We start from the raw sequence: 115,343 nt of genomic DNA on the forward strand, positions 1-115,343 counted from the left end.
AAGCCCCAAAAAGAGCCACGTTCTCCCGGCTACCGCCATCATAGAACGACCACAAAAATAGGCCAACCAGAAATCTCTGGCTGACCTGATAATACGAAAAAGAGCCTGCCGGAAGCTCCGGCAAAGCTCTTCAATTCTCGCAATTAGTGATACGTCACATGCTTGTCCAGCGACGAAGAATTCGGCACGACATGATAATACGTCACGCCCGGCAGCAGCGGCAGCTCCTGCCCGTCCTTCATCAATCGAATGATGTCGCCCTCCTGGCGCTCCCATTGACATACAATGGCTTTGCCCTGCTGGAACAGCACCGCATCCCCGCCTCTGTCGAGATCGACGACCAGACGGCCGACGCTATCCTTGATATCGTGCTTCGTCGACAGCACGACCAGGTTCGTTGCCGTTAGCTGTTGATCGTTGTTCTTATCGATATGCGGCTTGTCGTTGATCGAACGAAGGTAGAGCGCCTTGGCGCTGTCGTAGGCATAAGAAACCTTGTAATCCGACAGCATGAACTTGATGTCGACCTGGGCGGCGGCGGTTCCCATGGCCAGCGCTTCGGAGCTGTCGCCGAACTTCATTACGGGCAGCGTAACCGCTTCCTTGTATTTGCGCTTTAACGCGCCCTCTCTAAGCTTCTCAAGAGTGGAATACACGTTATGCGGCGCTTTCCGAGACTTGTCCCGATAGAAGTATGCCCCCGCATTCGTAATCTCGTCCAGGTCCTCCTTCTTCTGGCGCTGGAGAATCGCGAAGGCGTCGTTGCTGGCTCCGGCATGGACGAGCACGCCTCCGTAGAATTCGCCGACCTGAATAAAATAAGGACGAATGCTGCGAATCGGCCCGATCGGATCGGCGAACTCCTGGCTTTGGAACACGGCGACTAGGCGGGTAATCCCTCCCTCGGCCAGCATCTCCCATACGATATCCGCATGCGTAAGTCCCGATTGCGGCCTGGCCGGAGCAAGGTTATTGATCATGACGGCGAAGGGTCTGTTCGTCACTTCCCGTTCCACGGGCATGCCGGTCAGCGGCGCAAGAAACTGCGCCGTTGGAGGCGCAGCCGTCTCGCTCGGCGGCGCGGTCGCGCTGGCGGTCGGCAACGCCGATTCTGTCGGCGGAGCCGTCGTTTCCTTGGAGCCGCTGCAAGCGGTTAGTCCAGCTACGAGCGCGGCGGCCAGCGCGAGCTGCGTCGCGATTCGTATTCGTTGCGTCATGCTCATTCTCCCTTTCGCTGATATGTACCCTCTCATTAAACCATAACAGGGACACCGGGAAAAAGAGCGAGCTGATCTTTTTATGCTAATCTGCAAGAGAAGTCTTACCCAGAAAGCTTGATAAGACTAGACTTCCTCCCATAATCGGGCCAAGTTTTGCAAGCCGATTGCCGTGGCGGAGCAACTCTCTTCCATGCCTTCGAATTCCAGCGTCAGGCAGCCGTCGTAGCCGGATTGCTTGACCAGCTTCAGAAGCCGGCGAACGGGCATATCGCCTTGCCCGAAGATCGAGCCTCGTAGATAATTGCCGTTCGCGGTGCGGAACCACTTTCCTTCACCCGGGTTCTCGTCCTCCGGCCGATAATAGAAATCCTTGACGTGAACGAGAGAGGCGAAGGGCAGATTCCGCGCCGTACCGATCAGAGGGGACTCGTCGACGCACAGGAAATTGCCGATATCCAGCACCGTTTTGAAATTCGGACGGCCCACCGCTTCCAGCACCCGTTGGACGCGGTCGCTGTGCTGAACGCCCCAGCCGTGATTCTCGATGTTCGTCGTAATGCCGAATCGGGCCGCATAATCCGCGATTCTTCGGCTGCCCTCCACGATCTGGTCCAGGCTCTTATTGAAATGGGAGATGCTCGCCTCCTCCGGGGGAATCGTGAACAACACCACGTCATGCCGCATCGACCGAATGCCCATGCGGACTAGAAGGTCTACGTGCTGCTTCAGCCGCTCAACCTCGGCAAGAAAATCCTCCTCCGAAGACTGGACGAAATTCGCCGGAAGCGCATAGTTGGACAGCTCCAGCCCGCACTCCTCCGCCTTGCGGCGAACCTGTTCCGCCAGCTCGGGATCGTCCACCAGGCTGTAGCCGTAAGGAACAAGCTCGACGTGAGCGCAGCCTTGCTCCTTGGCCCAGTCCAGAACGTCCAATACCGTCATTTCTCCGTTGCGCAGCTTATCTACCAGACAATACGTGCTTATGCCGATTTTCAATTCGATTCACTCTCCCAGTTCTGAATGCTTTGCGTCGTTAATCCTGATGCATCGAATCGTTCCGCTATTGCTTCAGCAACTCCCGCAATCGGCGAATGCGTGCGGGTTCGACGGCGCATACGCCCTTTCCTTCGAAGCGCACTGCAGAGCCGAAATGGACTTCCTTCACGCCCGTCTCTCGAACGAAGGCAACAGCGTTGTCCAGCGTTAAGCCATAGCCGCCCATGATGCGGATCGACGTCTTCTCCGCCGCTTGCGCCAGAGCGCGAAGAGCGGGTACCGCTTGCGGAGCCGGCAGTCGCCCGCCCGAGGTCAGAATACGGTCAACGCCGGAATAGGCCGTCAATTGACGAAGCCCCTCCAGCTGATCCTCCAGCTCGTCGAAGGCCCGATGGAAGGTAACGGACATCTCGCCGCGGGCTTCCAGCACCGCCTCCAGCAGACCTCCGTCGATTCTTCCGTCCGGAGTCAGCGCCCCGAAGACGATGCCCGCCGCTCCCGCTTGGCGAATATAGCCGATATCCTCCAGAATGACCGCAGCATCCTCCGCGTCATAGACGAACGAACGGGCATGGGGCCTTACCATTACATTTACGGGAAGCGACGTTCCTCGCACCGCATTCCGCACGAGTGCCAGGCTGGGCGTCAGTCCTCCCTCGCTTATACCGGTAATCAGCTCGATCCGATCCGCCCCGCCTTCCTCCGCAGCGAGAACGTCGGCCATGCAGGTCGCGATGACTTCGATGATCATAGACCCGCCTCCCCTCCGCCGACCTTCCGAAGCTTGAAGACGCTGCGGTTCTCCCCTACGACAAGATCGTTGTCGTTGCGGATCCGCGGATTGCCGATCCGGTACATCCGTTCGATCGTCTCCTTGTTCCGGTAGCCGATCTGCTCCAGAATCGAAGCGACGATCAGCGGCCATTCTTCCTCCGAGCCGTCGGCAACCTTAAGCGCGAATGCCAGCTCCTCTTCCTTCAGGGAGAAGCAGTAGATGCCCTTGGCCCCTCCCTTGGCCACGATATTGGCATCCTCCAGCAAATTCGGGCAGATCAGGTAATCCGCCGAGATCATTGCCGGGTAGCTGTTCATTAAGGAAGCGACCTTTATCGCGGCCGACCGGAGCGCTTCGTCCGCGATCCTGTCCGGGCAAGCCAGCTTCAGGAACGCCAACGCCATATTTCGCAGCGGCATGCCGAAGACGGGAAACCCGCAGCCGTCCGTGCCGATGCGGATATCCTCCGCGCGGCAGCCGGCGAGCTGCGCCATGACGCCAATGATCCGCGCCTGCGCGGGATGGTCGGCGGCCTCATAGCCGGACAGCGACAGCCCCTTCGCCTGGCTGTAGGCGAGAACGCCCAAATGCTTGCCCGAGCAGTTGTGATAGATTCGGCGCTTGGGCTTGCCCGCTTCCACGAGCCGATCCCTTGCGTTCTCGTCCAGCGGATAGGTCGGCTTGCACACAAGCGCCTCCTCGCTTAATCCCAGCTTGCCGAGCATCCCTTCGAGCGCATCGACATGATAGGGCAGCGCGCGATGGGAAGCCATCAGAATCGTCTGCTCCTCCGGCGTAAAGCCGAGCCGTTCGTCCAGCCTCTCCATGAAGAAGGGAAGCGCTTGGAACGGCTTCGCTGCCGAACGCATGAAGGTCGTCCATTCCGGGTCCCCCGCCGCGTAGACGATGTTCCCCTCCCGGTCCACGCCGCAGACGTGACCGTAATGCACGTTCTCCAGGCAGCCGCCCCTGTATTCCATGACCAGCGGCTCCGCATTCCCGAAGATGTGAGTCTCCATGGCTTGAATCCTCCTGTCCTTCAGCTTTACCCTTTAACGGCTCCGCCGACCAATCCTTTGATGATAAACCTCTGAACGAACATGTAGAGCAGCGTGATCGGCATCGCCACGAAGACGGAAGCCGCGAACAGCTGAGGCCAGTTAGCCGAGTATTGCGTCTTGAAGAACATCAGCCCGATCGGCAGCGTCCGGCTCGCAGGCGAGGACAAATAGACGAGCGGACCGAAGAAGTCGTTCCACGAATTGATTGCGATAATAATAATGCAAGTGGACGTCACCGGCAGCGTAAGCGGCACGACGACCTGCCAGAAAATGCGCACCGGGCTGCACCCGTCGATCGTCGCCGCTTCCTCGATTTCCAGCGGCACCGTCTTGAAGAACTGCAGGTAGAGGAAGATCGGCAGCGCCATCCCTCCGGCCACCTGAATGATCGCGAGACCGAGATGCGAATTCAGCAGCGAGAGCTCGCGGAGGAGCAGGAACGACTGAATCGTCCCGGCGAAGCCCGGCAGAATCATCCCCACCAGGAAATAAGAGAAAAACCAATCCGACTTCCAGGCTCTGCCGTGACGAAGCGCATAGCCCGCCATAATCGAGCATACGAGCGTAACGGACAACGTCATGACCAGCACCGACACGCTGTTGGAGAAATACTTTACCAGATTGCCGACCTCGATCGCTTTCGGATAGTTGCTCCAGAAATATGTCTCGGGCAGGCGGAGCGGATTAATCGTTCCGGCCGAATTTTGCAGCGACACCGTCCCCAGAACGAACAGCGGAACAAGGATAACCGCCAGAAAAAAGGCGACAACGGTATACGACGATACTCTAGCTGCGGTATTCAATATTTAACCTCCCAACGCCTCATCAAGCGAATCTGCAGCACGGTGGCGATCATGATGAAGATAGACAGAATAATCGCCATTGCCGTTCCGTATCCGGGCTGGGAAGTCTTGAACGCGAATTGATAGATGAGCGTTCCGAACACTTGGGTGGAGTTGGCGGGACCGCCTTGAGTCATGACCCAGATATGCTCGAATTGCTTCATGTTCCCGATGATCGATAGCACCGTATTGACGGTAATCGCCGGAACCAGCAGCGGCAGGGTAATCCGGTAGAAGCGCTGCCAGGCGCCCGCGCCGTCGATGCTGGCCGATTCGTACACCTCGGAGGGGATGCTTTGAAGCCCGGCCATGTAGATCATCATCGAGTACCCCGTATACTGCCAAATAATGACGAACGAGATCGCATAGATGGCGATATCCGGCCGCCCCAGCCAGTCGATGCCGGCAAGCTGGTTCAGGCCGATCGACTCCAGGAACTTGGGCAGGAAGCCGACGAACGGGGAGTACATGTAGCTCCAGATATAGCCGATAACAACCGTATTCAGAATAGCGGGATAGAAAATGACCGCCCGCATCCAGACGACGCCCTTCAGCTTCTGATCCAGCAGCACGGCGAGGAAGATCGCCACCGCGTGCTGAATGATAATGACAATGACGGACAGAATTAGCATATTCTTGATCGCAGTCTTGAACATCGGATCGGAGAAGACGTTCTTGAAGTTTTCCAGACCGATCCAGTTTGCATTAAACGAGAGGCCCTTCCAATCTGTGAAGCCGTAATACAGCCCGCTCGTGATCGGTCCCGCATAGAAGACCGAGTAGAGGATGAGGGCGGGGGCCAGAAACAGCAGGTAGGTTCTCAGATTGAAGATTTTCATGATGTCCCTCCCTTTCTCAAGATCAGCCGCATAACGTGGCGATTGTCCAAGTAAAAACGGCTTCGCCGTCCTTGGTACGTCTGCATACGTTTTGTATCGAGCTATCAGATGGGATAAGGCATCCTATACCTTATACTTTCTGATATGGGAAACAAAGACCCGGGCATAGATTCCCGGGTCGACGATTAACCTTTCGTTCGAGCCTTGCTTTACTTCGCGTAGTCCTTCTCCTGAGCCTTCTGCATTTCTTGCAGCAGATCGGCCGGATTCGGGTTCTGCTTCAGCAGAATCTGCTGCAGCATCGGGAAGTACGCTGGCTCCATCGAAGGCGTCAAGCTAGGGAAGATTGTCGAAATATTCGCTTCGATGCTCGCCGTAAGCTCCGCGGCGATCGGATGGTAGGTAGGCGACGTTCCTCCGACGACCGTTACGGCCGCTTTCGTATCGTCTGACCACAGCTTTGCATTCTCCGGTTGCGCGATAAACTCCATGAACAGCTTGATTTCTTCCTGATGCTTGCTCCAAGAGATTCCTGTGAAAATGTTGTCCGAGATCAGGTTTACGACGAGCGGCTCTCCGCCCTTGTTCAGCGGAATCGGGAATGCGCCAACCTCGAAATCCTTGAATTCGGCCGGGAATTCATCCAGAGCCCAGCTTCCCATCGGATACATCGCAGCCTTGCCTTCCTTGAACACCTGTACGACCTGCGCGTTGCCAAGTCCTACGGAGTTTTCCAGGAAGTAGCCTTTATCCACCAATTCAATCAACGGATCGTAGAAGTTGGCCACCTCCGGATCGGTCCATTTTTTCTCGCCGCTCGCCAGCTTCTCGAAAATTTGCGGGTCCTTATGCTGATAAGCGCCGAAGTTGCCGCTGGACATGAATTGCGTTGCCCAAGCATCCTTCCCTCCGGTTACGAACGGAGCCAGACCGCTGGCCTTGATCTTCTCGCTGACCGCAAGCAGCTCTTCCCAGGTCTTCGGAACTTCAAGATTCAGGTTCTTAAAGACGTCGCGGTTATAGAAAATGACGACGGCGTAATAGTTGTAAGGCACGCCGTAGGTCTTGCCGTTAACTGTGCCCAGCTGTACCGCGGATTCCAGATAGTTTCCTTTCCAGGAAGCGTCCGAAAAATCCATCAGCACGCCCTGATCCACGTATTCTCTCATCTGATTCGGGAACATCCAGGCGATGTCCATGTCCGCCTTCGAGACGATTCTCGTCCGGATCACTTCTCTGTATTGATCCGCGATTTGATCCGGCTCGATCGTGATGTAAGGGTATTTCTCTTCGAATTTCTCGATGACCTTGGTGCTAATCGGATTCCAACTGGAAATCTTCAGCGTAACAGGGTCCTTGTTGCTTGCTGCATCTCCGGAGCCGCCGCTGGTCGAAGCGCTTGGGCTGGCATTCGACGGCTTGGCGTCGTTCCCGTTGCCGCATGCGGATACCAGCAGGGCGGAGATCAGGGCGATGAGCAGCAATTTGGGAAAACGAAAATGATTCATTCATAAACCTCCCTTAGATGAGTAAGCGTTCACAAAGTTAATTATAGGAGCTGTTTCGGAGGCCTCGCCATGCATCGATTATGAGATATCCGCGCACATTTTTGCGCACTTTGGCCGCTTCGGCTCCGCCCGCCAACAAAAAAATGTACGATTTTTACGAAATCGTACACTTTTTTGATCTATAGGCCGTTTCGATATTCAATCGGAGACACCCCGGCGTATTCCTTGAACAGCTTGCTGAAATAGTGAGGATGCGTGTAGCCCGCCTTCGCGGAAACCTCGTAAATTCGCAGATTCGTGTCCCGCAGCAGCTCCTTCGCGTAATCCATTTTTTTGCGGATGACGTATTCGCTGAAGTTCATCCCCGTTTCCTTCAGGAAAATCCGGCTCAGATGGGCGGTGCTGATATGAACCAGCTCCGCGCAATGCGTGAGCGACAGCTCCTCGCGGAAGTGAATGTCCACGTAGTCCTTAACCATTCGAACCGCCTGCCCGATCGAGCCGTCCTGCTCCAGAAAACCCGAGCGAACCTCGCGATAGGCCTCGGGCAAGCTGTCCGCCTCCGACAGCACCGCGCTGACCGAGAAGAGGAGTGCAACGTTGAGCAGATTCGCGAGATTCCGCTTCAGCTCGACCTGATACTCCGCCCATTCGCGAGTCGCGTTCTTCGGCTTCTCGGGAGCCAGCCAGATCAATTCGTTCGGCTCCACGGCGGCGACGACCCCGCCCCAGTCATGCGAGATGTAATCTTCGATAAAATATCTGGCGGCCACGAATCGGGAGTTGTCCGCATGCTGCGCGTCGTCCTGCTCCTGTCCCTTCGGCGACAGGCGTATGCCCACGAGTCGAAGTCCCCGGCCGATCTCCGGCAAGCCGAGCCTGCGCCCCTCCTCCTCCCGCTTTCCCGCTTCCGCCGTTCCGTCCAGTAGAGTGCCAACGTAGGCATTGCGCTCCTTCTCCGTAGGCGTTGCGGCTTCCGCGGGCACGGCGGAATTCGACCGGAGCTTCTTGAGCACCGTCTCCAGCATGGCGACGATTTCTTCCCGAGCCATCGTTGGCTTGTGCAAATAGTCGGAGACGCCCAGACGCAGCGCTTCCTGAACGTAAGGGAAATCGTCGTAGCTGCTGATGACCACGACCTGGATATGGCTGTAGCTTTCCTTGATTCTCTTGGCGAGCTGAATGCCGTCCATCACCGGCATGCGAATATCGGTCATGACGATGTGGATATCCTGGCTGTCCAGAATGCGCAGCGCTTCTTCCCCGTTCGACGCTTCCGCTTTCCAGACGACGCCATAGCTTTCCCATTCCACCAGATAGCGCAATCCGACTCTGACGATCGACTCGTCTTCAACGACCAGCAGGTTCCACATCTTCATTCTCCTCTCCATGCTGATAGGGCATGATGATCGTTGCTTTCGTCCCTTGTCCCCGTTCGCTTTGAATGGTCAAGCCGTATGGCATGCCATACCGCAGCCGAATGCGATCGCGAACATTCCTGACCCCGATGCTGAGCTCTCCCTCGCTGGCCGACGTATTCAATTCCATGACCTTGACGGGATCGATCCCCTGTCCGTCGTCTTCGACGACAATGCGCAGATGCCGGTTATCCTCCAGAAGCTCTGCCTGCACCGAGATGCGAAGCTGCTGCTCCATGTTGCGAGGGCCGTGAAAGATCGCATTCTCCAACAGCGGCTGCAGCAGCATGACGGGAATTCGGGCCTTAAGCGCCGCCTCCGCAACGGACCATCGAACCGTGAAGCGATTCGTGTACCGCAATTCCATAAGCAGCACATATTCCTTCAGCAGTTCCGTCTCCTCCTCCAGCGTGACGAGGTCGCGGACCATCTTCATATTGGAATGCAGCAGCTTGCTCAGCGACTGGAGAAGCTTGGCAATATGATCGGACTGCTGCAGCAGCGCAAGCATGCGAATCGAATTCAAGGTGTTGTACAAGAAGTGCGGATTGATTCTGGCCCTCAGCGCATACAGCTCCGCGCTTCTCTTCTTCCGCTCGGAATCCTCGATGGAATTAATCAACTCGTCCAGATGGGCCACCATACGATTATAGCGATAGTGGAGCTGCCCAAGCTCGTCCTTGCGCTCATAAGGAATGGCGGCGGCAACCTCGAACCGTCCCATCTCCACCTTGCTCATGGATCGGATCAGGCCGCGAATCGGACGCGACAGTCCCCTCGCCAGAAGCCACGACAGCAGGGCCGCTCCCGCAAATACGAACAGCAGCACGAGAAAGGTGATCTTCTTGATCGAGGCGCTTTCTTTCAGCAGTTCCTTGCGATCCACCAGCAAATACGTCGTCCAGCCGGTATAGTCGTTATATCTCGATACGCCGTTCCATGCCCGACTTTCCCCGTTCACCTTGGACGACAGCCGGAACTGTCGCGACGGCCCTGACGGCGGCGCAGATACGGCGCGAGAGGCCGTATACTTCGACACCCCGTTGCCCGTCTGGCCTTTCCCGTCGGCCCCCGCTTCTGCCGATTCGGGCGAGCCCGTCGGATAGATGTGCTCGTCACGAGTTTCCAGAAGCTCTTCCGCGATGGCCGGGTCCGTGGAATAGATGGCGCCGCTCGGTCCCGCTACAGTCACATGGACGTTCTTGAAGCTCAGCGAGCGAATCGTCTTCTGAATGAATGCCGGCTTGATATCGACGGCGACTACCGCCGCAGGGTTGAACTCCCGGTCGATCAGCTGCCTTGCGATCGTAATCGTCTTGAACGTCTTGCCGTTAAATTGCGCTTCGTCCCGCAGCCCAGAGATGACCAGTCCGCCCTCTCTGGCAATCGCTTGCCGGAACCAATCCTCTTCATAGGGCTTGTACTCCGGATTGATCGACTTGTCGCCGCTCGTCCGATAGCCGTATATGCTCCCGTTCGTCCCGTAGAAGAGCATCCCCTCGATCATCGAGTTGACGGAAGGATAAGTCGTTATCAACTGAATCAGACGCTGCTGATTGGTTAATTCTCTGTACCCCCACTGATCCCGAGGCGAGAACGGCGTAGCGATAATATCGAAGATTTCCTCCGTGGAATAAGGGAGCATGCTGTACCGTTCGAAGTCCTCGACCTGCTTTTCCAGCGTATTGTTGAATTGCCCGATAATCACCTCAAGGTCCTCGTTCACTCTTTTCTCCAGCGAATTAATGGACTGATTATAGGCAATCCAGCCGACGCAGGCCGTCGGAACGATACAAAGCAAATAAAGCACGCATAGAAGCTTCGACTGGTAACTCATGTCATTCCACAATTTGAGTATCATCGGGTTACCCCGTTTTTCGCGGCTCGACAAGCCGATCTGTCCATTGCCCATCATCTCCCGCGGCTTCGTTGGGATCATTATATCTCGGCAATGCGATCGTGCCAATGCTGCGAATTGAAGAGAACGGGCTTAACGCCTTATTGCGTAAGAGCATCCACCCATCTTTCAGGCTTGAGAGACGGAGAATTTTGTGGATCGATAGGATGATATAAGTTAGAATGTTATAATATGTATTTCACGAGTTGTTTTCATCATGAGGAGGAAAATCGTTTTGCAGATAGTCAGACAGCGCAGAGGACTCATCTTGATTGTGATTGGAATCGTTGCCGCGGTAATCGCGGCAGTATGGTTAATAGGCCGTCCTTCTCCCGCCAAATCGGTAGAGGAAACCCCTGTTGTATTCGTTAGAGACAGCCAGCTTATGCTGAAGCCGGAGAAGGAACAGAGCTTGACGGAGCTAAGCGGTCTGCTCCCGCAAAAGGATTTGAACGCGGCCGAGTCCTGGGAGAAAACTAATTTCATGAATAAGTTCTTTAGGCTGAACGAGCAACGGGACAAAATGTTTTTCGTCACAGAGGTCAGCGAGGATAATGAGGCCACCCTCTATTATCGCGATATGGCCAAAAACCCCTCAAGCTGGAAGGGCAAGCCGGGGGTCGAGCTGGCATCCGGGATAACCGCGACGAGTCCGATGCTGAATCAGACCTTCTTCAAAATCAGCGGAGACGGGGAAACCGTTCTCTACCTGAAGGATGCGAGCGAGAAAAACGGCGGGACGCTGTATATGAACAATCTGCGGGAAGAAATCGCCGTGGACGAACGTGTCGCAGCCTACTATTATGCCGATGAGCCTGACTTGATCTACTATACGGCCTACGATGAGAACAACAGACTGAACCTCAAGACGGCCAAACGGAGCAAGCCGACGGAGAACAAGGAAATCGCAGCCGATGTGCTGGGTGTTCACAGCATTGATCCCGACACGGGAGAAATCCACTATTTGAAAATGACGACGATCGACGGGAACCATGAATTATACAGCGCGCTTCCGAACAAATCCCCGGTCAAGCTCGTCTCCGATATCGGTTTTACGGTAGGGGGCATCAAGCACGGCTCCTTCTTCTATTTGACCTACACGCCGTCCAATCTGAAGCTTTCCGATATCGTAGACGACGATCTGGCCGAGGCCGATCGCGCCCTCCTGGAGCCGAAGAGAGAGGACTATACCGCCGTTGAACGTCGGAAGCTTAACAACTACTGGACAGGCAAGCCTTATGAGGCCGATGTGGAGGTCTTCGATCAGGCCGGCTTTGATGCTGCCAACGAGAAGTACAAAGAGAAGAAGGAACGCGACGGCATGCGCCGGGAGCTGCAAGCGACCGATTACGAGCCATTAAGCAGCTTGTACTATTTCAATCAAGGAAAGTCCGTCAAGCTCGCCGACAACTACGAAGCCTTACTATACGCGGACGCCGAATCCGGCACTATTATTTACAGGTCGGCAGATTACGCTTCCGTGCCTAAAGTGCCTATGTCCGAGGCTACCTTCGCCAATGGCGTCATTGCCCAATACAAAGGCAATGTCGTCAAAGCCGCAGCAACCTACATCTCCAATGCGCACATAACCCATTTCAAAATGGGCGAGGAAGCCGGCGCCTCGTTCACTCAGGCCGCTCTGAGCGAGGACGGCGACAAAGTGTACGGCATCGAAAAAGACCGTTCATTGGTCGCCTTCGATCTGGAAGAAGGAAAACCCGTTCGCCGCGAAGTGCTGGACAAGGATGTTTTTCTCATGCAGCGCATTGCAGGAGACAAGCCTAGGCTCTTCTACTACAAGCAGTCAGAAGGGAACGCGAATTATTCCGTTCTCTATGAGTATGCCGACGGCGCAAGCCGTCAAATCTCCGACAACGTAAGCTACAATAAAAATAAATATTACCCGGAGACGGATTCGGTCTACTATTTCACCGACTACGATTCGGCGACCCGTACGGGTACCTTGAATCATTATCAAGGCGGGAAATCCGTCAAGATCGCCGAAGACGTCAACGAATTTTATTACAACGAGTCGAGCGGGCTATACTATATCGGCAATTACGATAGAAAACGCGGGACCGGAGACTTGATGCGGGCCGGCGGCGGGAAGTCCGAGCAGGTGGCGGATCGCGTAAGATTCATGTACGAAGGAGCAGATTATAATCTCCTCTAGCATGTTTAGGCAACGGGGGCGCGGCGCATAGCCGCGTCCCGTTTTATTTTCGCGGGTTGGCCGCGGTCGGGCTAGTGCATCTTCTCCAGCCAGAAGGAGCCTCCCGTCAGCGGCGGCCTCTTCTCCATCGAATTAAATATCGGCTCGGCCAGCTTCACCAGTTCAGTGTCCAGCGAAACGAAATGGCTTGGGAACAATACCTTGTACTGAGGTTGAGCCCCGCCCGCCAGCAAGTAGGCGGCAAGCAAATATTGCTCGTTGTAGTATCTGCGGGACCATTCGGCAGGATAATCGTCGGGAAGGAATATATCGTGGAAGTGAATGATTACCCCCGGCTTCAAGCGCGGCAGAATTTCCAGAAATACAATATTCGCGTCCGAGTTCTGGAACACGTAGTGGCTGCTGTCCACGAACAGAATATCGCCGGCGGTCAGCTGATCAAAGAGCGTCAGACTCGCGTTTTCCAGCGGCTTGCGGACAATATGGTCGCAGATGGCATCGATCTCCGCTCTCGGGAAAGGATCGATCGACACGATCTCCGTCTCGCAGCCGTGATCCTGAACGGCCCGTCTGGCGAACATCGTCGAGTTCCCCGAGCCGATCTCGTAATAACGGGCAGGTCTCGTAGCGGCGACTCTACCATAGAGCGCCATCGCATCCAGTCCGCCGAACCAGTCATTGTCCCAGCAGGGTTGTATCGGATTCGCCTTGTCGGGGAGGAACGGAATGGCGGCCAGCTCCTTGGCATAGCGTTCATAGCTTCGCAGCTCCGCCTCATAACGTGAGCGGTTGCCCGCTATGATTGCATAGAGGTGCTCATGCTTCGGCAGCCTGCCGCCGAATCGGGGGGTAGGGGTTATCGGATAATTGATGTAGATCGGATAGATCGAACTCATCCCATCGACTCCTCTCTCCTCCTACCCGTATTCGATTGCCTGCAGGATTATGCCCGAAGGAGGTTCCGAAGGCGCTTAGATGCTCCAATGCTGCCAGTCCTGCTGGCGCTTCTCGTGTCCCGTCAGCCAATCTGCCGTGGAGCGGTAGAGCTCTTCCTTGTGATGACCATGGGAGTACGTATGATCCGCTTGAAACAGAATGTTTTTATCGCAGCGTCCCTCGCCTCTCAGCCAGAACGTCTTTTCCAGTAAAAAGCTGTAATCGGTGGGGATAACATCATCCGAGGTTCCGTGCGCGATGTACACGTCTCCCTGAAATTTCCGGGCTTCCTGAAAAGGCTGATGCTGCTGAAGAGATTCAAAAAACTCCGGTCGCAACGAGTAGCCCTGATAGTCTGCCTGCCCCTTCGTAACCGTCTCATTGTAGAGATCGCGGCCGACGATGCGAACAATATCGTTGAAGGGATGGGCGACCGGCGACCACAGCGCCAGAGACTTAACCCGGCGATCCTTCGAACCGGCGAGCAGCGCGACGGCGCCGCCCAGGCTATGTCCGAGCAAGGTGACTCTCAACGGGTCGACGCAATCCAGGCTCAGCCCGTAATCCAGCACGGAGCGCGTCTGGGCGATCATCGAATCAAGCCCATGCTCCCCGTATACGCCCTCGCTTTCACCGCACCCCGCATAGTCGAAACGAATCACGAGAAATCCCTTCTGAGCCAGCTGACGGCTTGCCAGCAGGAACAGCCGGTCTACGCCGATGCGGCTTCCGATGAAGCCGTGGCAGATTACGACAAGCGGCATTTTGCGGTCCGGGCAGGCTCCGTCTTTGACCGGATAGTGCAAAGTTGCTGTCAATGCGAGACCCTCGTGGCTGATGATCAGTGGTTTTTCCATGATGACAATCCCCATTTCCTTATATTCCGATTAAAATAGTATGAATTAAAGATATCAGCAACGCTGCCATCTGTCAACCCGCTGATTCTAGAGTGGGGGTGTCGGATGTCTGGCCGGCGTCTTTGGGAGCATTCTCGTTGTAGGAGATCATATTCGTTGTGGAGATCATATTCGTTGTGGAGATCACTTTCGTTGTGGGGATCACTTTCGTTGTGGGGATCACTTTCGTTGTGGGGATCACATTTTTGGGCCGATCCCGCCGTGCCTTGTCATGATTTCTTGAGCAATAGGAGAACCTACAATCAGGTTAGCGGCTTCTTGCAGTCGAGAGAACGACTGGGTGACGGGGCTCGGCGGGAGCCGTTTGAATGTACGATCATTCGCGAATAGGAGGAATAACGATGGCCAGCGTGTACCGGTGGATTACGACACATGCCTTAACCGTTCTGATTGTTGCGGGAACCGTGTATGCAATCGCCTTTGTAATTGCGCATCGCAAAGCGCTGTTTTACAAAGAATAGCCGCGGAGATCGGCTGCGGAATGCAAGACCACGATCTCTGCGGCTATATCATTCAGGGGTTGGCCCTGCAATGCGACTATGCGGCTATACTAAAGCTTTCGCCGCGATATCCGTACGGTTCTGCTTTCCTTGGAACGTAATGCCCTCTGCCGCGGCATAGGCGTTGGCCCGCGCTTCCGCGATTCCCGCACCTCGACCGACAATCCCGAGAACGCGGCCTCCGTTCGTCACGATCTGGCCGTCCTTGAGCGCCGTACCGGCATGAAATACTAGAGCCCCAGGGACCTTCACATTGTCCAGCCCCTCAATCGGAATCCCCTTCGGATAGCTGCCGGGATAACCTTCGGAAGCCAGCACAACGCAGACTGCAGCCTCGTTGCTCCAATTGATCTCCAGCTCGCCGAGCGTTCCATCCAGCGATGCCAGGAAAATGTCGAGCAGCTCCGTCTCCAAGCGAGGCAGCACCACTTGCGTCTCCGGATCCCCGAATCGTGCATTGAATTCGATTGTTTTCGGGCCGTCTTTCGTAATCATCAGGCCGGCGAACAGAACCCCCCGGAAGGGACGCCCTTCGGTCACCATAGCTCGCGCGGTCGGCTTGATGATATTTTCGATCGCATCCTCGATAATTGCAGGGTCGATGTGCGGCAGCGGCGAGTACGTCCCCATGCCGCCGGTGTTCGGTCCCTTGTCGTTGTCAAACACCTGCTTATGGTCTTGGGCCGGCGACATCGGGCGAACGGTATTGCCGTCCACGAAAGCCAGAATGGACATTTCCTGCCCTTCCAGAAACTCCTCGATCACGACCTTGTCCCCAGCTGCGCCGAACGATTTGCTCACCATCGTCTCTTCAAGCGCCCGGTCCGCTTCTTCGCGGGTAAAGCACACGGTTACGCCTTTGCCTGCCGCAAGTCCGTCCGCTTTAATTACGATAGGCAAAGCTTGCTCTTTCAGATAGGCGGATGCCGACTCGTAATCGGTGAATGTCTCGTATTTGGCTGTCGGGATGTTGTACTTGCGCAGCAAATCTTTCATGAAAATCTTGCTGCCTTCAATCTCGGCCGCGTTCTTGCGAGGTCCGTAGACCGGTATGGATGCGGCCTCAAACTCATCAACGATACCGGCTGCAAGCGGATCGTCGGGCCCGACTACGACGAGATCGATTGCTTTCTCCCGGGCAAACTCCACGAGACGAGCAAACTCGAACTCTCCAATGTCCACGTTCTCCGCCAATTGGGCGATGCCCGCATTGCCGGGAGCGCAGTAGATATGTTCGATTCTCTCGCTCTTCTTGAGCGCCCAGACGATCGCATGCTCGCGACCGCCCCGTCCGATGACCAATACTTTCACGTTTGCATCCTCCTTCATTAGAACAGCGTTATTTCGATGAATAACGCTGCTGTGTAACCTGTATGAAACTGTGCTTGGGCAAAGCTGACGGCAGACTCCTGCTCTCCAGTAGGCGGACAGCGAGTTAGTTCAACTTTGGAAAACTAATGCGCTCCCAGCACACTTCCGACAGCCAGTTAGTTCAACTTTAGTGAACTAATGTGCTCCCAGCGCACTGCCGACAGCCAGTTAGTTCGACTTTGGTTAACTAATGCGCTCCCAGCACACTACTGACAACCAGTTAGCTCGACTTTGGATAACTAATGCGCTCCCAGCACACTGCTGACAACCAGTTAGCTCGACTTTGGATAACTAATGCGCTCCCAGCACACTACCGACAGCCAGTTAGTTCGACTTTGGATAACTAATGCGCTCCGAGCACACTACTGACAACCAGTTAGCTCGACTTTGGATAACTAATGCGCTCCCAGCGCACTGCCGACAGCAAATTAGTTCGACTTTGGATAACTACTGCGCTCCGAGCAACTTCCGACAGCCAGTTAGTTCGACTTTGGATAACTACTGCGCTCCCAGCACACTCCCGGCAACGAATTAGTTCAACTTTGGAAAACTAATGCTCTCCCAGCACACTTCCAACAGCCAGTTAGTTCGACTTTGGATAACTAATGCTCTCCGAGCATTTTACCGACAGCCAGTTAGTCAACTTTAGTGAACTACTGCGCTCCCAGCACACTGCCGACAGCAAATTAATTCGACTTTGGATAACTAATGCGCTCCGAGCACACTTCCGACAGCCAGTTAGTTCGACTTTGGATAACTAATGCTCTCCGAGCATTTTACCGACAGCGAGTTAGTTACACTTTGGCCAACTACCGCGCTCCGAGCACCAAGCGAACAGCGAGTTAGTTCGATCTAGTCGAACTAACTCGCTCTGCTCCGGCTCCAGGCCGCTTCCGAACCTGATTCTCAGGGTCTAGTGCTTGAAATGACGCACTCCCGTCACGACCATCGCGATATTGTTGGCGTTAGCCGCTGCGATGGATTCCGCGTCCTTGACGGAGCCGCCCGGCTGGATAATCGCCGTAATGCCTGCTTTGGCCGCCAGCTCGACGGTATCTCCCATCGGGAAGAACGCATCGGAAGCAAGGACGGAGCCGCGAGCCTTCTCGCCGGCTTGCTCGATGGCGATGCGCGCTGCGCCTACGCGGTTCATCTGTCCCGCTCCAACGCCGACCGTCATGCTGTCGCTAGCAAGCAGAATCGCGTTCGACTTCACATGCTTGACGACCTTCCAGGCGAACAACAGCTGCTTCATCTCTTCAGCGGTTGGAGCGCGTTCCGTCACGACGGTCAGATCGCTTTCGCTCAAGCTATGAACATCGCTCTGCTGTACGAGCATACCGCCCTCTACGCTGGTTACCAGCCACTCGGAGCTGCGTTCCGCTGCCGAAGGCAACGTGCCGATACGCATCAGGCGAATGTTCTTCTTGCGCTGAAGAATATCCAGCGCTTCCGGCGTGAATTCAGGCGCGATAATGATCTCCAGGAAAATCTCGCTCAGACGGTTTGCCGTCTCCGCTCCGATCGTCCGGTTCGCGGCCACGATGCCGCCGAAGATCGAAGTCGGATCGGCTTCGTACGCTTTGCGGTAGGCTTCGTCGATGTCCGCTCCGATGCCGACGCCGCAAGGGTTCATATGCTTCACCGCCACGACCGCAGGCTCGTCGAACTCCTTCACGATGGCCAGAGCCGCATTCGCGTCGCTGATATTGTTGTAGGACAGCTCCTTGCCGTGCAATTGCTCGGCGGAGGTAATGTTCCCGGTGGTGGCCAGCGGCTTGCGATAGAAAGCCGCCTTCTGGTGCGGGTTCTCGCCGTAACGAAGCTCCTGCACCTTCTCGTAGGTAACCGTCAGGCTCTCCGGCAGCGGATTATCCAGCTGCTTCGCGAAATAATCGGAGATGAGCGCATCGTAAGCCGAGGTGTGACGGAATACTTTGGCCGCCAGGCGCTTCCGCGTCTCCAGCGTCGTATCGCCGCCGCTGCGGACTTCTTCCAGCACCTGCGCGTAGTCTCCGGCGTCCACGACGACAGTGACGAACGCATGGTTTTTGGCTGCGGAACGCAGCATCGTCGGTCCGCCGATATCGATGTTCTCGATTGCGTCCTCGTAGGACACGTTCGGCTTGGACACCGTTTCCTTGAACGGATACAGGTTAACCACGACAAGATCGATATAGTCGAGATTCAGCTCCTGCATTTGCTTCGTATGTTCGGCCTCGTCGCGAATGGCCAGCAATCCGCTATGAACGGCCGGATGCAGCGTTTTGACCCGTCCGTCCAAAATTTCCGGAAATCCCGTTACCTCCGAAATTCCGATAACCGGAACATTTTCCTTCTCCAGCAATGTCTTCGTTCCGCCAGTCGAAATCACCTGCACGCCTTGCTGCGCAAGCTCGCGACACAATTCCACGATTCCGGTCTTGTCCGATACGCTTACCAGCGCTCTTCTGATTCCCACGAATGAATCCTCCGTTCAGTTGTTTATCGTCACCTTGCGTCCTTCAAGCGTTACGCGCCCTTCGGCGATCCAGCTCACCACTTGGGGAAGCAGCTCGTACTCCGCTTGTTGAATTCGCGCGCCCAAGCTTTCCAGCGTATCCTCGCTCGCGACCGGAACGGCCTTCTGGGCGATGATCGGCCCCGTATCGGTTCCCCCGTCCACGAAGTGAACGGTCGCCCCCGTCAGCTTCACGCCGTATTCGAGCGCTTGTCCGATCCCGTTGATCCCCGGAAAAGCAGGCAGCAGCGCTGGGTGAATATTGATCATTCGCCCGTAATAAGGCTCTACCAGCACTTGGGTAACCAATCTCATATAACCGGCCATGACAATCAGATCGATGCCGCGCGACTGAAGCTCCGCCACAATCTCGGCCTCGTAAGCCTCGCGTGAAGCATATTGCTTCGGCGAGAAAACATAGGTATCGATGCCGAAGCTGCGGGCTCTCTCCAGCACATAAGCGGAAGGCTTGTCGCAGACTACCAGCTCGATCCGCGCGGGAATCCGCCCTGCCTGCACGGCCTCGGCGACCGCTTGAAAGTTGCTCCCGTTGCCGGATGCGAACACCGCGATCTTAAGCGGAGATGCGGGCCGGGGAGCTTTCGCCTCTCCTGCATTAAGGACGGTCATGGCAGCTCAACGCCTTCGAAGGTCACGATCTTGCCGCCTTCGGTTACCGTCCCGATCCGGTAAGCCTGCTCGCCTTGCTCCTTGGCAATCGCCAACGCCTGATCCGCTTGCTCCGCCGGAACAACCAGCACCATGCCGATGCCCATATTGAATGTCGTATACATATCGCGATCCGTGATGCCGCCCGTTTGCTGCATCAGGCCGAAGATCGGAAGCACGGGCCAAGAGCCGCGCGTAATGTCCGCATTGACGCCCTCCGGGAGCACCCGAGGAATGTTCTCGATAAATCCGCCGCCGGTAATGTGCGCCATGCCTTTAATCTCTATGCTTTCAAGCAGCTTGAGAATTTGTTTGACATAGATGCGGGTCGGCTCGATCAACACGTCGCCCAGCGTGCGGCCTTCCAGCTCGGCCGGCTTGTCCGTCAGAGCGTAGCCCTTCTGCTCCAGCAGCAAGCGGCGCACGAGGGAGAAGCCGTTCGAGTGAATGCCGCTTGAAGCCAGTCCGATAAGCGCGTCTCCGGGCTTGATCGTCGATCCGTCGACCGCTTTCTTGCGGTCCACGATTCCGACCGTGAAGCCTGCAATATCGTATTCGCCTTCCGCGTACATGCCCGGCATTTCCGCCGTTTCTCCGCCGATCAGAGCGCAGCCGGCTTGCTGACAGCCATCCGCCACGCCTTTGACGATCGCTTCGATCTTCTCGGGGACGACTCTGTCGCACGCCAGGTAGTCAAGGAAGAACAGCGGCTCCGCGCCGGTCACGATCACATCGTTAACGCACATGGCGACGGCATCGATGCCGATCGTATCATGCTTGTCCATGGCGAACGCCAGCTTCAGCTTCGTGCCGACACCGTCCGTGCCGCTGACAAGTACCGGCTCCTCGTATTTGTCTTTATTCAGGCTGAACAGACCGCCGAATCCGCCGAGACCCGTCAGCACTTCCGGACGAAACGTCTTCTTGACGTGTTTCTTCATCCGTTCGACCGCTTCGTTGCCGGCCGCGATGTCGACTCCGGCTTGTTTATACGCTTCGGACAATGGTTTCAACTCCTTGTAATGGGTAAGCCCGCTTTCGGCGGGCTTGTTCGACGTCTGCGCCAGCAGCCGGCCGATCGCGTCTTCGCAATCAGTCGCAGCTGCACGAGGTCAGCTTGGCTTCCTCGAAACGGACTTTCGTCGGGTAATCGTTGTTAAAGCACGCCATGCACAATCCGCTGTTGTACTCGTTGCTGTGAATGCCTATGGCGTCTCTCAAGCCGCTGTCGCTCAAATAATAAAGCGAGTCCGCATTAATCGCCTTGCGGATTTCCTCCACCGATTTGCTGGAGGCGATCAGGTCGGCCGGATTCGGCGTATCGATGCCATAGTAGCAAGGGTTCATGAACGGCGGGGAAGTAATCCGCACGTGCACCTCCAACGCTCCGGCGTCGCGCAGCATGTTGACGATTCTCAGCGAGGTCGTGCCCCGAACGATGGAATCGTCGATCATGACGACGCGTTTGCCTTCCACGACTTTGCGGACGGCGGACAGCTTCATCTTGACGCCCTTCTCGCGCAGCTCTTGAGAAGGCTGGATGAACGTGCGTCCCGTATATTTATTTTTGATCAGGCCCAACTCATAAGGAATTCCGGTTTGCTCCGCATAGCCGATCGCCGCCGAAATGCTCGAATCCGGCACGCCGGTGACGATGTCCGCGTCCACGAACGATTCCTGAGCCAGAATCTGGCCCATCCGCTTCCGCGAGGAATGCAGGTTCACGCCGTAGATATCGCTGTCGGGACGCGCGAAATAAATATATTCCATCGAGCATACCGCCCGCCGCTCCATCGGAGCGAAGCGGTCCTCGCGCAGCCCGTTCTTGTCCAGCACGAGCAGCTCTCCCGGCTGTACGTCTCGCACGTACTCGGCGCCGATCGTTTCCAGCGCGCAAGATTCCGAAGCGAAGATATACGCCTCGCCCAGACGCCCGAGCACCAGCGGACGAAGTCCCTGCGGATCGCAAGCCGCGATCAGGCAATCCTTAGTCTGAATGAGGAATGCGTATCCCCCGATCAGGCGCGCGAACGCGTCCTTCACCGCTTCGACCAAATCCTTGGGCGAACGGGCGATCAGATGCGCAATCACCTCGGTGTCGCTCGTCGTCTGGAATATCGAGCCCGAATCCTCCAGCTCCTTGCGAATGCCCGGCTCGTTCACCAGATTCCCGTTCGTGCAGACGGCCAGATCGCCGCCGCGATACTTGAACACGAGCGGCTGCGCGTTCGCCAGGCGGCTTGCGCCGGCCGTCGAATAACGCACATGGCCGATCGCCTGGCTGCCCTGCAGCGATTCGAGACGATCCCGATCGAACACTTCTTTGACGAGTCCCATTCCCCTATGGTAATGGAACGTGCCATTATCGGACGTGCAGATGCCGCAGCTTTCCTCGCCGCGATGCTGCAACGCGTGAAGACCGTAATACGAAAGATTGGCTGCGTCCGGGTGTCCGTACACCCCGAATACGCCGCACTCCTCTTTCACCTTGTCGAAAATGGATTCCCTGCTGCCGTTGCCCTCGTTGTAATAATCCCCGGTCCAGAGCCGCGTCACTGCCGTCCCTCCGTTCGCAACGCTAGATGTCATGCCGTCTTACCGTTCATCCGGCTTGGGATCGCTTGCTTCCACTCGTCCCGAAGCTCTGCGATCGATGCATCAATCGCATCATATCCGCCAATGCTTACCTTCAAGCGGTCGCCCGCTACCGTACCCAGACGCTGCAGCGGAACTCCCGCAGCTTCAACGAATGCCGCCAGACGGTCCGCCGCCTCCGGCTTCGCCGTCAGCAGAATCCGCGATTGCGATTCGCTGAACAGCGCCAGGTCCGGACGCAGATTCGTCTCGAACGTCACATCCGCGCCCAGGCCGCGGCCGAAGCCCGCTTCCGCAAGCCCCGCCGCAAGGCCGCCTTCGGACAAGTCATGCGCCGAAGCGACGAGCCCTTCCTGAATCGCGCCGAGAACCGTTTGCTGGAGCTTTTTCTCGATCGCCAAATCCAGCTCCGGAGGACGTCCTTCCGTTATGCCGTGTACCGCGTATTGGAATTCGCTGCCGCCAATCTCCGCTTTCGTCTCGCCAAGCAGGAAGATCGCGTCGCCCTCCGCTTTGAATTCCTGTGTCGTAATGTGGTCCGTGTCGTGTACGAGCCCAACCATGCCGACGACTGGTGTCGGGTAAATCGCGCCTTTGGTATTCTCGTTGTATAAGGAGACGTTGCCGCCGATTACCGGCGTTTCCAGCACGCGGCAAGCCTCGGCCATGCCGTCGACCGACTTCTCCATCTGCCAGAACACTTCCGGCTTCTCCGGGCTTCCGAAGTTCAGGTTGTCCGTGATCGCCAGCGGCTCTGCGCCGGAGCAAACGATGTTGCGTCCCGCTTCCGCGACCGCGATGCGTCCTCCGACTTCGGGATCCAAGTAGACATAACGCCCGTTGCAGTCCGTGGTCATCGCTAGACCTTTGCGCGTTCCGCGAATCGTAACCACCGCCGCGTCCGATCCCGGACGAACAGCCGTCTCCGTGCGCACCATGTAGTCATATTGGTTGTATACCCATTCCTTGCTCGCAAGAGACGGGGAACCCAGCACCTTTTTCAAGGCTCCGTTCAGATCCAGCACTTGCTCGTAACGGTTCGTATCGATCGAACCATTCTTCAAATAATATTCAGGAACCGCAGACGGCTTGTTGTACACCGGGCAGTCGTCGACCAGCGCCTTGACCGGCATGTCGCCGACCAGCTCGCCTTTGTGGAACAGCTTCAGACGGCCATCGTCGGACACCTTGCCGACCTTCGCGCAGTGCAGTCCCCAACGGGCGAAAATTCCTTTCGCCTGCTCCTCGTGCTGAGGCTCGCAGACGAACAGCATCCGCTCCTGCGACTCCGACAGCATCATCTCGTAAGCCGTCATGCCTTCCTCGCGCTGCGGAACCTCGTCAAGGTACAACTCCATGCCGTTGCCCGCCTTGCTCGCCATCTCCGCGCTGGAGCAGGTCAATCCGGCCGCGCCCATATCCTGAATGCCGAGCACGATGCCGGAATCGATCAATTCCAGCGTAGCTTCCATAACAAGCTTCTCCATGAACGGATCGCCGACCTGTACCGCCGAACGCTTCGCTTCGGATTCCGCCGTCAAATCCTCGGATGCGAATGTCGCGCCGTGAATGCCGTCCCGTCCCGTCGCCGGGCCGACGTAAAATACCGGGTTGCCGATGCCCTTCGCGACGCCGCGCTGGATTTTGTCATGGTCGATCAAGCCTACGCACATCGCGTTAACGAGAGGGTTGCCTTCGTAAGCCTCATCGAAGTTCACTTCGCCCGCAACCGTAGGAATGCCGATGCAGTTGCCGTAGCCCGCGATTCCGCTGACGACGTGCTCGAACAAGTAGCGGACGCGCTCGCTTTCCAGACGGCCGAACCGCAAGGAATTCAGCAGAGCGACCGGACGGGCGCCCATCGAGAAAATATCGCGAATGATGCCGCCGACGCCTGTCGCCGCGCCCTGGTAAGGCTCAACGGCAGAGGGATGGTTATGGGATTCGATCTTGAACACGACCGCTTGGTTGTCGCCGATATCGACGATTCCCGCGCCTTCGCCGGGTCCCATCAGCACGCGAGGGCCTGTGATCGGGAACCGCTTCAGAAGCGGCTTGGAATTTTTGTACGCGCAGTGCTCGGACCACATTACGCTGAATACGCCGATCTCCGTGTAGTTCGGCTTGCGGCCCATGAATTCGCAGATCAGGTCGTACTCTTTGTCCGAAACGCCGAATTGCTTGTATATTTTCTGATCCGCGATTTGCTCGACGGTTGGTTCCTTAGCGGATACTTGCTGCGCCATTGCGTTCCCTCCAAGCGTTTAATACTGACGTAAACATCCGTGCGCCGTCGGCGGAGCCAAGAATATCCTTGACCGCGCGCTCCGGGTGAGGCATCATGCCGACGACGTTGCCCGCTTCATTGCATACGCCGGCGATATTGTCGACGGAGCCGTTCGGATTGTCGCCCGTATAGCGGAAGACGATCTGATCCTTAGCCTTAAGCGCAGCCAAAGTCTCTTCATCTACATAGTAGCTGCCTTCCCCGTGAGCGATCGGAATCGTAATGACCTCTCCCTGAGCGTAAGCGTTCGTGAAGCCCGTCTTGGCGTTCTCGACCGAAAGCTCGACCTGATGGCAGCGGAACTTCAACGAGTTGTTGCGAATAAGCGCGCCCGGCAGCAGTCCGGATTCCGTCAGAATCTGGAACCCGTTGCAGATGCCGAGAATGAACTTGCCGGCTTGCGCCGCTTTCTGAACCTCCGCCATAACGGGCGCGAATTGGGCGATTGCGCCGCAGCGAAGATAATCTCCGTAGGAGAACCCGCCCGGGACGAGAATCGCGTCGTATTCCGAAAGATCGGTAGCCGTATGAAAGACGTAATCGACTGGCTCGCCGACGGTATCTTCTACCGCTTTATAGCAGTCGATGTCGCAGTTGGAGCCGGGAAAAACGAGGACCGCGAATTTCATGAGCGCATCAGCCCTCCAATTCGAAGCGATAATCTTCGACGACCGTGTTCGCCAGAAGCTTCTCGCACATGACTTTGAGCTTTTCCTCCGCTTGCGCGCGATCGTTCGTATCCAGATCGATTTCCAGGTACTTCCCGATTCTTACCTTGTCGACCTCATTGAATCCGAGCGTATGCAGCGCGCCCTGTACCGCGTTTCCTTGCGGGTCGAGCACGTTCTGCTTGATCGTCACGTATACCTTTGCTTTCATGGGGAGTCCTCCTGAATATGGGGTGGTGGATGTTTGATTAGAGCGATAAGGCCTGCTGCTTATGAATGAGTCTCGTCTCGTGCGGCGCTCGTACAGGGAAAAAGGTCCTGAAGGCGCGATTCCGCAAAATTCAGCGCGATTCCGTCAGCTTGCGATAAATTTCGCGATAGCGCGACGTCGTCGCCTCGACAACCTCCGCCGGAAGCGGTGGCGGCGGGCTGTTCTTGTCCCAGTCGGAGCCCGCCAGATAGGCGCGCACCGGCTCCTTGTCCATGCTGTCGATCTCGGCGTCCAGCTTGTAGTTCTCCTTCGCCCAGAAGCGCGAGGAATCCGGAGTGAACAACTCGTCGATTAGAATTATGTCCCCGTCGATCAATCCGAACTCGAACTTGCAGTCCGCCAGCAGAATGCCGCGTTCGGCGCAATAATCGCGTCCGAACTCGTACAGCTTCAGGCTGCGATCGCGCAGCGCCTCCGCAAGCTCCTTGCCGACTCGGCGAGCCATCTCCTCGAACGGAATGTCCTCGTCGTGCCCGACGTCGTTTTTGCCCGCCGGGGTGAAGATCGGCTGCTCCAGCTTGTCGTTCTTGCGCAGCCCCTTCGGCAGGCCGATTCCGTTCACTTCGCCCGTCGATTGATACTGCCGCCAGCCGCCGCCCGTAATGTAGCCGCGCACGACGCATTCGATATCGATCCGCTTCGCCTTGCGGCTGACCATAATGCGTCCGGCCAGCTTCTCCGGCTCCGTCACGATGTCGCCCAGCCTCGCAACGTCGGTGTGTATGACGTGGTTCGGCTGAATGGCTGCCGTCTGCGCGAACCAATACGCGCTCAGCCCGTTCAGCACGCTTCCTTTGCCCGGAACCGGAGGATCAAGCACATAGTCGAATGCCGAGATTCGGTCGGTGACGACGATCAGCAGATGTTCGCCCAGATCGTACAATTCCCGCACCTTGCCCTTATGAATGAGAGGGGCGTTCACGAGTCCTTCGGCGGTAGCCAAAGCTTGGGTGGTGGTCATTTCCTGCCTCCTAGTATCGCTTCTGCAATAGATATCCGTTCATCGGCTCAGATTCCTCGTTAAGCCAGACCTGATTTCGCCGGACTTGGCGCTTTGCAAGCTTTCCTTACTTCAAGCCCAATCGGTCGAAAATGGTATCCACATGCTTCAAGTGCCAGGTCGGGTCGAAGCAATCGGAGATTTCCTCTGCGGACAGCACGTCCGTGATTTCCTTCGTCGAACGCACGATATCGCGGAAGTCGCGCTGCTCCTCCCAAGCCTGCATCGCGCGCGGCTGAACCGTATCGTAGGCCTGCTCGCGGCTGAACCCCTTGTCGATCAGCTTCGTCAGAACGCGGCCCGAGAACGGCACGTTGTACGTGCGGGACATGTTGCGCTTCATGTTCTCCGGGAACACCGTAAGGTTCTTCACGATATTGCCGAAGCGGTTCAGCATATAGTTCAGCAGCATCGTCGCATCCGGCAAGATGACTCTCTCCGCCGAGGAGTGCGAGATGTCGCGCTCATGCCACAGCGTCACATTCTCGTATGCGGTGAGCATATGGCCGCGAATGACGCGGGACAAGCCGCTCATATTCTCGCAGCCGATCGGATTGCGCTTGTGCGGCATCGCGGACGAGCCCTTCTGCCCTTTGCCGAACGGCTCCTCGACCTCGCGGAATTCGCTTTTCTGCAAGCCGCGAATTTCCGTCGCGAACTTGTCGATCGAAGTCGCGATCAGCGCCAGCGTGGCCATGTACTCGGCATGGCGGTCGCGCTGCAGCGTCTGCGTGGAGATAGGCGCCGCCTTGATGCCCAGCTTGCGGCAGACGAATTGCTCGACCGCCGGATCGATATTCGCATACGTGCCTACGGCTCCCGACATCTTGCCGAATTGCACGCCGTCTGCGGCCCGCTCGAAGCGCTCCAGGTTCCGTTTCATTTCTTCGTGCCACAGCGCCAGCTTCAGGCCGAACGTCGTCGGCTCGGCGTGTACGCCATGCGTACGGCCCATCATTGGCGTATCTTTATATTGAATCGCCTGATCCCGCAATATCGCGATGAAGTTTTCGATATCCTTCTTCAAGATCTCGTTCGCCTGCAGCAGCAGATAACCCATTGCCGTATCGACGACGTCCGTCGAGGTCAGGCCGTAATGAACCCATTTGCGCTCGTCGCCGAGGCTCTCGGATACCGCGCGGGTGAAGGCGATCACGTCATGGCGCGTCTCCAGCTCGATCTCGTTGATGCGATCGATGTCGAATTTCGCGTTCTTGCGAAGAGCGACCGTATCCTCATGAGGAATGTGGCCCAGCTCGGCCCAAGCTTCGCAGGCGCACAATTCCACTTCCAGCCATGCTTTGAATTTGTTCTCTTCGGTCCAGATCGCCCGCATCTCGGGGCGGCTATAACGCTCGATCATAATGAGTCAGACCCTCCATATATTCGATTGGGCTATCCATTCCAGAGCCGCTTCCACATTGGGAGCCAGCACGTTCAGATGTCCCATTTTTCGCTTATGCTTCGCTTCCGCCTTGCCGTATAGATGCACCTTGACCTCGACGCCCAGCTTCTCGGCTGCCGTATCCTTCTCGCCCATCCACGCCAGCAGAGACTCCATGTGCTCGCCGAGAATGTTCGCCATGACGACCGGCGTCAGCAGCGACGTATCGCCCAGAGGCAGGTCGCAGATCGCTCTCACATGCTGCTCGAATTGCGACGTGCGGCAAGCCTCCATCGTATAGTGCCCGGAGTTGTGCGGCCTCGGCGCCAGCTCGTTGACGTAGAGCTTGCCGTCCTTCGTCAGGAACAGCTCGACCGCGATCAGTCCGACCGCGCCCAGCGTCTCCGCGATGGAGATCGCCAGCTTCTCCGCCTCTAGCCGAACCTCGTCGTCGATCCGCGCCGGAACGATGGAGAGATGCAGGATGTTATTAACATGGACATTCTCCGCAGGCGGGAACGTCTTGACCTCGCCCGAAGGGCTGCGCGCCGCAATGACGGATATTTCCTTGTCGAAGGCGATGAACTTCTCCAGCACGAGCTGCGTGCCCGTGCGGCTCGCTTCATCCCAGGCCGAAGCCAGCTCTCCCTCCGCGCGAAGCACCCATTGTCCCTTGCCGTCGTAACCGCCCGTGGCCGTCTTCAGCACGGCGGGCAAGCCAAGCTGGTCCGCCGCTGCCTTCAAGCCCTCCAGGCTTTCGATCTCCGCATAAGGCGCGACTCTGGCGCCCGCAGCTTCAATCGCCCGTTTCTCCCGCAGCCGATGCTGGGTCGTGTACAGCAAGGCGCTGCCCTGGGGAACGTAAGACTCCCGCTCCAGCATTTCCGCCACGCCGGCGTCGACGTTCTCGAATTCATACGTAATCACGTCCGAGCGGGAGGCCAGCTCCTTCGCCGCCGCCTGGTCGTCGTAAGCCGCAACGATCTGCTCGGCGGTCTGTCCGCAAGGGCTGTCCGGCGTCGGGTCCAACGCGATGAACCGATAGCCGAGACGATTGCCCGCATGCGCCAGCATTCGGCCTAGCTGCCCTCCGCCCAGCACCCCGACGGTCGCCCCGGGCAGAATCCTCCGCGAGCCCTGGCGCTCCGTCTTCGCGTCCGGAACCTCGCAGCCCATATCTCCGCATGCGGCTCCTTCTTCACCGAACAAATTCACCAGCTTGTTCACGCGATCCTCTCCGTTCATAACGGCAGCTCTCCGTTGTCCAATACCTCTTGAGTGATCCGTTCCCGGCGCGCGGCCACGCGAGCCTGCACCTGCGGATCGAACGCGCCGATCAACTGCGCGGCCAGAAGCCCGGCATTCGTCGCGCCCGCGGCTCCGATCGCGACGGTCGCCACCGGAATGCCTCCGGGCATCTGTACGATCGAGAGCAACGAATCAAGCCCGTTCAACGCTTTCGATTGAACGGGCACTCCGATAACGGGCAGCACGGTTTTGGCGGCGACCATGCCCGGAAGATGCGCGGCTCCGCCGGCTCCGGCAATAATCGCCTTTAATCCCCGCGCCGCCGCGGTTTCCGCATATTCAAACATCAGGTCCGGCGTACGATGCGCGGAAACGACTTTTTTCTCGTACGGAATGCCGAGCTCCTCCAGCACTTCGCACGCCTTTTTCATCGTATCCCAATCCGACGTGCTCCCCATGATGACGCCGACAAGTGACGACATAATTCCACCCTTCCCCGTTTGCCTTCTAATGTGTGGTTGAGCCGTTAAAAATGAAAAAGGATCGATGGGAATACCCTCAGTATTCCCCAATCGAACCTTAACTTCTCTACTCATTCAGCGCGGTCAGGCACGGCGACAAGACAAAGCCCGAACCAGGGACGGTCCGCGCTTCACTATTAGCGTCGTTAACGATTGCCGCGTAGTCCGGAAATTAGGGTTTCCGGGTAGAGACGTTCGGGCCGATTCCCGACATATACGCGCATGGCGCATGCCCTCGAACGGGCAAGTCCTTCTGCTTGTATGACGCTTCCTAGTGTACCCCAGACGAGGAAAACTGTCAAACAAAGACGAACGCTTTCCTTCTCAATAATTCTTAATGTTCGGATTTGAACATAAACCGATAGACATGCTCGCCGAATCAAGGGTGACAAGAAATTTTTACCGAAGATGAACCGGAATTCCAGCCTTGCATAGGCTAAAAGAACCCTGACTAAACAAAGGAGCAAATTCATGCCCTTCCCCTCAAGCAGCCAGTTCGTGCCGGTTACGCTGGGCGGCGCGCCATTGGTCGATCCGCCCAAGGATGTGTCTCCGAGCGAGACGGACATCGTCGGCACTGCCGCCTTTCCCGCCGCCTATTACGCTTACGATGGCACCAACGTTTATTTTCGGCTGCGCCTCAATAGCGATCCCAGATCCCGAAGCGTCTTCAAAAACTTCGCATGGGGCGTATTGTTCGACACCGACGGCGATGCTTCGACCTACGAATGGGAGCTTGTCGTCAACGGCTTGGACAACACCGTGGACCTCATCCGCAATACGTCCAAAATTCCGGACTCTCTGAAGGATCAAGCCGAAGGCACGGACGGCAAAGGCACTCCGAATCTCAGTCTGACGATCTGCAATTTCGACATCGCCAGAGCCGGGGAGACCGGGGACGGCTCGGCCATCGGGAGCAGCCCGAACTACTTCCTCGATTGGTTCATCCCCGCCGCGACGCTGTTCCAGCTTCTGGGCATTCAAGCCTCGTCGGCTCTTCGACTGCTTTTCTTTACGGCAACCAACAACAATAACTTCAATAAAGATTTCACCGGCGCGGGGCAGACGCTAAGCACCGCTTTCTCCGACCCGTTGACGATAGACGGGGGGGACTGCCGGGCCAAGCTGTCCGTCACCCAGAGCCTGGGAGACGCCGCGCCTGTCGTGATCGCGGGTGTCCAGACGACGCTCCGGGGCACCTTCAACGTCGCCAATGCCGGACGAAGCGGCGCATCCACCCTTTTCGTCAACGCTCCTTTTTCCTTCGATAAGCTCATTTCGTTCACAATCACGCAAACCACGACGGGCAACGCGGCTTTTAACCTGCTTACCCAAACGTTGACCTGGAACATCGGCAATCTGGATGCCGGCGCAGCAGCTTCGCTTCAATTCCAAGCGGTTGTCTTGTACACCTCCGTCGGGACGAGGACCGTTGATACGAAGACGACGACGGGCGTCGATCTGTTTACGGGGGCGGCGCTGAAAGTCGCCGGAGTCGCGACGAGCGTGAACGTCTCCGCGTTCGGCGGCATCGCCGGAACGACGCTGGACCAAATCACCGGCCTGCCCCTCTCCGGCGCGGCGATCCAATCGGTCAACTCGACGACCGGGGCGACAAGCTCCGCGACCACGAGCGCTTCGGGCGTATATTCGCTCGCGGATTTGCCCGCCGGCAGCTATAACGTCTCGTTCTCTTTCCCGAACTACCAGAACGCCTCCGTTCAAACGGCGGTCGCAAGCGGAGCCGTGGCAACGGCGAACGTACTCCTATCCCCCAATCCCGCCGTCGTTCAGGGGACTCTGAACTCCGCCGCGGACGGTACTCCGATCTCGGGGGCGACCGTTCACTTGACCAATTCCCTCGGCGTCCTATCCGCTCAAGCGACGACCGATCCTTCCGGCCTTTACTCGCTGCCAGGGGTGTTTCCTTCCACCTACCGCATCTCGTTCGACGCCTCCGGCTTCCAATCCGTGGGCCAATCGGTTACGCTGGGCGCCGGTCAAACGCGTACGCTGGACGCTTCCTTGCAGCCGAACCCGGGCATCGTCACCGGCACCGTCGTTTCCACGGCCGGCGGCCCCGTTCCGGGAACGCTGCTCGAAGTGCTCGACAACCGCAACAACGTCATCGCGACGACGACCGCCGACGCCAACGGGAATTACACCGTTTCCAGCCTCGCCCCCTCATTGAATTATCGCCTTAGAATTTCGATGGCCGGATTCGTCACCCAGATTATCGGCTTTAAGATCGCCGCCGGCCAGACGACGATCGTCAACATCTCCCTCTCGCCTCTAGCCGGTATATTGACAGGAGTTGTGACCGACGCGGTCAGCGAGGCTTCCTTGCCGGGGGCGAGCGTGCGCATCCTCAGCACGGAAGGCATCGTGCAGCAGACCGCTGCAGCCGGAGCGGACGGCTCCTATACGATTTCAACGCTCAGCCCGGGCTACTATTCGGTCGTGTTCGCGGCCTCAGGTTACGCTTCCGCGACGATCGGCGCTTCCGTCGCCGCGGGCGCCGCCACTGTCTTGAATGCCGGGCTGCAGCAACTGGCCGGAGCCCTCTCCGGCGTTGTGACCCGGACGGATGGCAGCCCCGTAGGAGACGCGGCGATTCGGGCGCTTCAGAACAACGTAATCGTAGCTCGCGTGAACACGGGGGAAGACGGCTCGTACATGCTCGGCAATCTGGCCCCGGGAAGCTATACATTGTCCGCTCGCGCCGACGGATTCGGCGGGCAGGCGCTCGGCGTTGTCGTCTTTCCCGCCCAGACGACGGAAGCCGACTTCACGCTCATTCCCAATCCAGGCTCCCTCGGCGGCAGAGTCACCGCCTCGTCCGGCAATCCGATTGCCGGGGCCGCGATCGCCCTCCAACTCAATCTCGACGGCGGCTCGGTCGCGCTCGTTCGCGTCATCACCGACAACGACGGCACTTACAACCTGCCGAACGTGACGCCGCTTCCTTTCGTCGTCACCGTCTCCGCGACCGGTTTCCAGAACAATTATGCCAGCGTCGTCATCCGTTCAGGCCAGGCTTCGACGCTCGATTTCGTCCTGAACCCGAGCCCGGGCTCCTTGTCGGGAACGATTTCCGGCACGGACGGCAGCCCGATTGCCGGAGCCTCCGTGCAGATTCGCACCGACGTGAACGGAATCGCGGTAGCCAGCGTGTTCGCGGATGAGAACGGCAGCTTCATCGTCGGCAACCTGTCCCCCGAGACTTACAGCGTCGTGGCCTCGGCCGACGGCTTCCAAACCTCGTCCGCTGCGGCCGACGTGCTGCCGAGCGGGAACACCTCGGTGAGCCTCCTGCTTCGGCCGAATCCGGGAACGGTGCTCGGGCTTGTTCTCGACGCCGTTACGAGCGTCCCGATCTTCAGAGCGATCGTCACCGTGACCGACAGGAACAACCTCGTGGCCGGCTCCGCCCTCGTCGATGCCCAAGGCAACTATCAGATCGACGGACTCCCGCCGGGCAACTATTCCATCGTCGTCACGGCGCTTAATTACCAGAGCGGAACGTTCGGGGCGGTCGTTCATCCGGACGCTTCGTCCCCGTACAATTTGGCCCTGCAGCCGAATCCCGGGACGATTCTGGGCAAGGTCGCGCCGGCGGTCGGGGGCGCTCTCGTTCAATTATTCAACCTGAACAACGTGCAAATCTCCACGTCCGTCACGCAGAACGACGGCTCGTTCCAGTTCATCGGCGCGGAGGAGGGCTCCTATTACGCGGTGGCCAGCGCAACGGGATACTCTTCGCGAACGATTGGAATCGACGTGTCGCCCGGTGAAACAGTAAGCACGATCATCGAGCTGACCCCGAATCCGGGCAGCGTCGCCGGAACCGTTCGCGATACGGCCGGCAATCCGATATCCGGCGCGTTCGTCAAGGCGCTGAACGGCAGCGAGACGCTTAGAGGAGTCGTTCAGGCCGATGCCGACGGGCAGTACGTCATCAGCAACCTCCCGATCGGATCGATTCAGCTTCTCGCGTCCGCGACAGACTTCGGCAACTCCGTGCAAGGCGTGCTGCTGAACCCGGGCGAACGAGTAAACGGGCTCGATTTCGCCCTGTCTCCGAACCCCGGCTCGATCTCGGGCCAGGTGACGGACGCGATAACCGGCCTTCCGATCGGGAACGCGAACGTGGACATCCGTACGGGGGACGCGTCCGGTCTGGTCGTCGCCTCCGTCACCGGCAGCCCGTTCGGCAACTTCGTCGTCGACGGGCTGCAGCCCGGGACATACACGGTGTCCGCGAACGCCGACGAATATGCCGCGAGCAGCACCGGAGCCATCGTTCGCAGCGGTCAAAGCGTTCTCGGCTCCGTGGCCTTGACTCCGTCCTTCGGGCGGATCGACGGCGCCGTTTCCGGCGCGTCCGGCAATCCGGTGTCCTTCAGTCAAACCGAGATTCGGATCTTGTCCCGGGACGGCCTTCTCGTCGATACTCCATTCGTTCGCTTGGACGGCACTTTCAGCCTCGGGAATGTATCGCCGGGTACGTATAGCGTGTCGGTCTCCGCTCCCGGATTCGTCACTTCCACCTTGACCGTCAACGTCTCCCCGGGCTTGTCTTCGTCGGCCGACGCGGTTCTTCAACCGGAAGCGGCCATCGTGACGGGCAACGTGCGCAATGCGCTGAACGGGCAGGGAATTACCGGCGTGCAGATCAACGTCAGCAGCGTCGCCGGTCTGCCTGTCGAAACGGCATTCACCGACGAGAAGGGCGGCTTTACGCTGACTGGAGTGCCTATCGGCAACTTCACGATATCGGCATCCGCGTCCCGATTCGGCACGGACACGGCGGCCATCGTAACGAAGCCCGGACGCATCTCGACGGTCGAACTGTCTCTGACCCCCGATCCGGGGGAAGCCTTCGGATTCGTCAGCGATCAGTCATCGGGAGCGAATCTCGCCGGAGCGGCCGTGCGCATCTTCGACGCGACTACGAATATGCTGATCGCGACCGTTCTGAGCGGCAACGGCGGGGAGTATTCCTTCCCCGGTCTCGCTCCCGGCTCGTATACCGTCACCTGCTCGGCGGACGGGTACGCCGACGAGCTCGGCGGCTTCGCCATCTTCTCCGGGGAAGCTACCCGCTACAGCTTCGCTCTCGACCCTCTGCCGGGACGCCTGAACGGAAAGGTGAAGCGTTCGGATACGAACGGGCCGCTTCAGAACTGTCAGGTCGTCGTCCGCCAGTACAACAATTTCGGTCCTCAGCTCGCCGCCGTGCAGACGGATTCGAAAGGCAACTTCGATCTGGGAGAGATCGCTTCCTCCAATTATGCCCTGACCGCTTCCTTAAGCGGATTTTCGACCCGCCAGGATTCGACGGTCGTCCCCCCCGGCGTGACGGTGAGCATCGATTTTCTCCTGCCTCCCTCTCCCGGATCGATCGCCGGGAGCGTCTCCAACGGTAACGGACAGACGCCGCTTCCGGATACTCCCGTGACGGTCGTCGACGGCAACGGGGTCGTCGTAGGCGGCGGAGTGACCGATTCGCAAGGACAGTACCAGGTTCCGAGCTTGCCGTCGGGCGAACAGAATGTCGTCGCCGCCAATCCCCAGTCCCCTCCGGACATCGTCTTCCTGCCGAGCCCTCCGCCCCCCGGCCAGCCGGTCAACCTGATCCAGCGGGGCGCGCAAAGGACGATCGCCGGTACGGTAACGGACAGCGTCAACCTCGTTCCGGTCCCCGGAGCGATCGTCAGCGTGCTCGATCCTTCGACGAACACGATCATTACGACGGGCGTGACCGACGCGGAGGGACGCTTCGAGGCGGAAGGCTTGGGCGCAGGCCCCTACACGTTAACAGCCTCCTCTCCGGGCTACGGCTCAGCGGCGCTCCTGTCCGGAACGGGAGAGCTTCGCTTGAGCCCGGCTTTCGGAACCTTGACCGGAACGATCCGGGACGCGGCCGGGCAGCCCCTCGCCCAGGCGCTCGCGGAAATTATCGAAGCTAACGGAGCGATGCTCGTCCGACAGATTATCAGCAACGCGGCCGGACGGTACACGCTGACGAACCTGGCTGCGGGCGTCGTAACGGCAAGGTTCTCGTTCCCGGGCAAAACAACCGCGCTGCGGTCTCCCGTCATCTTAGACCAGCAGGTTACCGTTCTCGACGTCGTGCTGCTTGACGAAGAGGAAGAATAACATGGAAAACCCCGCCCCACCTCCGTCAATTCGGAAGTGAAGCGGGGTTGATTTATGCCATGAGCCGAGTTCGGCTCATAAACGCGATTATTCTCCGCCGACAAACACGTAGCGTGCGATGACGATAAAGAATAGTACCCACATGAGCCAGTGAATTTTGTGCTTTTTGTCCCCGGCCAAATTCGCCACGAACGCCAGCAGCACGTAGAAGACGATACCGAACGAAATCCCGTTGGCAATGTTGTAGGTGAACGGCATGATCGTAATCGTCAGGAACGCCGGAATACCGATGACGAGATCCGTAAAGTCGATTTCTTTAACCGATTGCACCATCAGCACGCCGACGATAATCAGAGCCGCGCTCGTAGCCGGTCCAGGGATCAGCAGCGCCAGCGGCAGAAGGAACAGCGCGAGCAGGAAGCATGCGCCCGTCGTAATCGCGGTCAGACCGGAGCGTCCGCCTTCGGCGATACCCGCGGAGCTTTCCACGTAAGCCGTTACCGTGCTTGTGCCGAGCATCGCGCCGCCGCTGACTGCGAGAGAGTCCACGAACATCGCTTTGCCGACTTTTTTGTTGCCTTCTTCTTTATTTTTGAAAAATCCGGCTCTGTTGGCCGTACCGACCAAAGTACCGAACGTATCAAACAATTCTACGAACGTAAACGTAGCGATCGCCGTCAGCAAGCCCGTCGTGAACAGATCGGCGAAATCCATATGCCAGAAGTTCAACTCGCCGAAGTTCGGCGTCCAGCTTGCTTCCTTCAACGTATTGAAGTGTACGAGATCGACTCCCGGAATAGCGCCAATCAGCGTGATGACCAGCATGCCGATCAGGATTGCGCCTTTCACGCGCAGGACCATCAGCAGAGCGATAATGCCCAGACCAACGATTGTCAGCCACACCGTTGGATCCTTCAGATGACCCATCGTCAGCAGCGTGCCGCCGTCTTCGAACGCAAGGATCGACATGAGGCCGCTGTTTTTCATGCCTACGATCGCGATAAACAAACCAATACCGACCGTAATCGCATGCTTCAGCGCATCCGGAATGGCCACGACAAGAATCTGCCGAATCTGCGTCACCGTAAGAATGAAGAAAATAATCCCCGAAATAAATACGGCCGCCAGCCCCATCTCAGGGGAGATCGGATTCCCGGTCGCCTGGGAGGTCACAATCGTTGTCGCGAAGAATGCGTTAAGTCCCATACCTGGAGCGAGCGCGACGGGGAAATTGACGAACAGACCCATCGCAATCGTGAAAATACCGGCCGCCAGAGCGGTCGCAAGAAAGACGGATTCAAAGCTCAAACCCGCTCCCGACAAAATACCTGGGTTAACGACGAGAATGTAAGCCATCGTCATGAAGGTCGTAATCCCTGCCATGATCTCCGTGCGTACGTTCGTCCCCAGTTCCTTCAGCTTAAAGAAACTTTCCATGTCTCGATAAACTCTCCCTTCAGATTTGAATGAATCGGAATGCCAGGTGAACATCAAAAAACCTAGAAGAAGACTCTTCTAGGTTCCGCACAACCGGGATAAACATTCCATCGGAACAGTCTTTCGCCCCTTGGCATGTTCTCCCTTTCCGTAGACAGATCATTTGCGGTGACCTCGTAGAGACTCCCGAGCCTATTCCCGGGATTATACGAAAAGTTGATTCAGTTGTTTGTCCAAACCATATTCTAGGTCTTAGGACCTTGGGTGTCAACGGTTTTTTACGAATGATTCCCAACCAATCCTCTTATTATTGTTCGGGATTAACAGACTTCCCCTACTCTACACGAAGCAATTTACCAATGTAAACGAAAACAAAGCATACTAAGGATAAGCACGTGAATGCGGATTTCCCGCACATAAATGCTTATCATTCAAAGAATGCCCCCTTTTATTTGCAAATGTCGCAATTAAAAAGAGAGCATTCTTATCCTTCAATATACGATTACTCAGTTAAACTTCACGGTCCTTGTCTTCGAATCCCACTCTGCTTTAATACCGAGCATTCCTGCAAGCTGCCCGACCGGCAAGAAGGTCACGCCTTTTTTGATCGCAGGTACCGCATCCTTCAGCAGCACCTCTTCCCCGTCCACCAGAATCTCAGACTTTCCGATATACATGACGATGGTCTTCTCTTCTTTGATCAGCGTAATTTTCTGTTCACTGGCCTTCCAATCCACTTCGAACTCGAATACGTCCGCAATGGCCCGCAGCGGAACCATTACTCGTCCGTTCTCGATATAGGGCCATCCATCGACCGTTGGAGCGACGTGCAGATATAACCCGTTCACAACGACCAGAACACGGTTCTTCTTCGCTTCCGCACACGTAGGATACTCCTGTTCGACCTTCTTGCCATCTGCCGTTGTTATGCTCAGCTTCCCTTTGGAAGAGCTATCGTTGGAAGAACTATCATCACTTGAAGGTCTCTCCCTGACAGGCTTGTCTTTAGAAGTCCCCCCCATGCTGCCAGTACATGATGGCATCGGCACGGGTTCCAACCAGGAGAAATCCCCGCTCGCATACGCCGTATTTGTGAATACCAGTATACAAAGCAAACCGAGGGCACTATATTTCAATTTTGATTTAAACAATTATATCAGCTCCATTTTTCATATACTCTGTTAGCTCTTCATTGGGAAACTCTGCTTGATCTCCGTGGCTTTGCTATCGGAGAATGCCTGGAAGAAAGTCAGTTGAAGGCTGCTGGGTCTCCTCTTCACCGCTCTTATAAGTAAAAATTTCGACTTTTGCCTTATTTTCATTTTCTCCGCTTGCCACGATCCTGAAAGAGCGGTTCGCGCTGCTTTCCCCCGGTACAAAGATAGATCGGGTACCGCTTTGTGCTACGGGATTCCAGTAAGCTACACGGCCTGTTGCCTCATCTATGAGGGCCAGACTAATGGTTGGCGAACTGTCCGTCGTTTCTCTGACATCCATAGCCAAGGTTTCTCCGCTTTTAATAACAAAGGCTTTTCCAATCTGAACCCCTTCAGATCCGTCCGGCACTCGGCCAAGTACAGATTTAGGAAGCTTCGCGTTGCCATTGAAAACATCCGTAATTTTAGCATTCTTGTCATAGGCGGTTAGCTGCTTGTGGCCGGTGGTATCGCCGTTTTGCATTTTTGTTAGCAGGAATGTAAATTGTTCGGGAGGCAAAATTTCATCGATCACATAGACTCCGCGCTGGATAAGCTCGTCAATAAACGCAGCATGATCATAAGTAAACCTCTTGTTTTCGTACTTCAATTCAAACTCAATTTGGTTCTTAATCATTTTCTTAATGACGCTGTCGTCCTGATAGGCTGCCGCCTTTTCACCGAAAGCGACCGTTACCGTCCGATCCTGAATCGACAATGTGGTTTGGGTCAGAGCGGCTACGGCTGAGTCGGTTTTGTCCTTCCACTGAATCCCCACCTTATAGTAAGGAGCTGTGCGATTAAAGTAATCCAGCTTCAACCCTTTCTCATCGATATACAGATTTGCATGAGAAACCCCCATTGTGGTATTCCCCAGAGCGGATTGTACATTTTCTTCTAACGTAACGTTTGTCCTGTAATAGGTCTTGATACCTCCGCTGTACTCTGTAATCGGCTGGGGAGCCTTCGCAAAAACCACGGAGGATGAGAAAAGGGCTACGGCTGCGATCATCACGGGCGTCAAGATGCCGACAAGCGCCTGGCCTCTGCCTGTACTACGGCTCATAATCAGCTTGAATCTTCGGTATAACTGCTTTTTAGGCTGAGCCAGGCCGCTGTTGAAGGCTGGCGACGCCTGGGAAGCAAAGTGCAAAATCATTTCGCTGTAGCGCTTTTTGTCCGTGGACTTCATCGATTTGGACAGAGTCTCGTCCACCGAGTATTCGCAGGCTTCGCTAATATTGGCCAGAGCCAGATAAGAAATCGGATTAAACCAGTGCACGCAGTTCACGAGCACGGCAAACAACTTGAGCCACGCGTCCTTTTGCTTGTGATGTATCAATTCATGCTCTAACGCCAACTGGTAATTCTCCATGCTCATGTCCGTCAGGGGAAATACAATTTGAGGCCTAAAGAAGCCGATCAGCATAGGCGAATGCACATTTTGACTGGCCAGCACATTCAAGCCTCCCGCATGATCGATCCGCATACCTTGAAGCGCCTTGCGCTTGAATCGAAAGTAACTGAAAATGTAAAAGCTCAGCAGGACGACAAAACCGCCGACCCAGCCCCCGAGTATCCAGTTTTCTGCAGATCCAACTGGAGAAGACACAACTCCTGCCGTCGGGAGCCTATCTGCGGAAGAAACAGACGGCTCCAGCACTCTCGTCTCTGCGGCAGCAGCCGGACTTCCGGCAAAGGAAGCTGCACCGGATTCCTGAATCAAGGACTGGGGATAAAGGGCCGGCACGTTGATATGGAGCGGCACCAAGAACAGCAGCAGGACCGACAGACTGACATAATAGTAACAGCGTCCGCCGCATTTTGCGGCAAGCTTTGTTTTAAGAAGAATGAGACACAGGCTTGCGATGCTTCCGGCCAGAGAGGTCATAAGCAGCCACTTAATCATTGAAATCAGTCTCCCGGTTAATGAACTCTCGGAGCTCGTCGATATCCTTTTTAGTCAGATTCTCGTCTTGGAACAAGGCACTGATCAGGCTTTTGGCAGAGCCATTATGAATCGAACGCACGAAGCTCTGCGTTTGCATTATTTGGTATTCAGCTTCGCTTATGGCCGCCCAATACTCATGAGCGTGCGAGCGCCCGAGCTTGATGGAATTCAGAGCGCCTTTGTCAATCAGTCTTCCGGCCAGAGTGAGCAGCGTTGTAATTTTTTTGTCAGGGAGTTTCTCCGCGATTTCCTTGGTGGTCATCCTTGTTCCGCTTTCCCATACGACTTGCATAATCTCCATTTCCGCCTTGGTAATTTGCATAGATTCCATTTCCCTCCTTTATTTTCTACAACATGTTTTTTATTTTACAAGTTGTAGAATAGAAAATCAATAGATAACAATTTTCTTTTTACTACAAAAATGTAAAAAGGCCTCGACGCCCAGCATACCGGACATCGAAACCTTGAGAAAACGGGAGAATAGCAGGCGCTCGCCCCGCCCTTCTCCGTAATGAACTTGTACCGCAAATGATACGAAACGGTTATATCCTGCCAGCGGTTAAAATAAGGTCTCTGATGTCCGCAAACCTGAGGGGTCCAGAACATTCAATAATCCAAAGTGACTCAGCTACTTATGGCGATCCAGTAGCTTAAGGTGACTCAACTTCATCGGTGCTCGGGAGTAGCCTGGTGCTTGGAGTAGCCTGGTGCTTGGAGTAGCCTGGTGCTTGGAGTAGCCTGGTGCTCGGGAGTAGCCTGGTGCTTGGAGTAGCTTGGTGCTTGGAGTAGCTTGGTGCTTGGAGTAGCTTGGTGCTTGGAGTAGCTTGGTGCTTGGAGTAGCTTGGTGCTTGGAGTAGCTTGGTGCATAGGTATCGGTTGATTTGGCATCTTGTGCTAGTGGGGGACGGTTCCTCATTTACGTCGATGGTGTGGCGGATCATTTACGTCGATGGTGTGGCGGATCATTTGCGTCGATGGTGTGGCGGACACAGGAGCCTTTATTCGTGATATTTCCCCAGTATTTAAGCTCATCGCGGACATGAGCGCCGTTATTCACCCTATATTTCGTGAATTTGAGGGATTCTAGACCATTTAACGGCTCTCAGGTCCACCTCATCCTAAAAATCGGTCTGATTTTTAAAATAAGGTCTCTGATGTCCGCAAACTTAGGTGGGCCAGGCGATTTAGAGAGTATATCAATAATCCAAAGTGACTCAGTTACCTATGACGCTCCATTAACTTAAGGTGACTCACAGCAACTTAGCACGAGCCATAGCAACTTACAGCAGTTCCCTCAAGTAAAAAAAGCTTCGCCGTCCTTTGGCGGCGCAGCACGTTTCATTCCGAGAAATATAGAAAAAGGAAAAACTCCGAAAACCCTTAAATGCAACGGGATTTCGGAGTTTCTTTTCATTATTCCCACTCAATCGTGGCAGGAGGCTTGGACGTAATATCGTAGACGATCCGGTTGACGTTCTGCACCTCGTTGACGATGCGGTTCGAGATTTTCTCCAGCACGTCAAACGGGATTCTCGCCCAATCTGCGGTCATTCCGTCGATCGAAGTCACGGCGCGGATGCCTACGGTGTGCGAATAGGTACGGCCGTCTCCCATGACTCCTACGCTCTTCATGTTAGGCAATGCCGTGAAATACTGCCAAATCTCGCGATCCAGTCCCGCTTTGGCGATCTCGTCGCGCAGAATCGCGTCGGACTCGCGCACGATCTCCAGCTTCTCCTCGGTCACTTCGCCGAGCACGCGGATGGCTAGTCCCGGTCCCGGGAACGGCTGACGCATGACGATCGCATCGGGAAGGCCGCATTCCGCGCCAACCTTGCGAACCTCGTCCTTGAACAGCGTCTTCAGCGGCTCGATCAGCTTGAACTTCATATCCTCCGGCAGACCGCCGACGTTGTGGTGGGACTTGATCGTCTGCGCCGTCGCCGTGCCGCTTTCCACGATATCGGTATAGAGCGTTCCCTGCGCGAGGAAAGTGAAATCGTCGAACTTCGCCGACTCCTCCTCAAATACGCGGATGAACTCGGTGCCGATAATTTTTCTTTTTTGCTCGGGGTCCTCAACGCCCTTGAGATTGCCAAGGAACCGCTCGCTGGCGTCGATCTTCACGACGTTCATGTCGAACTTGCCTACGAACGTGTCCATCACGCTCTCCGCCTCGCCTTTGCGCAGCAAGCCGTGGTCGATGAACATGCACGTCAGTTGGTCTCCGATCGCCTTGTGGATCAGAATGGCGACTACCGAGGAATCCACGCCGCCGGACAGGGCGCACAGCACCTTCTTGTCGCCGACTTCCTTGCGGATATCCTGCACCATGTCGTCGATGAACGAGCCCATTGTCCAGTCGCCCTTGCAGCCGCATATCGTGAACAGGAAGTTGCGGATCATTTCGTTGCCGTGCACCGAATGGCGAACCTCGGGATGGAACTGTACGGCGAAGAAGCGGCGATCCGGGTCGCTCATGGCGGCCACCGGCGCATGCTCCGTGCTAGCGTCGACGCGGAAGCCCGCAGGAAGCTCGGTGACGTGATCGCCGTGGCTCATCCACACCGTCTGACGGCTTTCCAGCCCATGCACGAGCGGGGAGCCCTGTACGAAATCGATGTCCGATTTGCCGTATTCCCGCTTGTGGGCCGGCTCGACCTTGCCGCCTTGCTGATGCGTCATCAACTGCATGCCGTAGCAGATGCCGAAGATCGGAACGCCCAGCTCGTAGATCGCCGGGTCCACCTTGGGAGCGCCCTCCGCGTACACGCTTGCCGGCCCCCCGGAGAAGACGATTCCCTTCGGCGCGAGCTCGCGGAGCTTGTCCGCCGAAGTGTTATAAGGAAGAAGTTCGCTGTACACGCCCAAGTCGCGAATACGGCGCGCGATCAATTGGTTGTATTGTCCGCCAAAATCCAAAACCACGATCATTTCATGCTGGTTAATAGTCACTTGTTCAACCGAGCCTCCCTCAATCAATTGAAGCTATTATAGCTTTGCGCCTTCGACAGCGTCAAGGCGACGGCCACGATTGTGGGAAGCGGCTCCCGGGGCTGTGCCCGCCGCAGCGTCAGGCGTCCGCCAATCTCAGCTTTTTGTCCGTCGGAAGGAACGCGGCCAGCAGCCCGATAAGCGGCAGGAAGGCGCTGAGCTTGATGACGAAGGAGATGCTTGTCGCGTCGGCCAGCATGCCCAGCACGACCGAACCGACTCCGCCCAAGCCGAAGGCGAGCCCGAAGAACAGGCCGGACACCGTCCCTACCTTGCCGGGAAGCAGCTCCTGCGCGTACACGATGATCACGGAGAACCCCGATAGCAGGATGAACCCGATGCATACGCATAGCACGACCGACCAGAACAGGCTCGCATAAGGGAGCAGCAGCGCAAACGGAGCCGTTCCCAGAATGGAGAACCAGATCATGTTCCTTCTTCCGAAACGGTCGGCAAGCGGCCCTCCGAGGAACGTCCCGACTGCTCCTGCGATCAGCAGCGCGAAGATGTACACCTGCGCCTTATCCGTAGTGACGCCGTGATGGTCGATCAGGTAGAAGGAGAAGAAGCCCGTCATGCTGGCTACGTATACGAATTTGGAAAACAACAGCAGAATGAGAATCGTCATCGCATACCCGACCGTTCTTGCGGGCAAGGGCTCCCGGTGGACGCTGCCCTTCCTGGAGGCGCTCTTCCGGTTGACGTGCGCTTTGTACCATTTGGCGACGTACAGCTGAACGATGAAGGCCGCTCCGGCAGCTATAGTGAACCATATAATTCCGAACTGGCCGTAGGGAACGAAGATCAGAGCCGTGAATACGGGAGCCAGCGCTTGTCCGATGTTGCCCCCGGTCTGGAAGATCGACTGCGCCAGTCCCTTGCGCGAGCCCCCGGCCATGAACGCCACTCTGGACGCTTCCGGGTGAAGCACCGCCGAGCCGAACCCGATCAGCACGACCGACAGGATCACCTCCGCATAAGTTCCGGCGTAAGCCAGCACGACCATGCCCAGCAGCGAGAACAGCACCCCGACAGGCAGCAAATAAGGCATCGGCTTCGAATCCGTGTACCACCCGATCAGCGGCTGAAGCAGGGACGCCGTTACGTTAAGCGTAAACGCGATCCAGCCGATCTGCGCGAAGCTGAGGTCCAGCGAGGTTTGCATGATCGGAAAAATGGCCGGGATGACGGATTGGATCGAATCGTTAAGCAGGTGAACGATGCTGATGAACATTAAGATGGAATATACCGTATTCACGGGAAGCGCGGCGGCCGCTCCCGCGATGGCCTTGCCGGGCTCTGTGTCTTTTATCATTATGCTACACCTCTGACCTTTCGTCTTATCATCTGATGTTTAAATTGAAAACAAACCTATCCTCGCGTATGGGCTGCATCGGCCCGTCCTGCGTGCCTCTCTTATTCATCCCATCATCTGATGTTTAAGCGCAAAGCAAGGCAACCCATCTACCGACTATTATAGACATCCCGTTCTCTCTTCGAGAGAATGAATCGCGGAGGTCAAGCGCCGCGCCTATTCTCCCATGTCATTGCGCTCGCGAAGCTCGCTTACCGTATGAATCAGGTTTTGAAGGGTCCAATGTCCCGCGGCCTCGACATCCTTGGCTTTAATGGCCTCGTAAAGCTTCTCGTGGAAGATCGTGTTCGGATCGTGCCCTTTCTTCTCCATCTCCAGCTTGCTCAACGCATCGCGAAGCACGGACGAGAAGGTCCGGTACAGGTCCATCGCGACGTGATTTTTGCTGGCGGTCGCCACGGCCAGGTGAAATTCGACGTCGGTATTCAAATAGCCGTTCCGGTCTCCCTTCTTCAAGGCTTCGGAGCGTTGGTCCAGATGATGACGCATCCGCCGGAGATCCTCTTCGTCCCGGCGCTCGGCAGCCAATCTCGCGATTTCGAGCTCCAGCATCCTCCTGACCTCGTACACCTCGAATATCCCCGCCCGCCTTAACCGATGCTCCAGCGGCTCCTGGATGACGGTGGAGGCCGCCGCTAGATAAGTGCCGTATCCCTGCTTCTTCTCCAGCAGCCCCGCATGCACAAGCACCCGCACCGCTTCGCGAATCGTGGAGCGGCCTACGCCGAATTGCGCCATAAGCTCGGGCTCCGTCGGAATCTTGTCGCCCTGCCTGAGCTCTCCCCCGGAAATTTTCTTCTGAAGCTGGACGACGACTTCATCCACGAGCTTCGTACGATTCAAGGCTTGGAAAGACACCTTCGGTCTATTCATCGGATCATCTCCTGTTATAGCATTATAGTATGCCTTTGCGGGAGCCGCAACCGTTAATCGACACAGGTAAGGAAACGTCGGTCCGCAGGAAAGAGCTTGTCCGCAAGCAACGTCTTCCTGCCTACTTACAACATGGGCGACACCGAGCTCGAATTTACGTTCGTTACGGACGCCATTCGAGAGGCGCGATTCCGGTTCTCTTGCTGAAGGGCGCCGCGTCTTTCTAAGCATAGTCCTCGCCAAAGCCTGATCGAGCGAAAAGGCAAGAGCTGCCCCAGAGTTACTTTTGGGACAGCTCCGGTTCACTCCCTGGCAGCGTCTGAAGCACGTTCTCCACGTGTCCTTTGACCCTGATGTTGCGCCATTCCCGAGCGAGGTTGCCCTCCTCGTCGATCAGAAAGGTAGAACGGACGATTCCCATATACGTTTTCCCGTAAAGCTGCTTTTCCTGCCATACGCCATACAGCTCGCATACGCGGTGTTCCGGATCGGACAGCAACAGGAAGGGCAAATCGTACTTTTCGATAAACTTGTAATGCCGCTTGAGCTCATCCGTGCTGATCCCTAGTATAAGAGCATTGCGCTCTCCGAACGTTGCATGGGCATCTCTGAAATCGCAAGATTCCTGGGTGCAGGCCGTCGTCATGTCCTTTGGGTAAAAATAAATGACGACCTTGCGGCCTCTGTACTCGCTCAACCGGACCGTATTCCCGTTCGTGGCAGGAAGCTCGAAGTCCGGGGCGGGTTGTCCGATTTTCAATGGGGTCATGGAATAATTCTCCTTCTTAGGCGATTCTTCTAATGGTAACATGAGGGTCGGCAAAACTCTATGACGAGGTTGCCCGTCGGCCCCTCCCCCTTTGGCAGCAGGCTCATTCTAATGGATGCGAAGCAAGCCGCGATTTCCCGATCCGGGAAGTCGCGGCTTTTTTCGTTTGCTTTCTCGGGCGGAGACAGTCCGGCGAATCTTACTCGCAGGAGAACGACGTGCCTTCCGCATACGCCGGCACTCTCGCTTCTCTCGCATCCAGGATGCGACGTATGCCCGCCTCGTCCGCTTTCATCCGATAGTAGTCCAGCAGCATTCCGCCCAGCTTCTCCATCAGCCGATCGGAGACCGCATCCAGCGCAACGCTCCACTCGTAGCCTCTGCCGCCGAATAGCGGCTGGCGATAATTCGTATAGAGTCGGACTGCTCGCTCCACGGACGGATCGTCCAATCGAGGCTCGCCTGCCAGCCCCTGCAGCTCCTCCCAATCGGATGTCCCGGCGGGAGCCACAAGCCGATAAGTGGCGTTGCCGCGCTCAATCGCAGCGGGGATCGGAAGCTGCTGCAGCACCTGCTTGACCCTGTAAACGGTCGTGTGAAGGGTATGCGCCCCTCTATCCTCGGACAAGTCGGGCCAGAGCAGCTCGATAAGCGACCACTTGCCGAGCTGCCGGCCTTTGTTGACCCATAGATACGCAAACAGCTCCTCCGCTTTTTTCGTCGGCCATTTCACGACTCCGCCCTGACGATCCTCCACTTCGAACGTGCCGAACACGCGAACGGGAATACGGGAGACAGGCTTCGGAGGGATCGGGAACTTGCCCAAGCGATGCAGCACGCGTTCGATATCGGCGCTCATCACCGGCTTGAGCAAGTAATCGATCGCCTCGACGCGGAACGCCTCCAACGCGTACTGCTCATAGGCGGTCAGAAACACGAGGCGCGTGTCCGGCTTTAGCCGCAGCAGCTTTTCGGCCAACTGCAGACCCGTCATCCTCGGCATTTCGACATCGAGAAAGGCGACATCCGGCTGCAGCCGAACGAACGCTTCCAATGCGTCCTCCGGCTTGTCGAAGCAGCCGCGAACTTCAAATTCCGGGAATTCGCCGAGCTTCCTCTTCATGTACGCCAATATTTTTTTCTCGTCTTCCACAACGATAACTCCGTATCGCATCGTCCCCGCCTCCAGATCGTTGATGCCGCTCACCGCTCACGTCAGGATAGCCCTATTCCAGCGGCAGCTTGAGGATGCATGTCGTTCCCGAACCGACCTTGGAGCGCAGCTCGAAGGACGCTCCGCGAATGGCGTCGATGCGCCTGCGCACGTTCGTCAATCCGACGCCTCGGTCGGCTTGGCCGGCGAGCAGCAGATCCACCTGTTCCGGCTTCATGCCGACTCCGTCGTCCTCCACGACGATTTGCAGATGCTCCGGCAGACGCTTCAGGCGCAGCGTGACGGTGCCGGCTCCCAGCTTGTTGAATATCCCGTGACAGACGGCATTCTCGACGAGCGGCTGAATCAGCAGCGTTTTCACATGCTGGCTCTCTAGCGGCAGCCCGGGATCGAGATCGACGGCGAATAGGAGCCGCTCCTCGAAGCGGAGCTTCTCGATCTCGATATAAGCGTTCACCATGTCCAGCTCCTGACGCAGAGATACCGTATGAGCAACCGACTCCTGCTGAAACATGCGGCGCAGATGTCTGCTGAGCAAGGCCAATAGCTCCGCCGCCCGTTCCGGCTCTTCGTAGCACAGGGCGATAATGTTGTTCAAGGCGTTATATAGAAAATGAGGCTTGATCTGAGCCGCCAGAAAAGCGCGTTCGTGTCCGAGCGCCGCTTCCATCGTGGCTGATAGCTGAAGCAGCAGCTGCACGCGCTTGCGGATTTCTCCCGGGCCGAACGGCTTGGCGACATAGTCGGTCGCTCCGGCCTGATAGGCGAGCTGCATCTGCGAATCCAGCGCGTGCGCCGTAGCGATAATGATCGGCACAGACAACGCCGGATTCCGTTGACGAACCCGTCTCGTCAGTTCAATGCCGGACATGCCGGGCATAATCAGATCGGCGATCAACAGGTCAACATGCCGCCGCTCTAGGATTTCCAGAGCGGCCTCTCCGTTGAATGCCGTCAGCAAACGGTAATCTTGCTGAAGAATCAGCTTCAGCACCTCGATATTGGCCGGATCGTCGTCGACCAGCAATAACGTCTTGCGGTCGATCCCGTCGTTCTCCCCGCGCTCCGTTTCGTCCGGCGATTCGGACTCGCGGCTTGCAGCGACCAATCGGCCGGCATCGTAGCTGTTCGCTTCATGTATGACGGGCGGGAGCTCGCCGACGGATGACGGCGATTCGGAGGCGTTCAGCTTTAAGACGATATCGGTTCCTTCTCCAGGTCTGGAGGCGGCCACGTACAGATCCCCGCCCATCTTGCGCGCCAGCTCCCGGCTGATGAACAGGCCAAGCCCCATACCCTCGGAGAGCGGCTGGCCCGGCGCCTCGGAGCGGTAGGTGTCCTGGAATACCAGCTCCCACTCGGTCTCGGCAATCCCTATGCCTTGATCGGAGATTGTCAGCTTGCTCTCGTCGGCATCGATGCCGACGGAGGCCGACACAAGGCCTTCGCTGGAATATTTGACTGCATTGGAGGCGAGATTGTACACGATCTGCTGCAGCCGCTGCTCGTCTGCGCGGACGAAAGTGCCTACGGGTACGCGATTGACGAGCGAGATCGGCTTGCCGCCGAGCTGGAACGCGACGATCTGGAACACATGCTCGACGACGGCGGACAGATCTACCGCAGTCATATGCATATGGAGCGATGCGTCCTTCAACCTGCTGGCATCGATGAGATCATTGACAATATACGACAGCCTCTCCGTCGTATCCGCGATCAATCCAAGCTGCCGCTGCTGCTCGGAGGCGAAGCTCCCCTCATGGCGCGACAAATGCTCTGCCAAATTGCGTATGCCGTGCAGCGGAGTTTTTAGTTCGTGGGACGTGCGCTGCAAAAAGTCGTTCTTCAGCTCGTTGGCACGCCATAGCTGATCGGACAGCTCCTCGGACCGCTTCATCATATTGGTCGAGCACAGCGCCAGGAATAAATTAATGGTGAAGATGAACGAGAAGTAGGAAACGGACGATATCAGCTTTCCGGACACCACTTGATCTAGATGCATGTAGTAGGAAACGAGGCTGCTTGAGACGAACAACACCGTAAACAGCATCAGCCAGCGCTCGCCTCGCCGCCCGCCGTCTTTGGGCGCCCGCCGCAGAAGAGCGAGCCAGCGAACGATCGACAGCACGCACAGGGCAGCCAGATACACCGACATGATCATTTTGCCCTGCACGTACCACTCATAGGGAAGCAGTATGATCGATGCGGTATAGAGCAGCAGCGGCATTGCCGCCGCGCGGTAAACCCGATTGGACAAAAAAGTCGGCTCCACGGTGCGAAAGAACGCGAATAGAAGCAGCAGAGAGGCGCACAGGGAGAAATCCTGAAGCTTGTAGTGCAGCTCGAAGGGCAGTCCGTCCAGCAGTACCATCATGACCTTCTCGTCCGCAGTGGCCGCCGACAACGAAACCGCGAGAAAAAACAATCCCGCATACATATACATGCGTTCTCGGGTACGCATGAGGTATATAAACAGAGCGTAAAGCCCGAAAGAGGCGGTCATGTAAAAGCCGGAGAGCCCGATGCCGAAGCTCGTCGCGGCATAGCGTGAAATATCCTGCGGATCGCCGATCAGGATCGATTGAGCAATGCCGCCCTGGTAATACTTGAAATTGGAAGCCTGAATGACGATGTGCAGCCTGTCTCCAGCCGGAGCCATGTAGACGGTATAAGGGGTATTCAAGGGCCGGTAGCCCTCTTTCGACTCGGAGGGGTTTCCGTTTTCGTGCAGAAGCTCTCCATTAATATACAAGCGGTGAGCCATGCGAATATTCGTCACTTTGACGCCGATCACCGAAGGAGCGTTAGGCGGAAGCAGCACCAGCGCCTCGTAGGTGCCATTACCGAAAGCATTCTGGCCGATTGCGTCATTCCGCCAGTCGTGAGGAACCTTCATCTCGACGCTTCCTTCGACCGGCAATTGCAAAGGATCGGCCAGCTCGTTCGGGTAGAACGACCATGACCCGTCCAGATACATCAACCCGTCCTCGGAGAAGCTCCATCCGGTCGCATCCAGCAATCCGTTCTGAACGGGCGGAGAACGGCGCGGCGCTTCCCCGCTAAGCAGCATCGAAAGCTGAAGCAGCAGAAAAAATATGATAATGCCGGACAGCAGCCCTATTTTCACCCGTGCGCCCACGTCGTTCCCCTGCCCGTCCCCCGTTTGATGAAAGTATCGTAACATACCCTCCGCCCTCCTCCAAGCCTTCCCATGCTTCTCGCCGAAATTCGGCGTTCCCTCTCTAAGGCAAAGCAGGGCCTCCCCGGCTGCCGTCGGCAGCCGTTCAGGAGCCCTGCTTCTCTGGTTGCTTTAGATCAATCCCGAACGTTCCAGCAGTCGGCTCATGAGCGTCGCCGTTTCCGCCCGCGTCATGTACGCTTTCGGCGCCAGCGTCGTCTCCGTTCTGCCCGTCAGGATGCCTGCGCTCACGCTCGCGGCGATGCTTGCCTTCGCCCATTCTGCGGCATCCGCTTCATCCTTGAATCGGCTCAGCACGGCCGTCGGCGACTGCTCGCCCTTCAGGCCCGTCAAGCTGATCGCCCTGGCAACAATCGTCATCGCTTGCTCCCGCGTAATCCGCTCCTCCGGACGGAACGTTCCGTCGGCATAGCCGTCGATCAATCCGTACGCCTGCGCGGTGTGTACCGCTGCCCCGAACCAGTCCGCGCTCCTTACGTCAGTGAAGCTCGCGGAACCGGTCTCCAGCCGCAGGCCAAGCGCCCTGACGAGGATCGCCGTGAATTCCGCCCGGCTGACGTCGCGATCCGGCGCGAACCGATCCTCGGCCGTTCCGTCCACGACAAACCGCGATGCCATATCCTCGATCGTCTTCCGCGCCCAATGCCCGCCGATATCGGCGAACGTCTTCTCGTGCCGCACGAGCGCGTACGTGCTGTTGGTCAAGCTGTTGATCGTGGCGTAGTACCGTCCGTCGCGCACGACGATCCTCGTCGGCACATGCCGGATGCTGCCGTCCGCTTCCAGCACGATTCCGGTCGTAATGGCCCCTGTGCCTTCGGGAACGGTCAGCGACCGCGCAACATAGCCGTTGAATCGGACGATCTCCGTCGTCCGATCGCCGGATTGGACCCATACGGCGAATTCAAGCGGCGCCTCGGCCACCTTGAACCGTCCCTCCGCCGCTGCGCGCTCCAGCAATGCGTTCGTCTGCGGCGATGCCTCGGAAATGACCACCTGTACCTTGACTTCTTCCAGCTTCGCTCCGCGGCTCAACTGAGCGATGACCTCCTGCGCAGGCAGCGTATAGACGCCCCGGTCGGTGCGCAGCTCGATAACCGCCTGCTTGTCCGCCATACTCTTCACGAGACGACCGTTCCATTCGGCGACGATCTCGTCCGCCTTCGCCGGAGCGGCCACCACGATCAGCGCGCCTGCTCCCTCGCCGGCCAGACGCTCTTCGATCTTCTTCTCGTCCACGACGATCGTCGTGATCTTCCGGCCGTCCTTCTCCACGGTCGCGGCTTTGCCCGCTTGCTCTGCTTTGCCGTTCACCGTGACCACCACATCCGCCTCATTCGTCGGGCTTGTCGTGCCGGCCGATGGGCCTCCTCCTCCGCCCGAATTGTTCGACGAAGGCGCAGCCGGCTTGGCGCTCACCTCGTTGGAGGCGGCGCTGTCTCCGCCTGGGTTGGTCGCTTTTACGGTAAAGTAATATGTCGTTCCATTCGTCAGTCCCGTCAGCTCATATACCGAACCCGTCACGCTAGCCGTCGCGCTTCCGTACGTACCGGAGGTTTCGCTATGGAACACCTGGTAGTCTACCGCTCCCGGCACAGGCGTCCAGCTTAGCTGTACCTTCCCGTCTCCCGGCGTTGCCGACTGCAGGACCGGCGCCCCCGGCGCAGCCACCTGCGGCACGGCGCTCAATTCGTTCGAAACGGCGCTGTCTCCTCCCGGATTGATCGCTTTCACGGTAAAGTAATACGTTGTGCCGTTCGTCAGCCCGGCCAGCTCGTATGACGAACCCGCCACGCTAGCCGTCGCGCTTCCATACACACCGGAGGTATCGCTATGGAACACCTGATAGCCTGCAGCTCCCGGCACAGGCGTCCAGCTCAGCTGTACCTTCCCGTCTCCCGGCGTTGCCGACTGCAGGACCGGAGCTCCCGGCGCGGCCACCTGCGGAACGGCGCTCAATTCGTTCGAAGCGGCGCTGTCTCCACCCGGATTGATCGCTTTCACGGTAAAGTAATACGTCGTGCCGTTCGTCAGTCCGGTCAGCTCGTAGACCGAGCCCGTCACAGTAGCCGATGCGCTTCCATACGTACCGGAGGTTTCGCTATGGAACACTTGATAGTCTGCCGCTCCCGGCACAGGCGCCCAGCTTAGCTGAACCTTGCCGTCACTCGGCGTTGCCGACTGCAAGACCGGCGCTCCCGGCGCCGGCACCTGCGGCATCGCATCCATTTCGTTGGAATGAGGGCTTTCTCCCTCTTCGTTAGCCGCAGTGACGACGAAGTAATAACGCGTTCCGTTCGTTAGCTGGGAAGCCGTGTAAGAGGGCTCGGTTACGGTCGCGTAATCGCTGCCGTACGATCCCGAAGATGTGCTCCGGTATACCCTGTATTCTTCCGTTTCGGGAACGGCGGACCACGTCAGCGCAACCGACGCGTCTCCTGCCGCAGCCGACTGCAGCTGCGGTGCCGCAGGTACGCTCATGCCGCTGCCGAAAACCCGCAAGCGGGGAAGTCTGCTGCCTTCATTGATCTGCCACACCTGTGCAAAGTCCCATCCGGCATAAGTAGCCGCTTGCTTCAGCTCTTCGGTGGTTTTCCCTTCACCCTTGCCGGTGTCGGACAATCCGCTTTTATCTTTATCGTAGTAAGAATTCGTAGTATGACTCGTGTACTCCGCTATTGCGACCAGTCCGCCTTGCGTTAGTCCTTGCCCGATGATGATTTCGCCCGCGGCATAGGAACGATCGATGCTGCCCAGCGAATAGCTGACCAAGCCTCCCAAGTTATTCACTCCGGAGACCTTCACTGCGGCATAGCTATCTGCAATGCTTCTGCCGTTCGTGCTTACCAATCCGCCAATACCGGAGAATCCGCTGGCTTCGCCTGTCGCATACACGCCGGTAACGATAGCGCCGCTGAAGCCCGCCAATACGCCGACCATCTCCTTTCCTTTGACTTTTGCGTTCTTGATCCCCAAATTCTTCAGCAAAGCCGGATAGCTCGTATTGGCGAACAACCCGATATAATCTTCATTTTCCCGATCGATAATCAGGTTGGAAATGACATGTCCGTCTCCGTCCAAGGTTCCGCTGAACGCAATGGACGGAGTGCCGATCGGAGCCCAACGCTTTCCGGCGTTGTAGCCTGCGCCGCTCTCGGACAGAAAGCCGGTCAGATCGATATCCGCAATCAGCTTGTAATGCGCGGTCAGATCATGGCGGATCGCGTTCAAGTCCTCCGCATTTGCGACCAGATAAGGATCGTTCTCGGACCCGTCTCCGCCAGAGAAGGGATGAGGAACGGCGCTTAACTCGTTCGATACAGCGCTTTCTCCTTGTCCATTTACAGCGGTGACGACAAAGAAATAACGCGTTCCGTCCGTCAGCGAGGAAGCCGTATAAGAAGGTACGCTTACGGTTTCGTAATCGCTGCCGTATGATCCCGAAGCCGTGCTCCGGTACACCCGGTATTCGTCGGCCTCGGGAACGGCAGACCACTTCAACGTAACCGAAGCTCCTCCTGCTGCAGCCGACTGCAGCTGCGGCGCCGCAGGCGCGCTAGGTGCGCCCCCGAAAATCCGCAAGCGAGGATAATCGTTGCCTTCATCAATCCACCATGCATTAGTAAAATCCAAATTGGCATACGTAGCCTGCTGCTTCATTTCGGCATCCGTTCGTCCTTCTCCCTTGCCGGTGTCGGACATCCCGCTTGTATCCTTATTGTAGTAGGAATTCGTAATGACACTGGTTCCTGTTACATATCCGACTAGGCCTCCCTTGGACGAGCCGGTCGAGATCACCTGACCTGCGGCGAAAGAGCTTGTTATGCTGCCTGTCGATCCTCCTACCAGCCCTCCCATGAGGTTTCCGCCTAGGAAATTTCCGGAGACTTTCACTATGGCGAAGCTGTTGACTATACTTCCTGCATGATGCCCTACCAAACCGCCAGTCGTAGACAATCCGACAATCTCTCCGGTCGCATATACGCTGGAGATGGTTCCTTCGTTAAACCCCGTCAGAACCCCGTTAATCTCCCAGCCTTGGATATTGGCATTCACAATTCCGAGATTCCTTAGGACGGCGGAACTGGACGTGCGCGCGAACAATCCGAGATTATTATCGTTTGCCCTTGTGATGACAAGTTCGGAAATGACATGTCCGTCTCCATCCAAGGTACCGAGAAATGGTTCGCTTTGCGACCCGATCGGAGTCCAACCCTGGCCGTTGTTATATCCGCCGCCTCCCGATGCCAGAAAGTTCGACAGATTAATATCCGCGATCAGCTTGTAATGCGCAGACAGATTATTGCGAATCGCGTTCAAGTCTTCCGCCGTTGCGACCTGATAAGGATTGTTCTGCGATCCGTCCCCGCCCGGGAAGAGATGCGGAGCGGCCTGAACATACGATTGGAAGCCCGGCAAGCCGCTGATCAGCAGCATCGCCAACACCCATGCCGTTATTTTTCTCATCACTGTGACTCTCTCCTTCTGTCATGATCAACAGAAGAAGCTTAGCATCCCGTTCTAACAAAAAACACACAGAGGGCTGCGCCGGACAGCCGCAAACAAACGAGAAGAGCCTTCCCCCTTCGAACTTGCGTCCGAATGAAGAAGGCTCAATATCCGCGCTTCTCGGCTAACCGGGATCGCTTGCTCAGCTTCCCGCGCCGCGATAGCGCTTGACTCCGTAGTTCCAGAACCAGAGACCCAGAGTCAGCATGACGATCCCGACGACCGGGGTCAGCCATGGTATCCACCACTGATCGGCGCGGCCGAGGAAGTACGAGGCCGGATACACTCCGACGAACGCGAACGGCAGCACCCACGTCAGCAGAAATTTGATCGTTTTATTGTAGATTTCGACCGGATACCTGCCGTAATTCTGAATATTGTAGATTAGAGGGCCGATCCCCGTCGGCGCATCCGAATAGAACGAAATCGCCGACATCGCCGTATACAGGCCCAGATAGATGAAGCAAGAGCCGAGCAGCATCAGCAGCAGCACCAAAGGATCGTGCCAGTGAAACGGCAAGCCCAGCGTTACCCACGACGTGATCATGATGACGAGGCCGACCAGCGAGCCGAAGAGAGCGGGAGGGTCCATGTTCTCCAGCATGATCTGGCTGAGCGAATGGGCCGGACGGGTCAGTATCCGGTCCATCTCCCCCTTGACGATATACCGTTCACCGAAATTCCAGGCATTGAAGAACGTGCCGAACAGGCCGAAAGCCATCATAAAGTAGCCATAGACGAATACGACCTCCGCCTCGCTCCAGTCGCCAAGAGAAGGCGTGTGCATGAATACGATGAAAATAAACACAAGGTTAAGCCCGTTAAACATCAGATCCGACAGCACTTCGATCCAGAAGTCCGCCCGATAGCTCAGCTTTGTTTTCAAATAGTTGGCGAAATAATCCCGATACAGGCCCAGCATAAAAGTAAACCGGCTCATCTTATCAACCTCCCTGCACGAACAGACGCCGCCGCGCCGCTCGCCAGATGAACAGAATCGGAACGAGCAGCACAATCGTCCAGATGACTTGCACGAGCAGCGCGTTCCAGATGTCCGCGCCATGGATACGCCCGGTGAAGACGGAGCCCGGCAAGTACGTAATGGCCTGGAAGGGCAGCCAGTTCATGACCGAGATCGCCCATCCGGGGAAGAACGCGATCGGAACGACAACGCCGGACAACAAGTCCACCATAATTCTTTTCATCGTCATGACGCCCTGATTGTTCTCGAAGAAGAAGGCGCCCAGTCCGGTCAGAATGTTCAACTGCGAATTGATCAGGAAGCTGAACCAGATCATGATGAAAAAGACGAGCCATTGCATCGGGTCGGTCGGCAGCTCAAGCGGGAAGATCAGAGAGACGATAATCATCCCCGGAATCATGAACAAGAGCAGGCGGAACAGCCCTTCGCCAAACCCCTGCATCATCTTCACAAGCAAATACGAATACGGCCGAATAATCTGGATCGCCACGCTTCCGTCGACGATCTCGTTGGATATTTCTCGATCCAGATTGTTGAAGTAGAACGCCCTGGCCATCCACGAAACGGCCACGTAAGTGGACATTTGAATAACGGTAAACCCCTGCAGCGTCTCCGCCTCGCCGAAGATCGCCTTCCATAGGAAGTAATACGCCCCGATATTAATCGCATAGATGACGATTCCGCTGTAATAATTGACCCGATAAGCCAGCATCATCAGAAAACGAATGCGAACGAAATCCAAATACGCGCTCATCATGGCCGTGCGGCTCCCGCCTTGACCGGCTCCTTCTCGCCTGCCGCATCGTCCGTCAGCGACGACAGGTCCCGCGGCGCTTCCGCGCTGCCCGACTGGTAAATCTCCCTTACGATCTCGTCGGTATTCGTCTCGAAAATCTTAATATCGCTGATCTCCCGCTTTCCGACAACCCGCGACAGCACCTCGGATACGTTCATCTCGCGGGGAATCCAAACCTTGGCCGTCAAGTCGTTGTCCAGCGACCATCGAACCTCAAGCCCCTCGGTCAGCGCGGACAGCGGCTCCAGCGCTACCGGCTCCGTGAATTGGAACTGCACCTCGCGGCCTTTGCCCCAACGAGATTTGAGCTCCTCCAGGCCCCCGTCGTAAATGATCCGGCCGTCGTCCAGCATGATGACGCGCGAGCACAACGCCTCGATATCTTGGAGGTCGTGCGTCGTTAACAAGATCGTCGTCCCTTGCTCCCGGTTTAGCCGTTTTAAGAATTCGCGGATTTCCGTCTTGACCACGATGTCCAGGCCGATCGTCGGCTCGTCGAGGAACAGGATCGACGGATTGTGAAGCAGCGCGGCTACCAGCTCGCAGCGCATTCTCTGGCCCAAGCTCAGCTTGCGCACCGGCCGATTGAGCAGCTCCTGCAATTGCAAAGTTTCGACCAGCTCGTCCAGCCTTCTGCGAAAATCGGCCTCCTCGACCCGGTAAACCTTGCGCAGGAGCCGGAACGACTCGATCACGCCGATGTCCCACCAAAGCTGGCTCCGCTGTCCGAACACGACGCCAATGCCCTGCACGAACTTCTCCCTTTCCTTATAGGGAATAAAACCATTCACGACCAGCTTGCCCGAGGTCGGCACCAGAATGCCCGTCAGCATCTTGATCGTGGTCGATTTGCCGGCGCCGTTCTCCCCGATGTATCCGCAGATTTCGCCTTGCGGAATTTGAAAGCTGATATCTTTGACCGCCATGACTTCCGTATGTTCCCTTTTGAACAAATCCTTCAGGGCGCCCTTGAGTCCTTCGCGATTTTTCTGAACCTTGAACTGCTTGCGCAGTTGATGAACGTCTATAGCGAGCATCTGAACCTCCTGTGATCAAGTCGGATTCATGGACGTCTTCCTTCGGCTCATCCGCCCAACTTGCGTATTCCATTGCCGAAACTTTATAATTTTAACATACTGCTAACCGAGAGGACATATTGGAATGCGCAAAAAGTGGAAGATTACGTTGCTGATCCTGTTAAGCTTGGCTGTTATTTTTTTATGCCTGGTAGGCTGGTGGATTTGGTCGAATTATAACGAGCTGTCCCACGCCAAGAAACCCAAAGAAGAATCCAGATTCGGTCAATTCGAGGAAAAACCGGAATACAAGCCGCCTGAATGGGAAGGCTCTGAGCGCGTAAACGTGCTGCTGATGGGCGGAGACGAAAGAGGACTGCACGAGGGCGAGGTCGCCCGTTCGGACTCCAACCTCGTCGCCTCGTTCGACCCGGTGACCAAAAAGATCCACCTCTTCTCCATCCTGCGGGACACCCATGTGGAAATTCCGGGATTCAAGGACAATCGCGTCAATACGGCTCTCTCGCTAGGCGGGCCCGAGCTGGCGATGAAGACGATCGGCAATCTGACCGGATTGGATATCCAATATTATGTTTACGTTGATTTCCAAGGATTCATCAAGCTGGTGGACGCCCTTGGCGGCGTGGATTTCTACGTAGAGAAGGATATGAAATGGTCGGACTCGGCGGACGGGCACAAATACGACATCGACCTGAAGAAGGGGCAGCAGCATCTGGACGGCGACAAGGCGCTGCAGTACGTTCGCTTCCGGCACGACAAGCTGTCCGACTTCACCCGCACGGAGCGTCAGCGCGATTTCCTGAAGGCCGTGGCCGCCAAGCTGAAGGACGGCTGGAATCTGATCAAGCTCCCTGAAATTCTCGGCGAGGTCATTCCCTACGTGGAGACGAACATGTCCCCGAACGACATGCTGAAGCTGGGCAGCCTCGGGTACAAATCCCATCAGGCCGGTTCCGCCCAGATTCCTCCGATGGAGCTTGTCTTCGACGAGAAGGTAGGAGGCTCCGCGATGCTGGGCATTCGAGACCGCGATGCGTTGAAGGTCTACATCCAGGAGGTGCTGGGCAAGGACGACACGGCGGCTGCGCCGGAGGCCTCGCCTTCCGCCAGCGGGAACGCGTCGGACAAGAAGCAGTAGAGAGATACGACAGACAGCGGAGGCATGGGGAACAATGAAGCAAAGATTACGCTCCGAGCGATTGTACGAGGAAGCGCAGCAGCATATTGTGGGGGGGGTGAACAGCCCTTCCCGTTCGTTCAAGGCTGTCGGAGGCGGCGCGCCGGTATTCATGGAGCGCGGGGAAGGCGCCTACTTCTGGGACGTCGACGGCAACCGCTACCTCGACTATTTGGCCGCTTTCGGCCCGATCATTACCGGCCACGCCCATCCCAAGGTGACCGAAGCGATCGTAAAGGCGGCTCATAACGGCACGCTGTACGGAACCGCGACGGAGCACGAGATTCGGCTTGCGGAGACGCTTAAAGCCGCCATCCCGTCGATGGATAAGGTGCGGTTCGTCAACTCGGGCACGGAAGCCGTCATGACGACGATTCGCGTAGCCCGAGCCTATACCGGCCGCAACAAAATCATCAAGTTCGCCGGCTGTTACCACGGACACGCCGATCTGGTGCTGGTCGCGGCGGGCTCCGGGCCGTCCACGCTCGGCATTCCCGACAGCGCGGGCATTCCGCCCAGCATCGCCAGCGAGATCATCACCGTTCCGTTCAACGAGCTGGACAGTCTTCGTATCGCGCTTGAGCATTGGGGCGATCAGGTGGCGGCCGTCATGGTCGAGCCGATTGTCGGCAATTTCGGCATGGTGATGCCAAAACCCGGCTTCCTCGAAGGGCTGTGCGCAATGGCTCGGGATGCGGGGGCGCTTGTTATCTATGACGAGGTCATCAGCGCCTTCCGTTTCCATTACGGCTCGGCGCAGACTTTCTCGGCATTCCCGGATCAAGAGGCGATTCGCCCGGATTTAACCGCCCTCGGCAAAATTATCGGCGGAGGCCTGCCTATAGGCGCCTATGGCGGGCGCGCCGACCTGATGGCCATGATCGCGCCGCTCGGCCCCGCTTACCAGGCGGGTACGATGGCGGGCAATCCGGCCTCGGTGCTCGCCGGACTGGCTTGCCTGGAGGTGCTGCGGGAGCCTGGCGTCTACCCTCGTATGGAAGCGTTGGCCGCTCGTTTGTGCGCGGGCTTGCAGGCTTCGGCGAACAAGCACGGCGTGCCGCTTACGGTCAATCGGATTGCCGGGGCGTTCTCGACCCACTTCTGCGGCCATCCCGTTACGAACTACGAGGAAGCGCAGGGCTCGGATGGAGAGCAATTCGCCCGCTTCTTCCGCCTGATGCTCGATCGGGGCATTTATCTAGCCCCGTCCAAGTACGAGGCCTGGTTCCTGACGACTTCGCACACCGAGGCTGACATCGACGCGACGCTCGCCGCCGCGGAGGAATCGTTCCGGGAAATGTCGGCCGCAGCCAGATAAGCTCGCCGCGCTTCGGGCAAGCGTTGTCCCTCACCGGTCGTTCTGCGCAAAGGCTCGATTGCAAAGAAGGACGCTCCTGCTAGAGGGAGCGTCCTTCTTTCGATTCTGTCGGCTGCTCCGCGGCGGTCTCCGCCGGTACGGACTTGTACCTGTCGTCGACCTCGCGAGCCATGGTCCGATAGGCTTTCGTCTCTTCGACGACCGGATCGTGGCTCGCCTGAATACGAATTTCCCAACGGGGAGGCAGCTGCTTCGCCGCTCTTGCCTCCGCTTCCTCTTTCCCGGCTTCCCCGGGCTCTTCCGTCAGCTTGCGAGCCAGCAGCTCTTCGGCTTCCTCATGATCCAACATCCTCGCCTCCTTGCTCTTCTAGGATGGTCGAAAGACCCGCTTCTCATGTGTTAACCGCGGCTTGCAGCTCCTGAATCAGCTCTTCGTGAATCCATCCGTTCGTCGCCGCCACATTGCGCACGGCAAGCCGGTACGGTCCGTTCTCCATGTCCGACATCCGGCCGCCCGCTTCCTCAACAAGCAGCGCCCCTGCCGCAATATCCCATGCGCTCAGGTTATGCTCCCAGAAACCGGACAATCGGCCGGCTGCGACATAAGCCAGATGGAGCGCGGCCGAGCCGGCAACTCTCAGATTGCGGACCTTAGGGGCCAATGCCTGCATGTTCTTGAGATTGGCCGGCAAAGCTACGATCGGATCAGCCGGGAACCCCGTCGCGATCAAGCTTTGGCTTAGCGTCTTTTCCGAAGAGACGCTCATCTTGCGTCCATGCACGTAAGCGCCTTTGCCCCTTTCGGCAACGAACAGCTCGTCTCTGGACGGATCGTACACGACGCCGACGATAACTTGTCCGCGATAGGCCAGCGCGATAGACACCGAGTAGAAGGGGAAGCCGTGCACATAGTTCGTCGTCCCGTCCACCGGATCGACAATCCACAAATACTCCGCGTCGCCCATCTCCTCCAACGCCTTGGCCGACGCCTCGGGGCCGGGCTCTACACCCTCTTCCCCCAGAAAAGAATGGTTAGGGAAATGGGTGGCAATCAGGTTGCGGATCATCCGCTCCGCACCCTTATCTACTTCCGTCACGAGATCCTGCATCGAATATTTCGTATCCAGCTGGGTGATGCTGCCGATTTTGCTCTTGATCCATTCCCCGGCTTTGGAAGCGCAATTGACCGCTACGGCGGTAAAGCTTTTTCCGCCGATTATGTTTTCCGACGGGCTCACGTCCATCATCTCATCCCTCTAATCTTCGAAATCGTTTGCAAAGGCACGGGTTGTCCTTGTCTTATCATATACGAAAAGGGGGTCGGACGGTTGCGTTATTCGCACAGCAGCGGCATAACCGTCCCCGCCTGACTTTCATTCATCATAACATATTCCGATGAATTCGGCAGAAGAGCACCGCCGGGCAACGGAAAGCATCGAACCCCCGAATAAAAAGCCTCCACCGCCGATCAGGGCGAGGGAGGCACATTAGCGCAAATAGCAAAGGATTAACCGACAATACTATAGCCGTTGTCTACGTGAACGACCTCGCCCGTGATGCCCCGAGCCCAAGGGCTCATTAGGAACAGGGCGGTATCGCCGACATCCGAGGCTTCCGTATTGCGGCGAAGCGGAGCCTTCTCCTCAACCTGCTTCAGAATCGTATTAAATCCGGCAATGCCCTTCGCCGCCAGCGTGCGCACAGGCCCTGCGGAGATTGCGTTCACCCGAATTCCGTTCGGGCCCAGATCGCTTGCCAGATAACGCACTGAAGCTTCCAGCGCGGCTTTGGCTACGCCCATCACGTTGTAGTTCTGCAGCGTTCGCTCGGCCCCGAGATAGGTCAGGGTAACAATGCTGCCGCCTTCGGTCATCAACGGATACAGCCGTTGTGCAACCGCTGTCAGAGAATAGACGCTTACATCGTGAGCCAGCGCAAAACCCGCGCGCGACGTATCCACGTACAGACCGTCAAGCTCTTCGGATTTGGCGAAGGCAATGCAGTGGGCCAAGCCGTGCAGCACGCCCAGCTCTTCCTTCAGACGCTCGGCCAGCGCCGCGATCTCCTCATCGGAGGACACGTTGCACTGCATCGTCAGAGAGCCCTCGATCGTATTGGCCAGCTTCTTAACGCGCTCTTCCACGCGTTCGTTCTCGTATGTAAACACCAGCCGCGCCCCTTGGGACGCAAGCGATTGCGCGATGGCCCAGGCGATGCTGCGCTCGTTGGCAACCCCCATGACCACGATGTTCTTGCCTTCCAGCAAACCGTTCATTCGCGGAAATCCCCCTCTTCGCAAGTAAGGCTGCTTCTCCGTCTCATTGCAACCGGACAAGCCCTTCAATTCCCAACGTACCTTATTTCCCCAGCGAATGCAACACTGAAATGCGGTCCGCCCGGCCTGCTTCACCCGATCTCGATGCTCGCGCCGTCTACGACGCGAACCGCTTCTCCCGACGACTCCAACGCGTTGAAATCGTCCATCAATCTCAGCAACGCCTCATCCTTCCGCTTGGCCTCGATCATGACGTCCAGCACCGGAGCGGATCCCGCTATGCCGTGAAGAAATGCCAACAGCGGCTCCACATCGAGATAATCCGCATGGCCTCGCGGATCGGACACGCTTTTGGGGCTGGAGGCATGAATCTTCGGAGGCAGCGCAAAGGCGGTATTCGCGTGGGCGACGTTCCAGGCGAGCTTGTCCCATGTCCGCAGGATTCTCGGCCACAGCGCAAGGGCTTTCTCTCCGCCGGGATTGACGGCATGATGATGAATATCGAGCACCATGGGGACCTCTACTTCCTCGGCAAGCGCGAGCGTCTCCGCTGCGGTGAACGTTTTGTCGTCGTTTTCCAGCGTGATCCGGTCTCTGATCCTTCGGTCCATGCGGCAGAACTGCTCGACGAATCGCGCTCCCGATGCCTCCTTGTCTCCGTAGCTCCCCCCGACGTGAATGTTGTTGAGAGCCCGTCCGTCCAGTCCCATCGCCTCGAGCATTCGCACATGATGCTCCAGATCGCGCACCGACTTGCGAAACACGTCCTCCCTGGGCGTGCTTAGCACCGTGAAATGATCGGGATGAAAAGACACCCGCATATCGTGCTCCCGCACAAAAACCCCGACCTCGGCAAATGCCTGCGCCAAGGCGGGGTAGGGGTTCCAATCCCGCAGCTCCTCATGGGTGACCAACGGAATCAGCTTGGAGGTCATCCGATAGACGCGCACGCCCAGATAGCGGTTGTGCTTCAGCAGCCGCAGCGTGTTGCGCAGGTTCTCCTGCGCAATCGCCTCCAGACGTCGCAGTCCCGCTTCGCGATTGTCGAGCTTGGAGAAGCTCGCCATCGTCATCGTTCTCGAAGGAGAGGCATTCTTCAGCTCCATGGACATTGCGACGTATCCGAATCGCACCCGCATTCCATTCGCCCCCCCCGCAGTCTGGCTTACGGGTTCTAGGATTGCTCTCCGAAGAACATTTCATGTGCGAGCGCCGTTTGGACTCTCGATTCCTCTTCCGTCAAGCGCCGTACTAGCTCCATCTCGACCTGCGTGATTTCCTCGCCTTGGAAATTGATTTCCGCGATCGACACCAGAATCCGCACGATTGCAACCGCCTGATTGTCCGGCGAATAGGCAATCACCTTCTGTCCCGTCGGATAAACGCGAAACTGCTTTTTGACCATTTTGCCCCGGCCATACTCCAGAAGCTCGTATAGCTCCTGCTCCGATTTGAATTTGCACACCGAATTGAATTCCGTTTGAAAGCCCATCTCGAATCCTCCCCACTCAGACTGTCATCTCATCCGTTTCTGACGCTTGAAGGATGACCCTGTAGACCTTCATTATACCCTCCCGGCATCGCACAGGAAAAGCCGAACGGCGTAAGCTGTCCACAGATTTGGCCAATTCTGCTGTAGACGCGGCGCCTTTATTCCGGGCGCGGAGCGTTTTCCACATGTGCATAAGCTCAACGCATTCGGTTTTCGCGCCTATCGGATACAACTTATGCACAGTTATTATTGTTTTATTCACAATATTCAATTATTTTTCCACAGAATGCTCCGAGTTCTCCACAATATGAGGATAACGAAGGTGGTCTGAATCTTAGCCTTTCTGCTCGTTTAACACAAAAAATGGGGCTGGCTCAAAAGTGCTAAACTTTTGAGCAGCTTCTTTCTTTTTTATCGAATATGGTTTTGCGGGCTTGTATCTCCTACCGGTGGCTGTTGCATTCTTGAAATTTTGAATTTGTAAACTCGTAACGAGGAAATTTCACGACTGCAAAGGCCAACGCTCCGCTCCTCCAGGAGATGCATGTCCTCTTTTCTCATCGATTGAGGTAAGAAAAAGCCCACAGAAACGCAAAAAAAATCGCTATTTGGTAAAATGGAGGTATCACCCAACCATTCCCAAAGGAGCGATTTCTTTATACATTTATATACCATGGACCAATGGATCTTGAGGAAGACATCCCTGAAAATCATCTTTGAGTCAGCCTCATTCGGCGAAATGCTCGTTTATTCTGCTTCGTCTCCGCCGTAGTCGATAGACTGGCGCTCCTGATGGCGTTCAAGCGCGAGCTGAATCAGCGTATCGAGCAATTCGCGATAGGAAACGCCCGACTCCTTCCACATCAGCGGATACATGCTGTAAGGGGTAAAGCCCGGCAGCGTGTTCACTTCGTTGATGAACAGCCGCCCGTCGCTGCGGCGCAGGAAGAAATCCGCGCGGCACAGCCCCGAGCCGTCGATCGCGCGGAAGGCCTGAACCGCCATCTCGCGCACCGCTTCCGCCGTCTCCGGCTGAATCTCGGCCGGGATCACCATGACGGACTTGCCGTCAACATATTTGGCCTTATAATCGTAGAACTCGTTAGAGCTGCAGATTTCACCCGGCACCGAAGCGCGGGGAGCATCGTTCCCCAGCACGCTCACCTCGATCTCGCGCGCATCGACGAACTCCTCGACGATGACCTTGCGGTCATAGCGCAGCGCCTCTTCGATAGCGGCCGTGAGCTCCCCGCGGTCGCGCGCCTTCGAGACGCCGACGCTGGAGCCCAGATTCGCCGGCTTCACGAAGCAAGGATAACCCAGCTCCTCCACATTCGCCAGCACAGCCTCGCGGTCGCTGTTCCACTGATAGCGGATAAAGTGACGGTAGCCGACTTGAGGGAGTCCGGCTTGGGCGAAGATCATTTTCATCGCGACCTTGTCCATTCCGACGGACGACGCCAAGACGCCCGCTCCCACATAAGGAAGCCCCGCCATCTCGAACAGCCCTTGAATCGTTCCATCCTCCCCGAACGTGCCATGCAGCAACGGCAGCATCACATCCATTCGGCGATTGCCATTCGCGGACGACTGCCCGGCCGGAACCTGCTCTGTCATCCCTTGAAGGACGGGCAGCAGAGCGCTGCCGCCGGAGAGGATCTCCTCCTCGTTCTCTGCGGTTCCGTCGGTCGCGGAAGGAGACGAGAATTGGAGCTCCGCAACCGTCGACGGAGGCGCGTTCAAGACCGGTCCCGATCTCCATTGCCCCCGAGGCGTAATATAGAAAGGAATCAATTCATATTTCGCGAAGTCGAACGCCTTCAGCACGGCCAATGCCGTCTGAAGCGATACCCGGTGCTCTCCCGAGCGCCCTCCGTACACAAGTCCGACGCGTATTTTATTTCCCATAACGTCATTTCCCTCCGGATAGTTCGGCATCGGCGCTCATCAAGGGAAGCAAGCTCCCAAGCAGCCTCCCCATCGCCCGAATGCGCTTTTCATTAAAATTCGTCCGCAATATGGTAAAAATGATAGCGGGTGTTGTCCGTCCATGCATACGAATCCTTGTAGTCCCAGTACCGATGGCGGCTGCTTACCGTGTTCGCATTCACGAGCGGCATTCCGTCCGGGGTAAATGCGGTTACGATCGTACTGTGGCCGACGCGGCCATTGCCGTCCCAATCGTAGCAGATGACGTCTCCCAGCTTCAACTGCTGCGGCTCCGACACCGTCTGCGCCCGAAGGCCGTAAGCGCGCGGATCGCCAAGATGTCGCTGCAGCGCTCCCGCGACCGCCCAACTGAAGCTCCACTGCTCTTCCTTGTTGGCATACCCTTTGTACCACCAGCCCGAAGACCTTCTCCCAGTATAATTCATCGGCGCTCCGCCTGCATAGACGCACTGGGAAACATAATTCGTGCAGTTGACCTCGAAATTCTCGTAGGCCGGATTCGGCTCGTTCCACCATCTCTCGGCATACGCCACTGCGGCTTCGCGTCGATAAGGCAGCCCCCTGCTTCTTCCTGCGTAATCGCCCCAGCCGTCGTCGCGCGGGTAATGGCCCGCATATACCCTCGTCTTGGCGGCGGACAAGGCAGCCGGATTCAGGTACGGCGCGGAAGGTACAGCCGGCTGCTTCTCTCCGCCCCACGCATCCTGATAGTCGTCGGGCTCCAGCGGCTCGTCGCTTGCCGGACGTTCGCCGGGAATTTCTTTTACGGCATCCAACCGCCACGCCTGACCGGAGCGAACGAAGCGGACCCGTTCCCTCTCTACGCGCTCCTCCGACCAGATCTGATTGCGCTGCTCGACAACCCGCACCAGATGAATCGACAGGTCCGCAGCCGCTTCCCCCCTGAGCACCTGGGAACGCTCGATTCTCACTCTCATCTCGCTTCGCGTCGTCCGCATTCCCTGCTGCTCGTCTCTTCTCGCCGCCAGCAATACCCGCTCATTCAGACGCTCGCGATGCCGCCGATCGGGAATCGCCTCGCTCAGTAGGCGGGAATCCGCATGCAGCGCGGCTTCGTTAATCGCGTTCACGTAACCGTACAACGCTTGCTTCCAATCGGTTTGTTGACCGGACATAGGGAACACCTCCGAATCCGCTTGCTCGACAAGCATGCGTCAGACTTCGTCACCTCCATCTTATGCGGCGTTTTGTCATTCCATGCCGCGCCTCGCCCGGCTCGACAAGACGCCGCTCGAAGCAGGGATGAAAACCAGGCTCGTTGCGGCATTCTAATGGAACGGCGTTTGCGGATTTCCCTTTGAAATCGCTCTCGGATCGAGGGCAACGTCTTTACGGAGAATCGACAACAAGGTATACTACAACCATAGAGTATTTTTTGAAATCGCGTTTCACAGAATGAAACTGATACTCATTCTCAATTAGCTGCGATTCCTGAAAAAATACGTCAGCATTACGATTACAATCTAGGAGGTTACACACTTGTCTAAATTCCCTTATCAAGTGCAAACGCAACTGCAGTCATCCGGTAATTCCTACCGCTACTTCAGCTTGCCGGCGCTGGAAGAGCAAGGCGCAGGCCCTGTCTCCAAGCTTCCTTTCTCCATCAAGGTGCTGCTGGAAGCCGCCGTTCGCCAGTTCGACGGCCGCGCCATTACGGAGGAGCACGTCAAGCAGCTGGCGACCTGGACAGAAGGCCGCGAGGACAAAGAAATTCCGTTCATCCCTGCCCGCATCGTTCTGCAGGACTTCACGGGCGTACCGGTTGTCGTAGACTTGGCGGCTATGCGTGAGACGGTTAAGCAAGCCGGCGGCGATCCGAAGCAGATCAACCCGCTCGTGCCCGTCGATCTCGTTATCGACCACTCCGTCATGGTAGACGCATTCGGCAGCTCGGATGCTCTGCAATATAACATGGATGTCGAGTTCGAGCGCAATGAAGAGCGCTATCGCTTCCTGCGCTGGGCGCAAACCGCGTTCGACAACTTCCGCGCCGTTCCTCCGGCGACAGGAATCGTGCATCAGGTCAACCTGGAGTATCTGGCCTCGGTTGCCGCAACGAAGACGAAGGACGGCGTAACCGACGTTTACCCGGATTCCCTCGTCGGTACGGACTCCCACACCACGATGATCAACGGCCTTGGAGTCGTCGGCTGGGGCGTAGGCGGAATCGAAGCCGAAGCCGGTATGCTTGGTCAGCCGCTTTACTTCGTTATGCCTGAAGTCGTCGGCTTCAAGCTTAGCGGCAAGCTGGCGGAAGGCGCTACGGCTACCGACCTCGCGCTGACCGTTACGGAAATTTTGCGCAAGAAGGGCGTTGTCGGCAAGTTCGTTGAGTTTTTCGGCTCCGGCCTTTCCAATATCAGCCTGGCCGACCGTGCTACCGTTGCCAACATGGCTCCGGAATACGGCGCTACGGTAGGCTTCTTCCCGGTTGACAGCGAGACGCTGAACTACATGAGACTGACGGGTCGCGACGACCAGCAGATCGAATTGGTGGAAAGCTACTATAGAGCCCAAGGCATGTTCCGTACGGACGACACTCCGGACCCTGTCTTCACCGAAGTGCTCGAGCTGGATTTGTCCTCGATCGTACCGAGCCTTGCAGGACCTAAGCGTCCTCAGGATCGCGTCGAGTTGACGGCGATGAAGAAGTCGTTCAACGAGAGCATCCGCACGCCAATCGAGAAAGGCGGCTTCGGCTTGTCCGACGCCCAAATCGAGCAAAGCGCGGAAGTTAAGCACCCGAACGGCAAGACGACCAAGCTCAGCACTGGCGCTGTCGTAATCGCAGCCATTACGAGCTGTACGAACACGTCCAACCCGAGCGTTATGATCGGCGCAGGCCTCGTTGCCAAGAAAGCCGTCGAGCGCGGCTTGACGAAGCCTGAATACGTGAAGAGCTCCCTGACTCCGGGATCTCTCGTCGTCACCGACTACCTGAACAACGCAGGCCTGCTTCCTTACCTGGAGAAGCTCGGCTTCTACGTTGCCGGCTACGGCTGCGCGACCTGTATCGGCAACTCGGGTCCGCTTCCGGACGAAGTCAGCGCGGCAATCGCCGACAACGACCTTACGGTAGCGGCAGTGCTTTCGGGCAACCGCAACTTCGAAGGCCGCGTCCATGCCCAGGTCAAAGCGAACTATCTGGCTTCTCCTCCGCTTGTTGTCGCTTATGCGCTCGCCGGAACGGTCAACATCGACCTGACGAACGACCCGATCGGATTCGATGCAAGCAACAAGCCGGTGTACTTGAAGGATATTTGGCCGACGAACGAGGAAATTCAGGAAGCGGTCGCCGCTTCGTTGACGCCGGACATGTTCCGCGCTAAATACAAGAATGTCTTCACGCAGAACGAGCAATGGAACAAGATCCCTGTTCCGCAAGGCGAATTGTACGAGTGGGACGAGAAGTCCACTTATATCGCGAATCCGCCGTTCTTCAAGGACCTGGCTCCGCAGCCGGGCGATATCTCTGACATCAAGAGCGCTCGCGTTATGGCGTTGATGGGAGATTCCGTTACGACGGACCATATCTCCCCTGCCGGCAACATTAAGGCCGACAGCCCTGCGGGCATCTACCTGCTCCAGCATGGCGTAGACAAGAAAGACTTCAACTCGTACGGCTCGCGTCGCGGCCACCACGAGGTCATGATGAGAGGAACGTTCGCCAACATCCGTATCCGCAACCAGGTCGCTCCGGGAACGGAAGGCGGCGTAACGACTTACCTGCCTACGGATGAAGTAATGTCCATCTACGACGCGTCGATGAAATATCAGGACAGCGGTACGAACCTGATCGTCATCGCGGGCAAAGAATACGGCACCGGCAGCTCCCGCGACTGGGCGGCCAAAGGTACGTTCCTGCTCGGCGTCAAAGCCGTTATCGCCGAAAGCTTCGAGCGGATTCACCGCTCCAACCTCGTCGGCATGGGCGTGCTTCCGCTGCAATTCCCTGCGGGTCAAGGTTGGAAATCGCTCGGAATCACCGGCCGCGAGACGTTTGAAATTACCGGCCTGTCCAACGACGTTACACCTGGCCAGACAATTACCGTGACGGCCAAGCGCGAGGACGGCACAACCTTCGACTTCCAAGCAATCGTTCGTCTGGATTCGATGGTCGACGTGGATTACTACCGCAACAGCGGCATTCTGCAAACCGTATTGCGTCAGATGATGGCTCAATAATCGCAAAGCCTTGCAAGCCGTTAAAAACCTTCGCCCTCCCGGCGAAGGTTTTTTCCGTTCCCGGCGGGGACCTTCTGTTTTTGTTTCCAATGGCCTACATAAGGTATAATGATTCCACGTTCTAGAAAACGCATAATGAAACTGGAGGCGAACCGGTTGCTTACGAAGGAACCCGCGAAACGACTGTCTTGGCTGCGCCGCTACCGGACGACCATCCTCATATTTGTCCTTACCCTGCTATTCGTGTATGCATTCCTAAAGCCATGGCCTTATATGATCTACAAGCCCGGCACGGCGGAGCCGGTTCACCCCAGAGTGGAGACCGGACACAAGCTGGATGAGAAAGGCGCCTTGCTGTTTACGACCGTCTCCACGCAATCCAACCCGAATATTATCGATATTATCTATGCCAAGCTGAATAAGCATATGGAGATCAAATCCGAAGAAGTCGCCACGGGCGGCGCGACCAATCTGAGCGCTTACCGCAATCTCCTGTCTTGGATGCGCGACAGCTCGGAAGCGAATGCCTTGCTGGCTGCCTATACCGCCATGGACAAAACAATCGACGTGCAGCCGCAGGGCGTTATCGTCAAAGCGCTGCTGCCGGATTCCAAAGCAAGAGCGAGCGGGCTGCAGGAAGGCGATATTATTACCCGGGTAGACGAGCAAGAGACGCTGACCTCCAAAGCCCTCTCGGAATATTTAACGTCGAAAAAGCCAGGCGATCAGGTAACCGTGTCCGGCACGCGAGGTGAAGAGAAGTTCGAGACGAAAATACCGCTCATCTCCATGGCCCCGGACAATCGGACCGGCATCGGCTTCCAGAACGAGACCGTCTTGAAGGTTACGCCTCCCGATCCGGTCAAGTTCGACTTCGCGGATACCGGCGGCCCTTCGGCCGGTCTGATGATGACCCTGGAGATCATCGCGCAATTAACGGGGGAAGATCTTACCCGCGGCTATCGAATCGCCGGGACGGGAACGATCAGCGGCGACGGAACGGTCGGTCTCATCGGCGGCATCAATTACAAGCTTCTAGCCGCGGACAGGGAGAAAGCGGACTATTTCCTGGTTCCCTATAGCGAGCAGAACGATTCGAACTGGACGCTAGCCGAACAAACGGTTGAGAAATTCAACCTCAAGCCCAAGCTAGTCAAGGTTTCGACGCTGCAAGAAGCGGTAGACTTCCTGAAGCAGCTCACTCCTAAGCCAGCCTAACATTCCCTGCTCGCCGCCCTCGCAACTAAGCCTATGCGCTTTGCTCGCGGGGGCCTTTTCATGAAATCGCATTTCCTTATTTTGCTTTGACAGCCATGACATTCGATGGTAGCATTGGCCCATATTATTCAAGTTCATAAAAGAGGGATGATGGATGAAAAAATGGCAGAAGTGGCTGATGGCCGCGCTATTGGCGTTCTTCGTCTTCGAAGGCTCGCAGCCCTCGGCTTCGGCAGCCGCTGCGGAAGCCTCCAGCCCTGCGTTCGAGCCTGTTAACCTCGGACAGCTGAAGGATGGCCAACAGCTATTCAGCAAGATCGGGAAGTTCACGACGGATGCCCTGGAGATGTACGAAGAGGATGCAGCGGCAGTAACTGTGGAATCTTTCTATGAGGTGGATCTTGGAAATTATCCGAAAGGCTATACGCGGCAATTCATCGCTTTCCTGTTCAACTACGAATGGATCGAGCTGGTTCTGATCGCCACGAACGAAGACGCTTCGAAGATCACGCTTCTGGATCGCGCCGCCACCAGCGAGGACGGCGATATGTTCATCAACACTGCCAAGCTGGAATTCTCGACCACAGGCAATCAGATCGACGTCTGGAGCCAAGCTCCCTTCAGCGCCTTCACTTCCTATGTTTTGTTGGAGTGGTCTGGAAGCAGGTTCTATGTTGTCAGCCACGAGTATGATGATCCGACAGAGGCATTCTACGAGGAGAAGCAGCGGCTTCTGAAGGCGAAGGATGTGCCCGGCTTAATCGAACTGTACTCCGACGACTATCCCATGTATCCGGGGGCGTACGAAAAGCATTACACCTTGGCCTCGCCCACTTTGAAGCTCGCGCATCAGAAGGCCCTGCAAATGCAGAAGAGCAGCTTGAAGACCGCCATCGAGTATTTGGAATTCGGTCTAACACAATACGCGGATACGTATTACGGAACTTCCGACTACAGCAAGGGCAAGCTGACCAAGACGGACATCTACAATCCAGATGCCGCCTATGCGGACTCGCAGCTCAGCGTAAGCGTCTATGCCGGAATTCTGAACGACTATGGCTACTTTCTGTCGCTTAACGGCCAGAACAGCAAGGCAAAGCTCGTCCTGGCGAATGTGATCAAGCTCGTGCCAAGCCGCACGGTAGCCTATCTCAACATCGCCGATGTCGAATGGGCGCTGGGCCAGCGCACGGCAGCCAAGAGCCACTACAAGCAATATTGGAAGCTGCTAGGCAGCAAAGCGTCCACCGTTGTTCCCAAGCGCGTTAAGGAACGCATGAATGCAAAATAGAACAAAATCAGGGCAGTTCGGTTCTTGACCGAACTGCCCTTCATTATGAAGTAAAATCGCTTATCCCGAGATGGTGCCCATCCGATGGGCCGCTTCCATGATCGCAGGCGCATACTCGTGCATGCGGTCGGGAGTCAGCCGATTGGAAGGACCGGACACTGACAGAGCGGCGACCAATTGTCCGGAGCGACTAAAGATCGGCGCCGATACGGCTGCCGCTCCCGGCTCGCGCTCCTCGAAGCTTGTGGCGTAACCGACGGTGACGATCTCATCCAGCTGCTTGCCTACCGTGCTTCGGTCCAATTGGGAAGGCCAAGCCGGGTCGGATAGAATCGCTTCGCGAACCGAAGCCTCCGCGAAGGCGAGCAGCACCTTGCTGGATGCGCCGACCGACAGCGGCAGCCTCGCGCCTACGGTAGCCACGCGGCGAATAGCCTGCTTGCTCTGAACGGCCTGAATTCTGACACGCTCCGCGCGATCGCGAATATATAAGCTTACCGTCTCGCCCAGTTGGTCTCTCAATCTCTCCATCTCGGGCAGCAGTGCGACGGACGGATCGTCCGATCGCCACAGATTGGCGGATAATTCGAGAACGCTTAGACCGAGCCTGTATTTGTCCGTGGCCGCATCCCGCGAGACGAACCCCTTGTCCTCCAGAGTGGCCAGCAGGCGATGCACCGTGCTTTTGTGCAAGCCGACCTGTCCCGCGATTTCGGTAAGCCCCCATTCGTGTCCAGAGGCGAAGCACAGCAGCACCTCCAGTGCCCGTTCCACCGCTCGTACCGTTTTTTTCTCCTCTTCCATGCTCGTATCCCTCCTTTGAAACCGTTTCACTCTATGAAACCCTGTTACATCCAGTATAACGCATACTTTTCTTCCCGTAAATGTTGGAAGCGCTTTATTACAATTTGATTACATCCCATTTACAACTCGCCGCAACGCATTGACGCTACTTATGGCACATTTTACGATGGAATTATTCATCTTCCCAGCGCATACCTGAAGCGAGGCGATCCCCGATGACATCCCTGTCCACACCCTTTTCCTATCCCGGTCCGGAAGCGGCTGTTTCCATCACCTTCTCCCAGCGCCGAATCGGCGGCAGGCTGGGCAGAATCGCTCTGAATCTATTTGTAGCCGTCTCGTGCCTCTTGACCGCGCTGTTCGTCGGCTTCCATGCCTATGCAGCTTATCTGTTCTCCCATCCGCCTGTCGCGGCGCTGGCTTCGAACCCTATGCTCGCCAAAAATCTGGCGTATTCAGAAGTTACGTTCCCCAGCGAAGACGGGAAGCAGCAGGTTGACGGCTGGTGGATTCCCTCCGAAGAGAGCCGGAGCACGGTCGTGTTGAGCCACGGCTTCGGAGCCAACCGGGAGGAAGCCTGGGTGCCCATGTACGATCTCGCCGAGCTGCTGCATGGTCTGCAGTATAACGTTCTGATGTTCGACTACGGCTTTGCCAATCCCATGCGTTCGGCTCCCGCAACCGGCGGCGTTACGGAATCCAGGCAACTGATGGGCGCCATCCAATTTGCCAGAGATCAGGGCAGCGACGAGGTTGTCGTCTGGGGCTTCTCCATGGGCGCGGGAACCGCTCTGCAAGCCGCCTTGCATTCCGCCGCAATCGACGCCATGATTCTAGACAGCACCTTTCTTCCCGATGAAAATACCCTTTACGCCAATATTCAGAACTATGCGCCTCTTCCGAAGTATCCGACTGTCCCGTTGATCCGCTGGTTTTTCCCGTACATGAGCGGCGTAAGCCTCAGCGATATTCCGTCCGCGGAAGCTCAGCGTACCGATTATCCGTTCCCGATTCTGCTCATACACGGCACGGCCGACGACAAATCTCCGACCTCTATCGCGGAGAATGTCGCCAGCTCCCAGACGAACGCTTTATCGCAGCTCTGGGTCGTTCCGGGCGCCATTCACGAGATGATCTTCCGTACGCACACGGAGGAGTATGTCCAGCGAGCCTCCGCCTTCCTGAATAACGTTCAATTGAAAAGGGCGCTTGCGCAGGATTCATCTGCGATATAGAGAAGCTGCAAGCATGAATTCCCCTCCACTCGCATAGGCTGGCTACGAAGTTCACTTCGGACCGCTAGGAAAGGGAGGGGTATACGGCATGCCAACCGTTCCATCCATGTACGGCAGGATCGATCCTCGCCGATTGTTAGAGGAACTCGCGATATGGAAAGCCCAAGAGCGAGAGCACATATCCTCCGTTCGCAAGGCGGCTCCCGTGCTGGAGCCTGTTTACGACCAATGGCTTGCCGACTGGGAGCAGGTGCTGGGTCGGACGCGCGAGCATGTTCTGCAGCTTCAAGAGGCTTCCGAATCCAAGGCGAGCGACGGCGATCCCTCGTCCGGGCTATATTCCGGATTGCTAGGAACGGCACTAAGACAGTCCATGGAACTAGAACGGCAGCTGCAACTTTTCGGCCAACACAGCCAAGCGCTGTCTCGCCTGCCTTCCTCCCATGTCGTCTTCTCCTACTTGAACAGGCAATTTGAGTTCGGCCGGGATGCGCTTAACCAGCTGCATCGATCCGGAGCGCTTGAGTCGGATGAACGGCAGCCCCAGGAGGAAGACCTGCCCGATGGCTACGAAGGGCCGGAGCCTGCCGATGCCCCGCTAAGCAGGCCGCCCCTGCAAGGGCCCGCCCTCTCTCAGGAGCGCGAGGACCCGGGCAGACCCGAAGGCACCTGGTCCAATCCGACAGGAACCGGAAATCTATCGATGGGCTCCCCTGTTCCGATCGGCGGACATACCCTCCCCCCTCTTCCTTATTCCTACAAAGCTCTGGAGCCGTATATCGACGAGAAAACGATGCGCATTCACCACGACAAGCATCATCAAGCATATGTCAACGACTTGAACAAAGCGGAGAAGAAGCTGGAAGAGGCGCGACGCACAGGAGATTTCGAGCTGGTGAAGCATTGGGAGCGCGAATTGGCCTTTAACGGGGCAGGCCACTATCTGCATACGCTATTCTGGGATGTGATGTCGCCCAGAGGCGGAGGTAAACCCTCGGGTCCTCTGCTCGAGGAAATCAATCGCAGCTTCGGCAGCTACGACGCGTTCAAGAAGCAATTTTCAGAAGCGGCAGCCAAGGTAGAAGGAGGAGGCTGGGCCATTCTGGTCTGGAGTCCGCGGAGCCATCGGCTAGAGATTCTGACGGCCGAGAAGCACCAGAACCTGTCGCAGTGGGATGTCATCCCCTTGCTGCCTCTGGACGTCTGGGAGCATGCTTATTATCTCAAGCATCAGAACGATCGCGCAGCCTACATCAAAGACTGGTGGAACGTTGTCAATTGGCCTTATGTCGCGGATCGCTTCGCCAAGGCCAGAACGATCAAGTGGACACCTTATTAAAATCAGTTACAATAAATAAGGTTAAGCTGCGGACTGCGCAGCTTAACCTTATTTTCGTAGCCGCTCGGCGAAGGAGCTAGAGACTCCAGTCGAGCTTGACTTCCCCGCCCGTGCGAGAGGATTCGTAGATGGCATCGATGATCAGATTACTGCGCAGACCGGTCTCCGCAGAAGTCCAAGGCGCCTTCCCTGTGCGAATGCAATCGAGAAAGTGGCGGCTTAATCTGACCCGCGCGCCTTCGTCATCCTCAGGCGGCGCGAAAGGGATGTCTACCGTCTTATCGAAGCGTTCGGTAAGGAACTTGCCTTCGCTGCCGCGCAGCACAGCCCCGCCTTCCGATCCCATCAGATGCAGGAAAGGCGCGCTGTCCGTGTCCATATGAACGGCCCAGCTCACCTCCAGCGTAAGCGAGGTGCCGTCCTCCATCTTAATGATGGCCGTCGCCAGATCTTCAACATCATAGATTCCGTTCCAATCCGGCTTGCCCCAATTGCCGATTCCTTTTTTGCGGGGACCGAATTCCGCATACGTTGATCCGTATACCGAAACCGGCTTCGGTTCTCCCATCAGGAAAAAAGCCAAATCGAGCATGTGTACGCCGATATCAATCAGCGGCCCGCCGCCGGATTGCCCGTGCTGCGTAAACCAGGTTCCCCAGCCAGGGATGCCTTTGCGACGATACCAGCCGGTTTTCGCCGTGTAAATCTTGCCCAGCTCCCCGCGGTCAATCTGTTCCTTAACCGTCAAGGAAAGAGGCTCCCAGCGCATCTGATGGGCGACCATAACGACCTTGCCCGATCGCTGCTGGGCTCTGACGATATCCTTCGCTGCCGCGGCATGAAGTCCCATCGGCTTCTCTACCAGCACATGCTTGCCGTGTTCCAGCGCCAGAATGGTCAACGGCGCATGAGCCTGATTCGGCACGGCGACGATTACCGCATCGACATCATCCCTGCCGATGAGCTCCTCAGGGGAGGCCGCTACAACGGGAATGCCGTATTGCTTGGCACGCTGCTCCGCCAGCGGCAAATAAGTATCCGTTATCGCCGTAAATTCGCACTCTGCAATCAGCTTTCCGAATTCCTGAAGATGTACGTTGCCAATGTTGCCCGCGCCGATTAACCCAATGCGAATTTTAGATGATGCCGTCATGCTGTTCGATTCCCCCATTAATTAAGTTGGCTTGTTAAGCGCTTACTCTCATCATAAGCGAAAACTGTTCTCCGCAGACATGACCATATTGGCTTACTTCTTATGGTCTTTTGCCTGAAAAGGCTATGATGAGATGGGGGAGCGCGTCCATTCTAATGATCAGTGAAATAGATTCTTCCGACATCGCCTGCCATAGGGATGAATTTCTCGACAAGCTCGGGATCGAATTGGGTTCCCGCATGCTTCTCCAATTCGAACATGGCGTCCTCTATCGTTCTTTTGCGACGATACGGACGAGGGGAGAGCATGCTGTCGAAGGCGTCCACAACGGAGCATGCCCTCGCCAGCAAAGGAATTTTCTCTCCCTTTAAGCCGTAGGGATACCCCTCGCCGTCCCAACGTTCATGGTGATGGAGAATCAGCTGCACGATCTCGGCGCCGAGCAGAGATTGATTTTGCAGCAATTCCACGCCGTATTCCGGATGCTTGCGAATCAATGCCCATTGCTCGCCGGTAAGAGGATTGATGTTGTCCAGCACGCTGTTAGGGATCAGCAGCTTGCCCAGATCATGAATGAAGCAGCCTCTGACCAGCATGGAGCTAGTGGCCGCATCCAGATTCATTCCTTGGGCAAGCTTCTCGCTTAACCAAGCGACCCGTACGCAATGGCGATACGTCGCTTCATGCTTGCGTTGCAGTAGCCCCATCTTCTCTGAGGCATCAGATTGAATATCATCGAGATTGTGGGATAAATCGTTTAATGCCCTTAATGTTCCGATCATGCTCGCACCTGCTTCCCCGAATGTAACAACCTGCTGCATTCATTGTTCTCCAGAGCCTAACCGATATATTGAACATTCCCGCATCGGATAGTCGCACAATAACTGTTATACGACATCACAGAGGAGGAAACGGAACATGAATATGAGAATGTTGGAGCGGCATGCTATCATCCCGACAGTCCGCGAATTTGCACCTGTTGAGGAGGGTAAGTATGATGATGACCAGATCGTCGAGATGTTCATCGCCGTATGTGGTCTCTCGGAGCAAACGCTTCGCTGCTACAGAAGGGCGATCGAACGTTTCCGCGCATTCCTCCCCCAGATTTCCTTCAAGGATGTAACTTGGAAAGAGGTCGAAGCCTACAAGCTCGCTTTACAGCGAGGGCTGGCAGGCTATTCGGGCAAATCGCTTTCCCCCGCCAGCATTGCGGCTTTGATCGCGCCTCTGAAATCGTTCTACAAATGGGGAAGCGACATCAATGTCGGAATTTTTGCTAGAAACCCTACAACTTCGGTCCGCTTGCCGCAAGTTAAAATTACGAGCCGCAAGCACTACCTGACGAAAAAGGAAGTCGGCTGTCTGCTGCAGCAACTGCAACGTCAGAGCCTGCGCAACTATCTGATCGGACTTTCACTTGTCACGCTGGGTCTCCGGGTCTCGGAGCTTGCCGGGGTCAAATGGGAGCATTTTCACACGGATCCTCTGGGTGCCTCCATCTGGCTCAATATTGCCCGCGGCAAAGGCGGGAAAACCCGTGACGTGAAGGTGCCGGTCGCCCTTTGGTCTATCTTCCAGGAATATAAACGAAGTGTCGAGCAAGCTCCCGGATTTGACGACAGCTTCGTTGTTTTTCCCATTACCACTAGACAAATCGAGCGAATTATTCGACACGCCGGCACCCTCGGTATTCAGACAAAATGCCCCACACCCCACTGGCTGCGGCACACGAATGCGACATTGGCCTTGTTAAGAGGCGCATCTTTGCAGCAGGTTCAAGAAACGCTGGGACATACCCACATCAATACAACGCAACGCTATCTGCACACTGTTGAACAAATAGGCAAAGCGGCTCCCGACTTTGTAGAGGAATTCCTGATGGATTTTATCGCACACTAAACTTCACAAAAACACAATCCGACAAAAATAGCATTTAGGGGTTGAATAATCAGGTCATTTAGCCTAATATTTAAACCATTGAGAAGAAAATTTTGGGAATATAGTGACCTAAAGTCACGGGTTCGATGTCGTATAACAGTTATTCTGCGACATCAACGACTACAGCATACCTTCGCGGAAGGTGAGTCTCAATTAATTATTTGTCATATTCGCTAAGGTCTAGCAGCTTTACTTACATATACTTGGGCTATCTCCTCTTGTGAGTTATTTTGGAGAAAGCCCTATTTTATTTATCCCGCTAAACGATAAAATAAACATATTGCAATTCCTTGGCCAATTTTTATTTCGACTAACTCGGACTACTGCCCCCCTATACCACCCAACCTGCCGCTTTTAGTTCGACTAACCGCAACTATTGCTCCCTCCACCTGCCAACCTGCCGCGCTTAGTTCTGCTAACCGCAACTATTGCTCCCTCCACCCGTCAACCTGCCGCGTTTAGTTCTGCTAACCGCAACTATTGCTCCCTCCACCCGTCAACCTGCCGCGTTTAGTTCTGCTAACCGCAACTATTGCTCCCTCTACCTGCTAGCCTGACGCGTTTAGTTCTGCTGACCGCAACTATTGCTCCCTCTACCCGTAAGCCTGCCGCGTTTAGTTCTGCTAACCGCAACTATTGCTTCCTCTACCTGCAAGCCTGCCGCGTTTAGTTCTGCTAACCGCAACTATTGCTCCCTCCACCCGTCAACCTGCCGCGTTTAGTTCTGCTGACCGCAACTATTGCTCCCTCCACCCCCCCCACTTGCCGCGTTTAGTTCTGCTGACCGCAACTATTGCTCCCTCCACCTGCCAATCTGCCACGATTAGTTCGACTAACCGCAACTATTGCTCCCTCTACCTGCCAACCTGCCGCGCCCCGCTCGCTCAGCCGAGGACTTCCATACAGGAAAAAACGCCCGCGATGGCTCGCGGGCGTTGGGACGGCGCCGATATCGACGCCAGTTGCTATCTGGTTACCTATTGAGAAGCTCCAAAAATTCAGACCGAAGAGCCGCGCTTTGGCGAAATTGTCCCCGAACAGCGGAAGTAACCGTCTTGCTGCCGGGCTTCTTCACGCCCCGGGCACACATGCACAGATGCTCACCTTCTACGACGACCATGACTCCGTGCGGCTTAAGCACTTCCTCCAGGATATCCGCAACCTGCGAAGTGATCCTCTCCTGCACTTGCAGCCTTCGCGAGACAGCCTCGACCAATCTCGCCAGCTTGCTTAAGCCTGCAATTTTGCCGCTGGGAATATAGCCGATATGCACTTTGCCGAAGAATGGAGCCATGTGATGCTCGCACTGGCTATAGTATACGATATCCTTTACGATCACCAGTTCCTCGTGCTGCTCGTCGAAGGTAACGCCGAGAACGTCCCGCGGGTCCACTTCGTATCCGGCGAAGATTTCCTCATACATGCGCGTTACGCGAGCGGGCGTTTCGAGAAGCCCTTCCCGTTCGACATTCTCGCCGATCAGCTTGAGAATTTCCCGAATGTGGAACTCGATCTGATCGCGATTGCGGCCAACCTGGGTGTTGACGTAATCTTTGGTTCCTGCCATGGACAGTGCCCCCTGCTATCTGCGGAACTTAGGGTTGTTCCTGTCGTGTCCGCCTTGATTTTGCTTACCACCGGAAGCTTGGTTTTTCATCATTTGCTGCGCCTTAGCAATCTGCTGATTATTCATATTGTAGCCCATTTGCTTGGCCATCTTCTGCAGCATCTCCGGGTTGCTCTGCATCTTCGTCATCTGGTAACGCAAGTAGAATACCCCGATGATAACCCCAACGATAATGCCGACGATTAGCGTCACTATCGGAATAATATAGGACCACATTGCCGAACGCCTCCGTGCTTCATAATAAGCCCCCGCCAACGCCATAATCCGTCGCAGCAGGGCTGTCGTATTATGATAGCATGGCCGTTCTTCCCGCGCAAACGAAAATGTCTATTCGACCCCTTAAGACAACACGGATTCAATGAATAACGTCGGATGCTGCGCCAGATCGAGCTCGCTGTAGCCTACCGCATCTTCGCCTTCCTTGTCGATGACCCGAACGACCGGTCTTCCCGGCAAGCCCCGATGCTGTCCGACGACAACGCCGGTCTGGCGGTTGGACAGCTTCACCGATATTCCATTCGGATAGATCGAGACGATCCGCATGAACTGGACGAGCACTTCGTGATCCAGCAGCGTGTTCGAATAGGCATTGAGATTCTCGCAAGCCTCGTGCGGCATAAGCGCCGGCGTATCCTCGTTCTGGGGATAAATCATATTATCGTACATGTTGGCGACGGCCGTGATTTTCGCGTAAGTGTGAATATCATCTCCGGTCAACCCCCTCGGCACGCCGCTTCCATCAATGGCCTCATGGTGCTGGAAAGCCACATGCGCGACCAGCAGGCTGTATTCCCGCTTGTTCTTAAGCAGATCGAAGCCCCGCCAAGCGTGGTGGAATCGTCCTTCCTCCACCTCCGGAGCATCCAGCTTGCCGATGTCATGCAGCAGCGCTCCGATGGCCAGCTCTTTCAGTTGCAGCATATTAAAGCCCATGTTCACGCCCAACAAAGAAGCAATCATGCACACATTCATGGCATGAAGGAATTTGGCGTTGTCCGCTGTTCGAATATCGGAAAGATGAATAAGCAGATTTTGATTTTTCAGCACATCCTCTAGCAGCTCGTCCACCGACTGGCTTACCGCTTTTGTGCTGAATGTTTTGCCGGAGCGCAGCTGCTCGAACGTCTCGGACATTTGGTATATAACCGCTCGCTTCGTCTCCTCCGACAACAGATCTTCATGGGAAATGTCGCGATACAGGGGATCATCGATGTAGACGGTCGTTACCCCGATTCTTTTCAGCGTACTGATCATGAATACCGTGAGTTGCACGCCTGTGGAAAGCAGCACCGCGCCATTCGAAGAGAAGATCGTTTTACCCAATATTTGACCCGGCTCCACCGCTTCGATATCGACTAATCTCATGATTCTCTTCTCTCCCGCTCTTTTGCTCAATATTTCTGTCTTGATGCCCTCAGCCTCAAACTATAAGCTATATTTCGGCAAAAAAGAAGCCGAAGTGAATGGACGGGCGTTGAAAACCATCTCATTTCCTCGGAAATAATCTAATTCGCGTCCTGTGCGGACAGCGCCCGGTCGATTGCCGCCAGCACCTCGGCGTCTTTCTCCTCCGGATATGCGGAGCGCAAGCACTCCACCGCCTCGGCTGTCCCGATCCTGCCCAGCGCCCAAGCGGCTGTAGCTCTCAGCTCCGGCCGGGGATCGTTTCTGAGGACGTTGGCAACATCGGGGACCGACTCCTCGTCACGGAAATTGCCAAGCCCAATGAGGGCGTTGCGTTGAATCGGCTTGCGTCCGCGCCAGGCGGCCGAGCTGGAGCCGAACTTCTCCTTGAATTCGCGGTTGCCCATCGCGAGCAGCGGCCGCAGCAGCGGCTTCGCGACCTCCGGATCGGGCAGCAGCTCGGGATGATGCCGGATGTCGATCTTGCGGTTGACCGGACAGACGATTTGACAGGTATCGCAGCCATAGAGGCGGTTGCCGATCTTGCGCATCATTTCATCTTCGACGAACCCTTTGGTTTGGGTAATAAAAGAAATGCAACGCTGCGCATTGAGCTGTCCGGGTCCGACAAGCGCCCCTGTCGGACAAGCATCGATGCATAGCGTGCAATCCCCGCAGCCGTCGGGCAATGAACTGTCCGCAGGCAACGGAAGGTTGGTGATCACCTCGCCCAGATAAACCCATGACCCCAGCTCGGGCGTAATGATCGAGCAGTTTTTTCCGCTCCAGCCGAGGCCCGCTCTCTCCGCCACCGCACGATCCGACAGTGCGCCCGTATCGACCATGGAGAGCAGCTTGGCTTCCGGCAGACGTTCCAGAATCCACGCCGACAGGTTCGCCATTCGCCGTCTCAGCGCCTGATGATAATCCTCTCCCCAAGCAGATCGGGACAGAATGCCCCTTCTCTTGCCCGGCTCCGATACCGGAGCGTCCTTCAGCTTGGATGGATAAGCTACGGCAATGGCAATAATCGACTTCGCGTCCGCCATGTGGAGAGAAGGGTCTGTTCTCAGATCGAGATCTGGCTCCTCGAATCCGGACTCATGTCCAAGCTCGCGATGGCGAAGGAGCCGTTCCTTTAATTCCAGAAACGGCTCTGCTGTCGTAATGCTCAACTTATCGATTCCCAGTCCCGGGGCTGCAGCAATCAGCTCTCCCTTGAAGCGACTCCAGAACGCAATATCCTTGTTTACCATCCCTGCAACCTCACAGCTGCTTCAGGCGGCTGATCGGCCAGACTATAAAGTCGGCGCGTCCCTGGATCAGGTCTTTCGGCACCTCCTTGAACGCCCGGCTATCCTTGCTGGCGTTCATATGCCGATTGTCGCCCATTACGAAATAGTGATCGGCGCTGACCGTGATCGGCCCGAAGTCCCCGTCCTCAATCTTCGCGTCCGTATAAGGCTCCACTTTCAGTTCGCCGTTAATATAAAGCTCCCCGCCGCGAATTTCCAGGCTGTCCCCGGGAATTCCGACGATTCGCTTTACCAAATATTCCTTGCCTTCTCCGTTCTCGCTCGGCTCCTTCAGAATCACGACATCTCCGCGCTCCAGGCTTCCGAATCGCAAAGCGATTTTGTTCACGAACAGCCATTCGTTCTCGTGCAGCGTCGGCTCCATGGACACCTTCTTAACGGTCGACAGCTGGAATACGAAGGCGCGCAGCAGCAGCACGACCGCCGCAGCGATCAACAGCGCTTTGGTCCAATCCCACAATTCCTTGCGCCATCCGCTTAATCCCGGTTTATAGGCCTTTCGCTCTTTCGGAGGCTTGGCCGCTTTCTGCGGCTTGGAAGCCGAACGCAGCCTGCTCCCGGGAACAGCCGTTTCCATATCTTGTGTCAAGGCGCTTTCCCCTCTTCCTCAGCTTTCCTGTGTCGTTTCCATTGCTCGTAATAAAATAAGACCAGGTTATCGTCGAATGGAAAATGCTTTCCCGCAATGGCCGCCTGCAGCGACTGCAAACCCTGATTGATTCGCTCTTCGACCGCTTTGCCATACCGATATTCTTGTTTATGATGGACGTACTCCTCCCGGTCGAGCTCAAGCATCGTTCCGTCAGGCAGAACCACAACGTCCAGATCGTAATCGATATAGGTCAATACATGCTCGTAACGATAAGGCGGAGATGCCAGGTTGCAATAATAACGAATGCCGTCCTCGCCGATTAGCGCGACGACATTGTACCATCGTTCCGGCAGGAAAAAGGAAACCGCCGGTACCCGACTGATCCATTCCCTTCCGTTGCCCTCCACAATCTTCGTGTATTCATTAATCAGAATCCAGGCCTGCCCTGACGATTGTCCGGGATACAGTCTGTCCTCCGGCACTTGCCAATTCTCCAGCCACATGCGATGCAAAGAGCCGTTATGCTTGAAGCTCTTGATCACGCGGCTCTCGTATCCTCGATCGGCGCTTTCCATTACGGCCCGTCCCTTCGCGGTTCTTGTTGGTGTAGGCCGCCAATTGTTCACAGCACGCGCTACTATAAGAAAAGCATATCTTCCCGCCAAAAGCAATGGCGCAAAAGATATGCTCTCCTGTTTCCGTCCGCCCGGATTAACCGGCCACAATCGCAAGCGGCTGCGTTAACTGAACTATGTCTGTCGACTTTAACCCCAGCGAGTCGTAGAAAGGGCGAAGCACCTCGTTATGCTTGTCCTCCGCGACAAGAACCTTAAGTACATTCCGTTGACGGAACCGATTCCTCATATGTGACACAAGCTCGCGTCCCACGCCCTGGCGCCTGAATTCATTCCGAACGGCGATGCGGTAGACGTAGCCCTTATGTTGATCGATCGTTCCAATCAATACACCGACGATGCTGTCTGCCGATTCCGCCACGAGCACCAGATCGCTGTCCCAAGACAATTGGCGGGCGAAAGCTCCCATCGTCTCTTCACAGCATTCTTCCGACAAAACTTCTTCAAGGAGTTCCGCAACCAACCTGTAGTCTGACAATTGGAATGAACGAATCTGCATGCTGTCATTTCCCCCGGGCATTCAGTTTAACATTCAGTTAACAGTCTCTTCATTTTACGACAATTTAGCGAAAATTCTAGTTCTTTTCTTAAAAAAATCAAAATTTTTTTTGTAAAATCGCTAGAAAACATGATGTAAACGCTTTAATTTGACGATTCTTCTGTAATGCTTCAGAAAATTGGGGGAAATTGCCGAATTTCCGTCGATTACGGCGCATATTCATGCTCATATCGGGAATTTTAAGGAGGTCGATGACTTTTTATACATTAATGTTGATTTAATCGAAAGGATATTGGATAATAAGAATTGTCAGCAGATCAGGCTACATATTTGAAATTCAACTATTAGGAGGTTTTTACCCATGGCACACGAATTACCAGCTCTCCCTTATGCAACGAACGCGCTTGAGCCGCACATCGATGCAACGACTATGGAAATCCACCACGGCCGTCACCATAACACCTACGTGACGAACCTGAACAATGCTTTGAAATCCGCTCCTGAGTTGGAAAGCAAAAGCGTCGAAGATCTGATCTCCGACTTGAACGCCGTTCCTGAGAGCATTCGCACCGCGGTTCGCAACAACGGCGGCGGTCATGCCAACCACAGCCTGTTCTGGAAAACGATCAGCCCAAGCGGCGGCGGCCAGCCTTCCGGCGCTCTTGCAGCAGCTATCGACAGCGAGCTGGGCGGCTTCGATAAATTCAAGGAATCGTTCGCGGCAGCGGCTACGACTCGTTTCGGCTCCGGCTGGGCATGGCTGGCGCTGAGCAAAGACGGCAAACTGAAAGTATACAGCCTGCCTAACCAAGACAGCCCGATTATGGAAGGCGACACTCCGCTGCTCGGCCTTGACGTATGGGAGCACGCTTATTACCTGAAATATCAGAACAAACGTCCGGAATACATCGGAGCTTTCTGGAACGTCGTGGACTGGAACGCAGTCGGCGCGATCTACGACTCCGCGAAATAAGCCTATCGCCCTAAAAGCCCGCAAGCCGCGATCCTCGCGACTTGCGGGCTTTATTCAATCCTTCGTAATTGATCCCTCAGTTCTTAATGCAAGCTCTCCTCATGCTCCAGCAAGCCGTTCAAATCCGCAGCGACGGTATCGATCATATGGACGAACGATGCCAGCTCCTGCGAGCTTGCCGCCTGCTCTCGGGAAAATTTCACCGTAACCTCGCTGCCGTGCTTCACCTCATCCAAGGAGGCGCGAATCTCTTTAAGCTTGCTTTGAATCGTTACCAAAGCCTGCTTGGAGTTAGAGGCCAGCTTGCGAATTTCATTGGCAACCACCTCGAAGCCGAGACCTGCCTCTCCGGCTCTTGCCGCTTCCAGAGCGGCGTTCAAGCCGATCAGATGCGTCTGGTCGGAGATTTCCCTCATGGCAGAGCCCAGTTCATTAATCTCGTCGATGCTGCTGGACAACTCGCCCACTTTCGTATGGCTCGTCTCTTGAACGTTCGCCGTGTGGGAAGCATTCGTCGCGACCTGGTTGCTGCTCTCGCTCAACTGGACCATCATGGAGGACAGCTCCTGAACGACGGAGCTTACCTTGGTCAGCATGTATTGACGGGCTTCGACCAGCCTCCCGATTTTCGCCTTCTCGTCTTCCTCATAAGCCTCAAGCACGATCTGGGAGTCCAGATTGAACAGCTTGCTTAACGCATGCGTCACCTGAAGCCACTCTTGGGGGAGAATCCGTTTCAGATGGTTGGTGGCGATATCCAGGTACAAGACGTAAGTTCCCAGATACCAGCTTGTCGTCAGCCCGATTTTGGAATGAACCTTGCCGATGTACAGGCGTCTTGCGAAAAACTCATCATCGATTACGCCTGAGGTCAGAGACTGAAAGTACCATCTTTGCGTCCCTTTTAATTTCTCGATCGTACTGTGGGAGTGGATAAGCTCGGTCAGCTGCGGCCAAGAGGTAATCTTCGCGTATAACTCGTCTACGACCGCGTCCGTGATCTCAGCGAACTCGGACTGCTTCGATTTCAGGATTGCCAGATCCTCTTCCGTAATGCCGATGTAATTCAATTGCTCTCGTCTGTAACCGTTAACATGAATCAATCCGCGTCTACCCCCTGCTAGTTGTCAAATGCCCTTGGTATACCAGAGTATACCTCTAGAGTGGCTTGATTCAGCCAATTCGTCAAGCACTCTAGGGAATATTTAACAAGGTTTAGGCAAGGAATTTGTTGTTTAGCGCCAAAAGCTTGTCCGTTCTCAGCAGGATGGTCAGCTCATCCCCTCGCTTATGGATTCCCCTTATAAATTCCGGCGCCACATCGGCGATCGCTGCAGGAGTCGATTCCACCTCGCTGTCAGACATGTTGAGCACTTCCGTAACGGAGTCGACCAGCACCCCGATATCGCTTCCGCCCTCGTTCATAATGATCACCCTGGAGTGAACGCTGAGTTGAGCCGGAGCAAATCCCATGCATTGCGAAAGATCGACAACCGGAAGCAGCGCCCCCCGCAAATTCATTACGCCCAGCACTTCGGGAGAATTCGCCGCAACCTGCGATAGGGCGGAAACTCGAATAATCTCCTTGACGCGCCCAATATCCAGCGCATACCGCTGCGTCCCCAGCAGGAAGGTGACACGCTTCGCGGAATCGTCAAGCGCTTCCCTTTGCTGGCTGTCTCTCTTCGCTCCGCCGATCCCCGTACCCGCTTCGCGAACGACCGCGTTCACATCCAGAATATAAGCGATATTGCCGTTGCCCAGAATGGAAGAACCCGATACGTACGAAACCTGGCCCAGATAGGAGGAAAGAGGCTTCATGACGATCTCCTGGTTGGCGACAAGACGGTCCACGTAGAGACAGACTCGCCTCTCCGCAGCGCCAATCATTACGGCATAGCCTTTGCCTTCCCTGCCGGGCTCCGTACGAAGCCTCTCATGCAACCGTACAAGCGGAAACACATCCCCCCGCACCGTGCAAATTTCTTTGCCGTGCAGGCGCTGAACATCCGCCGAAGACAGCTGAAAGGTTTCCAGCACATGAACGAGCGGAATCGCAAACGTATGTTGACCCAGCCCGATGAGCAAGGAGCGCGTAATCGCCAAGGTTAATGGCAGCTTGATGATGATTTCCGTTCCCTTGCCGGGCTCGGTAACGATATCGATTACTCCGTTCAGCTTCTCGATTTGCGTTCTGACGATGTCCATGCCGACGCCACGCCCCGACAGCTCTGTGACTTGCTCGGCGGTGGACATGCCCGAGTGGAAGATCAGCGCGATGACTTCCTTCTCGGACATTTGCGCCGCCTCTTCCTCAGTGATGAATCCTTTATGAATCGCTTTGAGCTTGATCTTCTCCGAATTAAGTCCCCGTCCGTCGTCCCTGACGCGAATCACGATCGCGTTCTCCTGGTGGCTGGCGTGCAGCAGAAGCTGCCCTCTGCGCGGCTTGCCGAGCCGCACGCGCTCCTCCGGAGCTTCAAGCCCGTGATCCGCCGCATTGCGAAGAATATGTATCAGCGGATCGCTGATCTCCTCGATCAACGTCCGATCAAGCTCGGTCTCCTTCCCCTCGACCGTGAATTGAATTTCCTTGCCCGCCTGCTGTGCCAGGTCTCTGACCAGTCGGGGAAAGCGGTTGAACAGCTGCTCGATCGGCAGCATCCGCGTCTTCATCATCCCTTCCTGCAACTGGGCGATGACTCGGTTAAGGTGATCCGCCACCTCCCCGAGCATTCCGACCTCCGGCTCTTGCTTGCTCCGTTCGGTCATCATTTTACGGACTTCCTGCAGACGGGTGTTATCGATGATCAGCTCGCCTACCAGATTTAACAGCTGCTCCAGCCTCTTCACATCGACGCGGACCGTCTGCTGCACCTGAACCTTACTCTCCGCGCCGGCCTCAGCCCCCTGCTCCGGCTTGTCTGACTTATTAGAGCCCTCCGCCTGAATCGCCGGAGGGGACGCCGAAGAGTCTGGGTTTGCTGGCAACGGCCTCTCGTCCGCTTCTGGCTCGATGAGCGATTCGATCAGCTTAGCGCTGACCTCGCCAATCTGGGACAGCTGCCCGATATTCCCTTCAATCTCGGAAGGTGAGCACGCAGAGGCCGCCACGAATGAAAGCGGGCCGGATCGAAGCTGCTCTTCGTTCTCCCAGGCTTCGATTGCGGGCACAACCGCGATGATCTCGCCCATCTCTCCCAAGGTCCGATGAACGATCATCCCCCGCACCATCGGCATGTCGGCATCCGCGGACAAGGTCACCGAGACGAGATAGAGCGGAATGCCCGCCTCCCGCTTCCTCATCATTTCCTCCAGCTCCGACTGGCTCCAGCCCGCCGACGTTCCGGCTTCTCCCGACGGCGCCGCCGTCTCCGACGCGGCCGTTATCTCTTCAGCCGTGACCTCCATACAGCCATCCAGCGCCTTAAGCAGCGTCTCGTCCGGCGCCTGCTCCGGTTTTCCTTGCCGCAAAGCCTCCCGTTGCGTTTTCAAATAATCGATACACCCGAACAAGGTGTTGATCAGCGGGGAGCTTAAACCAAGCCTGTCCTGTCGCAACAGATCGAACACGCTCTCGACCTTATGCGTGACTTCCTTCATATGGTGAAAGCCCATAGCCGCAGAAGAGCCCTTTAGCGTATGCGCGGCACGAAAAATTCTCTGGATCGTATCGCTGTGATTGCCGTCGTTCTCCAGCTCCAGAATCGCATGATCGAGCGTAAGCAGCTGTTCCTCCAACTCATCCAGGAACACGCTTAAATAAGTCGACGCGAACGCATCCATCTTAGTGCAGCTCCCCTCTCAGGCCGAGTACGGCTTTCAGATCCAGAATACTGACCAGCCGCCCTCCCAATCTGCCGATTCCCGACAGGAAACCGCGATTCGCGACCGCTGCGTTATCCGTCGCGGGCGGCATAATTTCTTCGAACACGGCGACCTGCTCTACGCTATCCACGGATATGCCGATATCCTCTTCCTCCGTGCTCACAATGACGATGCGCGCTTGGGAATTCTCCGGCGCTTCCGGAACGCCGAATCTGGCCCCCAGCCCGATTACGGGCACGATCTTCCCCCGCAAGTTAATGACTCCCTTGACGAAGGACTTGTCGCAGGGAACCGCCGTAATCGGCTGGACTTTAATAATTTCCTGGATCTCCTCTATGGAAAGGGCATATCTCTCGGCGTTCAGCCCGATGACGATAAAGTGGCTCATGCTGTCCCTACTCTCCCGCACTGTGAACTTATACCTTGAAGATCGACACGTTCGCGTTCAGCTTCTCCGACAAACGCGCCAGAGAGTTGGAGGAGCTTGCCGCCTCTTCGGCCGCCGCAGCGGATTGCTGGCTCGCCGCCGCAATCGTCTCGACGGCTTTCTTCACCTCTTCGGATTGCGCGGATTGCTCTTCGCTGGCGGCGGCTATCTCCGAAACCTGACTTGCCGTTTCTCCCACCATGCTGACAATCTGCTCGAAGGTCTGTCCGGTTTTGGCCGACAGCCCTGCCGCTTCCTTCACCGCGTTTACGCTTTGATCCGTATTCACCTGCATGCCTTTAATGATGGACGCAATCTGCTTCGTCGCCTCTCCGCTGCGCTCCGCCAGCTTGCGGACCTCGTCGGCGACAACCGCAAAGCCTCTGCCTTGATCTCCTGCTCTGGCCGCCTCGATGGCCGCGTTAAGGGCGAGCAGATTGGTCTGCTCGGCAATTTCGTCAATGACTTCGATAATTTGCCCGATCTTCTGCGAATCCTGCTCCAGCAGCCTCATCTGCTCGGACAAGCGTTCCATGCTCTGCAAGGATTCGGCGATAGCTTCCCCGCCTTGCTCCGCACCCCGTCTCGTTCTCTCGGACAGCTCGGCAACGGAGCTTGCGTTCTCGGCTACCGCGATGACCGCACGAGTCATTTCCTTCACCAGCTCGTTAATCGTCTGGGCGGATTCCGCCTGGTCCGTGCTGCCTTTGGCGATTTCCTCGGTGGTCGCGGAGATTTCCTCTGCGGAAGCCGCAACGCTTTGCGCCGAGCCGAGCGTCTGCCCGATTAAGTTCCGAAGGTTCTCCATCATTTCGTTAAAGGCGCCGGCAAGCACCCCGACCTCGTCCTTCGACAGAGCCTCCGCCTTCTCGGTCAGATCTCCTTGGGCCGCTTTAGTCGCGACGCTCATTACCGAACGAACGGAACGAACGAGACGGGAAGAGAGCAGAATCGCCAGCGTGAGGCCGATGGCAAGCGCCGTTACGGAGAGTACGACGATAATAATCGTCCCGACCCGGTTCGAGTCGAACGTATACTCCACTTCCTCGTCGGCTCCTTTGACGTTGTACTCGATCCACTCGTTCATTTCGGCCCGGATCGTCTGAACCAACGGGAGAACTTCCCGAATAGGCTCCAGATCGGTATTGGTGCCTTTGCTCTTCGCCTCATCTATTAGATTTCGCACGGTAGCGAAATACTTCTCCGAATTGTCGCGTATGTTGTCATACATCGCCTGCTCTTCGGAGTTGCTGACATAATCGCTGTACTGCTGGATCTCGCGATTGAAATTGTCCATAGCCGTCGTCAGAGACTCGATCATTTCGTTCCTCGTCTGCTCGTTGGTCTCGAATCTCATCATCATGAGCTGGCCGCTCATGCCGTTAAAATCGCCCCTCATCTGCGACAGCTTGTATATGCTTGGCATCCAGCTGTCCTTGACCTCTGTGATGGAGCCCTTCAGCGTCGTCATCTGCACAACCGACACCGTGCCGACCGTAATGAGTAGAGCGAGAACGATTCCAAACCCCGTCAACAATTTCGCGCGAATGTTCACTATTGTCTCTCCTTCGTGTGCTTACATGGATGTCAATCCAGGCTACGCCTCAACCTCTTCCGATCGCCTAATGAGGCAATCCAATATGTTCATCAGTTCTCCGCGGGCTTGGTTTAGAAAACCCATTAGCGAGTCCTGCAGCTTGTCCGTCTGCAAAGTGGCGTTAAGCCAGATTTGACGATTGAGAATCACGATAGACAATTCATACTTGGAGGGATAACGCTTGATCTCCTCATAGATCGTCGTTCCCAGATAGGATTCCGGCAGCACCAACGAATACATGAGGGTCGGATAGTCCGGCTCCATGTCCTTGATCTGGAACTGTTCTTGCAGCGGATAGTTATATTTGCTCCATAGGTGGCCGTAAGGAACCGCCTCTTCCTCCCATACCGGCTCGTAGGCGCGAACCGCCTCGTCGAAGAGCCGCTTGTAGAAATGGATCAGCTTCACTTCGTCCCCCCTCACTCGACGCTGCCAGCTAGCATAACCGACATTTCCCCTCCTGTTTTTAATCTTCCAGTTTCTTCAATTCAATCTAACTTTACGTCCGAATTATTAGTTCTTGTGCTTGGTTAATATTTGAAAGTTGTGTGTTTCTCTAACTGAATTTCGAAGGAAAAATCCGAGTTGTTAGGAAACTATGTGCGAAGCTCGCCGCCTTGAAGCAACGACAAAAAAGGCCGCCGAATCCTCCGGCAACCTTGCCGAAGGCCTTCGCGACCTGAGATGAAGATAGACTTGCTGATCCGATTGTTACTTAACGAGCTTCATGATGAATGGCATGAATGAAATACTCCGTTAACAATTTCCTGAAGACGTTAGGCCACGCGTAATCTTCGAAATCCTCGGGACCGATCCAGCGATAAGCGGTGCGATCGGCCACATAAGCTTCCTCCTGCGCCTCTGCCGCCAGCACCTTGATTTTCCATACGAGATGGGTGAAAATATGCTGCGCTTCCCCGATCACTTCATCCGCCGCCCGAATTCGAACGCCCTCCTCGGTCAAGGCTTCCTCCAGCATCAGCGCACCGGCGGCGGGATTGTCCCAAGTTCCTTCATCGGAGACTTCCACGTGAGGAAGCTCCCACATCTTGGCCAGCAGTCCGGTGTCTGGCCGTTGCCGTACGAGCACCTTGCCCGCATGAGCGCCCTTTCCCTCGACGATAACGGCGAAGCGAAAGACAGGCTTGGCCTTCTTCGCCTTTGTCTTTACCGGAAGCTCCCTCTCCCTGCCTTGATGACGCCCTTCGCAATGCAGCGAGACCGGACACGCAGGGCAATCGGGAGATTTGGGCGTGCAGACCATGGCTCCAAGCTCCATCAGCGCTTGATTGAAGTCGGAGGCTTCGCCTTCGGGAATAAGAGCTTGAGCCCGGTCCTCCATCGAGATTCGGGTCGAAGGACGGGCGATATCGTCATCAAGGCAAAAATACCGGGACAACACTCTCATCACGTTACCGTCCACCGCCGGCTCCGGCTGATCGAAGGCGATGCTGAGAATCGCTCCGGTCGTATAGGGACCGACGCCCTTCAGCCCGGACACTTCCTGCTTGGTGCGGGGAACCTCGCCGCCATAGCGCTCCACCACTTCTCTGGCGGCCGATTGAAGATTGCGCGCCCTGGAGTAATAGCCGAGGCCTTCCCAGTGCTTCAATACCTCGTCCTCCGGCGCTTCGGCCAATTGACTAAGCGTCGGAAAGCGATCCACGAAACGATGAAAATAGGGAATGACCGTATCCACGCGCGTCTGCTGCAGCATAATTTCCGATACCCAAATATGATAAGGATCCCGGCTTCTTCTCCACGGCAAATCCCGCCGCTCCTTGCGGTACCACCGCAGCAGCTCCGCGCTGAAAAATCGCTGATTGTCCTGTTGCTTCAATTCCGTTACCCTTCTTCCTTGCCCGTCTGTTCGCCCTCGGCGGATGCGGTAAAGAGCGCAGCCTGCTTGCGATAGCGGCTGGGCGTCAATCCCGTATGGGCCTTGAACATCCTGGAGAAATAATAGATTTGCATCCCTACCTGCCCGGCAACGGCCGATACGTTGCAGTCGGGATTCAGCAGCAAGCCCTTGGCGACTTCCATACGCCGCTGATTCACGTATTGAATAGGCGAATTGCCGAGAATACCTTTGAAAAAAACAATAAAGTAGTTGGGATGCAAATAAACCTGCTTGGCCAGACTCTCCACCGTGATGTTGTCTGATAGATGCTCGTCAATATACTTTAGCACCACGTTCACCTTCTTAAGGTCGTCCGACGGCGCATGATTGTCCAGTATGGATAGATTGTCCAGATAGATGCTGATCAGCTCCAGCATGATCGCTTTGTTCCTTAGCCTGGATGTCAGGCCGTCCTTCGACAGCTCCTCGAACAGGCGCACGAAGAGAACAGAGACCGCTTCGGCCTCCTTCACCTGAATGTGAAACGGAATTTGCAGCGTCCGGTACAGATCCCTGTCTTCGTAGTTGCTGCGGAAATGGCACCACTGCAGCGTCACCTGCTCGCCGTCCTTCAGCGAGAGCCGATGCGACATGCCGGCCAGGACGATAACCAGTTGTCCGGGAACAAGCTGAACCTCTTTGTTCTCGACAATGATCTTCCCGGCGCCTTCCTTGACGAACAAAAACCGATTGCAATCGTAGACGTCGTCCCGCTCTCTTAAAGACGCCGCCTCCAGCACTGTCTCCGCTGCGGCCGCGACCTCGATGTTCATGTGCTCGAAATGCTTCATCATGATCGTCAAATAGTTCGTGTTCATTTTTCTGCCTCATTATCTGGATCGAAATAATAGCTTCATCTCCATAGCTTCTTCCATTATACGTGAAGAGGCGAGGGGCGTAAATTACCAGATCGTATTCGTGCACCCAATAAATAACAGCCCGGCGGGTGCGACCAACCGGACTGCTACCGTTATTCCTTTTCAATTAAAGCCGTCGCCGCGGCAATCGTTCGTTCGTGCGTAATCGCCACATGCAGCCGATACGCCAGTCCATCCCACCCTAGACGGTTGATGGATGCGGCCGACAGCGTGCAGACCGGCCTCCCCAGCTCATCCGGAACGATCTGAATATCCTGGAAGCCAACCTTGGACCCGATCCCGCAGCCGATCGCCTTCACGACCGCTTCCTTGGCCGCAAATCTTCCGCAAGCATACTCCAGTGCGCGTTTCGCCGGCAGAGCGGACCAGTCCTTCCGCTCCTCGGGCGTAAGCACCCTTTCAATGAAGCGCCGACCGCCAGAACCGGTCAATATGCTCTCCATACGCGCCAGCTCGACGACATCCAGACCGATTCCGACGATCATGCCGCTCGTCAGACTCCCGGAATGCCTTGCCGCTTGTGCTGCGTGCGTCTGTAATGGCGCTCCAGGATCTCGCGCGCTTTCGCATCGATCTCCTTGCCTTCCAAGTAGGAGCTGTTATCCTCATACGATACCCCAAGCTCTTCCTCGTCGGTCTGCCCTTGCCACAGGCCGGCTGTTGGCGCTTTGTCGATCACGCTTGCAGGAACGCCAAGCCGTCTGGCCAGCTCGCGAACCTGGCGCTTGTTCAACGTGCTGAGAGGAGTAATGTCGACTGCGCCGTCTCCCCATTTGGTAAAGAAGCCCGTCAGCGCTTCCGAGGCGTGATCCGTTCCCACGACCAGCAGATTGAGGTCGAAGGCCAGCGCATACTGTACGACCATCCTCGTACGGGCCTTGACGTTGCCCTTGCCGCCGCGGCTCATATGCTTGTGGATGCTCAAGGCTTTGAAGGCGTATTCGCTCTCCAGCACGATCTCGTCTACCGCTTCCTGAATGTTCGTCTCGACCTTATGCGTCAGATTGAAAGCCTCGGCCACCTCATAGCTGTGATGGATGTCTTCCTGCTCTCCGTAGGGCTGGAATACGCCAAGCGTTATGTACTCCTTCCCCGTCTCCTGGGAAAGTTCGTCCGTCGCCCGCTTGCATAATCCGGCGGCTACGGCGCTGTCCACGCCTCCGCTGATGGCGATCAACAGCCCCGTTGCGCTCGCTTGCACGACATAATCCTTGAGAAACTGGACTCTGCGCCTAATCTCCTCGTCCGCGTCAATGGTCGGCTTCACGCCAAGAGCCGCGATAATTTCTTGCTGAACAGTCGTCATCTGCGCATTCCTCCTTGACGTTGAAATAAAAATATCCCGGGGGCTCGACCCTTCGCGGGGTTTCGCCTCCGGGAATAACGCGCATTACCGGCAATAACGGTCAAAGGCGTCCGTCAAATCCGCTGCAATGTCTCCCGCGCTGCGATTCTCAATCTGGTGCCTCTCGATAAAGTGCACAAGTTCTCCGTCTTTCATAAGCGCGATAGATGGAGAAGATGGCGGATAAGGCAGGAAATATTCCCGCGCCTTGGCGGTTGCTTCCTTATCCTGACCGGCGAATACCGTATACAGGTGATCCGGAAGAGCGTCATGGCCGAGAGCTTCGGCTACTCCCGGGCGGCATTGTCCCGCAGCGCAGCCGCAGACGGAATTCACGACGATCAGCGTCGTGCCGGAAGCGGACGGCAGCTTGGCCTCTACTTCCTCCGGGGTTCTCAATTCTTCAATCCCGAGCCGGGTTAAATCGTCTCGCATCGGCTGGATCATGTCCAGCATATATCTCTCGAAAGACATCGACATGTAAGTCGCCTCGCTTTCCGCAATATGGAATGGCGGTTCTCTTCATCCGCTGTCCTTCATTATAACGCGCATTCGCGAGCCTCGTCAAAGCAAACGGCGGCGATCCCCGCCATGTCGGATAGGGATCGCCGCCTTCTACGGTTCGTCTTGAACCTCAGGCGCCGGATAGCCGTCCTCTTCGTCCCGCAAGCGGTCAGGAGCGCTGGAATGCGCCGGGTGCATGAACGGACGTCTCAGCGGAATGCCTCTTTCGAAGAGATCGCGGTTCTCGCTCGTAAGAAAGCCGATATCCTTGTAAGGATGCACCCATTGCTCCCCCGCCATGACGGAAGGTTCCGTTTCGGCGCTCCACTGCTCCAGAGGAGATTGCTCGGATTCGTAATCATGGTCGCCGATCACAACGCCGTAATCGTTCACGAACGACTCTCTCGGCCCGCGTCCGACAAGATCCTCCGGGCGGAATTCGAGCTCGAAGGGGTCAAGCGAAGGATCGTCCGGTCCTTCGGCCCGTTGCACGCCCAAGTAAGGAGCCTTGCCGCTTTCCGCATCGGACATCATGTCGAGGGCCTGTTCGGACCGTCGAGCTTCTTGTCATACCCCGGGGACAGGGGAGACGCAGACTTGCGCCTGTCGCGCTTGGCTTCAGCGCGTCTTGTCTTCGAAGATTCCTCGTTGTTCGCCATGGACACGGCCTCCTTGTCTGAGCTTTCCCCCGTAGTGTAACCGACTTGTCCGCAGTTATCCGCACTGAGGCCCATCATGCGGCGATCTCTTTATACCGTTGTCAGGCCGGGCTTGTCGAACGAAACGATAAAGGTCGTTCCCTTGCCCACCGTCGACTCCACCTGTATTTTGCCGTTGTGCCGCTCTACGATGCTCAAGCACAGCGCCAAGCCCAACCCCGTCCCGTTGGTCTTCGTCGTGAAGAAGGGCTCGAACAGCCGCTCCAGCTTTTCCTGTGGTATTCCGGTTCCCGTATCGGACACTCTCAGTTGCACCGCGTCCTGAAGATTAAACGTCTCAAGGCGCAGCACTCCTTTATCCTTCATGGCTTCCATTCCGTTGCGAGACAGATTAAGCACAAGCTGCTTCATCTCCTTGCTGTTCATCGGAATCAGGTCCACGCTTTCATCCAGCCTCAAATCCACAATTTGCCCCCTCATGTTGGCGTCCGCCCAGATGAGCGGCAGCAAGTCGTTCAACAGCCGATTAAGATCGGAAGGCTCCTTCTCCACGATGCGATTCTGGGCGAGCGAGAGAAAATCGTTGATAATCGAATTGGCGCGGTCAAGCTCATCCAACACGATGCGAAAATAGGATTGCTGCTCTGAGGGGCTGCGTTCGTTAAGCAACTGGATGAAGCCCCTGATCACCGCCATCGGATTGCGAATCTCATGCGTAATGCTGGCCGCCATCTGCCCGACGAGACTTAACCGCTCCATTCGGTCAACCTCGTCCTTCAGCCGTTGCAGTTCGGTCACGTCGTGCCCGATGAACAGCACGCCGTCCGTGCCTTGGGAAGGCATGTCCCTAAGCGAACAATATACCGTGTAGAACACGCGGCCGTGCAGCCTCAATATCTCCGTTAGCCGATCCTCTCCCTGGAGAACGCGCTCAAGAGAATTCGTCTCGGCTGCGACGCCCATCTTGTCCAGCAGCAAGGTGAATGGCTGATGAAGGATATCATGGCGTCCCTTCGGCAGAACAAAGGTTAACGTCATGTCATTGACGTGGGTTATCATCCCCTTGCTATCGCAGAAAACGACCATAAGAGGGGAGTTGTCGATAAATTGTTGAAGCCGCCGCATCTCCTTGCGGTATTTCATCGATACGTCGTGAAGCTGCAGCTGCAGCTGTATCCGTTCGAAGCTCAGCTCCGCGAAGTGAATGCACAGTAGCGTAACGCCGACGGAAATCAAGGAGCAGAGAATCAATAGACAGATCAATTCCTGCGTATCGCCCGGAGCCATCTCTGCTGCTTCGGGCCAGTATGCTCCATTGTGAGACAGCCCCATGAGCAGGGAGAGGATGACCGCAATCTTGAATTTGCCTCTGCGGTTATGCCCAGCAAACCTGGAAATGCTGGAGAAGAGAACAGGTGCGAAGAGGATAATAAAGCCCGCCAGCATGTAATATTGCCAATCTTGCGTAATCTCGAACAGCCTAACGATGACAAATACGGTCAGCAGGATCACGGCAACCGGAAATCCTCCGTACAAAGAGCCGATCAGGTAGGGCACATGACGCAGATCGAAGTGGATGCCCTGGTCGATAATCGAGGAGAAATACACATTGAGCAGCATCGCAATTCCACAGCCAATTCCGACAAAAAGGTGCGTTCGCCCGGTCCTTTCCGGCTTATCGTGCCATACCAGGAACATGAAAACCGGCAGGCAGGCAATCAAAATCTGCAGCAAAGAATCTTTCCACATCCAACGAACCTCCCGCATGGACGGATCGGTTTCAACCCTTCATTAGCAATGAGATGCATGCTTGTCTTGGGAATCACTTAGATTAAAACACATCTCACCATAGGTTACAATATAAGGCATTTAATTCGATTAAATTCAGCGAAAAACCCGGAAATTGAGCTTCGAGGCTTTCGGGGTTGGCGATTGTCGGCCCCGGTGTTACACTCAGTATGAAATGCTGGTTAATCAGGAGAAATGAGATGAACTACGATGTTATCGTGGTCGGCGGAGGTTCCGCAGGCCTTATGGCCGCTATCGCGGCAAGCAAGCATGGAGCGTCCGTCCTGTTGCTCGATAAGGGAGACAAGCTGGGACGCAAGCTCGGCATCTCCGGCGGGGGGCGCTGCAACGTGACCAATAATAAGGACACCGACGAGCTGATCAAGCATATTCCCGGCAACGGCCGCTTCCTCTACAGCTCCTTTGCCAATTTCAACAACCGGGACATTATCGATTTTTTCGAGAAGCTCGGCATTCGGCTGAAGGAAGAAGATAACGGGAGAATGTTCCCCGTAACGGACAAGGCCAAGACCGTCGTCGACACGTTAATCGCCCAGGTTCGCAAGCAAGGCGCGGAGATTCGGGTCAATTGTCCCGTAGATCAGGTGACGTTCTCCGACGGCCGAACGACCGGCGTGCGTCTTCGATCGGGCGAGAAGCTGTCCAGCACTGCCGTAATCGTCGCCTCGGGAGGCAAATCCGTTCCTCATACCGGATCGACCGGAGACGGCTACGCTTGGGCGGAGGCTGCCGGCCATACCATTACCGAGCTGTTTCCTACCGAAGTGCCGCTCACCTCAAACGAGCCTTTCATTGTCAGCAAGGAGCTTCAAGGCCTAAGCCTTAGAGATGTCGGCTTGTCCGTCTGGAATCCGAAGGGCAAGCGGATCGTGGAGCATCGGGGAGATATGATTTTCACCCATTTCGGTCTTTCCGGACCGATCGCCCTTCGTTGCAGCCAGTTCGTCGTCAAAGGGCTCAAACAATTTCAGGTAGGCAACATTGAAGTGTCCGTGGACTTGATGCCTGCCGACAGCGTGGACGAAGTGTACTCCAGAACGTTGAAGTTAACGGAGCTTGAGCCTAAAAAAGCCATTAAGAACATTCTTAAAACTTGTTTGCCTGAGAAGATGATCCCGCTTCTGTTGCAACAATCGGGATTGTCCGAATCGCTCACCTATGACAATCTTCCAAGACAGGAATGGATGCAACTAGCCAAAATTATCAAGCGATTCCCGATCCGCGTATACGGAACCTTGTCGATTGAGGATGCTTTCGTAACCGGCGGGGGGATTAACTTAAAAGAAATCGATCCGCGTACGATGGAGTCCAAGCTTGTAAGCGGACTGTATTTTTGTGGAGAAATTCTCGATATTCATGGCTATACGGGGGGCTACAATATTACGGCTGCTTTCTCTACGGGATATTCCGCAGGCACGAATGCCGCTAGCCGGTAAAACAAATACGGAACGCATAGATCAGCGGGAATCCTGCTGCTAACGCGTTCCGTATTTTTATTTGGTGCCGGTGAAAGTAATTCCTTGTACGAAAAATCGATTAAAGAAAATGTAAATCAATAGAGCCGGAATCGTCATAATGATCGATGCCGCCATAATGTAGTTCCAGAAGCTAATATACTGCCCCTTGAACGTATTCAATCCGACAGACAACGTAAACATCGACTTATCGGACATCAGCATGAGCGGCTTCAAGAACTCGTTCCATGCCCCCATGAAGATGAATATCGTTTGCGCCGCAAGAGCCGGTTTAGCCAGAGGCAGAACAACTTTGAAGAAGAGCCTGAACCTGCCCAAGCCATCCAACTCCGCAGCTTCTTCAAGCTCTTTGGGGAAATTGATGAAAAACTGGCGCATCATGAAGATGTAAGTCGCTTGAGCTGCCATCGGAACGATAATCGCCTGATAGCTGTTTAGCCAGCCAAGCTCCTTGATAATCAGGTAACTCGGAATGATAGTCAACTGGCCTGGAATCATGATCATAGCCAGTATACTGTAGAACATCAGCGTGCTGCCCGGAAAACGGATTCGAGCCAGCGCGTACCCTGCCATGGAATTAAACAGCAGGTTAAATACCGTAACCGATATGGCAATGAACGCGCTGTTCATAAACCAGCGGGAAAACATGGGCTCTTGCTTGAAGATGGTTTGATAATTGTCTAACGTAAAATGCTTCGGTATGAAGTGTATTCCCCCGGAAACGATTTCCGGCAATGACTTGAACGAAGCGGACAACGCCCATAAAAACGGTATAAACGTAATGAGCGCATAGACGCTCAGCAGGACATAGAACAACGGCCTGAAACGATTGATCGAACGCATTTCCTATCCCCTCCTAATTCAGCCGCTCTTCCTTGAAGATTAAGCGCTGGATAAGCGTAATGAGCATTATGACGACCGCGAGCAAAAAGGCAAGGGCGGAAGCATACCCCATATCCATGCTCTTGAAGGCATACTGGTAGATGAGCAACACCATGGTCAGCGTCGCATTGTTCGGCCCCCCGGAGCCTGCCGAGAAAATATAGGATTGGTCGAATAATTGAAAAGTTCCGATAATCCCCATGACGACAACGTAGAAAGTGACGGGCTTGAGCTGCGGCACGGTAATACGCCAGAACTTCTGCCACCCGTTTGCTCCATCGATATCCGCCGCTTCGTACAGGTTCTCAGGGATATCCTGCAAAGCGGCCAAATAGATAACCATGAATAGCGGAGCCGTCGACCAAATATTCATGATCATGATGCCCAAAAGCGCGACCGAAGGATCTCCTAGCCAGTTGTATGTCGGCAGGCCAACCGATTCAAGCAAGTAGTTCAGAAGGCCGTTGCTGTTGTAGATCCACATGAAAATGAGCACGAGCACGGCCGACGACGTAACGGTAGGTAAATAAAAGGCGACCCTGAAAAAATTGCGGTAGCGAAGCTTCATGTTCAAGATCGAAGCCAGCACGAGCGAGAGAATCGTCTGGGCCGGGACGACGATCAGCGCGTACTTGACCGTATTCCTTAGCGCGATCCATAGACGCGGGTCGTCGATCATTCTCTCGAAGTTAGCCGTTCCGGTAAATTTGTAGCTTACCGTACCTAGAAGATTTACTTTGTGGAAAGATAAATAAATCGCGTAACCGATCGGCAACAGTAAAAAACAGCCGAGAATAAGAATCGTGGGAGCCATGAATGAATACCCCGACAATAGATCCCTGATTTTGTTTTTCCCTTTCAATCTGGCCATGTTGAAGCTCTCCTTTCAGCCTTTCCGTGTTGGGGCGTGAAATGACTAAAGCCGTGAGCGGCGTTCGTCTGCGGCTTCACTCGTTTCACGCCAACGCGTGTGCGACAAGCTTGGGACGCGGACGCCATTAGCGCCCCTACGTCCCTCGCTTCTTAAGCCATATGAATTATTCCGCTGCCTTGATTTCTTTATTAGCGGTTTCTTGGGCTTTATTCAGCGCATCAGTCAATGAAGAGCCTCCCGTATACGCCGCGACGAATTGATTGTTGAAGTTGTTCATGATCGTCGGCAGCGTGGACCCCGCTTGCCATGGAGTCGCGTATGAAGAGCCGGCTACTAGTGCGCCGCGCAACGCGTCTTTATCATATCCAAGCTCTGCGGATACGGATTTACGCGTCGGTAGAGCGAAGCCTTTGCTCGTCCAAGTTTTCATGCCTTCTTTGCCCGTCAAGTAAGAGAGCAGCTTCCATGCCGCTTCTTTCTGCTTGGAATTTTTGTTCATGACATAGGCGACCGTGAAAGCCATCGTTCCTTTTTGCCCATTAACCGTAGGCACTTCCGCCGTTCCGAAATCTACGTCTTTGAAATTGGACTGAATGTAAGGGATCGCCCAGTTGCCTTCGATGACCATTGCCGCTTTTTGTTGGCCGAACATTTCTCCGCCCCAACCTGCGCCGACATCGGAAGGTTGTCCTGCCGTATTCGCCTTTGTATGCTGATCAATGACAAGAGACAATCCTTTCTCCGCTTCCTGAGTCGCAAATGCCGCCATGCCTTGCTCATCGGAAAGTTTACCTCCGAACGCTTTGATCATGAACATTTGACGAGCTAGCTCAGGTGCTTGGCCCAAACCGTATACTTCGACTTTTTTGCCGTTCTTTTTGGTCAACTTCTCGGATACGGACATTAGCTCATCCCAGGTTGTCGGAGGTGTCGTGATTCCAGCGTCGGTGAACATTTTTTTGTTATAGAACAAAGCCAGCGTGGAAGTATCTTTCGGCAAGCCGTACAGTTTGCCATCCGCGGATTTGAAAGCATTAATAGTAGGAGCTTCAAAATCATCTACGTCGAATTCAGGCGTTACGTAACCGTCCAACGGTTCCAGTACGTCTTTCTCAATCAAAGCGGGAGCTTCGAATGCGTCCAAATAAAAGAGATCAGGCGCTTCGTTCCCGATTAGACGGGTTTTGATAACATCCATATATTGGTCTGCGATAACTTCGTATTTCACTTTGACGTCCGGATTTTTCGCTTGGAACTCGTCCAATACCTGTTGCAGCAGCGCTTGCTCTTCAGGAGAAGAACCCCAGCCAGCTAACGTTACTTCGACTGGATCTTTAGCCGCTTCCGGCGTTTGCGATGCAGATGAGGACGGGGAAGCGCTCTCACCGTTCTTGGAATTGTTCCCGCAAGCGGACACAACCATTACGAGAGCCAACATCAGGACTAACATTGTAGATAATCTTTGTTTCATTTAAATCCTTCCTCCCTTTTATATGTTTCTATAATTAAACGGTTGTAAGAAATCGCTCATGCTGACAATGATTGAACCGGCGGTACCTTCCGGCTATTTGGTCAGTAAGTGAACGATTACTTACCCGCTCAATTCGGAAATTGCTTCAGCCGCGCCGCGGGCTATTCGATGATCTCGATGGAGCACCCGCTGCTATTGTCGAGTATTTCTACCCGAAGCGGCTCCGTACTATGGCCGCGGCTTAGTTCAACCGAAATTCGGCCATCGGCTACGGGTAGATCCGTTACGGTCAAGCGATTGATTCCATCCGGCAGGAACGGATCCAATCGAATCGACCGTGTCAACGCATCGGGCTGTAACCCAAGCATCGCTTGAATTAATACGACGGATGTTCCGGCAGCCCATGCTTGCGGAGAACACGCAACCGGGTAGGAAACCGGGTAGCCTACGGATTCATCATAACCGCAGTAAAGCTCCGGCAAACGGTTGTACTCGAAGTGTTCGGCCGCTTTCAACATTCCGGAAACGACGGTCGCAGCTTCTTCCTTGAAGCCTAATCTGCTCATCCCGATCAACGTCATGGAGTTATCGTGCGGCCAGACGCTTCCATCGTGATAACTCATCGGGTTATAACCGGTCGAGCCGCTGGACATCGTGCGAATGCCGTATCCTCCGAACATATCTTCCGCCACGAGTCTTTGCGCCACAAGCCGCGCTTTGTCCTCCGGGACAAGGAGGCTCATGAGCAAGTGACCGGGATTGGAAGTGACGGATTGAACTTGATCCTTGTTGGCATCTAGCGCAATGGCATAGAACTTCTCATCCGGCATCCAGAAGGCACCGTCGAAAGCTTGCTTAAGGCGCTCGGCTTCATCTCTCAGTTGCTGACCCAATTCATTGCGACCCAGTCTTTCGAGAATCGGAGCAAGACGAAGCTTCGCTTGATACACGTAACCTTGCACTTCTACCAAAGCTATTGGAGCAACTGCGAAGTCTCCGCTCTTATGCACGACGGAATCGGCGGAATCTTTCCACCCTTGGTTGGCGATTCCTTTGGACGATTCCTGGTAGTATTCGACCCAGCCATCCTTGTCGCGGTCGCCGTGGCCGTTGATCCATTCCAAAGCTTTCTCAATATTAGGCAGGAGCTTGGCGATCGTATCCGTGTCTCCCGTCCAGTGGGCATATTCTGCTGCCAATAAAATAAACAAAGGCGTGGAATCGATGCTTCCGTAATAAGGGGCGAAAGGAACCTGTCCGGAACGGGCTAATTCCCCATTTCGCAGCTCGTGCATAATTTTGCCCGGCTGCTCGTCTTTCCAAGGATTGCTGTCCGTCCCTTGGTAAGCGGCCATCATCTCGAGCGTGCCGCGGGCAACGCCTGGGTTGAGCGGAAGCATCTGCAAGGCGGCAATCAGACTATCCCTGCCGAAGGGTACGGCATACCAAGGGAGCCCCGCCACAGGGAACAGCCCGTAACCGAAATCCGTGAGCAACACCCGTAAATCCTGAACTCCGCGATCGAACAACCCGTTCAACACCTTGGAGTCGCTCCGCACTTTCGTGACGTTCTCACTCCAGCTTTCATAAGCGTGCTGCAACTCGACAATCGCTTCTTCGCGCGAGAAGATGACCGGATGTTTCCCTTCGACAGACGGAATAACCGTAAATGTAATCTTCTTCACTTCCGTGGGCTGTAAGCTTACCGCGAAGCTCGCATCCCCTTGTTCGCTCATGGAATACGCTTCCGTATCCCACACGATGCGCGTTTCCCTGCGAATCCCGTCAACGCCTTCATATGCGGCATGCCATTCTTTCTTATTCACGTTCCGTTCCGTTACTTTGCCAAGCTCTTCGGCGGGTTGAAATCCCCGGACGAGGAACATATCGCTGAAATCCGCGTCGAACGAGACGCCTATGTCGAAATTCAGAGCTTTAGTGGAATAGTTGGTCATAGAGAGAGTTTCGTACAATACCTCGCCGTAAATGAAGCGTTCCCGGATCAACTCTACCGATTCCCTCCATAGCTTAACCTCTCCGTCCGTTTCTTCATGCTCGTTCGTGAGTCGAATGCGCGCAATGAAGTTCTCGTCGGCTGCAGAAGAAAGGAGCAGCGGACGTTTGCCGTTCAGAGTGATCTCCAACTTGCTAAGAAAGCGGGTATCCTTCATGTAAAGACCGCCTTGGGCGCTGTTCCCTTGGATGTCTCCATGGTGATCCGTCATTAGAAAAACGTCGTTATTTTTGATTACTCTGAAGTTCATGTCGTTTCCCCATCCTGTGACTGTATTTGTCTATTGTTTGCTTTTTTTAACATCTTATTTATCCGAAACGTTTCGGAATCTCTCAAAATAAAAATCCGAACCGAAACGTTTCGGAAATTCATCGAAAAAAAGTGGTGCTACTCTTGAAGACGTCGCGTGCTTTCTCGGACGATCAATTGATTGTTCAGCAACAGCTTGCGATTGTCGGTCCTGTTTTCAAGCATGTCGATCAACAGTTGGGCAGCCTGATAGCCAAGCTCGTATTTATCCTGTCTGATCGTAGTCAGCTTGGGAGAACAATAGGCGGAAATGCTAATATCGTCGAATCCGATAATAGAAACGTCATCCGGCACTTTACGTCCCATACGCTCAAGCGTACGCATCGCGCCTAGCGCCATTAAATCACTCGCGCAAAATACTGCGGTTACGTCGGGATTGCGTATTAAGATTTGATACATGGCTTCCGCTCCGCCGTCTTCGGAAAATTTTCCGTCGTAAGCAAGCTCTTCATCCGCCGAAAATCCGTACTGCTCTAACGCTTCTTTGTACCCTTCGAACCGTTCCCGGCTGACGAAAGCCTGATTATGGCCGTTGATCATCGCAATATGCCGATGTCCGTTCTCCAGGAGGTGTCGGACGGCCATCGTCGCCCCTACGCGGCTGTCGGATGTAACGTGGGCAACGTTCTCTCCGGTTTTGGGAATGTCGATCAATACGCAAGGAAACGAATTCTGTTCTATGACCTCCTGCAAATAAGGGTCGTCAAGACGCAATCCCGACAGGATTGCTCCTTCCACGTTCCTTTCCTTGCAAAGCGCCGTATAGGACTTCTCCATCTGCTTGGACGGATTAGTGCTGAATAATAACAAATCGTAGCTTAAATCTCCCGCGCGGTCGTTAATCCCGCAGAGGACTTCATATGCGAACGCGTCCTTCGCCCCGGCACGGTTAATATCTGAAATAATAAGTCCGATCGTACGTGTTTTTTTGGAGACTAAGCTCCTAGCCACGGCATTAGGACTATAGGACAATTCCAACGCAACCTGTTTGATTTTCTTGCGAGTATCCTCGTTAACATCGTCGTAACCGTTAAGTGCTCTGGAAACCGTTGTGACGGATACACCCGCTTTTTTAGCAATATCTTTAATGGTAGCCATCTGCAGACACCCTTCCAAAACGTTTCGGATTCATTATAAACAGAGAGTGATTATTTTGCAAGCGCTTTTTTATGCGCTCTTTCGAAGCATCGTAGTTTTAAGTTGCGAAATACGCAAAAAAACCCTTCCGGCAGAAGGGCTTCAATGGGCTTCAATCCAAGTTAAGCTAAATTAATCAGGTCGCTTGGAAATGGTCGTATGAACCGTCATCGGGAGAGAAGCTCTTCTCATGCTCGTCCGTTGCGGAGCTTGCGACCTGATACCCTTCTTCCCAATCCTCATTGACGGTATGCGCCGGAATCGGGATAGCTTCCATTCCATAAGCGTGATCGGTCACGCCGACGACTTCAGCCGGCGCATGCTCCATCAACTGTCCCGCATAACATTGAACGATCTCAAGCGCCGACGTTAAATCCTCGTCTTGCACATGAATATGAAGACGCCCTTCCTCGTGAAGCTGCGGTTCATACCCCAGTTCCATTAAAGTCTCTCCTGCCAATCTAGCCTGATTCTCATCCGGGAACTGGAACATCAAAGCGGCATGTTTCATCGAACTCATCCTTTCCAAGTACGATCAACGCATCCAAGCCCGCATAGGTTTTCCAATATGGCCTATAATTTATTCTTATTCTTGGCGGAAAATATTAATAGCAGTAAAGATGTCATTCACGAGTCGAAGCCAGAAATACCCGGCGATCGGCGCGATCGCGACGGCTAGCCATCCCGCTCCTCCGTTGGCCAGTCCGATCTTCACGCCTATGACAAGCGCCCATACGGTCATCGTCGGTAATGTGCCCCAGACTCTCGCCTTGTTCGCTGCTTGCTCAAGCAGCTCTATGCGCCATTTGAACAAGGCGATGTACGGCTCGCTTAACCAGTTCAACCACTGCCTGTGCAGCATTAGCATGACAAGCAGGGGCATGGCAAACCAGACCAAGACTGCCAGCAATGTCGGGGGCAAGCTTACCGCTGCTATTCCTATACCTGTGAAATTAAGCATTGGGTAGTATAGGTCACTATGCCTCAAAGCTGATTTAAACCAACTATCGAGCAGCCTGCTTGTGTCATCCCGGTGCTTCAGAAGCTGTTGGGATCGTGGGAAAAGCATAGGCCTTCGCAACATCGGAGTAGGCTTCTTGTCCAATGCATCCTTCAGAATCCACTTCGTTTTAGTGGCATAGAGAGCATTCTCCGTGGTAATTTCGTGCAGGAATGTGCCTTGCATCCGCTGGCGTAACCACGTCAGCCAAGCTGCAACGGCTAACATCGGTATAATCTCCAGGGCAAGAACGGCTGTGCTTTCTTTCCCATATCCCGCAAGCAGGACAAAAACAGTAATAAATATAAGGGAACTTAAGATCAGAGCCAACGATCTTCTCCAGCCTTGCAGCAATTGCGATAATCGATCTCTAAGCAATATCCACGCGTAACCGGATATCGAAGAATATATAATCAGAATAACCATGTAACTGCTTGTCAGCCCGAATATTTGCAGCATAAGGGGTGCCGCGATTGCAACGAACAGGGAGGAGACCGACAGACGCATTAAATATCCGTATATAAATCCGCTTAAGATCTTGCCCTTTAACCACCTTGTCTGGCGATGAAGAAACAATCCGTCTCCGGGTTCCGCGAAAGTCCTATACTTTCCGAAGAGTTGAAGGAGCGCCAGAAATATATAGATCAGAATAAGAATGCTTCTATCCAGACCTTCCGGAGGATCGCGCAACAGATCCCGATACATCCCGCCGAAGATGAACAAGCCGGGAAGCAAAACGTACAGCCATGTTGTCCAGTCCATGACCGTCCGCCAAATTTTCCAGTCGGCTTTCCAATTGGCCCGCATTCGCTCAAGGAACAAGGGAATCGGATGATAGCGGTTAGGACGAAACTCGTCCGTCATCGGTCCGGGCATCATAACTGCGCCTCATCGAGATAAGTAAGCTTGTGGAAACAATCGAACAATCCCGCTTCCGCCCCGCATCCCGCGATAGACCTAATATCCTCTAAGGTTCCGGAAGCAGCAACGCCTCCATTGTGAACCAGCACGAATCGATCGCACAGACGTTCCGCCGAATCCAGCACGTGTGTCGTCATCAACACGGCCGCTCCGCGACCGCGCTCCTCGTCCAGAGCGCCGATCAATTCAAGCACCGCTCCGGGGTCAAGCCCGATGAAGGGCTCGTCTACCAGGTAGAGCTCCGGCTTGAGCAGGAATCCGACGATCAGCATCGTTTTCTGCTGCATCCCTTTAGAAAATTTGATCGGGTAATGATGCCGAAAGCCGTCCAAGCGAAAACGCCGAAGCAGCTTGTCCGCCCGTTCGCGGAACTCCTCCTCCGGCAAACCGATGGACGCGGCGGCGAGAACAAGATGCTCCCACAGCGTCATCCGCTCGTACAAAATCGGTTGCTCCGGAATATAGGCGATCCGCGCGGTAAGCTCGGTTCCCTCGCTGGCCTTCTTCCTACCGGCCTGTTCAACCTCTTTCCAGAAAATGCCGGCCTTCCAGTGGGGAAGCTGTCCGAGCAGCCCCTTCATCAGGGTGCTTTTGCCCGCTCCGTTCGGTCCCAGCAAGCCGACCCTCTCTCCGGGCCGGATACTCAGGACGGCATCCCTTATAATCGGTTCTCCGGCTTCGTAGCCCGCCTCATCGATCTCCGCCCGCAACAAGGTAAATTCGTTTGTCATGCTTGCATCCTCCCTATTATCGTCGCAGAAATCCTTCACAGTTATCTCTATGTATCTTACGAATGGCTTAGCTTCGAGGTTTCCTTCTATGCGGCAACATGTAAAAAAGAGCCTTCTCCCGTTTACCGGCCGGGAATTGCGAAGGCTCTTCTCAGGAAAAGGGAGGCACCCGTTTCCTAAGCTATATTTTATCTGATAAGACTAGTTTCGAAAAGCATATAAAGAATGGTTAATTCCCGCCGTCTGCCCGTAGACCTGGCGATAGACCCCGAACAGCTCCGCATAACGGGAACTCGTCTTCTCATCTGGCCGATAAACTCGATTATGCTTGACGAATACCTCCCCGCAGGCGTCAAGCGTCGGGAACCATCCGCAGCCCACCGCAGCCAGCATTGCCGCGCCGAGGCCGGGGCCTTGCTCGTTCTCTAGCGCAACGACGTCGGCTTTGAAAATATCCGCCTGCATTTGCAGCCATAGCGGATTTTTGGCACCGCCGCCGATGGAGACGATCTTGTCCACCGTCTTGCCCGCCGCACGGAAGAGCTCGATGGATTCGTTCAGGGAAAAGGTAATGCCCTCCATGACCGCTCTCGCGAAATGCCCGCGGGTGTGGCTGCCGTCGATGCCGATGAAGCTGCCGCGAATTTGAGCATCCGCGTGCGGTGTCCGCTCGCCAACGATGTACGGAGAGAACAGCAAGCCGTTCGAGCCGGCCGGAATGCCGTCGACCCCGGCAAGCATCGCGTCGTAGGACTCGCCTTTGGCGAACGTATTGCGGAACCAGCTAAGCGAGTAGCCCGCCGCAAGGGTAACTCCCATCGCGTAGAAGGCGTTCTCCTTGCCGTGGTTGAAGAAGTGCACCTTCCCGCGATAATCGGCGGATGCATCCTGCTCGTAGGTCAAGACAACCCCGGAGGTACCGATGCTGCACAGGGTCAAGCCCGGAGACAGAATGCCTGCGCCGATCGCGCCGCAGGCATTGTCAGCACCGCCGGCGAACACCTTGGTGCTCTGGGCTAGCCCCGTCGAGAGAGCCGCGTCTGCACTCAGCGTGCCCACGCAAGCGCCGGCTTCCACCAGAGGCGGACAGAACGCATGCGGAATGCCGAATGCTTCCAGCACCTCAGTGCTCCAGCCTCTGCGCGCAACATCCAGCATAAGCGTTCCGGCGGCATCCGACAGATCCATGTGCAGCTCGCCTGTAAGGCGCAGCCTTACATAATCCTTGGGCAGCACGAACCGGCTTGCTTGCGCGTAAGCCTCCGGCTCCTGCCGCTTCACCCACAAGATTTTCGGCAGCGTAAAGCCTTCAAGCGCCGGGTTGCGGGTGACGTTCAGCAGCGCGTCTCCCAGCGTGCGCTCAATCTCCCGGCATTGCTCGGTCGTTCGCGTATCGTTCCACAGAATCGCCCTGCGTACGGGCTTGTTCCGCTCATCCAGCAGCACGAGCCCGTGCATCTGCCCCGAGAAGCTAAGGCCCTCGATATCGGCCGGTGCGACGCCGGAGCTTGCGATTAAATCTCCAAGCGCTCCGATCGTTCCGGCCACCCAATCCTCGGGCTCCTGCTCGCTCCAGCCCGCCTTGTCGTGGTGAAGCGGGTATTCGCGGGTCGCTTCCGCATGCACGGCGCCGTCCCGTCCGACGAGCAGCGTCTTAACGGCGCTCGTTCCCAGATCGATGCCAATCACGTATTTCATGGAAGCTCTCCTTATACGCTGAAGATCACGTCGTTTAGTGTAGCCTTAAGCTGCTCAAGACGCGCGGACTCGTTGCGAATAGGCTTCGCTTGCAGCGCATAAGCCTCCAGCGACTTCAGCGTGGCTTTGCCGGATACGATCTCCGCGCCGATGCCCTCGCTGAAGCTGCTGTAGCGCTTCGCGATGACGTCGTCGAGCACACGGTCCTCGATCAGCTTCGCCGCCGCTTTCAAGCCGCGCGCGTAAGTGTCCATTCCGGCGATATGGGCGAAGAACAAGTCCTCGTCCTCGAAGGAAGAGCGGCGCACCTTGGCGTCGAAGTTTACGCCGCCGCGTCCGAGACCGTCGTTCTTGAGAATCTCGTACATCGCCAGCGTCGTGGCCACCAGATCGGTCGGGAACTCGTCTGTGTCCCAGCCGAGCAGCATGTCGCCCTGGTTCGCGTCGATGGAGCCGAGCATGCCGTTGATGCGAGCCGTGTGCAGCTCGTGCTCGAACGTGTGGCCCGCAAGCGTCGCATGGTTCGCTTCAATGTTCAGCTTGAAGACATCCTTCAGGCCGTAGTTTTGCAGGAAGGCGATTGCGGTAGCGGAGTCAAAATCATATTGGTGCTTGGACGGCTCTTTCGGCTTAGGCTCGATCAGGAATTGGGCATCGAAGCCGATTTCCTTCGCGTAGTCGACCGCCATATGCAGGAAGCGCGCCAGATTGTCCAGCTCCAGCTTCATGTCGGTGTTCAGCAGCGATTCGTAGCCTTCGCGGCCGCCCCAGAACACATAGTTCTCGGCTCCGAGCTCTTTGCCCACTTCCAATCCCTTCTTCAAGGTTGCCGCAGCATATGCGAACACCTCGGCGTTATTCGTCGTGCTTGCGCCGTGCACATAACGAGGATTCGTGAACAGGTTAACCGTGTTCCACAGCAGCTTCTTGCCCGTGGACTTCTGATAGTCCTTCAGCATCGCTACGATGACGTCAAGATTTTTGTTCGTTTCGGCAAGCGTCGCGCCTTCGGGAGCGATATCTGCATCGTGGAATGCGTAGAAAGGAACGTTCAGCTTCTCCAGCAGCTCGAAGTTCGCTTCCACGCGCGCTTTGGACCGATCCAGCGGCGAGAGGGAGTCCCAGCTGCGGACAGCCGTGCCTGCGCCGAACGGATCGCCGCCATTAGCGTTAAATGTATGCCAGTATGCGACCGCAAACCGGAGATGCTCCTCCATCGTTTTGCCGAATACGACCTCTTGCGGATTGTAGTGCTTGAATGCGAACGGATTCTTCGAACCGCGGCCTTCATACTGAATCTTAGGAACGTTGACAAATTTACTCATGTTAAATATGCCTCCTTGTAAGCGATCACAATATTATGAACTGATCTCAGCATATCATGCGCCAACTTAGTTTGTCTATTGGATAAACTAAGTTTTTATCATTCGATTGTGGTATGCTAGAGAAGCTGCCGCAGTTGCTGCGGACATGACCCAGAAGGAGCCGTTTCTCCCGTTATGACCACACCTACGGGCGATCAAGCCCTGATCAAAAGAATCAACACAGCCATCGTGCTGGATGCCATATTGCGGGGCGCTCCGCTCTCCCGCGCGCAAATCTCCGAGCAGTCGGGCCTGAATAAAGCAACCGTGTCCAGCCTAGTGCAAGGACTTATCGACGGCTCGCTGGTCAGGGAGACGGGCACCGGGCAATCCAGCGGCGGGCGCAAGCCGGTCATGCTGGATTTTGTCGCGGAGGCCGGCTACGCCATCGGAGTCGATCTCGGCGTTAACTATATTCGCGGCGTGCTGACCGATCTGCGCGGGAAAGTCGTTGCCGAGCGCACCTCCTCGCTTCGTCATTCCGAGCCGGGAGAGGCTGTCGAGCAGCTGGGCGCTTGCATCGAAGCGCTGATGGCGCAAGCTCCCCAGAGCGCCTACGGGATTGTCGGCATCGGAGTCGGCGTCCCCGGCCTTGTCGACGAGAGCGGAACGCTGCTGCTGGCCCCCAATCTGAGCTGGCGGGACGTTCCCCTCCAGCGCTTGCTGTCCGAGCGCTTCGAGCTGCCGGTTACGATTGACAACGAAGCCAATGTAGGCGCGATTGGCGAACAGAAATACGGAGCAGGACGCAGCATTCACAATCTGGTCTATGTCAGTGTCGGAATCGGCATCGGAACCGGCCTGATTCTGCACAAGACGCTGTACAAAGGCGCTTCGGGCTTTTCCGGAGAGATGGGGCACCTGTCCGTCGAGGCCCACGGCCGAAGCTGCGCATGCGGCAACCGCGGCTGCTGGGAGCTGTACGCCTCCGAGCAGGCGCTGCTGGAGCAAGCCGCTCCGCTCGGCTTCGAGGATCTGGAGGGGCTGCTTGCCTCGGCGGAAGCCGGCCAGCCGGACGTGCTCAAGCTGTTCGAGAGCATCGGAGAATATCTCGGCATCGGAATCGCCAATATCGTGAACGTATTCAATCCCGACGCCGTCGTCATCGGCAACCGCATGAGCCAGGCGCGTCCATGGTTGGAGGGCGCTCTGCGTCAAGCCGTCGTTCAGCGCGCCCTTGGCTTCCATCTGCGCAAGGTTCAGCTTCTGTTCGCCGAGCTCGGGGAACGCTCTACGATGATGGGTGCCGCCGAGATGGCGATCGCAGGCTTCTTTAACCGGGTGAAGGCGACTTGACGTCGCCTGGCTCCCCCCGCGAGATCCCTTTATCTCGTTTATTTTTTATGCTATAAATTAATATATCTTTATATACGAATCTATTAGCCTTCACGAATAGACTCCAGCGGGAAAAGAGGCCGAACACAATGAGCGACAGATTAGGCGAAATGGCGGAGCTGCTCAAGCTGTTGGGGGATCGGACGCGTCTGGCCATTCTCGGCTTGCTGCAGGAAAAGGACTTATGCGTGACCGATATCGTTGCCTTGCTCGGCACCAGCCAGCCGAATGCCAGCCAGCATTTGCGCAAGCTGAGAAGCGCGGGCTTGATCAGCGAGGTCAAGCGCGGGCAATGGGTATTCTATTCTCTTAATCTCGATGATTTTCCCAACCTCCGCATCTTTCTCTCCCAGCTTCCCGGCCGCAAGGAACGTCTGAAATCGCTGGCGAACCTGTTGGATCGAGATCAGCCATGAGCCGACCGCTAACCAAGAAAGCGATCCAAAGCCTGTGCGGCTCTTACTCTTACAGTAGAGGAGAAGCGGACTATAGAGCCGGCAAGGTCAGAATCACCGATATCGATGCCGAACGATCTGCCTATATAGCGACAGTGGGAGGAAGCTCCTCGCCCTTTCGCGTAAAGATCGATCTGGACAATGACGGAGACATTCACGCCGATTGCGAATGTCTCTCTTTGAATTTGTCCGACAAGCTGTGCCGCCATATCGCCGCGGTTCTGCTCCGCATTTACGA

The 115,343-nt window shown here is 55.8% G+C and carries 91 protein-coding genes, 1 pseudogene and 2 riboswitches (1 of these 94 running past the window's edge); of the genes and pseudogenes, 15 read left to right on the top strand and 77 right to left on the bottom strand.

Translation table 11 applies throughout. The features are described 5' to 3' along the window. Nucleotides 1–143: 143 nt before the first annotated feature. From ACFO1S_RS06040 to ACFO1S_RS06080, 9 genes are all read right to left on the bottom strand, one after another. A complete protein-coding gene (locus tag ACFO1S_RS06040) occupies nucleotides 144–1,217 on the bottom strand; it encodes a DUF3048 domain-containing protein (RefSeq protein WP_378126418.1) in 1,074 nt (357 codons plus the stop codon). A gap of 126 nt (nucleotides 1,218–1,343) precedes the next feature. Beyond that, nucleotides 1,344–2,216: a sugar phosphate isomerase/epimerase family protein gene (locus ACFO1S_RS06045; protein ID WP_204606196.1), complete on the bottom strand. Its 873-nt coding sequence runs from the start codon at nucleotides 2,214–2,216 to the stop codon at nucleotides 1,344–1,346. A gap of 64 nt (nucleotides 2,217–2,280) precedes the next feature. Beyond that, nucleotides 2,281–2,967, bottom strand: a complete 687-nt coding sequence (locus tag ACFO1S_RS06050; protein ID WP_204606195.1) for a copper homeostasis protein CutC — start codon at nucleotides 2,965–2,967, stop codon at nucleotides 2,281–2,283. Beyond that, entirely contained in the window at nucleotides 2,964–4,010 is a 1,047-nt protein-coding gene (locus ACFO1S_RS06055) for an asparaginase (RefSeq protein WP_204606194.1), read from the bottom strand. The genes ACFO1S_RS06050 and ACFO1S_RS06055 overlap by 4 nt, the downstream gene beginning before the upstream one ends. A gap of 26 nt (nucleotides 4,011–4,036) precedes the next feature. After that, entirely contained in the window at nucleotides 4,037–4,855 is an 819-nt protein-coding gene (locus ACFO1S_RS06060; RefSeq protein WP_378126420.1) for a carbohydrate ABC transporter permease, read from the bottom strand. Further along, nucleotides 4,852–5,733 carry a carbohydrate ABC transporter permease gene (locus tag ACFO1S_RS06065; protein WP_204606193.1) on the bottom strand — a complete coding sequence of 294 codons (882 nt, stop codon included), beginning with the start codon at nucleotides 5,731–5,733 and terminating at the stop codon, nucleotides 4,852–4,854. The genes ACFO1S_RS06060 and ACFO1S_RS06065 overlap by 4 nt, the downstream gene beginning before the upstream one ends. A 209-nt stretch (nucleotides 5,734–5,942) precedes the next feature. Further along, the gene (locus tag ACFO1S_RS06070; protein WP_204606192.1) at nucleotides 5,943–7,241 is read right to left on the bottom strand and encodes an ABC transporter substrate-binding protein; all 1,299 of its coding nucleotides are present in this window, start codon (nucleotides 7,239–7,241) and stop codon (nucleotides 5,943–5,945) included. A 179-nt stretch (nucleotides 7,242–7,420) separates the two neighbouring features. After that, nucleotides 7,421–8,620, bottom strand: coding sequence for a response regulator (locus tag ACFO1S_RS06075; RefSeq protein WP_378126422.1), 1,200 nt, complete (start codon nucleotides 8,618–8,620; stop codon nucleotides 7,421–7,423). Continuing rightward, on the bottom strand, nucleotides 8,592–10,520 hold the full coding sequence (locus ACFO1S_RS06080) for a cache domain-containing sensor histidine kinase (RefSeq protein ID WP_204606191.1): 1,929 nt from the start codon (nucleotides 10,518–10,520) through the stop codon (nucleotides 8,592–8,594). Before ACFO1S_RS06080 ends, ACFO1S_RS06075 begins: the two co-directional genes overlap by 29 nt. A gap of 271 nt (nucleotides 10,521–10,791) precedes the next feature. On the opposite strand from ACFO1S_RS06080, the gene ACFO1S_RS06085 reads away from it, so the two are divergent. Next, complete coding sequence (locus ACFO1S_RS06085) at nucleotides 10,792–12,729, top strand: hypothetical protein (RefSeq protein WP_204606190.1); 1,938 nt, start codon at nucleotides 10,792–10,794, stop codon at nucleotides 12,727–12,729. 71 nt (nucleotides 12,730–12,800) lie between these two features. Here the strand turns inward: ACFO1S_RS06085 and ACFO1S_RS06090 are convergent, their stop codons facing one another. From ACFO1S_RS06090 to purE, 14 genes are all read right to left on the bottom strand, one after another. Further along, nucleotides 12,801–13,625 carry a class I SAM-dependent methyltransferase gene (locus ACFO1S_RS06090; RefSeq protein ID WP_204606189.1) on the bottom strand — a complete coding sequence of 275 codons (825 nt, stop codon included), beginning with the start codon at nucleotides 13,623–13,625 and terminating at the stop codon, nucleotides 12,801–12,803. A gap of 75 nt (nucleotides 13,626–13,700) precedes the next feature. After that, nucleotides 13,701–14,522: an alpha/beta hydrolase family protein gene (locus ACFO1S_RS06095; protein ID WP_204606188.1), complete on the bottom strand. Its 822-nt coding sequence runs from the start codon at nucleotides 14,520–14,522 to the stop codon at nucleotides 13,701–13,703. A 605-nt stretch (nucleotides 14,523–15,127) separates the two neighbouring features. Then, nucleotides 15,128–16,393 (bottom strand): phosphoribosylamine--glycine ligase, encoded by a 1,266-nt coding sequence (purD, locus tag ACFO1S_RS06100; protein ID WP_204606187.1) that lies wholly within the window; start codon nucleotides 16,391–16,393, stop codon nucleotides 15,128–15,130. Between the two features lie 973 nt (nucleotides 16,394–17,366). Next, nucleotides 17,367–18,914: a bifunctional phosphoribosylaminoimidazolecarboxamide formyltransferase/IMP cyclohydrolase gene (purH, locus tag ACFO1S_RS06105; protein ID WP_204606186.1), complete on the bottom strand. Its 1,548-nt coding sequence runs from the start codon at nucleotides 18,912–18,914 to the stop codon at nucleotides 17,367–17,369. A gap of 15 nt (nucleotides 18,915–18,929) precedes the next feature. After that, nucleotides 18,930–19,583: a phosphoribosylglycinamide formyltransferase gene (gene purN / locus ACFO1S_RS06110; protein WP_204606185.1), complete on the bottom strand. Its 654-nt coding sequence runs from the start codon at nucleotides 19,581–19,583 to the stop codon at nucleotides 18,930–18,932. After that, on the bottom strand, nucleotides 19,580–20,626 hold the full coding sequence (gene purM / locus ACFO1S_RS06115; protein WP_204606184.1) for a phosphoribosylformylglycinamidine cyclo-ligase: 1,047 nt from the start codon (nucleotides 20,624–20,626) through the stop codon (nucleotides 19,580–19,582). The genes purN and purM overlap by 4 nt, the downstream gene beginning before the upstream one ends. 88 nt (nucleotides 20,627–20,714) lie before the next feature. Further along, nucleotides 20,715–22,211: an amidophosphoribosyltransferase gene (gene purF / locus ACFO1S_RS06120; protein WP_204606183.1), complete on the bottom strand. Its 1,497-nt coding sequence runs from the start codon at nucleotides 22,209–22,211 to the stop codon at nucleotides 20,715–20,717. Continuing rightward, nucleotides 22,208–24,463, bottom strand: coding sequence for a phosphoribosylformylglycinamidine synthase subunit PurL (gene purL, locus ACFO1S_RS06125; protein WP_204606182.1), 2,256 nt, complete (start codon nucleotides 24,461–24,463; stop codon nucleotides 22,208–22,210). The genes purF and purL overlap by 4 nt, the downstream gene beginning before the upstream one ends. Next, on the bottom strand, nucleotides 24,441–25,133 hold the full coding sequence (purQ, locus tag ACFO1S_RS06130) for a phosphoribosylformylglycinamidine synthase subunit PurQ (protein ID WP_204606181.1): 693 nt from the start codon (nucleotides 25,131–25,133) through the stop codon (nucleotides 24,441–24,443). Before purQ ends, purL begins: the two co-directional genes overlap by 23 nt. A 7-nt stretch (nucleotides 25,134–25,140) precedes the next feature. Continuing rightward, nucleotides 25,141–25,383: a phosphoribosylformylglycinamidine synthase subunit PurS gene (gene purS / locus ACFO1S_RS06135; RefSeq protein WP_204606180.1), complete on the bottom strand. Its 243-nt coding sequence runs from the start codon at nucleotides 25,381–25,383 to the stop codon at nucleotides 25,141–25,143. Between the two features lie 130 nt (nucleotides 25,384–25,513). Next, the gene (locus ACFO1S_RS06140; protein WP_204606179.1) at nucleotides 25,514–26,404 is read right to left on the bottom strand and encodes a phosphoribosylaminoimidazolesuccinocarboxamide synthase; all 891 of its coding nucleotides are present in this window, start codon (nucleotides 26,402–26,404) and stop codon (nucleotides 25,514–25,516) included. 106 nt (nucleotides 26,405–26,510) lie between these two features. Further along, nucleotides 26,511–27,806 (bottom strand): adenylosuccinate lyase, encoded by a 1,296-nt coding sequence (purB, locus tag ACFO1S_RS06145; RefSeq protein ID WP_204606178.1) that lies wholly within the window; start codon nucleotides 27,804–27,806, stop codon nucleotides 26,511–26,513. Between the two features lie 6 nt (nucleotides 27,807–27,812). Further along, nucleotides 27,813–29,003 (bottom strand): 5-(carboxyamino)imidazole ribonucleotide synthase, encoded by a 1,191-nt coding sequence (gene purK / locus ACFO1S_RS06150; protein ID WP_204606200.1) that lies wholly within the window; start codon nucleotides 29,001–29,003, stop codon nucleotides 27,813–27,815. A 65-nt stretch (nucleotides 29,004–29,068) separates the two neighbouring features. Continuing rightward, a complete protein-coding gene (gene purE / locus ACFO1S_RS06155; protein ID WP_204606177.1) occupies nucleotides 29,069–29,557 on the bottom strand; it encodes a 5-(carboxyamino)imidazole ribonucleotide mutase in 489 nt (162 codons plus the stop codon). Between the two features lie 180 nt (nucleotides 29,558–29,737). Next, nucleotides 29,738–29,836: riboswitch (purine riboswitch) on the bottom strand. Nucleotides 29,837–30,067: 231 nt separating this feature from the next. On the opposite strand from purE, the gene ACFO1S_RS06160 reads away from it, so the two are divergent. Beyond that, nucleotides 30,068–35,758, top strand: coding sequence for a carboxypeptidase regulatory-like domain-containing protein (locus tag ACFO1S_RS06160; RefSeq protein WP_204606176.1), 5,691 nt, complete (start codon nucleotides 30,068–30,070; stop codon nucleotides 35,756–35,758). An 87-nt stretch (nucleotides 35,759–35,845) separates the two neighbouring features. Here the strand turns inward: ACFO1S_RS06160 and ACFO1S_RS06165 are convergent, their stop codons facing one another. From ACFO1S_RS06165 to ACFO1S_RS06230, 14 genes are all read right to left on the bottom strand, one after another. Further along, nucleotides 35,846–37,195: an NCS2 family permease gene (locus ACFO1S_RS06165; RefSeq protein ID WP_204606175.1), complete on the bottom strand. Its 1,350-nt coding sequence runs from the start codon at nucleotides 37,193–37,195 to the stop codon at nucleotides 35,846–35,848. A gap of 131 nt (nucleotides 37,196–37,326) precedes the next feature. Beyond that, a riboswitch (purine riboswitch) is annotated at nucleotides 37,327–37,427 on the bottom strand. 274 nt (nucleotides 37,428–37,701) lie between these two features. Further along, on the bottom strand, nucleotides 37,702–38,238 hold the full coding sequence (locus ACFO1S_RS06170; RefSeq protein WP_378126425.1) for a copper amine oxidase N-terminal domain-containing protein: 537 nt from the start codon (nucleotides 38,236–38,238) through the stop codon (nucleotides 37,702–37,704). Between the two features lie 181 nt (nucleotides 38,239–38,419). Next, the gene (locus ACFO1S_RS06175) at nucleotides 38,420–40,300 is read right to left on the bottom strand and encodes a M56 family metallopeptidase (protein ID WP_204606173.1); all 1,881 of its coding nucleotides are present in this window, start codon (nucleotides 40,298–40,300) and stop codon (nucleotides 38,420–38,422) included. Continuing rightward, on the bottom strand, nucleotides 40,293–40,673 hold the full coding sequence (locus ACFO1S_RS06180) for a BlaI/MecI/CopY family transcriptional regulator (protein WP_378126427.1): 381 nt from the start codon (nucleotides 40,671–40,673) through the stop codon (nucleotides 40,293–40,295). The genes ACFO1S_RS06175 and ACFO1S_RS06180 overlap by 8 nt, the downstream gene beginning before the upstream one ends. Before the next feature lie 1,082 nt (nucleotides 40,674–41,755). Further along, nucleotides 41,756–43,276 carry a glutamine-hydrolyzing GMP synthase gene (gene guaA / locus ACFO1S_RS06185; RefSeq protein ID WP_204606199.1) on the bottom strand — a complete coding sequence of 507 codons (1,521 nt, stop codon included), beginning with the start codon at nucleotides 43,274–43,276 and terminating at the stop codon, nucleotides 41,756–41,758. Nucleotides 43,277–43,415: 139 nt separating this feature from the next. After that, the gene (locus tag ACFO1S_RS06190) at nucleotides 43,416–44,651 is read right to left on the bottom strand and encodes an MFS transporter (RefSeq protein ID WP_204606171.1); all 1,236 of its coding nucleotides are present in this window, start codon (nucleotides 44,649–44,651) and stop codon (nucleotides 43,416–43,418) included. A gap of 216 nt (nucleotides 44,652–44,867) precedes the next feature. Next, on the bottom strand, nucleotides 44,868–45,584 hold the full coding sequence (locus ACFO1S_RS06195) for a FadR/GntR family transcriptional regulator (protein WP_204606170.1): 717 nt from the start codon (nucleotides 45,582–45,584) through the stop codon (nucleotides 44,868–44,870). A gap of 280 nt (nucleotides 45,585–45,864) precedes the next feature. Then, nucleotides 45,865–46,353, bottom strand: coding sequence for a thioredoxin-dependent thiol peroxidase (gene bcp / locus ACFO1S_RS06200; protein ID WP_204606169.1), 489 nt, complete (start codon nucleotides 46,351–46,353; stop codon nucleotides 45,865–45,867). Between the two features lie 199 nt (nucleotides 46,354–46,552). After that, a complete protein-coding gene (locus ACFO1S_RS06205; RefSeq protein ID WP_378126429.1) occupies nucleotides 46,553–47,527 on the bottom strand; it encodes a response regulator in 975 nt (324 codons plus the stop codon). 52 nt (nucleotides 47,528–47,579) lie between these two features. Next, entirely contained in the window at nucleotides 47,580–50,711 is a 3,132-nt protein-coding gene (locus ACFO1S_RS06210; protein ID WP_204606167.1) for a hybrid sensor histidine kinase/response regulator, read from the bottom strand. 126 nt (nucleotides 50,712–50,837) lie between these two features. After that, complete coding sequence (locus tag ACFO1S_RS06215) at nucleotides 50,838–55,193, bottom strand: fibronectin type III domain-containing protein (protein WP_378126457.1); 4,356 nt, start codon at nucleotides 55,191–55,193, stop codon at nucleotides 50,838–50,840. 184 nt (nucleotides 55,194–55,377) lie between these two features. Beyond that, entirely contained in the window at nucleotides 55,378–56,175 is a 798-nt protein-coding gene (locus ACFO1S_RS06220; protein ID WP_204605428.1) for an ABC transporter permease, read from the bottom strand. A 4-nt stretch (nucleotides 56,176–56,179) separates the two neighbouring features. Further along, nucleotides 56,180–56,974, bottom strand: coding sequence for an ABC transporter permease (locus ACFO1S_RS06225; RefSeq protein ID WP_204605427.1), 795 nt, complete (start codon nucleotides 56,972–56,974; stop codon nucleotides 56,180–56,182). Then, the gene (locus ACFO1S_RS06230) at nucleotides 56,971–58,050 is read right to left on the bottom strand and encodes an ABC transporter ATP-binding protein (protein WP_204605426.1); all 1,080 of its coding nucleotides are present in this window, start codon (nucleotides 58,048–58,050) and stop codon (nucleotides 56,971–56,973) included. The genes ACFO1S_RS06225 and ACFO1S_RS06230 overlap by 4 nt, the downstream gene beginning before the upstream one ends. Nucleotides 58,051–58,174: 124 nt before the next feature. Between ACFO1S_RS06230 and ACFO1S_RS06235 the strand changes: the two genes are divergently transcribed. Next, on the top strand, nucleotides 58,175–59,188 hold the full coding sequence (locus tag ACFO1S_RS06235; RefSeq protein ID WP_204605425.1) for an LCP family protein: 1,014 nt from the start codon (nucleotides 58,175–58,177) through the stop codon (nucleotides 59,186–59,188). 34 nt (nucleotides 59,189–59,222) lie between these two features. Then, nucleotides 59,223–60,545, top strand: a complete 1,323-nt coding sequence (locus ACFO1S_RS06240) for a glutamate-1-semialdehyde 2,1-aminomutase (RefSeq protein ID WP_204605424.1) — start codon at nucleotides 59,223–59,225, stop codon at nucleotides 60,543–60,545. Nucleotides 60,546–60,624: 79 nt separating this feature from the next. Here the strand turns inward: ACFO1S_RS06240 and ACFO1S_RS06245 are convergent, their stop codons facing one another. From ACFO1S_RS06245 to ACFO1S_RS06275, 7 genes are all read right to left on the bottom strand, one after another. Then, entirely contained in the window at nucleotides 60,625–60,894 is a 270-nt protein-coding gene (locus ACFO1S_RS06245; RefSeq protein ID WP_204605423.1) for a hypothetical protein, read from the bottom strand. Nucleotides 60,895–60,937: 43 nt separating this feature from the next. Further along, nucleotides 60,938–61,789 carry an inositol monophosphatase family protein gene (locus ACFO1S_RS06250; RefSeq protein ID WP_378126459.1) on the bottom strand — a complete coding sequence of 284 codons (852 nt, stop codon included), beginning with the start codon at nucleotides 61,787–61,789 and terminating at the stop codon, nucleotides 60,938–60,940. Nucleotides 61,790–62,052: 263 nt separating this feature from the next. After that, nucleotides 62,053–62,820, bottom strand: a complete 768-nt coding sequence (fabI, locus tag ACFO1S_RS06255) for an enoyl-ACP reductase FabI (RefSeq protein WP_204605421.1) — start codon at nucleotides 62,818–62,820, stop codon at nucleotides 62,053–62,055. A gap of 131 nt (nucleotides 62,821–62,951) precedes the next feature. Further along, nucleotides 62,952–63,959, bottom strand: a complete 1,008-nt coding sequence (gene uvsE, locus ACFO1S_RS06260) for a UV DNA damage repair endonuclease UvsE (protein ID WP_204605420.1) — start codon at nucleotides 63,957–63,959, stop codon at nucleotides 62,952–62,954. Between the two features lie 35 nt (nucleotides 63,960–63,994). Further along, nucleotides 63,995–64,312, bottom strand: coding sequence for a hypothetical protein (locus tag ACFO1S_RS06265; RefSeq protein WP_204605419.1), 318 nt, complete (start codon nucleotides 64,310–64,312; stop codon nucleotides 63,995–63,997). Between the two features lie 747 nt (nucleotides 64,313–65,059). Then, complete coding sequence (locus tag ACFO1S_RS06270) at nucleotides 65,060–66,220, bottom strand: D-alanine--D-alanine ligase (RefSeq protein ID WP_204605418.1); 1,161 nt, start codon at nucleotides 66,218–66,220, stop codon at nucleotides 65,060–65,062. Between the two features lie 92 nt (nucleotides 66,221–66,312). Further along, nucleotides 66,313–67,398, bottom strand: coding sequence for an amidase domain-containing protein (locus ACFO1S_RS06275; protein ID WP_204605417.1), 1,086 nt, complete (start codon nucleotides 67,396–67,398; stop codon nucleotides 66,313–66,315). A 364-nt stretch (nucleotides 67,399–67,762) separates the two neighbouring features. Between ACFO1S_RS06275 and acnA the strand changes: the two genes are divergently transcribed. The 3 genes from acnA to ACFO1S_RS06290 all read left to right on the top strand — a co-directional run bounded on the left by acnA (nucleotide 67,763) and on the right by ACFO1S_RS06290 (nucleotide 72,977). Beyond that, complete coding sequence (acnA, locus tag ACFO1S_RS06280) at nucleotides 67,763–70,468, top strand: aconitate hydratase AcnA (RefSeq protein ID WP_204605416.1); 2,706 nt, start codon at nucleotides 67,763–67,765, stop codon at nucleotides 70,466–70,468. 156 nt (nucleotides 70,469–70,624) lie between these two features. Continuing rightward, complete coding sequence (locus tag ACFO1S_RS06285) at nucleotides 70,625–71,686, top strand: YlbL family protein (protein ID WP_204605415.1); 1,062 nt, start codon at nucleotides 70,625–70,627, stop codon at nucleotides 71,684–71,686. Nucleotides 71,687–71,840: 154 nt separating this feature from the next. Then, nucleotides 71,841–72,977: a tetratricopeptide repeat protein gene (locus ACFO1S_RS06290; RefSeq protein WP_204605414.1), complete on the top strand. Its 1,137-nt coding sequence runs from the start codon at nucleotides 71,841–71,843 to the stop codon at nucleotides 72,975–72,977. A 60-nt stretch (nucleotides 72,978–73,037) separates the two neighbouring features. On the opposite strand, the gene ACFO1S_RS06295 is transcribed toward ACFO1S_RS06290, so the two are convergent. Then, nucleotides 73,038–73,781 (bottom strand): IclR family transcriptional regulator, encoded by a 744-nt coding sequence (locus tag ACFO1S_RS06295; protein ID WP_204605413.1) that lies wholly within the window; start codon nucleotides 73,779–73,781, stop codon nucleotides 73,038–73,040. A gap of 215 nt (nucleotides 73,782–73,996) precedes the next feature. On the opposite strand from ACFO1S_RS06295, the gene ACFO1S_RS06300 reads away from it, so the two are divergent. Both ACFO1S_RS06300 and ACFO1S_RS06305 read left to right on the top strand, forming a co-directional pair. Continuing rightward, nucleotides 73,997–75,016, top strand: a complete 1,020-nt coding sequence (locus ACFO1S_RS06300) for an alpha/beta hydrolase (RefSeq protein ID WP_204605412.1) — start codon at nucleotides 73,997–73,999, stop codon at nucleotides 75,014–75,016. Between the two features lie 88 nt (nucleotides 75,017–75,104). Then, nucleotides 75,105–76,355: a superoxide dismutase gene (locus ACFO1S_RS06305; RefSeq protein ID WP_378126435.1), complete on the top strand. Its 1,251-nt coding sequence runs from the start codon at nucleotides 75,105–75,107 to the stop codon at nucleotides 76,353–76,355. A 76-nt stretch (nucleotides 76,356–76,431) separates the two neighbouring features. Here the strand turns inward: ACFO1S_RS06305 and ACFO1S_RS06310 are convergent, their stop codons facing one another. Together ACFO1S_RS06310 and ACFO1S_RS06315 are read right to left on the bottom strand one after the other, a co-directional pair. Then, on the bottom strand, nucleotides 76,432–77,508 hold the full coding sequence (locus ACFO1S_RS06310; RefSeq protein WP_204605411.1) for a Gfo/Idh/MocA family protein: 1,077 nt from the start codon (nucleotides 77,506–77,508) through the stop codon (nucleotides 76,432–76,434). 152 nt (nucleotides 77,509–77,660) lie between these two features. After that, nucleotides 77,661–78,329, bottom strand: a complete 669-nt coding sequence (locus tag ACFO1S_RS06315) for an HD-GYP domain-containing protein (RefSeq protein WP_378126436.1) — start codon at nucleotides 78,327–78,329, stop codon at nucleotides 77,661–77,663. Nucleotides 78,330–78,426: 97 nt separating this feature from the next. Here ACFO1S_RS06315 and ACFO1S_RS06320 point away from each other — a divergent pair, with 97 nt between their 5' ends. After that, on the top strand, nucleotides 78,427–79,407 hold the full coding sequence (locus ACFO1S_RS06320) for a tyrosine-type recombinase/integrase (protein ID WP_378126438.1): 981 nt from the start codon (nucleotides 78,427–78,429) through the stop codon (nucleotides 79,405–79,407). Between the two features lie 1,012 nt (nucleotides 79,408–80,419). Here ACFO1S_RS06320 and folE read toward each other — a convergent pair. From folE to ACFO1S_RS06355, 7 genes are all read right to left on the bottom strand, one after another. Continuing rightward, the gene (gene folE, locus ACFO1S_RS06325) at nucleotides 80,420–81,013 is read right to left on the bottom strand and encodes a GTP cyclohydrolase I FolE (RefSeq protein ID WP_204605409.1); all 594 of its coding nucleotides are present in this window, start codon (nucleotides 81,011–81,013) and stop codon (nucleotides 80,420–80,422) included. Nucleotides 81,014–81,028: 15 nt separating this feature from the next. Next, on the bottom strand, nucleotides 81,029–81,289 hold the full coding sequence (locus ACFO1S_RS06330; protein WP_204605408.1) for a YneF family protein: 261 nt from the start codon (nucleotides 81,287–81,289) through the stop codon (nucleotides 81,029–81,031). A gap of 123 nt (nucleotides 81,290–81,412) precedes the next feature. After that, on the bottom strand, nucleotides 81,413–82,438 hold the full coding sequence (locus tag ACFO1S_RS06335) for an HD-GYP domain-containing protein (protein WP_204605407.1): 1,026 nt from the start codon (nucleotides 82,436–82,438) through the stop codon (nucleotides 81,413–81,415). A gap of 140 nt (nucleotides 82,439–82,578) precedes the next feature. Beyond that, the gene (gene queG, locus ACFO1S_RS06340; RefSeq protein ID WP_204605406.1) at nucleotides 82,579–83,733 is read right to left on the bottom strand and encodes a tRNA epoxyqueuosine(34) reductase QueG; all 1,155 of its coding nucleotides are present in this window, start codon (nucleotides 83,731–83,733) and stop codon (nucleotides 82,579–82,581) included. A gap of 10 nt (nucleotides 83,734–83,743) precedes the next feature. Next, complete coding sequence (gene lepB / locus ACFO1S_RS06345) at nucleotides 83,744–84,382, bottom strand: signal peptidase I (RefSeq protein WP_378126439.1); 639 nt, start codon at nucleotides 84,380–84,382, stop codon at nucleotides 83,744–83,746. Continuing rightward, nucleotides 84,379–84,960, bottom strand: coding sequence for a DUF402 domain-containing protein (locus ACFO1S_RS06350; protein WP_204605431.1), 582 nt, complete (start codon nucleotides 84,958–84,960; stop codon nucleotides 84,379–84,381). The genes lepB and ACFO1S_RS06350 overlap by 4 nt, the downstream gene beginning before the upstream one ends. A 136-nt stretch (nucleotides 84,961–85,096) precedes the next feature. Further along, entirely contained in the window at nucleotides 85,097–85,519 is a 423-nt protein-coding gene (locus tag ACFO1S_RS06355; RefSeq protein WP_204605405.1) for a GNAT family N-acetyltransferase, read from the bottom strand. Between the two features lie 361 nt (nucleotides 85,520–85,880). Between ACFO1S_RS06355 and ACFO1S_RS06360 the strand changes: the two genes are divergently transcribed. After that, on the top strand, nucleotides 85,881–86,492 hold the full coding sequence (locus ACFO1S_RS06360; RefSeq protein WP_204605404.1) for a superoxide dismutase: 612 nt from the start codon (nucleotides 85,881–85,883) through the stop codon (nucleotides 86,490–86,492). An 83-nt stretch (nucleotides 86,493–86,575) separates the two neighbouring features. Here the strand turns inward: ACFO1S_RS06360 and ACFO1S_RS06365 are convergent, their stop codons facing one another. The 13 genes from ACFO1S_RS06365 to ACFO1S_RS06425 all read right to left on the bottom strand — a co-directional run bounded on the left by ACFO1S_RS06365 (nucleotide 86,576) and on the right by ACFO1S_RS06425 (nucleotide 99,379). Next, nucleotides 86,576–87,595 (bottom strand): protoglobin domain-containing protein, encoded by a 1,020-nt coding sequence (locus ACFO1S_RS06365; protein WP_204605403.1) that lies wholly within the window; start codon nucleotides 87,593–87,595, stop codon nucleotides 86,576–86,578. A 112-nt stretch (nucleotides 87,596–87,707) separates the two neighbouring features. Beyond that, nucleotides 87,708–90,278 (bottom strand): chemotaxis protein CheW, encoded by a 2,571-nt coding sequence (locus ACFO1S_RS06370; RefSeq protein WP_204605402.1) that lies wholly within the window; start codon nucleotides 90,276–90,278, stop codon nucleotides 87,708–87,710. A gap of 1 nt (nucleotide 90,279) precedes the next feature. Continuing rightward, nucleotides 90,280–90,708 carry a chemotaxis protein CheW gene (locus ACFO1S_RS06375; RefSeq protein ID WP_204605401.1) on the bottom strand — a complete coding sequence of 143 codons (429 nt, stop codon included), beginning with the start codon at nucleotides 90,706–90,708 and terminating at the stop codon, nucleotides 90,280–90,282. A gap of 28 nt (nucleotides 90,709–90,736) precedes the next feature. Beyond that, on the bottom strand, nucleotides 90,737–92,302 hold the full coding sequence (locus tag ACFO1S_RS06380) for a methyl-accepting chemotaxis protein (protein ID WP_204605400.1): 1,566 nt from the start codon (nucleotides 92,300–92,302) through the stop codon (nucleotides 90,737–90,739). A 42-nt stretch (nucleotides 92,303–92,344) separates the two neighbouring features. Next, entirely contained in the window at nucleotides 92,345–92,752 is a 408-nt protein-coding gene (locus ACFO1S_RS06385; RefSeq protein WP_204605399.1) for a hypothetical protein, read from the bottom strand. Between the two features lie 307 nt (nucleotides 92,753–93,059). Next, complete coding sequence (mutY, locus tag ACFO1S_RS06390; RefSeq protein ID WP_204605398.1) at nucleotides 93,060–94,184, bottom strand: A/G-specific adenine glycosylase; 1,125 nt, start codon at nucleotides 94,182–94,184, stop codon at nucleotides 93,060–93,062. 5 nt (nucleotides 94,185–94,189) lie between these two features. Next, on the bottom strand, nucleotides 94,190–95,062 hold the full coding sequence (locus ACFO1S_RS06395; RefSeq protein WP_204605397.1) for an AraC family transcriptional regulator: 873 nt from the start codon (nucleotides 95,060–95,062) through the stop codon (nucleotides 94,190–94,192). A gap of 152 nt (nucleotides 95,063–95,214) precedes the next feature. Further along, nucleotides 95,215–95,607 (bottom strand): holo-ACP synthase, encoded by a 393-nt coding sequence (gene acpS / locus ACFO1S_RS06400; protein WP_204605396.1) that lies wholly within the window; start codon nucleotides 95,605–95,607, stop codon nucleotides 95,215–95,217. 8 nt (nucleotides 95,608–95,615) lie between these two features. Beyond that, the gene (gene nadE / locus ACFO1S_RS06405) at nucleotides 95,616–96,428 is read right to left on the bottom strand and encodes an ammonia-dependent NAD(+) synthetase (RefSeq protein WP_204605395.1); all 813 of its coding nucleotides are present in this window, start codon (nucleotides 96,426–96,428) and stop codon (nucleotides 95,616–95,618) included. 84 nt (nucleotides 96,429–96,512) lie between these two features. Next, entirely contained in the window at nucleotides 96,513–96,947 is a 435-nt protein-coding gene (locus tag ACFO1S_RS06410; protein ID WP_204605394.1) for a BrxA/BrxB family bacilliredoxin, read from the bottom strand. 135 nt (nucleotides 96,948–97,082) lie between these two features. Then, nucleotides 97,083–97,505 carry a DUF3905 domain-containing protein gene (locus ACFO1S_RS06415; RefSeq protein WP_204605393.1) on the bottom strand — a complete coding sequence of 141 codons (423 nt, stop codon included), beginning with the start codon at nucleotides 97,503–97,505 and terminating at the stop codon, nucleotides 97,083–97,085. Further along, nucleotides 97,502–97,630, bottom strand: a complete 129-nt coding sequence (locus ACFO1S_RS06420) for a hypothetical protein (RefSeq protein WP_378126442.1) — start codon at nucleotides 97,628–97,630, stop codon at nucleotides 97,502–97,504. The genes ACFO1S_RS06415 and ACFO1S_RS06420 overlap by 4 nt, the downstream gene beginning before the upstream one ends. Nucleotides 97,631–97,720: 90 nt before the next feature. Beyond that, nucleotides 97,721–99,379 (bottom strand): ATP-binding protein, encoded by a 1,659-nt coding sequence (locus ACFO1S_RS06425; protein WP_204605392.1) that lies wholly within the window; start codon nucleotides 99,377–99,379, stop codon nucleotides 97,721–97,723. Between the two features lie 239 nt (nucleotides 99,380–99,618). Here ACFO1S_RS06425 and ACFO1S_RS06430 point away from each other — a divergent pair, with 239 nt between their 5' ends. Beyond that, on the top strand, nucleotides 99,619–100,875 hold the full coding sequence (locus ACFO1S_RS06430) for a BaiN/RdsA family NAD(P)/FAD-dependent oxidoreductase (protein WP_204605391.1): 1,257 nt from the start codon (nucleotides 99,619–99,621) through the stop codon (nucleotides 100,873–100,875). 57 nt (nucleotides 100,876–100,932) lie between these two features. Here the strand turns inward: ACFO1S_RS06430 and ACFO1S_RS06435 are convergent, their stop codons facing one another. The 10 genes and pseudogenes from ACFO1S_RS06435 to xylA form a co-directional block, all read right to left on the bottom strand. Next, nucleotides 100,933–101,757, bottom strand: a complete 825-nt coding sequence (locus tag ACFO1S_RS06435; protein WP_204605390.1) for a carbohydrate ABC transporter permease — start codon at nucleotides 101,755–101,757, stop codon at nucleotides 100,933–100,935. 13 nt (nucleotides 101,758–101,770) lie between these two features. Next, nucleotides 101,771–102,667 carry a carbohydrate ABC transporter permease gene (locus tag ACFO1S_RS06440; protein WP_204605389.1) on the bottom strand — a complete coding sequence of 299 codons (897 nt, stop codon included), beginning with the start codon at nucleotides 102,665–102,667 and terminating at the stop codon, nucleotides 101,771–101,773. A 166-nt stretch (nucleotides 102,668–102,833) separates the two neighbouring features. Continuing rightward, entirely contained in the window at nucleotides 102,834–104,141 is a 1,308-nt protein-coding gene (locus ACFO1S_RS06445; RefSeq protein ID WP_204605388.1) for an ABC transporter substrate-binding protein, read from the bottom strand. Between the two features lie 161 nt (nucleotides 104,142–104,302). Further along, complete coding sequence (locus ACFO1S_RS06450) at nucleotides 104,303–106,405, bottom strand: amylo-alpha-1,6-glucosidase (RefSeq protein ID WP_204605387.1); 2,103 nt, start codon at nucleotides 106,403–106,405, stop codon at nucleotides 104,303–104,305. A gap of 137 nt (nucleotides 106,406–106,542) precedes the next feature. Further along, the gene (locus ACFO1S_RS06455; protein ID WP_204605386.1) at nucleotides 106,543–107,562 is read right to left on the bottom strand and encodes a LacI family DNA-binding transcriptional regulator; all 1,020 of its coding nucleotides are present in this window, start codon (nucleotides 107,560–107,562) and stop codon (nucleotides 106,543–106,545) included. Between the two features lie 175 nt (nucleotides 107,563–107,737). Then, nucleotides 107,738–108,112, bottom strand: a complete 375-nt coding sequence (locus ACFO1S_RS06460; protein ID WP_204605385.1) for a hypothetical protein — start codon at nucleotides 108,110–108,112, stop codon at nucleotides 107,738–107,740. A gap of 75 nt (nucleotides 108,113–108,187) precedes the next feature. Beyond that, nucleotides 108,188–109,480 (bottom strand): ABC transporter permease, encoded by a 1,293-nt coding sequence (locus ACFO1S_RS06465; protein WP_204605384.1) that lies wholly within the window; start codon nucleotides 109,478–109,480, stop codon nucleotides 108,188–108,190. Beyond that, a pseudogene (locus ACFO1S_RS06470) lies at nucleotides 109,477–110,226 on the bottom strand (ABC transporter ATP-binding protein); the annotation flags it as partial. The gene ACFO1S_RS06465 and the pseudogene ACFO1S_RS06470, both read right to left, overlap by 4 nt. A 228-nt stretch (nucleotides 110,227–110,454) precedes the next feature. Then, a complete protein-coding gene (gene xylB / locus ACFO1S_RS06475) occupies nucleotides 110,455–111,951 on the bottom strand; it encodes a xylulokinase (RefSeq protein WP_204605382.1) in 1,497 nt (498 codons plus the stop codon). Between the two features lie 11 nt (nucleotides 111,952–111,962). Next, nucleotides 111,963–113,276, bottom strand: coding sequence for a xylose isomerase (gene xylA / locus ACFO1S_RS06480; RefSeq protein WP_204605381.1), 1,314 nt, complete (start codon nucleotides 113,274–113,276; stop codon nucleotides 111,963–111,965). Nucleotides 113,277–113,450: 174 nt separating this feature from the next. On the opposite strand from xylA, the gene ACFO1S_RS06485 reads away from it, so the two are divergent. The 3 genes from ACFO1S_RS06485 to ACFO1S_RS06495 form a co-directional block, all read left to right on the top strand. Continuing rightward, the gene (locus tag ACFO1S_RS06485) at nucleotides 113,451–114,611 is read left to right on the top strand and encodes an ROK family protein (protein ID WP_204605380.1); all 1,161 of its coding nucleotides are present in this window, start codon (nucleotides 113,451–113,453) and stop codon (nucleotides 114,609–114,611) included. A 128-nt stretch (nucleotides 114,612–114,739) separates the two neighbouring features. Continuing rightward, on the top strand, nucleotides 114,740–115,066 hold the full coding sequence (locus tag ACFO1S_RS06490; protein ID WP_204605379.1) for an ArsR/SmtB family transcription factor: 327 nt from the start codon (nucleotides 114,740–114,742) through the stop codon (nucleotides 115,064–115,066). Next, nucleotides 115,063–115,343 carry the beginning of a DEAD/DEAH box helicase gene (locus ACFO1S_RS06495; protein WP_204605378.1) on the top strand. It continues 3,049 nt past the right edge of the window, so the window shows 281 of its 3,330 coding nt (coding positions 1–281); its start codon is at nucleotides 115,063–115,065; its stop codon lies beyond the right edge, outside the window. Before ACFO1S_RS06490 ends, ACFO1S_RS06495 begins: the two co-directional genes overlap by 4 nt.

It is taken from the genome of Cohnella boryungensis (assembly GCF_042651945.1).
Lineage (GTDB): Bacteria > Bacillota > Bacilli > Paenibacillales > Paenibacillaceae > Cohnella > Cohnella boryungensis.

Bases quoted from the DNA above. Each gene is read 5' to 3' on its own strand.
- ACFO1S_RS06040 (WP_378126418.1), bottom strand. From the start codon at position 1,217: ATGACGCAACGAATACGAATCGCGACGCAGCTCGCGCTGGCCGCCGCG.
- ACFO1S_RS06050 (WP_204606195.1), bottom strand. From the start codon at position 2,967: ATGATCATCGAAGTCATCGCGACCTGCATGGCCGACGTTCTCGCTGCG.
- ACFO1S_RS06055 (WP_204606194.1), bottom strand. From the start codon at position 4,010: ATGGAGACTCACATCTTCGGGAATGCGGAGCCGCTGGTCATGGAATAC.
- ACFO1S_RS06065 (WP_204606193.1), bottom strand. From the start codon at position 5,733: ATGAAAATCTTCAATCTGAGAACCTACCTGCTGTTTCTGGCCCCCGCC.
- ACFO1S_RS06070 (WP_204606192.1), bottom strand. From the start codon at position 7,241: ATGAATCATTTTCGTTTTCCCAAATTGCTGCTCATCGCCCTGATCTCC.
- ACFO1S_RS06075 (WP_378126422.1), bottom strand. From the start codon at position 8,620: ATGAAGATGTGGAACCTGCTGGTCGTTGAAGACGAGTCGATCGTCAGA.
- ACFO1S_RS06080 (WP_204606191.1), bottom strand. From the start codon at position 10,520: ATGATACTCAAATTGTGGAATGACATGAGTTACCAGTCGAAGCTTCTA.
- ACFO1S_RS06090 (WP_204606189.1), bottom strand. From the start codon at position 13,625: ATGAGTTCGATCTATCCGATCTACATCAATTATCCGATAACCCCTACC.
- ACFO1S_RS06095 (WP_204606188.1), bottom strand. From the start codon at position 14,522: ATGGAAAAACCACTGATCATCAGCCACGAGGGTCTCGCATTGACAGCA.
- purN (WP_204606185.1), bottom strand. From the start codon at position 19,583: ATGACCGTCCTTAATGCAGGAGAGGCGAAAGCTCCCCGGCCCGCATCT.
- purF (WP_204606183.1), bottom strand. From the start codon at position 22,211: ATGACATCTAGCGTTGCGAACGGAGGGACGGCAGTGACGCGGCTCTGG.
- purL (WP_204606182.1), bottom strand. From the start codon at position 24,463: ATGGCGCAGCAAGTATCCGCTAAGGAACCAACCGTCGAGCAAATCGCG.
- purQ (WP_204606181.1), bottom strand. From the start codon at position 25,133: ATGAAATTCGCGGTCCTCGTTTTTCCCGGCTCCAACTGCGACATCGAC.
- purS (WP_204606180.1), bottom strand. From the start codon at position 25,383: ATGAAAGCAAAGGTATACGTGACGATCAAGCAGAACGTGCTCGACCCG.
- ACFO1S_RS06140 (WP_204606179.1), bottom strand. From the start codon at position 26,404: ATGACCACCACCCAAGCTTTGGCTACCGCCGAAGGACTCGTGAACGCC.
- purB (WP_204606178.1), bottom strand. From the start codon at position 27,806: ATGATCGAGCGTTATAGCCGCCCCGAGATGCGGGCGATCTGGACCGAA.
- purK (WP_204606200.1), bottom strand. From the start codon at position 29,003: ATGGGCTGCGAGGTTCCGGACGCGAAGACGGAGCGCCAGGGCTCGCGG.
- purE (WP_204606177.1), bottom strand. From the start codon at position 29,557: ATGTCGTCACTTGTCGGCGTCATCATGGGGAGCACGTCGGATTGGGAT.
- ACFO1S_RS06160 (WP_204606176.1), top strand. From the start codon at position 30,068: ATGCCCTTCCCCTCAAGCAGCCAGTTCGTGCCGGTTACGCTGGGCGGC.
- ACFO1S_RS06165 (WP_204606175.1), bottom strand. From the start codon at position 37,195: ATGGAAAGTTTCTTTAAGCTGAAGGAACTGGGGACGAACGTACGCACG.
- ACFO1S_RS06170 (WP_378126425.1), bottom strand. From the start codon at position 38,238: ATGCCATCATGTACTGGCAGCATGGGGGGGACTTCTAAAGACAAGCCT.
- ACFO1S_RS06175 (WP_204606173.1), bottom strand. From the start codon at position 40,300: ATGATTAAGTGGCTGCTTATGACCTCTCTGGCCGGAAGCATCGCAAGC.
- ACFO1S_RS06180 (WP_378126427.1), bottom strand. From the start codon at position 40,673: ATGGAATCTATGCAAATTACCAAGGCGGAAATGGAGATTATGCAAGTC.
- guaA (WP_204606199.1), bottom strand. From the start codon at position 43,276: ATGATCGTGGTTTTGGATTTTGGCGGACAATACAACCAATTGATCGCG.
- ACFO1S_RS06190 (WP_204606171.1), bottom strand. From the start codon at position 44,651: ATGATAAAAGACACAGAGCCCGGCAAGGCCATCGCGGGAGCGGCCGCC.
- ACFO1S_RS06195 (WP_204606170.1), bottom strand. From the start codon at position 45,584: ATGAATAGACCGAAGGTGTCTTTCCAAGCCTTGAATCGTACGAAGCTC.
- bcp (WP_204606169.1), bottom strand. From the start codon at position 46,353: ATGACCCCATTGAAAATCGGACAACCCGCCCCGGACTTCGAGCTTCCT.
- ACFO1S_RS06205 (WP_378126429.1), bottom strand. From the start codon at position 47,527: ATGCGATACGGAGTTATCGTTGTGGAAGACGAGAAAAAAATATTGGCG.
- ACFO1S_RS06210 (WP_204606167.1), bottom strand. From the start codon at position 50,711: ATGTTACGATACTTTCATCAAACGGGGGACGGGCAGGGGAACGACGTG.
- ACFO1S_RS06215 (WP_378126457.1), bottom strand. From the start codon at position 55,193: ATGAGAAAAATAACGGCATGGGTGTTGGCGATGCTGCTGATCAGCGGC.
- ACFO1S_RS06220 (WP_204605428.1), bottom strand. From the start codon at position 56,175: ATGAGCCGGTTTACTTTTATGCTGGGCCTGTATCGGGATTATTTCGCC.
- ACFO1S_RS06225 (WP_204605427.1), bottom strand. From the start codon at position 56,974: ATGATGAGCGCGTATTTGGATTTCGTTCGCATTCGTTTTCTGATGATG.
- ACFO1S_RS06230 (WP_204605426.1), bottom strand. From the start codon at position 58,050: ATGCTCGCTATAGACGTTCATCAACTGCGCAAGCAGTTCAAGGTTCAG.
- ACFO1S_RS06235 (WP_204605425.1), top strand. From the start codon at position 58,175: ATGCGCAAAAAGTGGAAGATTACGTTGCTGATCCTGTTAAGCTTGGCT.
- ACFO1S_RS06240 (WP_204605424.1), top strand. From the start codon at position 59,223: ATGAAGCAAAGATTACGCTCCGAGCGATTGTACGAGGAAGCGCAGCAG.
- ACFO1S_RS06245 (WP_204605423.1), bottom strand. From the start codon at position 60,894: ATGTTGGATCATGAGGAAGCCGAAGAGCTGCTGGCTCGCAAGCTGACG.
- ACFO1S_RS06250 (WP_378126459.1), bottom strand. From the start codon at position 61,789: ATGGACGTGAGCCCGTCGGAAAACATAATCGGCGGAAAAAGCTTTACC.
- fabI (WP_204605421.1), bottom strand. From the start codon at position 62,820: ATGAACGGTTTGCTGGAAGGCAAGAACATCGTGGTCATGGGGGTTGCC.
- uvsE (WP_204605420.1), bottom strand. From the start codon at position 63,959: ATGCGGGTGCGATTCGGATACGTCGCAATGTCCATGGAGCTGAAGAAT.
- ACFO1S_RS06265 (WP_204605419.1), bottom strand. From the start codon at position 64,312: ATGGGCTTTCAAACGGAATTCAATTCGGTGTGCAAATTCAAATCGGAG.
- ACFO1S_RS06270 (WP_204605418.1), bottom strand. From the start codon at position 66,220: ATGGGAAATAAAATACGCGTCGGACTTGTGTACGGAGGGCGCTCGGGA.
- ACFO1S_RS06275 (WP_204605417.1), bottom strand. From the start codon at position 67,398: ATGTCCGGTCAACAAACCGATTGGAAGCAAGCGTTGTACGGTTACGTG.
- ACFO1S_RS06290 (WP_204605414.1), top strand. From the start codon at position 71,841: ATGAAAAAATGGCAGAAGTGGCTGATGGCCGCGCTATTGGCGTTCTTC.
- ACFO1S_RS06295 (WP_204605413.1), bottom strand. From the start codon at position 73,781: ATGGAAGAGGAGAAAAAAACGGTACGAGCGGTGGAACGGGCACTGGAG.
- ACFO1S_RS06300 (WP_204605412.1), top strand. From the start codon at position 73,997: ATGACATCCCTGTCCACACCCTTTTCCTATCCCGGTCCGGAAGCGGCT.
- ACFO1S_RS06305 (WP_378126435.1), top strand. From the start codon at position 75,105: ATGCCAACCGTTCCATCCATGTACGGCAGGATCGATCCTCGCCGATTG.
- ACFO1S_RS06310 (WP_204605411.1), bottom strand. From the start codon at position 77,508: ATGACGGCATCATCTAAAATTCGCATTGGGTTAATCGGCGCGGGCAAC.
- ACFO1S_RS06315 (WP_378126436.1), bottom strand. From the start codon at position 78,329: ATGCAGCAGGTTGTTACATTCGGGGAAGCAGGTGCGAGCATGATCGGA.
- ACFO1S_RS06320 (WP_378126438.1), top strand. From the start codon at position 78,427: ATGAATATGAGAATGTTGGAGCGGCATGCTATCATCCCGACAGTCCGC.
- folE (WP_204605409.1), bottom strand. From the start codon at position 81,013: ATGGCAGGAACCAAAGATTACGTCAACACCCAGGTTGGCCGCAATCGC.
- ACFO1S_RS06330 (WP_204605408.1), bottom strand. From the start codon at position 81,289: ATGTGGTCCTATATTATTCCGATAGTGACGCTAATCGTCGGCATTATC.
- ACFO1S_RS06335 (WP_204605407.1), bottom strand. From the start codon at position 82,438: ATGAGATTAGTCGATATCGAAGCGGTGGAGCCGGGTCAAATATTGGGT.
- queG (WP_204605406.1), bottom strand. From the start codon at position 83,733: ATGGTAAACAAGGATATTGCGTTCTGGAGTCGCTTCAAGGGAGAGCTG.
- ACFO1S_RS06350 (WP_204605431.1), bottom strand. From the start codon at position 84,960: ATGGAAAGCGCCGATCGAGGATACGAGAGCCGCGTGATCAAGAGCTTC.
- ACFO1S_RS06355 (WP_204605405.1), bottom strand. From the start codon at position 85,519: ATGCAGATTCGTTCATTCCAATTGTCAGACTACAGGTTGGTTGCGGAA.
- ACFO1S_RS06360 (WP_204605404.1), top strand. From the start codon at position 85,881: ATGGCACACGAATTACCAGCTCTCCCTTATGCAACGAACGCGCTTGAG.
- ACFO1S_RS06370 (WP_204605402.1), bottom strand. From the start codon at position 90,278: ATGGATGCGTTCGCGTCGACTTATTTAAGCGTGTTCCTGGATGAGTTG.
- ACFO1S_RS06375 (WP_204605401.1), bottom strand. From the start codon at position 90,708: ATGAGCCACTTTATCGTCATCGGGCTGAACGCCGAGAGATATGCCCTT.
- ACFO1S_RS06395 (WP_204605397.1), bottom strand. From the start codon at position 95,062: ATGAACACGAACTATTTGACGATCATGATGAAGCATTTCGAGCACATG.
- acpS (WP_204605396.1), bottom strand. From the start codon at position 95,607: ATGATCGTCGGAATCGGTCTGGATGTCGTCGAGCTGGCGCGTATGGAG.
- nadE (WP_204605395.1), bottom strand. From the start codon at position 96,428: ATGACGACTGTTCAGCAAGAAATTATCGCGGCTCTTGGCGTGAAGCCG.
- ACFO1S_RS06410 (WP_204605394.1), bottom strand. From the start codon at position 96,947: ATGTCGATGTCTTTCGAGAGATATATGCTGGACATGATCCAGCCGATG.
- ACFO1S_RS06415 (WP_204605393.1), bottom strand. From the start codon at position 97,505: ATGATGTCCGATGCGGAAAGCGGCAAGGCTCCTTACTTGGGCGTGCAA.
- ACFO1S_RS06420 (WP_378126442.1), bottom strand. From the start codon at position 97,630: ATGGCGAACAACGAGGAATCTTCGAAGACAAGACGCGCTGAAGCCAAG.
- ACFO1S_RS06425 (WP_204605392.1), bottom strand. From the start codon at position 99,379: ATGTGGAAAGATTCTTTGCTGCAGATTTTGATTGCCTGCCTGCCGGTT.
- ACFO1S_RS06430 (WP_204605391.1), top strand. From the start codon at position 99,619: ATGAACTACGATGTTATCGTGGTCGGCGGAGGTTCCGCAGGCCTTATG.
- ACFO1S_RS06435 (WP_204605390.1), bottom strand. From the start codon at position 101,757: ATGCGTTCGATCAATCGTTTCAGGCCGTTGTTCTATGTCCTGCTGAGC.
- ACFO1S_RS06440 (WP_204605389.1), bottom strand. From the start codon at position 102,667: ATGGCCAGATTGAAAGGGAAAAACAAAATCAGGGATCTATTGTCGGGG.
- ACFO1S_RS06445 (WP_204605388.1), bottom strand. From the start codon at position 104,141: ATGAAACAAAGATTATCTACAATGTTAGTCCTGATGTTGGCTCTCGTA.
- ACFO1S_RS06450 (WP_204605387.1), bottom strand. From the start codon at position 106,405: ATGAACTTCAGAGTAATCAAAAATAACGACGTTTTTCTAATGACGGAT.
- ACFO1S_RS06455 (WP_204605386.1), bottom strand. From the start codon at position 107,562: ATGGCTACCATTAAAGATATTGCTAAAAAAGCGGGTGTATCCGTCACA.
- ACFO1S_RS06460 (WP_204605385.1), bottom strand. From the start codon at position 108,112: ATGAAACATGCCGCTTTGATGTTCCAGTTCCCGGATGAGAATCAGGCT.
- ACFO1S_RS06465 (WP_204605384.1), bottom strand. From the start codon at position 109,480: ATGATGCCCGGACCGATGACGGACGAGTTTCGTCCTAACCGCTATCAT.
- xylB (WP_204605382.1), bottom strand. From the start codon at position 111,951: ATGAAATACGTGATTGGCATCGATCTGGGAACGAGCGCCGTTAAGACG.
- xylA (WP_204605381.1), bottom strand. From the start codon at position 113,276: ATGAGTAAATTTGTCAACGTTCCTAAGATTCAGTATGAAGGCCGCGGT.
- ACFO1S_RS06485 (WP_204605380.1), top strand. From the start codon at position 113,451: ATGACCACACCTACGGGCGATCAAGCCCTGATCAAAAGAATCAACACA.
- ACFO1S_RS06490 (WP_204605379.1), top strand. From the start codon at position 114,740: ATGAGCGACAGATTAGGCGAAATGGCGGAGCTGCTCAAGCTGTTGGGG.